Source organism: Anabaena sp. CCY 9910, assembly GCF_963920875.1.
Classification (GTDB): Bacteria; Cyanobacteriota; Cyanobacteriia; order Cyanobacteriales; family Nostocaceae; genus Trichormus; species Trichormus variabilis.
The window spans coordinates 1-115343 of sequence record NZ_CAWUDJ010000001.1 but is presented as its reverse complement, the minus strand read 5'-3'; the positions used below and the strand labels follow the sequence as shown (position 1 = coordinate 115343).

The 115343-nt window shown below is 41.7% G+C and carries 103 protein-coding genes, 3 tRNA genes and 1 other annotated feature; of the genes, 60 read left to right on the top strand and 46 right to left on the bottom strand.

All coding sequences use genetic code 11. From position 1 onward, the window contains the following. The first annotated feature begins 11 nt into the window (after nucleotides 1-11). Nucleotides 12-1913, top strand: a complete 1902-nt coding sequence (gene ftsH, locus ACM5QX_RS00530; protein WP_414752243.1) for an ATP-dependent zinc metalloprotease FtsH — start codon at nucleotides 12-14, stop codon at nucleotides 1911-1913. Between the two features lie 352 nt (nucleotides 1914-2265). On the opposite strand, the gene psaK (ACM5QX_RS00525) is transcribed toward ftsH, so the two are convergent. Beyond that, nucleotides 2266-2526, bottom strand: a complete 261-nt coding sequence (gene psaK / locus ACM5QX_RS00525) for a photosystem I reaction center subunit PsaK (RefSeq protein WP_011319225.1) — start codon at nucleotides 2524-2526, stop codon at nucleotides 2266-2268. 213 nt (nucleotides 2527-2739) lie between these two features. Here psaK (ACM5QX_RS00525) and ACM5QX_RS00520 point away from each other — a divergent pair, with 213 nt between their 5' ends. Continuing rightward, nucleotides 2740-3663 (top strand): glutaminase, encoded by a 924-nt coding sequence (locus tag ACM5QX_RS00520; protein WP_414751927.1) that lies wholly within the window; start codon nucleotides 2740-2742, stop codon nucleotides 3661-3663. 179 nt (nucleotides 3664-3842) lie between these two features. Here ACM5QX_RS00520 and ACM5QX_RS00515 read toward each other — a convergent pair whose 3' ends face one another. Then, nucleotides 3843-4424, bottom strand: a complete 582-nt coding sequence (locus tag ACM5QX_RS00515; protein ID WP_414751926.1) for an HdeD family acid-resistance protein — start codon at nucleotides 4422-4424, stop codon at nucleotides 3843-3845. 326 nt (nucleotides 4425-4750) lie between these two features. Here ACM5QX_RS00515 and ACM5QX_RS00510 point away from each other — a divergent pair, with 326 nt between their 5' ends. Together ACM5QX_RS00510 and ACM5QX_RS00505 are read left to right on the top strand one after the other, a co-directional pair. Next, nucleotides 4751-5392: a bifunctional 4-hydroxy-2-oxoglutarate aldolase/2-dehydro-3-deoxy-phosphogluconate aldolase gene (locus ACM5QX_RS00510; protein WP_414751925.1), complete on the top strand. Its 642-nt coding sequence runs from the start codon at nucleotides 4751-4753 to the stop codon at nucleotides 5390-5392. 197 nt (nucleotides 5393-5589) lie between these two features. Continuing rightward, the gene (locus tag ACM5QX_RS00505) at nucleotides 5590-6102 is read left to right on the top strand and encodes a L,D-transpeptidase (RefSeq protein ID WP_414751924.1); all 513 of its coding nucleotides are present in this window, start codon (nucleotides 5590-5592) and stop codon (nucleotides 6100-6102) included. Nucleotides 6103-6220: 118 nt separating this feature from the next. Here ACM5QX_RS00505 and ACM5QX_RS00500 read toward each other — a convergent pair whose 3' ends face one another. Continuing rightward, nucleotides 6221-7069, bottom strand: a complete 849-nt coding sequence (locus ACM5QX_RS00500; protein ID WP_414751923.1) for a PEP-CTERM sorting domain-containing protein — start codon at nucleotides 7067-7069, stop codon at nucleotides 6221-6223. Between the two features lie 681 nt (nucleotides 7070-7750). Here ACM5QX_RS00500 and ACM5QX_RS00495 point away from each other — a divergent pair. Further along, nucleotides 7751-8266 carry a L,D-transpeptidase gene (locus ACM5QX_RS00495; RefSeq protein WP_011319232.1) on the top strand — a complete coding sequence of 172 codons (516 nt, stop codon included), beginning with the start codon at nucleotides 7751-7753 and terminating at the stop codon, nucleotides 8264-8266. An 82-nt stretch (nucleotides 8267-8348) separates the two neighbouring features. Continuing rightward, entirely contained in the window at nucleotides 8349-8840 is a 492-nt protein-coding gene (locus ACM5QX_RS00490) for a hypothetical protein (RefSeq protein ID WP_414751922.1), read from the top strand. Between the two features lie 61 nt (nucleotides 8841-8901). Here ACM5QX_RS00490 and ACM5QX_RS00485 read toward each other — a convergent pair whose 3' ends face one another. From ACM5QX_RS00485 to ACM5QX_RS00470, 4 genes are all read right to left on the bottom strand, one after another. Continuing rightward, the gene (locus tag ACM5QX_RS00485; protein ID WP_414751921.1) at nucleotides 8902-11223 is read right to left on the bottom strand and encodes a PhoD-like phosphatase; all 2322 of its coding nucleotides are present in this window, start codon (nucleotides 11221-11223) and stop codon (nucleotides 8902-8904) included. A gap of 528 nt (nucleotides 11224-11751) precedes the next feature. Beyond that, on the bottom strand, nucleotides 11752-13143 hold the full coding sequence (locus ACM5QX_RS00480) for a malic enzyme-like NAD(P)-binding protein (RefSeq protein WP_414751920.1): 1392 nt from the start codon (nucleotides 13141-13143) through the stop codon (nucleotides 11752-11754). 243 nt (nucleotides 13144-13386) lie between these two features. Then, on the bottom strand, nucleotides 13387-14247 hold the full coding sequence (locus tag ACM5QX_RS00475) for a DUF2207 domain-containing protein (protein ID WP_414751919.1): 861 nt from the start codon (nucleotides 14245-14247) through the stop codon (nucleotides 13387-13389). Continuing rightward, a complete protein-coding gene (locus tag ACM5QX_RS00470) occupies nucleotides 14244-14468 on the bottom strand; it encodes a type II toxin-antitoxin system HicB family antitoxin (RefSeq protein ID WP_414752242.1) in 225 nt (74 codons plus the stop codon). The genes ACM5QX_RS00475 and ACM5QX_RS00470 overlap by 4 nt, the downstream gene beginning before the upstream one ends. Before the next feature lie 201 nt (nucleotides 14469-14669). Here ACM5QX_RS00470 and ACM5QX_RS00465 point away from each other — a divergent pair, with 201 nt between their 5' ends. Continuing rightward, nucleotides 14670-15974, top strand: a complete 1305-nt coding sequence (locus ACM5QX_RS00465; RefSeq protein ID WP_414751918.1) for a Tudor-knot domain-containing protein — start codon at nucleotides 14670-14672, stop codon at nucleotides 15972-15974. A 152-nt stretch (nucleotides 15975-16126) separates the two neighbouring features. On the opposite strand, the gene psbA is transcribed toward ACM5QX_RS00465, so the two are convergent. Continuing rightward, nucleotides 16127-17209: a photosystem II q(b) protein gene (gene psbA, locus ACM5QX_RS00460; protein ID WP_011318412.1), complete on the bottom strand. Its 1083-nt coding sequence runs from the start codon at nucleotides 17207-17209 to the stop codon at nucleotides 16127-16129. Nucleotides 17210-17660: 451 nt separating this feature from the next. Between psbA and fni the strand changes: the two genes are divergently transcribed. After that, nucleotides 17661-18713 (top strand): type 2 isopentenyl-diphosphate Delta-isomerase, encoded by a 1053-nt coding sequence (gene fni, locus ACM5QX_RS00455; RefSeq protein ID WP_414751917.1) that lies wholly within the window; start codon nucleotides 17661-17663, stop codon nucleotides 18711-18713. Nucleotides 18714-18777: 64 nt separating this feature from the next. Beyond that, complete coding sequence (gene sppA / locus ACM5QX_RS00450; RefSeq protein ID WP_414751916.1) at nucleotides 18778-20607, top strand: signal peptide peptidase SppA; 1830 nt, start codon at nucleotides 18778-18780, stop codon at nucleotides 20605-20607. Between the two features lie 170 nt (nucleotides 20608-20777). Here the strand turns inward: sppA and ACM5QX_RS00445 are convergent, their stop codons facing one another. From ACM5QX_RS00445 to ACM5QX_RS00410, 8 genes are all read right to left on the bottom strand, one after another. Next, nucleotides 20778-21350 (bottom strand): methylmalonic aciduria and homocystinuria type D protein, encoded by a 573-nt coding sequence (locus ACM5QX_RS00445; RefSeq protein ID WP_414751915.1) that lies wholly within the window; start codon nucleotides 21348-21350, stop codon nucleotides 20778-20780. Between the two features lie 301 nt (nucleotides 21351-21651). Next, nucleotides 21652-21858 carry a hypothetical protein gene (locus ACM5QX_RS00440; RefSeq protein WP_010998720.1) on the bottom strand — a complete coding sequence of 69 codons (207 nt, stop codon included), beginning with the start codon at nucleotides 21856-21858 and terminating at the stop codon, nucleotides 21652-21654. A gap of 169 nt (nucleotides 21859-22027) precedes the next feature. Beyond that, nucleotides 22028-22669, bottom strand: coding sequence for a MotA/TolQ/ExbB proton channel family protein (locus tag ACM5QX_RS00435; protein WP_414751914.1), 642 nt, complete (start codon nucleotides 22667-22669; stop codon nucleotides 22028-22030). 87 nt (nucleotides 22670-22756) lie between these two features. Continuing rightward, a complete protein-coding gene (locus tag ACM5QX_RS00430) occupies nucleotides 22757-24823 on the bottom strand; it encodes an ATP-binding protein (RefSeq protein ID WP_414751913.1) in 2067 nt (688 codons plus the stop codon). 6 nt (nucleotides 24824-24829) lie between these two features. Then, nucleotides 24830-25753 carry a substrate-binding domain-containing protein gene (locus ACM5QX_RS00425; protein WP_414751912.1) on the bottom strand — a complete coding sequence of 308 codons (924 nt, stop codon included), beginning with the start codon at nucleotides 25751-25753 and terminating at the stop codon, nucleotides 24830-24832. A gap of 209 nt (nucleotides 25754-25962) precedes the next feature. Further along, nucleotides 25963-26244: a hypothetical protein gene (locus ACM5QX_RS00420; RefSeq protein WP_414751911.1), complete on the bottom strand. Its 282-nt coding sequence runs from the start codon at nucleotides 26242-26244 to the stop codon at nucleotides 25963-25965. 27 nt (nucleotides 26245-26271) lie between these two features. After that, nucleotides 26272-27309, bottom strand: coding sequence for an ABC transporter permease (locus ACM5QX_RS00415; RefSeq protein ID WP_011319244.1), 1038 nt, complete (start codon nucleotides 27307-27309; stop codon nucleotides 26272-26274). A gap of 218 nt (nucleotides 27310-27527) precedes the next feature. After that, nucleotides 27528-28046, bottom strand: coding sequence for an adenine phosphoribosyltransferase (locus ACM5QX_RS00410; protein ID WP_011319245.1), 519 nt, complete (start codon nucleotides 28044-28046; stop codon nucleotides 27528-27530). Nucleotides 28047-28499: 453 nt separating this feature from the next. Here ACM5QX_RS00410 and ACM5QX_RS00405 point away from each other — a divergent pair, with 453 nt between their 5' ends. Together ACM5QX_RS00405 and ACM5QX_RS00400 are read left to right on the top strand one after the other, a co-directional pair. Beyond that, nucleotides 28500-29126: a DUF3038 domain-containing protein gene (locus ACM5QX_RS00405; protein WP_011319246.1), complete on the top strand. Its 627-nt coding sequence runs from the start codon at nucleotides 28500-28502 to the stop codon at nucleotides 29124-29126. Then, nucleotides 29123-30589 carry a DUF4335 domain-containing protein gene (locus tag ACM5QX_RS00400; protein WP_414751910.1) on the top strand — a complete coding sequence of 489 codons (1467 nt, stop codon included), beginning with the start codon at nucleotides 29123-29125 and terminating at the stop codon, nucleotides 30587-30589. Before ACM5QX_RS00405 ends, ACM5QX_RS00400 begins: the two co-directional genes overlap by 4 nt. A gap of 250 nt (nucleotides 30590-30839) precedes the next feature. Here ACM5QX_RS00400 and ACM5QX_RS00395 read toward each other — a convergent pair whose 3' ends face one another. Beyond that, on the bottom strand, nucleotides 30840-33110 hold the full coding sequence (locus ACM5QX_RS00395; RefSeq protein WP_414751909.1) for a transglycosylase domain-containing protein: 2271 nt from the start codon (nucleotides 33108-33110) through the stop codon (nucleotides 30840-30842). 605 nt (nucleotides 33111-33715) lie between these two features. Here ACM5QX_RS00395 and ACM5QX_RS00390 point away from each other — a divergent pair. Continuing rightward, nucleotides 33716-34324 (top strand): hypothetical protein, encoded by a 609-nt coding sequence (locus tag ACM5QX_RS00390; RefSeq protein ID WP_414751908.1) that lies wholly within the window; start codon nucleotides 33716-33718, stop codon nucleotides 34322-34324. A 76-nt stretch (nucleotides 34325-34400) separates the two neighbouring features. Here the strand turns inward: ACM5QX_RS00390 and lspA are convergent, their stop codons facing one another. Together lspA and ACM5QX_RS00380 are read right to left on the bottom strand one after the other, a co-directional pair. Further along, nucleotides 34401-34877, bottom strand: a complete 477-nt coding sequence (gene lspA, locus ACM5QX_RS00385) for a signal peptidase II (protein ID WP_414752241.1) — start codon at nucleotides 34875-34877, stop codon at nucleotides 34401-34403. 115 nt (nucleotides 34878-34992) lie between these two features. Next, a complete protein-coding gene (locus ACM5QX_RS00380; protein WP_010998708.1) occupies nucleotides 34993-35583 on the bottom strand; it encodes a biotin transporter BioY in 591 nt (196 codons plus the stop codon). 677 nt (nucleotides 35584-36260) lie between these two features. Between ACM5QX_RS00380 and pstS the strand changes: the two genes are divergently transcribed. The 5 genes from pstS (at nucleotide 36261) to ACM5QX_RS00355 (ending at nucleotide 41638) form a co-directional block, all read left to right on the top strand. Then, nucleotides 36261-37442 carry a phosphate ABC transporter substrate-binding protein PstS gene (pstS, locus tag ACM5QX_RS00375; RefSeq protein WP_011319251.1) on the top strand — a complete coding sequence of 394 codons (1182 nt, stop codon included), beginning with the start codon at nucleotides 36261-36263 and terminating at the stop codon, nucleotides 37440-37442. A gap of 162 nt (nucleotides 37443-37604) precedes the next feature. Next, nucleotides 37605-38555, top strand: a complete 951-nt coding sequence (gene pstC, locus ACM5QX_RS00370; RefSeq protein ID WP_414751907.1) for a phosphate ABC transporter permease subunit PstC — start codon at nucleotides 37605-37607, stop codon at nucleotides 38553-38555. Nucleotides 38556-38575: 20 nt separating this feature from the next. Then, nucleotides 38576-39457 (top strand): phosphate ABC transporter permease PstA, encoded by an 882-nt coding sequence (gene pstA / locus ACM5QX_RS00365; protein ID WP_011319253.1) that lies wholly within the window; start codon nucleotides 38576-38578, stop codon nucleotides 39455-39457. Between the two features lie 65 nt (nucleotides 39458-39522). Then, entirely contained in the window at nucleotides 39523-40329 is an 807-nt protein-coding gene (pstB, locus tag ACM5QX_RS00360; protein ID WP_011319254.1) for a phosphate ABC transporter ATP-binding protein PstB, read from the top strand. Between the two features lie 343 nt (nucleotides 40330-40672). Then, nucleotides 40673-41638, top strand: a complete 966-nt coding sequence (locus ACM5QX_RS00355; RefSeq protein ID WP_414751906.1) for a TauD/TfdA dioxygenase family protein — start codon at nucleotides 40673-40675, stop codon at nucleotides 41636-41638. A gap of 209 nt (nucleotides 41639-41847) precedes the next feature. Here ACM5QX_RS00355 and trmFO read toward each other — a convergent pair whose 3' ends face one another. The 6 genes from trmFO to ACM5QX_RS00325 form a co-directional block, all read right to left on the bottom strand. Beyond that, nucleotides 41848-43164 (bottom strand): FADH(2)-oxidizing methylenetetrahydrofolate--tRNA-(uracil(54)-C(5))-methyltransferase TrmFO, encoded by a 1317-nt coding sequence (gene trmFO, locus ACM5QX_RS00350; RefSeq protein WP_414751905.1) that lies wholly within the window; start codon nucleotides 43162-43164, stop codon nucleotides 41848-41850. 161 nt (nucleotides 43165-43325) lie between these two features. Then, nucleotides 43326-43973, bottom strand: a complete 648-nt coding sequence (locus ACM5QX_RS00345) for a glutathione S-transferase family protein (RefSeq protein WP_414751904.1) — start codon at nucleotides 43971-43973, stop codon at nucleotides 43326-43328. 59 nt (nucleotides 43974-44032) lie between these two features. Next, nucleotides 44033-44482 (bottom strand): acyl-CoA thioesterase, encoded by a 450-nt coding sequence (locus ACM5QX_RS00340; protein ID WP_414751903.1) that lies wholly within the window; start codon nucleotides 44480-44482, stop codon nucleotides 44033-44035. Between the two features lie 84 nt (nucleotides 44483-44566). Beyond that, nucleotides 44567-44956: a tautomerase family protein gene (locus ACM5QX_RS00335; RefSeq protein ID WP_414751902.1), complete on the bottom strand. Its 390-nt coding sequence runs from the start codon at nucleotides 44954-44956 to the stop codon at nucleotides 44567-44569. Further along, the gene (locus ACM5QX_RS00330; protein WP_414751901.1) at nucleotides 44943-45548 is read right to left on the bottom strand and encodes a TetR family transcriptional regulator C-terminal domain-containing protein; all 606 of its coding nucleotides are present in this window, start codon (nucleotides 45546-45548) and stop codon (nucleotides 44943-44945) included. The genes ACM5QX_RS00335 and ACM5QX_RS00330 overlap by 14 nt, the downstream gene beginning before the upstream one ends. A 141-nt stretch (nucleotides 45549-45689) precedes the next feature. Then, a complete protein-coding gene (locus ACM5QX_RS00325; protein WP_414751900.1) occupies nucleotides 45690-46844 on the bottom strand; it encodes an iron-containing alcohol dehydrogenase in 1155 nt (384 codons plus the stop codon). Nucleotides 46845-47059: 215 nt separating this feature from the next. Between ACM5QX_RS00325 and ACM5QX_RS00320 the strand changes: the two genes are divergently transcribed. Further along, nucleotides 47060-47338: a hypothetical protein gene (locus tag ACM5QX_RS00320; RefSeq protein WP_011319263.1), complete on the top strand. Its 279-nt coding sequence runs from the start codon at nucleotides 47060-47062 to the stop codon at nucleotides 47336-47338. An 82-nt stretch (nucleotides 47339-47420) separates the two neighbouring features. On the opposite strand, the gene ACM5QX_RS00315 is transcribed toward ACM5QX_RS00320, so the two are convergent. Further along, nucleotides 47421-48602, bottom strand: a complete 1182-nt coding sequence (locus ACM5QX_RS00315; RefSeq protein WP_414751899.1) for a helix-turn-helix domain-containing protein — start codon at nucleotides 48600-48602, stop codon at nucleotides 47421-47423. Nucleotides 48603-49228: 626 nt separating this feature from the next. On the opposite strand from ACM5QX_RS00315, the gene ACM5QX_RS00310 reads away from it, so the two are divergent. From ACM5QX_RS00310 to ACM5QX_RS00295, 4 genes are all read left to right on the top strand, one after another. Then, complete coding sequence (locus tag ACM5QX_RS00310; RefSeq protein ID WP_414751898.1) at nucleotides 49229-49360, top strand: hypothetical protein; 132 nt, start codon at nucleotides 49229-49231, stop codon at nucleotides 49358-49360. A gap of 298 nt (nucleotides 49361-49658) precedes the next feature. Further along, on the top strand, nucleotides 49659-50738 hold the full coding sequence (gene fba, locus ACM5QX_RS00305; protein WP_011319265.1) for a class II fructose-bisphosphate aldolase: 1080 nt from the start codon (nucleotides 49659-49661) through the stop codon (nucleotides 50736-50738). A 391-nt stretch (nucleotides 50739-51129) separates the two neighbouring features. After that, complete coding sequence (locus tag ACM5QX_RS00300) at nucleotides 51130-51375, top strand: DUF433 domain-containing protein (RefSeq protein WP_414751897.1); 246 nt, start codon at nucleotides 51130-51132, stop codon at nucleotides 51373-51375. Nucleotides 51376-51530: 155 nt separating this feature from the next. Continuing rightward, nucleotides 51531-51743, top strand: a complete 213-nt coding sequence (locus ACM5QX_RS00295; RefSeq protein WP_414751896.1) for a hypothetical protein — start codon at nucleotides 51531-51533, stop codon at nucleotides 51741-51743. Between the two features lie 431 nt (nucleotides 51744-52174). Here the strand turns inward: ACM5QX_RS00295 and ACM5QX_RS00290 are convergent, their stop codons facing one another. Genes ACM5QX_RS00290 through ACM5QX_RS00280 form a run of 3 tightly spaced genes read right to left on the bottom strand, consistent with a single transcriptional unit; the run spans nucleotide 52175 to nucleotide 55101 of the window. After that, nucleotides 52175-52501 carry a DUF5615 family PIN-like protein gene (locus ACM5QX_RS00290; protein WP_414751895.1) on the bottom strand — a complete coding sequence of 109 codons (327 nt, stop codon included), beginning with the start codon at nucleotides 52499-52501 and terminating at the stop codon, nucleotides 52175-52177. Between the two features lie 2 nt (nucleotides 52502-52503). Further along, entirely contained in the window at nucleotides 52504-52722 is a 219-nt protein-coding gene (locus ACM5QX_RS00285; RefSeq protein WP_414751894.1) for a DUF433 domain-containing protein, read from the bottom strand. 42 nt (nucleotides 52723-52764) lie between these two features. Beyond that, nucleotides 52765-55101 (bottom strand): WD40 repeat domain-containing protein, encoded by a 2337-nt coding sequence (locus ACM5QX_RS00280; RefSeq protein WP_414751893.1) that lies wholly within the window; start codon nucleotides 55099-55101, stop codon nucleotides 52765-52767. 497 nt (nucleotides 55102-55598) lie between these two features. Between ACM5QX_RS00280 and ACM5QX_RS00275 the strand changes: the two genes are divergently transcribed. The 4 genes from ACM5QX_RS00275 to ACM5QX_RS00260 all read left to right on the top strand — a co-directional run bounded on the left by ACM5QX_RS00275 (nucleotide 55599) and on the right by ACM5QX_RS00260 (nucleotide 60006). Next, on the top strand, nucleotides 55599-56678 hold the full coding sequence (locus tag ACM5QX_RS00275) for a Rieske 2Fe-2S domain-containing protein (RefSeq protein ID WP_414751892.1): 1080 nt from the start codon (nucleotides 55599-55601) through the stop codon (nucleotides 56676-56678). Between the two features lie 317 nt (nucleotides 56679-56995). Beyond that, complete coding sequence (gene rd / locus ACM5QX_RS00270; RefSeq protein WP_414751891.1) at nucleotides 56996-57160, top strand: rubredoxin; 165 nt, start codon at nucleotides 56996-56998, stop codon at nucleotides 57158-57160. 136 nt (nucleotides 57161-57296) lie between these two features. After that, nucleotides 57297-58538, top strand: coding sequence for an NAD(P)/FAD-dependent oxidoreductase (locus ACM5QX_RS00265; protein WP_414751890.1), 1242 nt, complete (start codon nucleotides 57297-57299; stop codon nucleotides 58536-58538). 415 nt (nucleotides 58539-58953) lie between these two features. After that, nucleotides 58954-60006 (top strand): tellurite resistance TerB family protein, encoded by a 1053-nt coding sequence (locus ACM5QX_RS00260; RefSeq protein WP_414751889.1) that lies wholly within the window; start codon nucleotides 58954-58956, stop codon nucleotides 60004-60006. 120 nt (nucleotides 60007-60126) lie between these two features. Here ACM5QX_RS00260 and ACM5QX_RS00255 read toward each other — a convergent pair whose 3' ends face one another. From ACM5QX_RS00255 to psbD, 7 genes are all read right to left on the bottom strand, one after another. After that, the gene (locus ACM5QX_RS00255; RefSeq protein ID WP_414751888.1) at nucleotides 60127-60999 is read right to left on the bottom strand and encodes a 6-carboxytetrahydropterin synthase; all 873 of its coding nucleotides are present in this window, start codon (nucleotides 60997-60999) and stop codon (nucleotides 60127-60129) included. A gap of 140 nt (nucleotides 61000-61139) precedes the next feature. Then, nucleotides 61140-61847 carry a J domain-containing protein gene (locus ACM5QX_RS00250; protein WP_414751887.1) on the bottom strand — a complete coding sequence of 236 codons (708 nt, stop codon included), beginning with the start codon at nucleotides 61845-61847 and terminating at the stop codon, nucleotides 61140-61142. 15 nt (nucleotides 61848-61862) lie between these two features. Next, nucleotides 61863-62825 (bottom strand): cysteine synthase A, encoded by a 963-nt coding sequence (cysK, locus tag ACM5QX_RS00245; protein WP_414751886.1) that lies wholly within the window; start codon nucleotides 62823-62825, stop codon nucleotides 61863-61865. A gap of 123 nt (nucleotides 62826-62948) precedes the next feature. Further along, nucleotides 62949-63386, bottom strand: coding sequence for an RrF2 family transcriptional regulator (locus tag ACM5QX_RS00240; RefSeq protein ID WP_414751885.1), 438 nt, complete (start codon nucleotides 63384-63386; stop codon nucleotides 62949-62951). A gap of 176 nt (nucleotides 63387-63562) precedes the next feature. Continuing rightward, the gene (locus ACM5QX_RS00235; protein WP_414751884.1) at nucleotides 63563-65290 is read right to left on the bottom strand and encodes an iron uptake porin; all 1728 of its coding nucleotides are present in this window, start codon (nucleotides 65288-65290) and stop codon (nucleotides 63563-63565) included. Nucleotides 65291-65656: 366 nt separating this feature from the next. Further along, complete coding sequence (locus tag ACM5QX_RS00230) at nucleotides 65657-65938, bottom strand: 4a-hydroxytetrahydrobiopterin dehydratase (RefSeq protein WP_011319284.1); 282 nt, start codon at nucleotides 65936-65938, stop codon at nucleotides 65657-65659. A gap of 608 nt (nucleotides 65939-66546) precedes the next feature. Then, nucleotides 66547-67602: a photosystem II D2 protein (photosystem q(a) protein) gene (gene psbD, locus ACM5QX_RS00225; protein WP_011318085.1), complete on the bottom strand. Its 1056-nt coding sequence runs from the start codon at nucleotides 67600-67602 to the stop codon at nucleotides 66547-66549. 401 nt (nucleotides 67603-68003) lie between these two features. On the opposite strand from psbD, the gene ACM5QX_RS00220 reads away from it, so the two are divergent. The 5 genes from ACM5QX_RS00220 to ACM5QX_RS00200 all read left to right on the top strand — a co-directional run bounded on the left by ACM5QX_RS00220 (nucleotide 68004) and on the right by ACM5QX_RS00200 (nucleotide 70819). Beyond that, nucleotides 68004-68276 carry a hypothetical protein gene (locus ACM5QX_RS00220; protein ID WP_010998680.1) on the top strand — a complete coding sequence of 91 codons (273 nt, stop codon included), beginning with the start codon at nucleotides 68004-68006 and terminating at the stop codon, nucleotides 68274-68276. A 14-nt stretch (nucleotides 68277-68290) separates the two neighbouring features. Further along, the gene (locus tag ACM5QX_RS00215) at nucleotides 68291-68968 is read left to right on the top strand and encodes an ABC transporter ATP-binding protein (protein ID WP_011319285.1); all 678 of its coding nucleotides are present in this window, start codon (nucleotides 68291-68293) and stop codon (nucleotides 68966-68968) included. 285 nt (nucleotides 68969-69253) lie between these two features. Continuing rightward, nucleotides 69254-69805 (top strand): NYN domain-containing protein, encoded by a 552-nt coding sequence (locus ACM5QX_RS00210; RefSeq protein ID WP_414751883.1) that lies wholly within the window; start codon nucleotides 69254-69256, stop codon nucleotides 69803-69805. Nucleotides 69806-69954: 149 nt separating this feature from the next. After that, a tRNA-Asn gene (locus ACM5QX_RS00205) sits at nucleotides 69955-70026 on the top strand. A gap of 469 nt (nucleotides 70027-70495) precedes the next feature. Beyond that, nucleotides 70496-70819, top strand: coding sequence for a hypothetical protein (locus tag ACM5QX_RS00200; protein ID WP_190567595.1), 324 nt, complete (start codon nucleotides 70496-70498; stop codon nucleotides 70817-70819). Between the two features lie 64 nt (nucleotides 70820-70883). Here the strand turns inward: ACM5QX_RS00200 and gyrB are convergent, their stop codons facing one another. Continuing rightward, nucleotides 70884-72821 carry a DNA topoisomerase (ATP-hydrolyzing) subunit B gene (gene gyrB / locus ACM5QX_RS00195; protein WP_414751882.1) on the bottom strand — a complete coding sequence of 646 codons (1938 nt, stop codon included), beginning with the start codon at nucleotides 72819-72821 and terminating at the stop codon, nucleotides 70884-70886. Between the two features lie 385 nt (nucleotides 72822-73206). Between gyrB and miaA the strand changes: the two genes are divergently transcribed. The 8 genes from miaA to ACM5QX_RS00155 all read left to right on the top strand — a co-directional run bounded on the left by miaA (nucleotide 73207) and on the right by ACM5QX_RS00155 (nucleotide 83321). Continuing rightward, the gene (gene miaA, locus ACM5QX_RS00190; RefSeq protein ID WP_414751881.1) at nucleotides 73207-74091 is read left to right on the top strand and encodes a tRNA (adenosine(37)-N6)-dimethylallyltransferase MiaA; all 885 of its coding nucleotides are present in this window, start codon (nucleotides 73207-73209) and stop codon (nucleotides 74089-74091) included. Nucleotides 74092-74216: 125 nt separating this feature from the next. Beyond that, nucleotides 74217-75947 (top strand): WG repeat-containing protein, encoded by a 1731-nt coding sequence (locus ACM5QX_RS00185; protein ID WP_414751880.1) that lies wholly within the window; start codon nucleotides 74217-74219, stop codon nucleotides 75945-75947. Nucleotides 75948-76171: 224 nt separating this feature from the next. Next, nucleotides 76172-77650: a glycolate oxidase subunit GlcD gene (glcD, locus tag ACM5QX_RS00180; RefSeq protein WP_414751879.1), complete on the top strand. Its 1479-nt coding sequence runs from the start codon at nucleotides 76172-76174 to the stop codon at nucleotides 77648-77650. A 153-nt stretch (nucleotides 77651-77803) separates the two neighbouring features. Then, nucleotides 77804-78466 (top strand): hypothetical protein, encoded by a 663-nt coding sequence (locus tag ACM5QX_RS00175; protein WP_414751878.1) that lies wholly within the window; start codon nucleotides 77804-77806, stop codon nucleotides 78464-78466. Between the two features lie 171 nt (nucleotides 78467-78637). Next, nucleotides 78638-79900: a glycoside hydrolase family 10 protein gene (locus ACM5QX_RS00170; protein ID WP_414751877.1), complete on the top strand. Its 1263-nt coding sequence runs from the start codon at nucleotides 78638-78640 to the stop codon at nucleotides 79898-79900. A gap of 38 nt (nucleotides 79901-79938) precedes the next feature. After that, nucleotides 79939-80505 (top strand): hypothetical protein, encoded by a 567-nt coding sequence (locus ACM5QX_RS00165; RefSeq protein WP_414751876.1) that lies wholly within the window; start codon nucleotides 79939-79941, stop codon nucleotides 80503-80505. Between the two features lie 444 nt (nucleotides 80506-80949). Then, a complete protein-coding gene (locus tag ACM5QX_RS00160) occupies nucleotides 80950-83205 on the top strand; it encodes a GAF domain-containing protein (RefSeq protein ID WP_414751875.1) in 2256 nt (751 codons plus the stop codon). A 44-nt stretch (nucleotides 83206-83249) separates the two neighbouring features. Next, a tRNA-Lys gene (locus ACM5QX_RS00155) sits at nucleotides 83250-83321 on the top strand. Nucleotides 83322-83485: 164 nt separating this feature from the next. Here ACM5QX_RS00155 and ACM5QX_RS00150 read toward each other — a convergent pair. Both ACM5QX_RS00150 and ACM5QX_RS00145 read right to left on the bottom strand, forming a co-directional pair. Further along, nucleotides 83486-84355 (bottom strand): DUF5895 domain-containing protein, encoded by an 870-nt coding sequence (locus ACM5QX_RS00150; RefSeq protein ID WP_414751874.1) that lies wholly within the window; start codon nucleotides 84353-84355, stop codon nucleotides 83486-83488. A 224-nt stretch (nucleotides 84356-84579) separates the two neighbouring features. Then, nucleotides 84580-85335, bottom strand: coding sequence for a Ycf66 family protein (locus ACM5QX_RS00145; protein ID WP_414751873.1), 756 nt, complete (start codon nucleotides 85333-85335; stop codon nucleotides 84580-84582). 304 nt (nucleotides 85336-85639) lie between these two features. Here ACM5QX_RS00145 and gndA point away from each other — a divergent pair, with 304 nt between their 5' ends. Then, a complete protein-coding gene (gndA, locus tag ACM5QX_RS00140; RefSeq protein WP_414751872.1) occupies nucleotides 85640-87070 on the top strand; it encodes an NADP-dependent phosphogluconate dehydrogenase in 1431 nt (476 codons plus the stop codon). A gap of 112 nt (nucleotides 87071-87182) precedes the next feature. Here gndA and ACM5QX_RS00135 read toward each other — a convergent pair whose 3' ends face one another. Then, complete coding sequence (locus ACM5QX_RS00135) at nucleotides 87183-88313, bottom strand: protein kinase domain-containing protein (protein ID WP_414751871.1); 1131 nt, start codon at nucleotides 88311-88313, stop codon at nucleotides 87183-87185. Between the two features lie 160 nt (nucleotides 88314-88473). On the opposite strand from ACM5QX_RS00135, the gene ACM5QX_RS00130 reads away from it, so the two are divergent. Continuing rightward, nucleotides 88474-89505, top strand: a complete 1032-nt coding sequence (locus tag ACM5QX_RS00130) for a hypothetical protein (protein ID WP_011319300.1) — start codon at nucleotides 88474-88476, stop codon at nucleotides 89503-89505. A gap of 27 nt (nucleotides 89506-89532) precedes the next feature. On the opposite strand, the gene ACM5QX_RS00125 is transcribed toward ACM5QX_RS00130, so the two are convergent. From ACM5QX_RS00125 to ACM5QX_RS00115, 3 genes are all read right to left on the bottom strand, one after another. Further along, nucleotides 89533-91863 carry a filamentous hemagglutinin N-terminal domain-containing protein gene (locus ACM5QX_RS00125; RefSeq protein WP_414751870.1) on the bottom strand — a complete coding sequence of 777 codons (2331 nt, stop codon included), beginning with the start codon at nucleotides 91861-91863 and terminating at the stop codon, nucleotides 89533-89535. 350 nt (nucleotides 91864-92213) lie between these two features. Further along, nucleotides 92214-92459, bottom strand: coding sequence for a hypothetical protein (locus ACM5QX_RS00120; protein WP_414751869.1), 246 nt, complete (start codon nucleotides 92457-92459; stop codon nucleotides 92214-92216). 141 nt (nucleotides 92460-92600) lie between these two features. After that, nucleotides 92601-93428, bottom strand: a complete 828-nt coding sequence (locus ACM5QX_RS00115) for a carbohydrate ABC transporter permease (RefSeq protein ID WP_011319303.1) — start codon at nucleotides 93426-93428, stop codon at nucleotides 92601-92603. A gap of 177 nt (nucleotides 93429-93605) precedes the next feature. Here ACM5QX_RS00115 and ACM5QX_RS00110 point away from each other — a divergent pair, with 177 nt between their 5' ends. The 5 genes from ACM5QX_RS00110 to folE all read left to right on the top strand — a co-directional run bounded on the left by ACM5QX_RS00110 (nucleotide 93606) and on the right by folE (nucleotide 98588). After that, nucleotides 93606-94301, top strand: coding sequence for an aldehyde oxygenase (deformylating) (locus ACM5QX_RS00110; RefSeq protein ID WP_414751868.1), 696 nt, complete (start codon nucleotides 93606-93608; stop codon nucleotides 94299-94301). A gap of 232 nt (nucleotides 94302-94533) precedes the next feature. Continuing rightward, nucleotides 94534-95553 carry a long-chain acyl-[acyl-carrier-protein] reductase gene (locus ACM5QX_RS00105; protein ID WP_011319305.1) on the top strand — a complete coding sequence of 340 codons (1020 nt, stop codon included), beginning with the start codon at nucleotides 94534-94536 and terminating at the stop codon, nucleotides 95551-95553. A 98-nt stretch (nucleotides 95554-95651) separates the two neighbouring features. Further along, nucleotides 95652-96632: an acetyl-CoA carboxylase carboxyltransferase subunit alpha gene (locus ACM5QX_RS00100; protein WP_414751867.1), complete on the top strand. Its 981-nt coding sequence runs from the start codon at nucleotides 95652-95654 to the stop codon at nucleotides 96630-96632. A 359-nt stretch (nucleotides 96633-96991) separates the two neighbouring features. Further along, nucleotides 96992-97717 (top strand): SDR family oxidoreductase, encoded by a 726-nt coding sequence (locus ACM5QX_RS00095; protein WP_414751866.1) that lies wholly within the window; start codon nucleotides 96992-96994, stop codon nucleotides 97715-97717. A gap of 163 nt (nucleotides 97718-97880) precedes the next feature. Continuing rightward, nucleotides 97881-98588, top strand: a complete 708-nt coding sequence (gene folE / locus ACM5QX_RS00090) for a GTP cyclohydrolase I FolE (protein WP_011319308.1) — start codon at nucleotides 97881-97883, stop codon at nucleotides 98586-98588. Between the two features lie 72 nt (nucleotides 98589-98660). Here the strand turns inward: folE and ACM5QX_RS00085 are convergent, their stop codons facing one another. Then, the gene (locus tag ACM5QX_RS00085) at nucleotides 98661-99293 is read right to left on the bottom strand and encodes a phosphoribosylanthranilate isomerase (RefSeq protein ID WP_414751865.1); all 633 of its coding nucleotides are present in this window, start codon (nucleotides 99291-99293) and stop codon (nucleotides 98661-98663) included. A 128-nt stretch (nucleotides 99294-99421) separates the two neighbouring features. On the opposite strand from ACM5QX_RS00085, the gene psaK (ACM5QX_RS00080) reads away from it, so the two are divergent. From psaK (ACM5QX_RS00080) to ACM5QX_RS00070, 3 genes are all read left to right on the top strand, one after another. Beyond that, the gene (gene psaK, locus ACM5QX_RS00080; RefSeq protein WP_414751864.1) at nucleotides 99422-99676 is read left to right on the top strand and encodes a photosystem I reaction center subunit PsaK; all 255 of its coding nucleotides are present in this window, start codon (nucleotides 99422-99424) and stop codon (nucleotides 99674-99676) included. Nucleotides 99677-99923: 247 nt separating this feature from the next. After that, nucleotides 99924-100202 carry a photosystem I reaction center subunit PsaK gene (psaK, locus tag ACM5QX_RS00075; protein WP_414752240.1) on the top strand — a complete coding sequence of 93 codons (279 nt, stop codon included), beginning with the start codon at nucleotides 99924-99926 and terminating at the stop codon, nucleotides 100200-100202. Between the two features lie 419 nt (nucleotides 100203-100621). Beyond that, a complete protein-coding gene (locus tag ACM5QX_RS00070; RefSeq protein ID WP_414751863.1) occupies nucleotides 100622-102400 on the top strand; it encodes a choice-of-anchor I family protein in 1779 nt (592 codons plus the stop codon). A gap of 153 nt (nucleotides 102401-102553) precedes the next feature. Here the strand turns inward: ACM5QX_RS00070 and ACM5QX_RS00065 are convergent, their stop codons facing one another. After that, a complete protein-coding gene (locus tag ACM5QX_RS00065; RefSeq protein ID WP_414751862.1) occupies nucleotides 102554-103093 on the bottom strand; it encodes a phycobiliprotein lyase in 540 nt (179 codons plus the stop codon). Nucleotides 103094-103637: 544 nt separating this feature from the next. On the opposite strand from ACM5QX_RS00065, the gene ACM5QX_RS00060 reads away from it, so the two are divergent. Both ACM5QX_RS00060 and ACM5QX_RS00055 read left to right on the top strand, forming a co-directional pair. Then, on the top strand, nucleotides 103638-105053 hold the full coding sequence (locus ACM5QX_RS00060) for an efflux RND transporter periplasmic adaptor subunit (RefSeq protein WP_414751861.1): 1416 nt from the start codon (nucleotides 103638-103640) through the stop codon (nucleotides 105051-105053). Between the two features lie 118 nt (nucleotides 105054-105171). Next, nucleotides 105172-108405: an efflux RND transporter permease subunit gene (locus tag ACM5QX_RS00055; RefSeq protein WP_414751860.1), complete on the top strand. Its 3234-nt coding sequence runs from the start codon at nucleotides 105172-105174 to the stop codon at nucleotides 108403-108405. A 300-nt stretch (nucleotides 108406-108705) separates the two neighbouring features. Here ACM5QX_RS00055 and ACM5QX_RS00050 read toward each other — a convergent pair whose 3' ends face one another. Continuing rightward, nucleotides 108706-109710 carry an SDR family oxidoreductase gene (locus ACM5QX_RS00050; RefSeq protein ID WP_414751859.1) on the bottom strand — a complete coding sequence of 335 codons (1005 nt, stop codon included), beginning with the start codon at nucleotides 109708-109710 and terminating at the stop codon, nucleotides 108706-108708. An 88-nt stretch (nucleotides 109711-109798) separates the two neighbouring features. Between ACM5QX_RS00050 and ACM5QX_RS00045 the strand changes: the two genes are divergently transcribed. From ACM5QX_RS00045 to rplL, 9 genes are all read left to right on the top strand, one after another. Then, complete coding sequence (locus ACM5QX_RS00045) at nucleotides 109799-110509, top strand: TetR/AcrR family transcriptional regulator (protein ID WP_414751858.1); 711 nt, start codon at nucleotides 109799-109801, stop codon at nucleotides 110507-110509. 191 nt (nucleotides 110510-110700) lie between these two features. Next, nucleotides 110701-111063, top strand: coding sequence for a 50S ribosomal protein L19 (gene rplS, locus ACM5QX_RS00040; protein WP_041456214.1), 363 nt, complete (start codon nucleotides 110701-110703; stop codon nucleotides 111061-111063). A 141-nt stretch (nucleotides 111064-111204) separates the two neighbouring features. Further along, a tRNA-Trp gene (locus tag ACM5QX_RS00035) sits at nucleotides 111205-111277 on the top strand. 197 nt (nucleotides 111278-111474) lie between these two features. Continuing rightward, nucleotides 111475-111696, top strand: coding sequence for a preprotein translocase subunit SecE (gene secE / locus ACM5QX_RS00030; RefSeq protein WP_010999422.1), 222 nt, complete (start codon nucleotides 111475-111477; stop codon nucleotides 111694-111696). After that, complete coding sequence (gene nusG, locus ACM5QX_RS00025) at nucleotides 111696-112328, top strand: transcription termination/antitermination protein NusG (RefSeq protein WP_011319321.1); 633 nt, start codon at nucleotides 111696-111698, stop codon at nucleotides 112326-112328. Before secE ends, nusG begins: the two co-directional genes overlap by 1 nt. Nucleotides 112329-112335: 7 nt before the next feature. Next, nucleotides 112336-112761: a 50S ribosomal protein L11 gene (gene rplK / locus ACM5QX_RS00020; protein ID WP_010999424.1), complete on the top strand. Its 426-nt coding sequence runs from the start codon at nucleotides 112336-112338 to the stop codon at nucleotides 112759-112761. A 124-nt stretch (nucleotides 112762-112885) separates the two neighbouring features. Next, entirely contained in the window at nucleotides 112886-113602 is a 717-nt protein-coding gene (gene rplA / locus ACM5QX_RS00015) for a 50S ribosomal protein L1 (protein WP_414751857.1), read from the top strand. A gap of 63 nt (nucleotides 113603-113665) precedes the next feature. Then, nucleotides 113666-113832 (top strand) — a sequence feature (ribosomal protein L10 leader region). 59 nt (nucleotides 113833-113891) lie between these two features. Next, nucleotides 113892-114437, top strand: coding sequence for a 50S ribosomal protein L10 (gene rplJ, locus ACM5QX_RS00010; RefSeq protein ID WP_011319323.1), 546 nt, complete (start codon nucleotides 113892-113894; stop codon nucleotides 114435-114437). Between the two features lie 100 nt (nucleotides 114438-114537). Then, on the top strand, nucleotides 114538-114924 hold the full coding sequence (rplL, locus tag ACM5QX_RS00005; RefSeq protein WP_414751856.1) for a 50S ribosomal protein L7/L12: 387 nt from the start codon (nucleotides 114538-114540) through the stop codon (nucleotides 114922-114924). Nucleotides 114925-115343 lie beyond the last annotated feature (419 nt).

Genomic DNA, 115343 nt, shown 5'->3' with positions numbered 1-115343 from the left:
GGGTAATTGTTATGAAAAATTTTGGGAAAAAGGCATTGATAAAACAGCAATCACCAAAGCGCGTTGCTTGGACTGGTGCTTTGGCAGCCAGTTTGATTATGTTACCAACGATGTTTGGCGGTAATCCTGTCCTAGCGCAAAAAGCAGAGCGTGAGTCTCTGTCATACGGAGAGTTGATTCAAAAAGTTAATCAAGAGCAAGTCAAAAGAGTAGAACTGGACGAAACTGAACAGATAGCTAAAGTTTATTTAAAAGGTCAAAAACCAGACGCACCACCAATACAGGTGAGGTTGTTGGAGCAGAACAACGAGTTAATTAACAGACTCAAAGAAAAAAATGTTGATTTTGGTGAGATTTCTTCTGCCAATAGTAGAGCGGCTGTAGGGTTATTAATTAACCTGATGTGGATTTTGCCATTGGTGGCTTTAATGCTGCTATTTCTGCGTCGTTCTACGAATGCTTCTAGCCAAGCGATGAACTTTGGCAAATCTAGAGCGCGTTTCCAAATGGAAGCCAAAACTGGGGTGAAGTTTGACGACGTAGCTGGTATTGAAGAAGCCAAGGAAGAATTACAAGAAGTTGTGACATTCCTCAAGCAGCCAGAAAGATTTACTGCTGTGGGTGCGCGGATACCTAAAGGTGTGTTGTTGGTGGGGCCTCCAGGTACTGGTAAAACTTTACTAGCAAAAGCGATCGCCGGGGAAGCGGCTGTACCATTTTTCAGCATTTCTGGTTCGGAATTTGTGGAAATGTTTGTGGGTGTGGGTGCTTCTCGCGTCCGCGATTTGTTTAAGAAAGCGAAAGACAACGCGCCTTGTTTGATATTTATCGATGAAATCGATGCAGTTGGTAGACAACGGGGTGCAGGTATCGGCGGCGGTAACGATGAGAGAGAACAAACCCTCAACCAGTTACTCACGGAGATGGATGGTTTTGAAGGTAACACAGGCATCATTATTATTGCTGCTACCAACCGTCCCGATGTTTTAGATGCAGCGTTACTCAGACCAGGACGTTTTGACAGACAAGTAATCGTTGATGCACCAGACTTGAAAGGACGCTTAGAGATTTTGCAAGTCCATTCACGCAATAAGAAAGTTGACCCTAGTGTATCACTGGAGGCGATCGCTCGTCGTACCCCTGGATTCACCGGTGCAGACTTAGCTAACTTACTCAACGAAGCCGCTATCCTCACAGCACGTAGACGCAAAGAAGCAATCACAATTCTAGAAATTGATGACGCTGTTGATAGGGTAGTTGCGGGGATGGAAGGGACACCCCTAGTAGACAGCAAAAGCAAACGCTTGATTGCTTACCATGAAGTTGGACATGGTTTAGTCGGGACGTTATTAAAAGACCATGACCCAGTGCAGAAAGTCACCCTTATTCCCAGAGGACAAGCACAAGGTTTAACTTGGTTTACTCCCAACGAAGAACAAGGGTTAATCTCTCGTTCCCAACTCAAAGCTAGAATTACTTCTACTTTGGCCGGTCGTGCGGCTGAAGAAATTGTCTTTGGTAAGCCAGAAGTGACCACAGGCGCGGGTGATGACCTGCAAAAAGTCACATCAATGGCAAGGCAAATGGTGACAAGGTTTGGTATGTCTGAATTAGGCCCCTTGTCTCTGGAAAATCAAAGTGGCGAGGTATTTTTAGGACGCGACTGGATGAATAAATCCGACTATTCTGAAGAAATAGCCGCCAAGATAGATTCTCAAGTCCGAGAAATTATCAACACTTGCTACCAAACATCAAAGGAACTTTTGCAAACTAACCGCGTGGTTATGGAACGACTAGTAGATTTGTTGACAGAACAAGAAACTATTGAAGGTGATTTGTTCCGTAAAATTGTTAGCGAAAGTCAAAACCAAGTGGTTGATGAGCAATTGTCGATGGTAATGGGTAATGGGTAATTGTAGTGAAATCAACTGAGGACTTACGTACCCAGATTTTCTGCTGAGACCGGGTGTAAGGGTGTAAGGGTGTAAGGGTTTCAATCATTTATACCCCTATACCCTTAATTTTTTGTTATCATGCTTAAGTCCTAAATCACATCAATCAGATTTCTATAGGAATTTACATTCGTAAGAAAAAACCAGAGAAATTACTCTCTGGCTGATTACAGACACAACAAAAATCTACTGAAAATTAACTTCGGTAATAACCTATGACAGCATGGTATAAATTAAAAATACCATCTTTGGGAAATAGCAAATAGCCTACACAATGAGTAATTATCTGTGTTAACTATTGACTGTTTCTTAATTAGAATCTGCCTAGATTATGTAACCCCAAAATAATACCTACTCCCAGAATATGACCGAAAGCAGTGGTCGCAAGTAACGCAGGCGCACCAAAACCACCAAAGAATTTGGCTGAAGGTAAAGCTGGTTCTGCACTAGGATACTTGATGGTCTGCCTGCCGAAAGTAATGGCAATCACATTGGCAATAACCATAATAATCCCGATTGTAGGACTCCATTCCAGGGGGGTGGTTGCAGCAGCGAGTAAGGTTGAAGTTAACACCTGATTAGCTCCTGAAATTTATTAATGATTGACAATATAATCAGGATATTTCTCAACTAAATTCAAGAAGAATCCCTGTTTTGCATTATTATTTAACATTGCTTTTCATTACTTAATAAAAAATATTTTGTTTTTAAGAGATGCAGAGGATAGGAAAGAGGGTTTAGGGGAAAAATAGAATGACTACGATAAATCTTTGGGGCTGTATCTATTGTGAAGGGATTTGATAGACTAGACACCGTGGATTTGTCTACTTGGGTAGCATTAGCAAAAACTAAGACAAATTGTGGACGAGTGGTTGAGCGCATCCCAAGATTAGCTGTGGCTGACACCGCTTGGTTTGCTGTACACATCTGTTGTAAATCAGGTAAATTCTACAGCGAAGGAGATACCAATTGTGTATTTCCCCTAATGAGTGTGATTAAACCTTTTACTTTCCTGTATCTATTGGAACACATGGGAATGGAAAAGGTTTTAAGCTGGGTTGGTGTGAAACCATCAGATGCGCCTTTTAATTCCTTAGAACAACTAGTGGCTGATGGTGGATATCCACGGAACCCGATGATTAATAGTGGGGCTATTACTCTCGCTGATAAATTACTAGGAGAGGATGCAGATTATAGCACGCGCTCTTTCTGCGAATGGCTAAACCAATTGGCAGGTAGTCAGATTCAGTTAGATGAATCTATGCTGGCTTCTGTCAGATTATCTCGCTCTCCTGCTAATCAGGCGATCGCTAATTATCTTGCAGAAAAAGGTTATTTAGAAAATCTTGATGTAGCACTTGATACTTATGAACAGATATGCTGTCTCTCTGGGACTGTTGAAGATTTAGCTTTACTGGGGAAACTCTTGGCTTTAGAAAGTAGCTTAATATCGCCGCAGCATCAACAGCTTGTTAACTCAGTCATGTTAACTTGCGGTTTATATCAGGCTTCTGCTGAGTATACTGACAAAATTGGTTTACCGATGAAATCTGGGATTGGTGGGGGTTTACTTGCTATAGTCCCAACAATAGGGGCGATCGCCTGTTATAGCCCAGCGTTAGATAGAATCGGTAATCCCGTAGGGGCGATCGCTTTTGTTGAGGTTTTATCCCGTTCTCTAGGTCTGTGCGGGAGATTTTCCCACCTTTAGCCAAAAACTAACTCTTTGGATGATCAGCCATGCTTAAGGTTTGGCGATCGCACCAGTTCGCCAGCCGACAACTGGGTTAATATCTTCAGCAATCGCTTTGTTCTATTGCTTGTACATTCCCCAGAGTAGTCCAAAATGGCTTGGTAGTATGCACTTGTCCGAAATATTGGGCCATAAGGTTAGTTTGTGATTAGTTGTGAATTTTTCAACCCCCAACTACGTAATCGGAAACCCATAATTAAGAGTAGTGTGCCAAACAGGATGGTATAGGCAGCAATTAACCACAGAATAGCCAAAGCTTCTGCTACTGGCCAGGTAATCAATATGATACCGAAGATGAGAGAAAGAATTCCGGCTACTGCGGGAAGCCACTGATTGTCTATTGCTTGTCGTAGTTGCACAGATGTAAGAATCTCGAATATGCCTGTAAAAATTGCCCAAGCAGCAATTAAGTAAAGTAATACAAATGCAGTGATCCCAGGGTAAATAAAAGCGATCGCTCCTACTCCAATACCTATGATTCCTTCTAGTAACAATAATTTACTATGATTGTCCTGTAACCGATCTTGAAATGCTGCGATCGCCAATAGTATTCCCCCCAGCAGCCAAAAACTCCCAAACAGGTACACCAATGACTTTAAGGTCAGAATCGGCCAGCATAAAGCCACTAAACCAAAAATAATGGCGATCGCTCCCCGCGCCACCACAGTCCACCAATTGCGAGTTAGTCGTTTTCCCACACCCAGGGATTTATTTCTCATGATTTGAGTAAGTTATTCCCAACACACCTTGGGCATTATTTTCTTTACCAAGAAGCTATACACCGTTGTTCAACTTAGTATTGCTCGTCTGATATTTGTTACTGCCTTGTTAAACTCAGCTTAAATACTTCCTAATGGTCTTCCATCTGACTAAAGGTGCATGGTAAGTATCTATCTGGTGGAAGAAGCAGGCAAAGAAACTTCCAGATTATACCCCTACACCCCCTATACCCTTCTCCAAACCCTTGATCTTTCGTTTTCATGCGTAAGTCTTATATGTATGTCAGTCTGGTAATTGAGAATCGAACGCTTCTGCCTCCGTTACAATGTCTACTCAAGATTGGTTATCACAGTTGCAAAAACAGCGAGCGATCGCAGTCATCCGCGCCCCGAAACTGGAATTAGGGTTGCAAATGGCTCTGGCTGTAGCTTCTGGGGGAATGCAGCTCATTGAAATTACCTGGAATAGCGATCGCCCAGGGGAATTAATCACCAAATTACGTGAGCAGTTACCGGAATGTATTATTGGTACTGGCACATTATTTAATTTGCAGCAACTAGAAGAAGCGATCGCCTGTGGGGCAGAATTTCTATTTACGCCTCATGTTGACTCAGTCATGATCAAAGCATCGGTCATCAAAAACATACCCATCATTCCCGGCGCACTCACCCCTACGGAAATTGTTAATGCTTGGGCTAATGGTGCAAGTTGTGTCAAAGTATTCCCCGTGCAAGCTTTAGGGGGGGCTGATTATATTAAAAGTCTGCAAGGGCCTTTAGGTCATATTCCCTTAATTCCCACCGGGGGGGTAACCCTAGAAAATGCCAAAAGACTAATCCAAGCAGGTGCGATCGCCGTTGGTTTAGGTGGAGAGTTATTTCCTCAGCAACTAGTAAAAGCGAAAAATTGGCAAGCGATCGCCCAATTAGCCAGGAACTTAACTCAAGAATTAAGCAGTATAACCTAAAGCTTGGTAATAAGGATCAAAAATAAGTTTCACTCTCAAACAAAAAAGATGCCTTTCACCTACACCCCTACACCCTTAAACCCCTACACCCTTAAATTTTGAATTAGCGTAGTTTTCAGGATGAAATTATTGAAAAGCCCCTGTTATAGTTGATTTCTCAAAATCTGCCTTAACTCCATGATTGATGTGTTTCAACTATGAAATCACTGATTTATCTCGACTGGAAACGTGGTTTAAAAATGTTCGTTGCTAGTGCGACATTATCCTTGAGTATGGTGAGTACTGGCTCTGGTGAAGCATTAGCAATTTCCACCTCACAAAAAGTTGAAAATACTATCGAGACTTTACAAAAATCCGATCAACGTTGGATTCAAATTAATCTTGCCAATCAAAGATTAACCGCTTGGGAAGGTGGAAAACCCGTGTATGCGATCGTCATTTCTTCTGGTAAAAGATCGACACCAACCCGCATAGGTTCTTTCAAGATTCAATCAAAGCATAAATCTACGCGGATGCGTGGTAGAAACTATGATGTCCCCAACGTTCCCTACGCCATGTTTTATAGCGGTAATTACGGAATTCACGGTGCATATTGGCATAAAAGATTTGGTACACCCGTAAGTAATGGCTGTGTAAACCTTGCCCCCAATCATGCTAAATGGCTATTTAATTGGGCATCTTTAGGAACACCAGTAGTCATTCAAAAGTAGTGCATACAAATAAAAAATCGTTACAGGTTATAGCCTGTAACGATTTTAAGTTTTCAACCTACTATATCTAACAAAAATGTTATGTGCGATGAGTGAAGTTGATCAAAAATAAAAGAAATTAGATTGAACGACGACGGCGAACTTTTATCATGCCAGTTGCTAATAAACCAAGACCCAACAAAGAAGCAGGTTCAGGTACATAAGTACGAGGAGGGGGAGTATTTATCTTTATATTAGAGACGAATAATGATGCGTGAGATAAAGCTTTACCTGCATTTCCACTACCATCCAAAGCAACACCAATTGTATTGAAGATTCCCGTTAAACCTTGAGAGAAATCATAATCTTTGAATAGATAAGCGCTGTAACCATTACCTGCTTTAAGACTCACTACAAATGTGTTACTTGATAATGCTGATCCAAAATTAAATGCACCTGAGCTAGAGCCATTGTCTGCCGTAATCGCAAAGGGATTTGCGTTATCAGATTTGCCCGCTAAACTCCATTGCACGCCAGTACCAACAAAGCTGCTAAAGAGACCATCATCATTTAATTTAGAGAGCAAAGTACCTACAGCCCCTGTGTCGTTACCAGCATTTGGGCCGTCACAAGCTGTAGCTGAAACACCTCCAAGTGAAATATCAGTAATCCTACATATTGCTGAAGAAGTTTGACCACCACTGGTTTGACCTTGACTACCACTGGTTTGACCTTGACCACCACTGGCTTGACCTTGACCACCACTGGTTTGACCTTGACCACCACTGGTTTGACCTTGACCACCACTGGCTTGACCTTGACCACCACTGGCTTGACCTTGACCACCACTGGCTTGACCTTGACCGCCACTGGCTTGACCTTGACCTTGACCACCAGCTTTAGCATATGCTGGTGCAACAATTGAGGCAGAAAGAATTCCAGTAACTAATAAGGCAGAGACGGATATACAAGAGAATTTGCGTTTCATATGTGGCTAAAATTTAAATTTTGAGAAATTGGTATTGCTATTTGAGGAGTTAGGTTAACAGATGTTTTACTCAAAGTTTTACAGTCCGTCATAGTTTGAATTTTAATAAGCATTTCCTATATCAGCAATTGATTATCACCTTGCTTTATCATATTTTTAGAAAACCAAGCTTAAGTTTATTAATAGATGAAGATGTGACTGTATTTTCCGTATAAAGCTTGCCCGTCTTCATGTAGCCAATATATAAAAATTAGTATTATTACTAATAGTTATTCAACCAAAGAGAATCCTTGTTGAATGGTAATATTTCTATTTTTGATCAACCGTTAAATTACTAGTTTTTATTTAAGAAACAATTTATAAAGTAAATCTTAACTAGTGGCGTGACAAAGGTTGAAATATCTACAAAGCAAGACAATTACATTTATTTTGGAAGAAATGTCTACTGTGAATTTCCGGAATGTGAATCACTGAACATGAAGTAATTTATAGAAGAGGAAAATCTCAAAATCTGTCTCAAGGGAATTAGCGTAAATCCAGACTTTCGCTAAACTTTAATTCAAAAGCTCCTAGAAGTACAACCGCTACAAAATGCCAAGATTTTTGTGATGAATCTTGGATATTGGGAACTTCAAAATCTAGGAATTGTTGATGTTTGCATAATCAAGAAGGTGATGGGATATGCAAAGCTGGATTCTTAATATTTGGACACGTCGCTCAGGAAATTTGTTGACAGGTGCGATAGTTATGATGGTGGCTTTGCTTTCTGGGTTGCTACCCACGACAGCTGACCCCACTTCTGGGATATATAGAACCGCAGTAGTTGAGCAAAACAGTATTACTCAACCTCGGAGAATTGAAATTGATTTATCAGATCAACGCTTATTTGCCTGGGAAGGTAAAAAACTGGTGTATTCTTTCCGAATTTCCACAGGTAAGCGCTCCACTCCTACACCTGTAGGTCAATTTAAGATTAATTCCAAATATCGCACTAATCGGATGCGAGGGCCTGGCTATGACATTCCTAATGTTCCTTATGCTATGTATTTCCATCAAGGCTATGCTATTCACGGTGCTTACTGGCATAATCGTTTTGGAACTCCAGTCAGTCACGGTTGCGTAAATTTACCAGTCAAGTTGGCACGTAAGTTATACAATTGGACAACGCCAGGGACATTGGTAATAGTCCGACGATGAAGAGTAGTAAATCGGATATTCTTCCTCTGTTCCTTACCTTCATCTATTACTATTTAGTAGATGTTGTAAGGTTGATTGAGATATGAGAGATTACCTTTTGCGATCGCTACTTGTGAGCGGAGTCGTCATTGGCTACGGATTTTCTCCATTGTCTGCTCAAGCACAGCAACAACAACCTACTGATGTTCAAGTTGCTGCACTGGTGGAAGCATTAAGACAAGCTGCACCGCAAACTGGTAAAGCCAACGATGGATTTTATAGTGCTTGGCAAGTTAAGCCGGAAACTCTCAAAGGTTGGTCAAAATATTGTCTGAAAAAAGAAGTTACACCCACACAATTTGACAATAACCCTGCGTTAGCGCGTGAGGTAGTTTCTTGTATTACTCGCCGTGAGTTCAACCAGCAATTCCGTGCTACAGGAAACAATGAAACTGCGGCTGTGCGTGGTGTGGCTTGTTGGTGGATGACTGGGGTATATACAGGCTGCAATCAGGGTTTTACTGCTACCTATGTCCAAAAGGTTGTGGGATTTTATCAGCAGCAGCGAGGTAATCCATCGGGGCGATCGCGTTAATTAGGAGTGCCAAATCTACCTTACACAACATGGGTGGCATCTTGCCCACCCTAAATTTTCTTCATTTTGGATCTTGAATTGATTGACTCCCTACAATTAAAAATTCATTTAACAAGTACTGATTTGGTTGCAAATTAGTAGCAAAACGACTGTAAACAATTTGCGTTGTAGACGTATAAGAAAACCAATAAGTATCCTGAATGACTTGATAAGAATTACTGGAATCTGGTAAATCAAAATGAACTAATGCTAAATTGTTCAACCCAACTACTTCTCGCCCATCTTGAAACCAGGGAGATTGCCAAAATTTCAGGGGTTGTAACCATTGCCAGCGAGGATTTTTGCGGTTCCAGGGGGCGACAAAAGTAGACATATCTACTTGGCTATGGAGATTCTGGGCCTGTTGTCTTGGTATCCATTCCAGTACACAATGCCAGTGAGGATTAGTGACTGCTTGACGACGGTGTAACCGTTTCGCCTTAACTTCTAGCATATTGGGTGGTTGATTCCAGCCCAGCCAACGGCGGATCTTTTCCGGTAAAAGCCATTGTTTTAGGCGTGTGTGAATTAGTCTAGTTAGGGTCTCTTCATTTTTCAAAGCACTGGCGGTTAACTGGACTATGACAGATTGCTGTGGTGCATAGGGAATTGCTCCATAAGAGAAGCGGGCGGCACAACTGTAATGAATATCACCAGAGAGAATGATGACTTTTTGACGTTGCTCACATAAAGTTGTCAGGAGTTTTGCCAAGGCTTCAAAATGAATATTCCACGAGTCACCAACATCTGTAGAAAAAACTTTTTCACGCTTTAACTGCCAATGATGAATCCAATCGATCGCTTGCAATCCAAATACATTGGTAGGTGCAATCACAAAGGTGGTGAGATTTTGCTTGTCTGCGGTTTTTTGTAATGGTTGCAGCAGTTGTTGCTTCATCGCACGGGGACATAACAACATGGGCGGGGCGATTGGTTTTTTGTCAGCTGGGTAGCCCCGCCATGTGCGCGTATCTAATACTATGACTTCATGGCAATTGCTGGTGATTGTGTAGTGCCAAATCAGTGTTTCGGGGTGGCGTTCCAAGATAAATACACCATCTTCTAAAACAAAATTGGGGAGTCCTGTGTTGGGGTTACAGCTAGGCATCCCGACATAACGAGCGATCTCCTGATCAGCTTCCATATCCTTCCCGGCTGATGCTGACCAATTCTCCGCCGCCGCCAGTAATTTTTCCCCAGATTGCCCATCTGTAAACTGTTCTGGTGTGTTCCCCCAAGCTTGAAAGACACTGTATGCTAACAAAGCATTTTGTACAGTCCGCCGTCCCAGAGGATTGCCCAAAACGCGCAAACACCAGGCTTGATTTAAGTTCCAATCATCACTAACATCATGGTCATCAAAGACGGTGTACATGGGAATATTCGCCAGCGCCCGCCGCACCCGTCCCAGTGTGTAAATTAATTGTCGTAAATCAGCCACCGACTGATCCCAAATTTTTAGGGCTTGGCGATCGCTTGTTACCCATTTCCCTGGGGGAAAGGCCTCCGGCCAGCATACAGGAGACCAAGCCAGTAAATAAGCGGCGTAATATTCCCCTAAACCGAACAAATGGCTGGAAACCTTCTCTGATTTATTATGCAATCCAGCCGTTAACTTGGCTTCTTCCGTCGCCACTTTTGCCCGTTCTCCTGGTGCTAGTTCCTTGGGAGTGCAATAACCTTGACCTACAGGAAGTTTTTCTTCCCAACCAAGCAGGGAATCGCCAAGATTACTGGCGACCCATAAAAACGGATCTGCCACATCATCACCATAGATTTGATCACCCGTGAGGAATAACTGATGAGGACGGCGACGGGGTTGGTTGGCGGCTGATGCAATGAGAGAATCAAGCAAGGGTAAGGCATCTATTCCGTGTCCGTGGGGTTTGCGACAAGAAGCATGGATAATATGCAAATCTGCCAACGAATCTGGAGGAAGCACAAAAGTAGGTTTTTGATGCTCAAAGTAGCTAATACTGACTTGGGGAAAGCGATTGGAAAATAATGCTTGTTCTAGAGTCAGCACGCTGTGGTCAGCACAGGTGAACTGGAGGTCATAAGCATAAATACACTCATTAGTTAAACTAGCCCCCAAGGGAGACACGGCTGTAATCGCTACAATGTGCAGATATTTGCCTAAAGCAACCGTCAAGCGTTGTCCTTCTAATAAACAATTTCCTAACCTTTCACCATTATTTGTTGTTGCGTAAACTTTGAGTTCTACCTGACAGGATTTTTGGAGTGCAACCAGTACGGTGACTGATTTTGCTTCAGTATGTTGTAGCAATGGCCCCGCTAAAATTAACGGTAGTTCCTCGAAAAAGTCTTCAGCTTGGTTATTCATGACCAAAAGTTACAGGTTTGAGAAATTGTTTGGACGATTCAAGTGAAATAGTATAAGTCCTAGAATTTAAAACTAGTTCATGAGTATGAGAACTTGGTTGACGAGTGTTTAAAACTCGTGAATGAGTATGAGAACTTAGTTGACGAGTGTTTAAGACTCGTGAATGAGTGTGAGAACTTGGTTGACGAGTATTTAAAACTCGTGAATGAGTGTGAGAACTTGGTTGACGAGTGTTTAAGACTCGTGAATGAGTATGAGAACTTAGTTGACGAGTGTTTAAGACTCGTGGACGAGTGAGAGAACTTAGTTGACGAGTGCTTAAGACTCGTGGACGAGTGTTTGAGACTCGTTGACGAGTATTTAAGACTCGTGAATGAGTGTGAGAACTCCAACGAGTCCCAAATTAAGCTACTTCAATTTTGATGTCTACCTTTAACTGAACCCATTAAAATATAAAGGATGGACTAATCGCCCATCCTTAAGCAAAAGAACTTTTAAATTTAACACTGCACGTAGTCGAAGTGTTAATTAAGCCCGTGCAATCCCCTCTTCTCGCGCTGCGCGTTGCACAGCAGCAGCGACGGCGGTAACGACACGCTCATCAAAGACCGAGGGAATAATATGTTCCCGACTCAAGTCTGAAGGATTAACCAAAGAAGCGATCGCACTGGCTGCTTCTAAATACATAGTGGTGGTAATTGTTTGCGCGCGACAATCTAACGCCCCACGGAATACCCCAGGAAAGGCTAACACGTTATTAATTTGGTTGGGGTAGTCACTGCGACCAGTAGCAATAACAGCTACATCGTTCTGCACTAATTCCGGCTGAATTTCGGGTATGGGATTGGCCATGGCAAAGACAATCGGGTCTTTAGCCATAGACTTGACCATTTCTGGTGTTAAAACTCCAGGCGCACTCACACCAATAAATACATCTGCCCCTTGGACTGCACCTGCTAGCGTACCTTGAGCTTTGACTGCAAACTCTTGTTTTTCTTCATTGAGGTCGGTGCGAGTGGTGGAGATAATGCCTTTAGAGTCGCACATCCAAATTTTTTCTGCCCCAGCTTTCCGCAGTAACCGGGCGATCGCCACACCAGCCGCACCAGCGCCGTTAATCACGATGCGGATGTCAGCGAGTGACTTCTGCACGAGTTTCAAGGAGTTAAATAACGCTGCCAAGGTGACAATTGCTGTACCATGTTGGTCATCATGAAAAACGGGAATATCTAGTTCCTGTTTTAATCTCTGCTCAATTTCAAAACAACGGGGTGCGGCGATATCCTCTAAATTCACACCGCCAAATACCGGGGCAATATTTTTAACTGCTTGGATAATCTCTTCTGTATTTTGAGTAGCCAAGCAAATGGGAAAAGCATCAAGTCCAGCAAATTCCTTAAATAACATAGCTTTACCTTCCATTACTGGTAAAGCTGCATGGGGGCCAAGATTACCCAACCCTAAAACTGCACTACCATCGGTGACAATGGCGACAGTATTTTGTTTGATAGTTAAATTGTATACTTGCGATGGGTCTTGAGCGATCGCTGTACAAACCCGACCCACACCAGGGGTATAAGCCATTGCCAAGTCGGACACACTCTTGAGAGGAATTCGGCTGGTGATGCTGATTTTGCCGCCACGATGTAAATTAAAGGTGCGATCGTAAACGCTGACTAACTTAATATCAGGTATGGCTTTGACTGCTTGCACAATAGTTTCCGCGTGTTCGGTACTAGCAGCATCAACAGTTAAGTCACGGAGAGAAACTTGGCGCGTTTGCTCGATTAAATCGATTTGACCGAGATTACCACCACTAGATGCGATCGCCTGAGTGATAGATGCTAGCATTCCCACACGATTGGGAATCTGCAACCGGAGAGTAACACTAAAACTGGAATTAGGAGTTAGGTCTGCCATCTTAATAGGGGATTTTAGATTTTAGATTTTATATCGAATTGTTACAGTAAATTCCATTTTTACGATAAAACCTAGCACACCCAAATTATTTGCAGGATAAATTAAGACTTCCTACCAGGACTAAAGGTAGATTCTTTTCCCTTGCAGTATGAGTATGAAACTTATGCAGTCAATATCTTTTGAGCTAGTGGAACGCTTTTATTTACAACCAGTAATTCTCAAATGCGTACAGCGTTTATTTCGTTAATCACCACCGCCACCGCCACCATAATCACCGCCACCGCCACCATAATCACCGCCATAGTAATAACTGCTACTGTCTCCAATGTAACTACTACTAGTCCTAGAGACAATAAAGAGGAGAAGAGGGATACCAAAGACTAGCAATCCCAACAAAATCCACACTAACCTCTCATAAAAAAATTGTGTACTTTGCCATCCAGAGGTTTCAATCTTAGTACCCGCACGATCAAATATCACCTGAATTTCTAACTCCTTCCCTGGCTCTAGAAATTGTTTAGTAACAGCCTCAATAGTTTTTTTATCGACTCGGCGAATATCTGCAACTACACCAAAGCTTTGGAACATTTTAATTTTAGTAGTAAATTCTTCAGGAAATTCCACCCTAATTTGCGCTTGTTTAATAGGGGCTTTACGGTCAGAAAATATTGCTTCCCAATATACTTGAGCATAGTTATGATTGACGCACAATCCTCCAACAACACGATATTTCAACACGAAAGTATGGCTTTCTGGTGGTTGCAATTGATGTTCCCAATTAATCAACAATTGATGATTTCCTGTACTTGTACTTGTTCTACTGGGTAACACTTGACCATTTTCGGATACAGAAACTTCAGTAATTCTGTCTACCTTATCTAAAGGAATGTACCGGGAACGCAGATGGTTATAATCTCCAGTAAAATTATATTTTTGTGTCTCAGTGACTAACATATCACCGTTAGGCTGTACGGCAATATCGACATTGATAAATTCCCAATAGAAAGGTGCTGATTCGGCTTGGACATTATGAATAGTAAATGTGAAGCCAAGAACAAATGTGAAACAAAATAGCAGCAGCCTGTCTACTAATTTTTTGCTCATATATTTATAAATTGGTATTCTGGAAGAGGTTCGCCTTTGTCTTGGAGAACTTCGATATAAAGAGCGATCGCTTCTTGTATATTAGTTAGAGCCTCTTCACGAGTTTTTCCCTGACTGATGCAACCGGGAAAACTTGGCACTTCGACAACAAAATAATCATCTTCTCCAAGGTATAGCAGTACTTGACGTGGAGATTTTTCTTGAGGAGCGATCGCCGTTATACTTCAAATAGCTGCTTAATTATTTCATCACGGATCTTAACACTCTAGACCCTGACTAACTTGTTAAAGTTACTTTTTTCTCAATCTTGGGAACTCTATAAATACTGTCCAGTGAATAGAAGCCGAAGCGGTTAGAGGCTATCTGCATCGGCTGATTTGAATTCTTGTGTCAGTATTCCCCAAGATTGTGAGGTCTGCTTTATGGATAAATCAATTATTCAGTTGATTGATGAATTACCGAACGATAATATTACTGTCAAAGTTCTCAACGCTCTAGATTATGTAGCACCTGGCCAGTGGCAGAATTTAGTGGGTTTCGATAATAGTATCCGTGCGATTACCGGAGAAACTGACGCTAAGGTAATTCAAAGAATCCGCGATCGCGCCACCTCTTTGTATCATGATCCTCAACGAGGCTACCAAGCAGCCATTAAACTTTACCAAACCATAGATAAAGCTGACACTGCAATGGCGACTGCGGCTTTAGCTAATAAAGTAAGCGAGAAAATTGGCTTTCTATCTTTTTTAGGCAATATTACGCCCAAAGCCGACCTCACTCAAACAATTGACCTAGTACTGAAAATTGCTGTCGAAATTATAGTTTTTTGTAAACTCAATGGTATTCCCCAACCAAACCCCCAAGAATTTGCCAATTCTCTGGCTAACAATTATCAAGATGCTTCCTTGATCCGCATGGTAGCCCTAGTTTGTCTAGATGGGATTCTGCCATTAGGCCCAGACTTCCTCAGCAAAATTCAGGGAATAATTAGCGGCGCTGACTCCAACACCATAATTCAAAATCCTGTTTTCTTAGCCGTCAACACTTCCCTACCAGGGAATAATCCTAGTGAGAAACTTGGCTTTATTAATCAGGGTTTCAATGCTGTTCAAGGTTGGATGAATAATTTAGTCACCAAGACAGGTATCACCCCACAATCTATTTCTAGTCATCTTGGCAATTTTATTCAAATTGCTGATGATAATTTAGATTTTGTAGCCGCATTCCTCGATCAAACTACCAATTACTTCGAGCATACAGGTATTCAATCAGTAGCTCGCAGATTAATTTTGCAAGCCCATACTTTAGTTAAAGAAGAAATCAAACAAGATACAACACAGCCTATTCAAAATGCCTCATCTGCTGCGACATCAGATACTAGTCAGTATGCAGTCAACAAGAAAATAGAGGTCTGGGACGAAGAAGAAGAAGACTGGTATCAAGCCACAATTGAGAAAGTTCAAGATGACCAATTCTTTATCAATTACATTGGCTATGGTTCATCCCATAATGAGTGGGTTGGCAAAGATGACATACGCACTAATGATTATGCCTCATCTGATGCCAATGGATATGCAGTGGGTAAAAAGGTCAAATGTTGGAGTGATGAAGAAGAAACTTGGTATACTGCAACCATTGAGAAGATCCAGGGAAATCAATATTTTATTCATTACACAGGTTACGATTCGTCCTATGACGAATGGGTGAACTCAGATGATATTTGCTAACCTACCTTGGTAATTGGTAATTAGTTTTTACGATTACCTCTTACCAGTCACAAAAAATATTATCAACCTTCAAACAGAGATGATTTTTAAATAACAGCAAAAAAGCGCCTCCCGTTAAGGAGACGCTTTTTTGTTGAGTTAAGACTTCAGAATTAACCGTTGATAGCAGGAGCGGTTAAAGCAACAGGAGCAACTTCACCAGCAGCCAAGTCTAAGGGGAAGTTGTGAGCGTTACGCTCGTGCATTACTTCCATACCCAAGTTAGCGCGGTTGATGATGTCAGCCCAGGTATTGATTACACGACCTTGTGAGTCGATGATGGATTGGTTGAAGTTGAAGCCGTTCAAGTTGAACGCCATTGTGCTTACACCCAACGCGGTAAACCAAATACCGATTACAGGCCATGCAGCTAGGAAGAAGTGCAATTGACGGCTGTTGTTGAAGGAAGCGTATTGGAAGATCAAGCGACCGAAGTAGCCGTGTGCTGCAACGATGTTGTAGGTTTCTTCTTCTTGACCGAACTTGTAACCGTAGTTTTGCGATTCGTTTTCGGTTGTTTCACGAACTAAGGAGGAAGTTACCAAGGAACCGTGCATTGCGGAGAACAAGCTACCGCCGAATACACCAGCTACACCTAACATATGGAAGGGGTGCATCAAGATGTTGTGTTCTGCTTGGAACACGATCATGAAGTTGAAGGTGCCGGAGATACCCAAGGGCATACCATCAGAGAAGGAACCTTGTCCGATGGGGTAGATCAAGAATACTGCTGTTGCTGCTGCTACTGGTGCAGAGAAGGCTAGGCAGATCCAAGGACGCATTCCTAAGCGGTAGGATAGTTCCCATTCACGACCGAGGTAGCAGAATACGCCGGTCAAGAAGTGGAAGATTACCAATTGGTAAGGACCACCGTTGTACAACCACTCGTCAAGAGATGCTGCTTCCCAAATTGGGTAGAAGTGCAAACCGATGGCGTTGGAGGAGGGAACAACTGCTCCGGAGATGATGTTGTTTCCGTAGATTAAGGAACCTGCTACTGGTTCACGGATGCCGTCGATGTCTACTGGAGGTGCGGCGATGAAGGCGATGATGAAGCAGGTGGTTGCAGCTAGCAAGGTGGGGATCATGAGTACACCGAACCAACCGATGTATAAGCGGTTGTTGGTGCTGGTAATCCACTCGCAGAACTGTTCCCATACGTTGGCGCTTTTGCGCTGTTGTAAGGTTGCGGTCATGTTTTTATAATTGCGGTTAGTTATTTATGAATCAGGCGGTTGTTTTTTGCCTGTGTAATTAATTTACACTACTTTACAAAATCTCAGCATCTTTTTAATATGAGTAAAAACTATACAAATTGTCAGCTTTGCTTATCTAAAAGCACAGATCCTGACTACAGGAAGCTATGATGCTGCTAAGTAGAGGGCAAGCGTAGGAACAAAAACAGATAAACTACAGTGATCGCCCAATGAAAAATGGGCATTGCATAAATGCGGCATGATTTGTATCACGCAGAGACGCGGGAAGGATAAAGAGTTTGAAATTTCAGCACATCAAATTTCGTCCCTTGATTCAGCAACGCCGGAAAATGAAACTCGTGTCATCGGGGCTACCTACGTTCGTTCTCTCCACCTCTGTGCGTGAGTAACCCATACAATAGTAATCGCAAGCCATAAGTCATCCCTACCAGTGAACTCACCTGCTACCAGCAATTCTGCTCAAACTCAATCGCGCAAAGCAGACCATATCCGCATCTGCTTAGAAGAAGATGTACAATTCCGCGACACTACCAACGGACTAGAGCGTTATCGCTTCAACCATTCTTGCTTACCAGAAATAGATCGCAACGATATTGATCTGAGCGCAACTTTTTTAGGTAAAAAGCTGAATGCACCTTTGTTAATCTCCTCCATGACTGGAGGAACCGAACAGGCGGGAATTATTAACCAGCGTTTAGCCGGATTTGCCCAAGACTATAAATTCGCAATGGGTGTCGGTTCCCAAAGGGTAGCGTTGGAAAAACCCCAAGTAGCCGACACTTTTGCCATCCGCAAGTATGCGCCTGATGTGCTGCTATTCGCTAATGTAGGTGCGGTGCAACTTAACTATAAGTATGGTTTAGACGAATGTCTGCGTATCATCGATATGCTAGAGGCGGATGCTTTGATTTTGCATATCAATCCCTTGCAAGAGTGCATTCAGCCCAAGGGTGATGTAAATTTTCAAGGATTGCTTGACAAGATATCGGAGTTATGCGGAGAGTTGTCAGTACCAGTAATTGCAAAGGAAGTGGGCAATGGCATTTCCGGCGCAATGGCTAAAAAGTTGATCGCTGCGGGAGTACAAGTAATCGATGTGGCTGGCGCGGGTGGTACTTCCTGGGCAAAGGTAGAAGGAGAAAGGGCAGAGAATTCTATGCAAAGGCGGTTAGGTAGAACCTTTGCAGATTGGGGAATACCCACAGCAGAGTGTATTACTAGTGTGAGAGCGATCGCCCCCCACATTCCCTTAATTGCCTCCGGCGGTTTGCGTGATGGACTTGATATAGCCAAAGCGATCGCCTTAGGTGCAGATATCGCCGGTTTAGCCATGCCTTTTCTGCAAGCGGCGGTAGAGTCGGAAGTTGCTCTACAGGAATTAGCTGAGGTATTAATTGCAGAAATCACCACAGTATTATTTTGCACTGGCAACGCTACTTTACATCAGTTAAAACACTCTGGCAGTTTACAGCGCCTACAATAAATGAATAGGTAAGAATGGTTAGGCGTGATTGACTTACCACTAATGACTAAATAACTAATAACTAATGAGTAACTTCTTTAAACAAACTCTTGCTAGCTTACTAGGCACATTATTAGGACTGTTTCTGTTCGCTGGTGCAGGTACTACAGGACTTTTATTATTATTATTTGCTGCTGCTAGTTCCAGCAATACCAGCCCAGTAGTTAAAGATAAATCAGTAGTAGTTCTAGACTTGTCCATGAACATCACCGACAGAGAACCAAGTGCTGGCGAGGAACTACAAAATAGATTTTCCGGCGTAACACAAGAGCGGATGACACTTCGTAATGTTATCGATAGTTTAGAAAAAGCACAACGAGATAAACGCATCGTTGCTATTTACCTAGATGGTAGTCGTGGAGGAAATAATCTGGGTTTTGCATCGTTGAAAGAAATCCGCAAAGCTCTAGAAGAATTCCGTAAATCTGGGAAAAAGGTAATCGCCTATGGTGTGTCTTGGAACGAGCGGGAATATTACCTCAGTTCGGTAGCTGATACTATTGCACTTAACCCCTTGGGTGGACTAGAAATCAACGGTTTGAGTAGCCAACCAATGTTCGTCGCCGGAGCCTTGCAAAAGTATGGTATTGGCGTTCAGGTTGTAAGAGCCGGAAAATTTAAGGGAGCAGTTGAACCATTCGTGTTAAACAAACTAAGTCCCGAAAACCGCGAACAAACTCAAAAATTATTGGACGATGTTTGGGGTGAATGGCGTAACACCGTTGGCAATAGCCGTAAAATTAACCCACAAAAACTACAAGCGATCGCCGATAATCAATCATTATTGGAACCAACAGAAGCTAAAACTAACGGCTTAGTCGATCAGGTAGCGTACAACGATCAAGTAGTTGCTGACCTGAAGAAATTAACAGGTAGCGATAAAAAGGATAATACATTTACTCAAATTAGCCTGCGCCGATATGCTCAAGTACCCGGACAGTCTTTAGGTGTGGCAAGAAACTCTAAAAATAAGATTGCCGTAGTTTATGCCGAAGGCGATATTGTCGATGGTAAAGGCGATGATGGGCAAATAGGAGGCGATCGCTTCGCCCGCATCTTTAATAAAATTAGACAAGATGAAAATGTCAAAGCAGTCGTCTTACGCATCAATAGTCCTGGTGGTAGCGCTACAGCATCGGAGGTAATGCAGCGAGAAATACGCCTGACTCGTGAAAGCAAACCCGTTGTTGTATCTATGGGTGATTATGCCGCTTCTGGTGGTTACTGGATAGCCACCGACTCCAACCGAATTTTTGCCGAGCCGAATACAATCACTGGTTCCATCGGTGTATTTGGCGTGCTATTTAACGGGCAAAAGCTAGCAAACGATAATGGTATCACTTGGGATGCTGTCAAAACGGGACGTTATGCAGATTCTCAAACCGTCGCTCGTCCGAAATCACCCCAAGAGATAGCAATTTACCAGCGCAGTGTTGACCGCATTTACAATATGTTTGTCAACAAAGTTGCTCAAGGTCGCAAGTTACCCACACAAAAAGTAGCCCAAATCGCCCAAGGTAGAGTTTGGTCTGGTGTAACTGCAAAACAAATTGGTTTAGTCGATGAAATCGGTGGTCTAAACGCCGCCATAGAATACGCGGCTAAAGAAGCGAAACTAGGTAAAGATTGGCAATTAAGAGAATATCCCAGAGAAAGCTCATTTGAAGAGCGCTTTTTTGGCGGAGTAGTCGAGGAAATTAGTACGACTTTGGGAATTGAGAAGTTAGACGTTAAACCAAATGACCCATTAACAGTACAAATCCGAAAAATTCAACAGGAAATCTCTGTTTTACAGACCATGAACGACCCACAGGGTGTTTATGCGCGGTTACCAGTTAACTTAAAAATAGAGTAATTCTACAGATTAACTAAAAAATTTATGCACAAGAAATACACAGTCTAAACCTTGGCGAAGCCTCTCGCACAGAAGCGTCACTGTAAGTCCTTGACTTTGATATTCACGGCTATCCCTTGTAAAGAACCTACATTTATTACACACCCTTACACCCTTACACCCTCACACCCCTATCCCTGATCATCTTCCTCAATTTCTTGCCATCCGTGCATGGATGATATGCGCTTGATCGCCCATTCCAAAATCATTGGTGGTGCTGCGGAAAGAAAAATACTGGGATAAACAGCAGTACCCCAATGAGGATGGACGATCACACAACACTTGTTTTTTAAGACAGGGTAATTAAGTAAAGCCTTGACAACTGCTGTATCATTATGGGGAATCACCCCTGGGCGGGAAAGTAAAGGGTAACCAGTGCGAGGATCTATGAGGTCTGCTAGATAACCGCGATCGCGCAAATCAAAAGCTAAATCGCAGCCAAATCTCATAAACTTTTCTCGCAGATGTTCTTTTTCTCTCTCTATTTCTGCTGTGCTTCTCACCAATGGATATTTTGATTGCTGTAAGACAATCACAACCCAAAATAGAGTTTGCTCTTGCCAGTCTGGTAATATCCGTTCGCGGTTGGCACAGATATACTGACTGGGGTCATGAATAGAAATTTGAACTGCTTGTCCCTGTTTGCCAACCAAATTAATGGGACGGCTTTGCTCCGCAGTATAAGCTCTGGGATAGTTCACCACATTGATTCGGTTTTTGCAACTTTTTAATTTATTCTTTAGAGTCGATGATAACTCTTAATACTTCCAAAAATTCATAAAATTTTCAGCAATAGTTATGTCTTAGGGAAAATTTAGCCCATACATTGCCAAGTTTTAATCTAATTTTTATATTTTATTAACCTCACCTAGTAATTTGTAATTTGTCATGGGTTATGCTAACAAATTTAATAATTATTACAGTCCCATTACCTATTACCCATGACCGCTTCTGAGAGCAGAAAATTTTACTAATCTAAGAGAGAGGACAGTTACAGACACCCAATTAATCAAGTTTTAAAGCATTCACCGGCACTTCATCCCAAGAATTGACTGTTCTTAAGCGCGCTACCCAGCCAGAAGCCTTTTGATTATCCGTTAAGTTATTTTGAAACGACGCATGGCAATCTTGGGCTTGGGACTCGTTGCAAGAGGCAATACAGGCATGAATCATACCCGATGGATCAATCTGCTCATTTACCCAAATAGTCATAAACTACCCTCTGAAAAACGATTTACTCTTTCCGAATACTGGTTAGAATTAAAAATTCTACAGCAAACATCCCCGTTAACATCAGTAATTAGTAACAATAAAATACAATTACCAATTACTTAATACAGTAATTCGTAGCGACTTCTCTATCTAGCTCTGGGTTTAAATTTCAACCCTGCTTGCCTCTCCTCTCGTAACGACGACGGTAGAGTAATTCTAACTGTCCTCCATACTCCTGAATCCAAGCTATTTGACGCTGATAGAAACCCCGGAAACTATTAGCAAAAAACAGGGTAAAGATAGCAACAACTAAGCCAGATGCAGTAGAAACTAAGGCTTCACTAATACCAGCCGTCACACCAGCCGTTTTTGTTCCTCCCACATCACCGATGTTTAAAGATGCAAAGGAATTAATTAATCCCAAAACAGTACCAAGTAAACCTAATAAGGGTGCGAGACCAATTATGGTATCAAAAATATTTTGAAAGCGTTTGAGTACAGGTATCTCAGCTTGGGCTTCACTTTCTAAAGCCAATCGAAATTCCTCTGGTGTCGGCTCCTCCAATTCTAAAGCAGCGAGAAAAATTCGCGCGATGGGCAAATCGACATTTTGCCGTAACGCTTCCAAGGTGCTAACTACATTATCTAGCTGGTAAAGTCTAAGAACTTCCCGTACTATGCGGTTTTGCTTGCCCGAAATTCTTACCCAAAAGCTGATACGTTCGATGATTAGCGCTACTGCTAATAAAGAGAACGCCAGCAGAGGCCACATAACCACGCCACCGGCTGTAAATAGATTCAGAATTCCCATCTGTTGCTCAACTCATTGATGCAAAACCAGATTAGCAGATTAGTAGTGAAGATAGAGAATGCTATGATTTTTAATACCTAAAAGTATCTAATCGGCTAAACGGATGGGAATTTTTATGACAAATTTTGTTCCCTGTCCTAATGATGAAATGCACTGTAAAGTGCCACCATGTTTTTCGGTAATAATCTGGTAGCTAATCGATAGTCCCATACCAGTTCCTTTTCCCACGGGTTTAGTTGTAAAAAAAGGATCAAACAAACGAGATTGTACCTCCAGGGGAATTCCTCTGCCGTTATCAGCAATCGCAATCACGACGCTTTCATCCTCCTGGCAGGAAGTAATGTGAATAGTTGGTTCTGGACAAAGCCCATCATAGAATGCTTCTTCTAGGGCATCAATGGCATTGGCTAAGATATTCATAAACACTTGGTTCATTTGCCCTGCAAAACAAGGAATTTTGGGAATATCACCATACTCTTTGACAATTTCTATTTGTGGACGATGCTTATCAACAATTTCCTTTTTGTTGAAATTATCAGTGATGGCGTTCTGCCGACTGTAGGCGATCGCCTTGACAGTTTGTGATTTAATCCGGTGTTGTAAGATTAGTAATGTACTATCAATGCCTTCATGCAAATCAGCCGTTTTAAACTCAGCTTCATCCAAACGAGAAAATATCCGCAAACTCAGCACAATTTCGCGGATACGAGATGCGCCTATTTTCATCGAAGCCAATATTTTTGGCAAATCTTCTATGACATATTCAATCTCAGCATCTTCTTGCGCTTCTTGAATCTCTAGCTCTGGGTTGGGGTAATATTTTTGATAAAGCTGAAATAAGTTAAGTAGTTGCTGAATGTATTCGTCAGTATAGTTGAGGTTTCCGTAAATAAAATTAACTGGGTTGTTGATTTCGTGGGCAATACCAGCAACTAATTGTCCCAAAGAAGACATTTTCTCATGCTGGATTAATTGTGTTTGTGTAAGTTTGAGTTCCTGTAAAGTATTTCTGAGGGAAATATTTTTTTGTTGCAGTGCTTGTGTCCGCTCTTCAACTCTTTGTTCTAATGTTTGGTTATAAGCTTCTAGCTTTTTTTGCCCTTCGTATTGTTCCGCCAGTAGTAACTTGACTTGTTTAATCAACTGATTTAGGGAAATAGCTAGAATACCAACTTCGTCTTCTGTGTTAACGGAGGCTTGGAGATTAAAGTTAGAGTCTTGGGTAACTCGTTGTGCAACCTGAGTAACTGCTTGCAGGGGACGAGTAATTGTTCTTGTAGTTAAAAATCCAGCGATCGCTACAATAACACTACCCAGCACATACAAAAACCCCAAATGTTGCCACAGTTTCCATTGTGATGCTTTTAGTACTGATGTCGAATACAATACCGTGGTTGTCAAGGCCTGAGTAGTTCCTGAAAATAGGATACTCTTCGCTAAATAGTTATGTTTATTAACTATTATTTGTTTTACTGGCATATCAGGTGTGGGAAATTGCCAGTTACCTTGCTGCGCAGCTAATAGGGTTGTCGCAACTATACGATTATTTTTTTGGGTGATGAGATGTTTAGAAGAACCAGTCGCAATTTTTCTTAATAGAGTATTATCTACTGAGTTACCAATAATGATTCCTCCTAGTAATCCTGTCGCTGATTTGATTCCATAAGTTACGGTCTGGATAACTTGTGTACCATCTTCCGTATCTACCAAATCAGTGAGTTGCGCCCCACTGCTAGCACTACTGCTAATTAATTTATCCAAAAGTCTAACTTGGGATAGTGAATTACTACGTAAATCCGTGAGGACGTTACCTTGAGGATCAACTACCTTCAGCCAATCTAATCCTAATACCGTTCTTAGTGGCAATAATATCTGCAATAATAAATCTTGATCCCGTTCCTCAATAGCTCGGCGAAGCTTATCTTGATAGGAAATTAGTTTGATTTCAGTTTCTAGAGTTTGCTGTTCGTACTGAAAATCCTGATAGACCCGCTCAGTAAAATTATTGACATCTTGACGAAAATTCTGTTCTAAACTTTCTGTAAACCAATGCCCTGTAACTACTAAACCCAACAAAAAGACACTTAGATAAACTATGAGTAGTGGTATGACAATTTTTTGGCTTAGATTTAGCTGCCGAAAAAATCTCTGCATAGTAAGTTATTGAATTGATGAAGTAGGGATAAAACCATTATTTTTGAGGATATTCTCGCCTTCTTTGCTAAATATAAAGTTAATAAAATTCTCTGTAGAGGCGGAAGGTTTTTTATCCCAAACTATGCCAATCTGACGTGCCATTTGGTATTTACCACTAGTGAAATTTTCAACCGTGGGGGCAACACCATTGAGATTGAGGCGATTGATTGGTAATTTATTAATTATAGAAGTTGCTAAAGAAAAAGCACCAAGAGAATTAGGCGTAATCTGTAAAGTTTCAATTAATTCTCCTTCTTTATTCAAAATAACTGCTTTAGTTGTAGTTTTATCTTCACCTAAATAGTATTTTCGCAATAATTTTTTTGCTGACTCGTCCTCAGGTCTATCCAACACAATAATGTTTGCTTTATTGCCACCCAATTCCTGCCAATTAGTAATTCTACCTTGATAAATTGCTTTTAACTGCTTATTCGATAAGTTGGTAACACCTTTCACATTTTTGTTAGTAGCAACTAATAACAAATCCTTTGCCAATTCACGATATTGAATCTGACCATTATCTTCTGCTTTCTTAATTTTATGGCTGCTACCAGCAATATCAATGATGTCATTTTTTAAGGCAGCGATCGCTCCTTCTGACTGATTATCAGAAATAAATTCTATTTTGACGTTTTTATTTTGAGCTTGATAAGCTTTTGCTAATAGTTTTAACACTGTAACAGTGGAGCTAGAACCACCAATTTTAATGATTTTTTGGTTTGTAGAACTAGTAGAACTAACAACTTGATTAGAGGTTTTGGGTGTACTGGAGTTAATTGATGCACAACTGCACAGACCTAAAAGTATACTTCCGATGATTATTGAGTCAGCAATCTTAGTCATGGGTGAATCTCCAAATATCTCTAAACCACTATTAGGTTTAGACATTCCCACATTAATATTCCCTCATTATCATCGAGAGTAACAGTATTGGATATATACTAGTACTTTAAAATACCTTAAATATTGGATTAAATTACAGTATTTTTACTATGCAAAAGCCCGAAAAGCTTTTATTTACGTTAAATAAGATTGAAGTTAGTGTGAAATATTGGTCACTAACTTTACATAAATATATTATTGAGATTTTCTTTTAATTAGCTGTGCTGTAGAAACTCAACTGTGGGTAATAAAGGGTCAGTAACTACGGCGACACCAGTAAAACCCCAGCGTTTGAGCAAACTTCCCAACTGTATACCGGGAATAGATTCAATAGTAAAGCGATGTGCCACATCTGCCGCATGAGTATTCAGATAGCTTAAAGCCTCAAAATTTTCTCGAAATAATAACAAATAGCCAGACTCATCCTCATTGGGACGAGCAGTAATATAACGACCATCAGCTTTTGAGCGTATTAGGTAATGTACTTCGGACAACATGGGAAGATGGGTGAGGAGAACAGTTAACTATTCTAAACGGATGCGCGGGTCGGCTACTTTTAGTAATAAATCGGCTAGTAAGTTGCCTACATTAAGTAAAACGGCACTCATGACTAAACTGGCCATGACTAAATACTGGTCTTTGGCGATGACTGCTTGCAAAGTTAATCTACCTAAACCTGGCCAATTGAAGAATTGCTCGGCGATAAATGCACCACCTAATAAACCTGCTAACTCAAAGCCTAACAGAGTAATCAGGGGATTAATGGCATTACGCAGTGCATGAACGTAAATCACGCGATTTTCTGGTAGTCCTTTGGCGCGTGCTGTTTGAATGTAATCTTGCCGCAGTACGTCTAATAATTCGCCGCGAGTGATGCGTTGTAAACCGGCGAAACTGGTGATACTTAAGGCGATGGTAGGTAAAATCATGTGCCAGCCGATATCAATAATTTTACCGAACCAAGATAAATCAGCGTGATCGATGCTTGTCATTCCACCTACTGGAAACAGAGGCGAACTGACTTGAGCAAATACGAGCAGAAACAACACAGTAATAAAGCTGGGGAATCCCTGTCCGGTGTAGCTAATCACCTGTAGAATTCGGTCAGTGGCTCGATTTTGTTTGACAGCAGCAACGATACCTAAAGGAATAGCGATCGCCCATGTCATGATTAAAGAAGCGATCGCTAATACTAAAGTTGCTGGTATTCTTTCCCATAACAGTGATGAAACTGAGCGCTGGTAAACAAAACTCGTCCCAAAATCTCCTTTGGTGAGAATCCGCCATAACCATAGCCAAAACTGTTCTACCCAAGACTTATCTAAACCAAATTGTCTTTTGAGTTCTTCGATGCGTTCGGGTGAAATTTTCGGATTTTGCCGCAATGTATCTACATAGTCCCCTGGGGATAATTTCATGATGAAAAACGACAGTGCTGAAGCCAAAAACAAAGTCAACAGCGCCTGCAAAATCCGCTTCACCACATAAATAAACGTCTCGCTGGTGACTAGCCTAATCAGCCAATCCCAACTGCTTTCCCAGGTAATTCTTGTAGATGTCATGGTTGTCAGTTGTCGGTTGTCAGTTGTCAGTTGTTGGGTTTCTTACTACCTTAACTAACGCGGTGTGCAACTTTCTCTTAAACCTAACCCCCAACCCCTTCCCTACTAGGGAAGGGGAGCAAGATTAAAAGCCTCTCTCCGCTTGCCTAACGGCAGGCTAACGCCAACGGGGAGAGATTTGGAGAGGAGTTCTAAGAATAAGTTGCACATCCCGTTACCTAATATTCCACTAAGGAAATAATGGGTACATCAGGCAGATGTTTTCGCCCTTGTAAATCCCGTAGCTCGATAATAAACCCAAACCCCACTAATTCGCAGCCGATTTGCTGCACTAGTTTGGCTGTGGCGCTGGCTGTGCCACCTGTGGCAATCAAATCATCTACAATTAACACTCGACTATCTGGATGTAAAGCATCCCGATGTACTTCTAAACAGTCAGTGCCATACTCTAGTTCATATTCAATCGAGTGAACTGCTGCGGGTAACTTACCTTTTTTGCGGACAGGAATAAAACCAGCCCCTAATTTATAGGCTAAGGGAGTACCAAAAATAAACCCCCGTGACTCCATACCAATAACGTAATCTATATCTAAGTTTGCTTCAAAGCATTTTTCCGCTAAAAAGTCAATAGTATATCGTAATCCTTGGCGATCGCGCAGTAGAGTAGTGATATCTCGAAATAAAATTCCGGGCTTAGGAAAATCAGGGATGTCACGAATGAGAGATTTTAAATCCATAGATTGGGGATTGGGGATTGGGTAATGGGGATTGGGTACTGGGGATTGGGGGTTATCAGTTTGGAGTCAGGAATCATCACTCCTCATAGTTCCTTTTCTTCATCTCTAGTTCTTAGTCCCCAATCCCTAGCCCCTTACTTACACCTGAAAAATCGTACACTATAATGTCATACGCCTGGGATAAAGGCTACTGTATCGTTATCCATTGACGATAGAGGGAATCTACATCAAGCTTAAATATGGATTTATACTCATAAAACAGGAGAATAAAATTATGCTTTAAAGACACAGATGTACTTATAGGTCAATTTCTGAGTAAAACAATTTAAGTAATGTGTATATCAAATAGCCAGGCTGATGCCGCAAGTTTAATCTTGTAGTTTAGCTGTTTATCTTAAATTAGTTGTACTAGTTTTATCTAGTCTATTAGAACTGCACAAGGTATTTGAGAGAATGAATGCTTCCGCTAGCTTAACGCCGTTTAACAGTCCAACGCCTCCATCCCTGCCGATGATTTTGGAGACTTTACCAGATCCTGCGATCGCTGGACATGGATGTCCTGCACGCACCAGGTTGCAAATTGATTTAATTTTACTGGCAATTGAAGCTTTAGAACTGGGTGGTTCTGAAGCTATCCTGACGTTTGCGGCAGAATTGGACTTGAAGGGAATTGTCAAAGATCGGGTGAATTTGTGGCGAATGCGGAGTTCCAACCCGATTAGACGAGCGCATATTCGCCGCCCTTTAACCATCATGGAAGCAAAGGCTTTAGTCGTGATTGCTTGTTACATAGCTCGGCGCTTAACAGTAGTCATCCGCCAGATGTTGATGATTTGTCAACAAATGAATGACAAGCAAATTCCCCTGGAACAGAACTTACGCCTATCTAATTATTTAGAAAGATTTAGAGCGCATTTTAAGAGTAGAATGAATGCCCGCCGTTTTGGTGCATTAGCATTAAATTCTGATGAAAAATTAGATGAACTAGCGATAAATTTGTTAGGGCAATTGTTATTTTGTACTGGCACTGCTGGGATGCAGCGATTTTGGATCAGTCTATTTGACGGTGAAGTGGAATGAATATTCAACGAAAGTACAGTCTACCTAATTGTACGTTGCTTTTAGAAGGATTAAGTGATGCCAGTAGAGGTACAAATTTTCAGGAATTGCGCCCTGAACTGTCTATCTTAGTCAATGCAGAATGTTATTTATCTGGATACAATCAACCCTTGGTGGGAGGACGGGAATTTTTTGAAAGTTTAGTCCGAGCAGTAAGCGGTTATGCTCAAGAATTTTTGAGTAGTGTGCCGAATCCCCAAGCACACAACCAAGATTCAGAACTAGTGGAAATTCAAAAAATAGATACTAATCACCACAAGTTAATCGTACATTCTGAGAATGCACCAGAGGAATTTAATAGAAGTGCTAATTATAATAAACAACCAATTGAAATAGATTTAAATACGGTGCAGTTGTTTGATTTGGTGGAAGCTGTAGATCAGTTTTTCGCTGACACCCAAACTTTACCGGAGTTATCACTAGAATTACAACCAGTTACTAGACGTTATGGTGGTGCTAGTCAACTTGTCCTCAAACAGGCGGTACCGGCAACTATTGGCGTTTCCAGTTTAGCTGTAGCAGCGATCGCCTTTAGCCTCATTCCTGCGCCACAAATAAGGGTACCAGAGCCAAAACCAGAGGAGCAAACTAATTCCACCGCTCCCGTCACCAATCCCACCCCGACATCAACAACTACACCCGTAGCAGCAGCAACTCCCACAGCAACGGCGGTACCCATCCCAGAAGCAACTCCCACCGCTACACCCGCCGCTACAACACAACCCACTGTTAAAGATTTAGAAGCGCTTTTAAATACAGTTACAGAAATCACCGATCCTTCCCAGCTTAGGGCATTAAATCGGCAAGTTTGGAACCAAATCGAGCCAGCTTGGAATAGTCGTTCTGCCGTGAAGGAAAATTTGATTTATCGTGTCGGTGTGGCTGCGGATGGAGCCATTGTAGGTTACAAAGCAGTTAACCAAGAAGCAAATGCCGGGATTGAATTAACACCTCTGCCCAACCTGCTTTATAATCCGGCAAATCGTCCCCCCATTGCCAATGAACCGATCGCCCAATTTAAAGTAGTATTTACCAACAATGGTGTATTAGAAGTTAGTCCTTGGCGCGGTTATGTGAGAACACCAGAAGTAATCGGGGCAAAAATTACCGATGCTAAAACTGTCAAAGATTTAAACCAAAAACTTTTCGATACAGTACGTCAAAATTGGAGTGGTAAGCCCACTTTTACCAAAGACTTAAAGTATCGAGTAGCCGTCACCAAAGAAGGCACAATTGCTGACTATGAACCCCTAAATCAAGTAGCTTTTGACTATTTCCGCGAAACACCTCTACCCAGGATGTTCCAAGCCGTTTACGGTTCCAATGCAGCCGCACCTAACAACAAGGAACCTCTTGCACATTACCAAGTAGTCTTTCAACCCAGTGGCAAATTAGAAATCACTCCTTGGGAGGGATATAGGTAACTGGGGATTGGGGACTGGGGATTGGGGAGAGGAAATTATTACTCAGTATGGCCTACGCCCCTGCTAACAGCACTCGACGCTCCCCCTTCCCCTAGTACTTACGCTTCGCGTGTCAGTTGTTAGTTGTCAGTTGTTCAAAGGATCTGGTCTAATACCCCAACCCGCAAGCGGAATGGTTTTTACATATCTTTGCCACTGACTACTGACTACTGACCACTGACAAAACTCTATCCCCTTGTGGGTAGAGCTTTTATCTTGTAATTCTTCGCATATAACTTCCCCACAACTGGGCGGCTTGAGCGCTGCTACCAGAGGTAGGGGAATTATTATCGTTTCCTAGCCAAATACCTGTGACTAAGCGACGGTTGGGAATAAAGCCAATAAACCACAAGTCAACGTTTTTGTCGGTTGTACCCGTTTTACCTGCTTCCCCTAAACCAATAGCCGCGCTACGTCCTGTACCTCTGGTGATGACACCTTGCATTAAATCGGTCATCTGGTCGGCTATGGGTTGTGGTAAAACTCGCTTGTTAGCTTCGCGATCGCTATCAAAGGAATAAATCACACGACAGGTTTTAAAATCATTGCGATCGCTACAGTCGCTACTGTCTAAAATTCTATTAATGGCATGGGGTGGATTCCACACACCACGATTACCAATCGCCCCAAAAGCTCCCGTCATTTCCAAAACATTAACTACACTCTGACCCAAAACTAAACCCGGTACTGCCTCAAGTTGGGACTTCACCCCTAAACGTTGCGCCATTGATACTACCTTATCTAGCCCAACTTCTCTGGCAACTCTCAAAGCAATGGGATTTTCCGACAAAGCCAAACCCGTAGCAATATCTAAACTACCATCAGCACCAGAACGACAAGGCCTGTAAGTAAATCCCTGCCAAGTCAAAGGAGCGCAAGAATATGTCCTAGATGCCGGTATTCCTTGTAGCAGAGCTTGGGTATAAGCAAAAATTTTGAAGGTAGAACCAGGTTGTCTTTTAGCTTGTACAGCCCGATTGAACTGGCTAGTTCGATAGTCAGTTCCCCCTACCATTGCCAAAATACTACCAGTTCTACTATCAAGGGTCACCATTGCCCCTTGAGAAAAGCGAAAAGTTGAACCGGCCGTACTAACTGAATTCCGCAAAGCTGTTTCTGCTTGAGTTTGGATGGCTGGATCAAGTTGGGTTTCAATGATGTAATTACCCTCCCTGGCGGCTCCCTCCCCTAAAATTGCTTCTAGTTCTTGGAACACATAGTTATAAAAATAGGGGGCAATTGTTTTGGCTTGTTGTTCACAAACCTTGGGGCTAACTTGGACAGTGGATCTTCTGGCTCGGTTCGCTTCTTCTGACGTAACCTTACCCATTTCCAACATCCGCTTCACCACGCGATTGCGATAGTCGGCGGCTTCTAGTTTATTGGGGCCACTGCCACAAAAATCAAAAGCATTAGGCGCTGGTAAAATTCCCACTAAAGTAGCAGCTTCCGCCAAAGTTAATTCTTTAGCTGGTTTATCAAAATAAAATTGTGCCGCGTCTTCAAAACCGGAGGTATCTGCCCCCAAAAACACCCGATTTAAGTACATCAGCAAAACTTCATCTTTGCTGTAAAAGGCTTCTAGCTTCAAAGAAACGATCGCCTCTCGTAATTTCCGTCCCAAAGAGTCTTGTCTGCCGACGTAATCACGAAACAAGCTACGGGCGACTTGTTGGGTAATAGTACTGGCTCCTTGTTGAACATCGCCACTACGAGTATTGATTAATACTGCTCGTAAAATCCCCAAGGGATCAACCCCAAAATGCCAGTTAAAGCGGCTATCTTCAGAAGCGACCACCGCCGCCGACAAATAAGGGCCGAAGTCTTCTAACCGCTTCATGTCTACATGAGAAACCGTCCGAGGCTCACGTAATGGGGTACTACCATCACGGGCATAAACAACTACTGGAGCGCGAGTTGTTGTTGGTAAAGGCCTGACAGAGAATTTTAGCCACTCAACGCCAATAACCAATGCTAATAAGGCGCTAGCACCGCCTACGCCGTAGCCTGCCCAAGTCGCCGCCTTGACGTACCAGGGTGGCGGATCGACGTATTGTAGGCGCACAGAGGCAGCTAATTCTGGCGGCCCCAAGGTCAAAATATCGCCGTGGCGCAGTTCTAGGGTATGAACGCGCCGCTTACCGCGATAGATACCGTTAGTAGAATTTTCGTCTTTAATGATGAAAACCGGAGTACGCTGGCTAGAATCCCGCGATAAGGACAAATGAATTTGGCTAACTACTGGGTTGCGAATCACTATATCGCTGGATTTAGAGCTACGACCGAGAACATAGCGATCGCCTAGTAGGGGATACACCTCTGCTTTATCCGCCCCCGCATCCTGCACCCAGAGTTCCGGTACCTTGGCATTAGGCTTGAGCGCCAGCTTGGAAAAGTCAACCCTAGCTTGAATTGTATTGACTGCTTGCGTCAGTTGACCAAGTAAAGTTTGTGGCTTGTGAGGGGGTTGGGGGGAATTCATCGGCTATTTACATCACAATTTATTTGTACTGCGTGTGTCAGTTGTCATTTGTCATTGGTCAGTTGCTTTTGTTCTGGATTTCATTCCCCATTTCCTTGTGGGTGGTTTTAACAATCTTGTCCCCTGCCACTGACTACTGACTACTGACCAAACTTCATCACCTCGTAGGTGGAGTTTTTATTAGCTCAGATTCAGGCAAATACCAATCTCAACATAGGTCTTTCATCATTATTTTACTCTTAACCCAAAAATAATTTTGCTGTACGGGATTATTCTAGATTTAATCTTACACCAACATTATATCTAGACCGTAAATACACTTTGTTTATTTCATTACTTTATGTTTACAGAGAAAATATTTGTAACTAATTAGTAATGCCCATTTTATCTAAATTTCAAACACTTAAACACAATATTTAACAGGTTTGATTTTGTACTTTTAGGCATCTCTTATCAAGAAATTACCAATGCAAATTTTACTGCTTGGACATATCTACTCTACAAACAACAAGGACAAACATCTTCCTAAATGAATATTTTCTAAAATTACGTTGTCTGATTTAATAGTGCGAAGTGTTCCGTTTCCGTGTGAGGTTAAGTTCAGAATGAAGGGAAAATCTCTGACTTTGATTGGTACAGCTTTGACTTTAGCTCTCACAGCTAATTTTGCTGTTGCACAATCTAGTAAATCCCAAATTGCCCAATCAAGTGAATCGTCCACAAGTTCACCAACGGAAATCCAGCTATCACCAGAAGGATTTGAAATTCTTTGTAAGCGTTTCCCCCTCAATTCCCGTTGTCAAGGCAATAGCGCAGTTACGCCTAGTGGTTCTAGCAATACTACCGTAGACACTCAGCCTGCATCTAGCGAAACTCCAGCAACCACAGCGCCGGATAGCACCACTCTACCTGCACCTAGCGAAACTCCAGCAACCACAGCGCCAGATAGCACCACTCTACCTGCACCTAGCGAAACTCCAGAAACCCCAGCACCAGGTAGCACCACTTTACCTGCACCTAGTGAAACACCCGTAACCCCAGCACCAGGTAGCACCACTTTACCTGCACCTAGTGAAACACCAGCAACCCCAGCGCCAGGTAGCACCACTCTACCTGCACCCAGTGAAACACCCGTAACCCCAGCACCAAGCAGTAATTCTCCTAGTACTGTTCCCGATTCTGGTGTACCTAAAACTCCTACTCCTGGTAACTAGACTTTCGTTCCAGGTGGCACAAAGACTATAGTTAAATAAGAAAAAGGCTAGGAATAATTGACCCTAGCCTTTTTCTCTATCTAGACCTGTGATGAGAATCAGGTGATTTCTGTAATGAGGCTAGTAGCAGGCAAACAATACCGATACTAATAAATGAATCTGCCATATTAAACACGGCAAAATTAATTAAGCGAAAATCCAGAAAATCAACTACATAACCTAAAGCAAACCGATCAATCCCATTACCCATAGCGCCGCCCAGAATCAAGCCATAACCGAGTTGATCCCAACGTTCTAAAACTGGGCCTAACAATGCCAACCCTATTAATAATAAACTTACTCCCAAAGATAACCAGCGCAGCCATTCTACTTTTCCACTAAACAAACTAAAAGCTGCACCAGTATTTGTGACGTAAGTAAAGTGAAATATTCCCGGTAAGATTGGTAGTGTCTCTCCTAAGCTAAAGGTTTGCACGACCCAATATTTGGTCAGTTGGTCTATAAAGAAAGCAATAAAGGCAGCTATCCAGAAAAGGCGATTTTTGAAACGCATGGCAAGTTTAGTCAATAGTCAACAGTCCATAGTCAACAGTCAAAAGTCTATAGTCCAAAGCAGTCATCATTAACTAATGACTAATGGCTAATGACTGATGACCAATGACTAATGACTAATAAAACATCAAGTGTCGCAACACATATGCTACTACAGAGACAGCACAGACTACAGCTAATTGTCCCGGAATCACCCACCAAGAGTAGACAAGGATTGATTGCATTAAGGGTATTGTGTCTGTGCCTTGCCAGTGAAAAAAAGACCTAATCATGAGATAAGCAATGCCACACAGGTGTACGCTTAATAAACCACAAATACAGCTAAAAGTGAGAGACTCTATTTTAGGTCTAGCTTGAAAGGCAAAAAATCCACAAATCCAAGCTCCAGGGATGAAGCCTAGCAAATAACCAAACTGTGATGCTTTCACATAACCGATATTACCGCCACCATCAGAAAAGACAGGGTGCAAAGTCAAACCCATAACTAAATAAGCAATTTGTGAGAGCGCACCAGCATTTTTACCCCCCAAACAACCTACTAAAAGTACCGCACCAACTTGATAGCTGACACCTAATGAAAAGGTTTGGATTCCTGTCTGACTCCAATTCCAAGGTAAGGTAATACCATAAGCTTCTAAAAAAGTACCTCCCATTGTTAGGAGTAAGCCAATCATAGACCAAAGTAGTTGATTTGAGGCGGCAATCATTTATCAGGCAAAAGGGGAAAGCAACAGCAACCAGTATAGGCATTAATTATGTGACTGAAATTCGTACTAATTTGTTCATATGTCCACTAGAATACTGAAGTTCGTTAGCTTGAATGGTTCTGAGTGCTGAGTAATGGGTATTGAGTGCTGTTAGCAATAGCGGGGCGTTGAGCCGCTTTTTGAGTGTTGCGTTGATAGCAGTGAATCATCACTTTCGCTACTTTCTTTAGTCATTTCCCCTCTATTACTCATTCCCCATCTGCCAGTCCCTAATCTCCAATTCCCTTTTCACCTATCCTGATGTAAACAGTTGATGATGGTTGCTGGGACTAAAAGATTAACTAGACTAAATATTCTATCTCTGCTTTTATTGTGCTTTTTTTGATAAGAATTTCATACAATTTATGTAATTTCCCTGTTGGCATAAGTTTTGTATAGGCTGAAATTTAGAGTCAGCGATCGCCTACCAAGGAAAATGGATTTTCATAATAATTATTTGCCAGTTTGCTTGTATAGTCCCTGTATATTTTTTTGCTCAGTAATATAGAGGAAAACTTGGGCAGTATATCTAAAAAAAATATATTTTTTCTTTGTTTTAACCTTTCGTTAACCTTAATACCTATCTATAAGGGGTAGCGTAGAAGCGCTCATCTGAAAATTTCCTCAAACAGACAGCGATGCTCTCATATATCAAGAGAATTAAAAATAACCGCATTCCAGTATCAATTACCGTATTAACACTGGCGATGAGTTTAGCTGCTTGTGGTGGGCAGCAAGGCTCAGACAATACTGCAACTCAAGATGGTTCATCTGGTACAGCTAAAGATGCTACAGCTTCCAGCCCAGTAAAATTGGATCTTGGTGGCAATGTCACATTAACTGGAGCTGGTGCATCGTTTCCTGCACCCTTATATCAAAGTTGGTTCACGGAATTAAACAAAAAGTACCCCAATTTACAAGTTAACTATCAGTCAGTAGGTAGCGGCGCTGGAGTTGAACAATTTATCCAAGGTACGGTAGATTTCGGTGCTAGTGACGTAGCCATGAAGGATGAAGAAATCCAAAAAGTACCACAAGACAAAGGTACTTTGTTACTACCAATGACTGCTGGTAGTATTGTCTTGGCTTATAATCTCCCTGATGTTGCTGACCTGAAACTACCAAGAGCAGTTTACACAGACATTTTGCTAGGTAATATTAAAACTTGGAACGACAAAAAAATTGCTGATGCCAACCCTGGTGTAAATCTTCCTAATCAGCCAATTACAGTTGTATATCGTTCCGATGGTAGTGGAACTACAGGGGTATTTACTAAACACCTCAGTGCCATCAACCCAGATTGGAAAAGCAAAGTAGGCGATGGTAAAACTGTTAATTGGCCTGTGGGTGTTGGTGCGAAGGGAAATGAAGGTGTAACAGCTCAAGTCCAACAAACCCAAGGCTCTATTGGTTACATAGAATATGGCTACGCCAAACAAAACGGACTCAAGTTTGCGGCGTTAGAAAATAAAGATGGTAAATTTGTGATACCCACAGAAGAATCAGCATCTAAAACTTTAGAAGCTGTCACCTTACCAACAGACCTCCGCGCTTTTATTGCAGATCCAGAAGGTGCAGAATCTTATCCTATCGTCACCTACACTTGGATTATGACTTATAAAAAATATGCTGATCCAGTGAAAGCAAAAGCAGTGGAAGCCGCAATTGAGTATGGTTTAACAGAAGGGCAAAAGGTCGCCGCAGAACTGGGGTATGTTCCCCTACCTCAAAATGTGGTGGCAAAGGTAGCGGCTGTGGCTGACCAAATTAGTCCAGATTATAAAATTGCAGTAAGTGGCAACACAAGCGCTAGCAAGTAATCAATCCAAAAATTGATTGACTAATCAAATCACTTGGTCACCGTAAAAGCTTAACGTTGATTAGGTTATGTGGCTGGTTTTGAGATTTTAGTACAGCCACAAGTTAATAAATCTACTTGCTTCTCACATTTTCCTCTGATTTAATCTTGAAAGTCAGTATTCATGGCTACAAACTCTCAAAATCTGCCATCAGCTATTAAAAGTCGCTCTGAAGCAGACAGATCCCTAGATCGAGGCTTTATTTGGCTGACTCGGATTTTTGCTTTGGCGATCGCTGGTACTCTGTTATGGATAGCTCTACAAGTCACTATTGCTGCTTGGCCGGCTATCAAGGAATTTGGCATTGGCTTTTTAGCCAAAAGTACTTGGAACCCTGTTAATAACGATTATGGGGTATTACCCCAAGTTTACGGAACGATCATTAGTTCCTTTATCGGTTTATTAATAGCTGTACCAATAGGAGTGGGAACGGCTGTTTTATTAAGTGAAGATTTTCTGCCCGTCAAAGTACGTACTGTACTAGTGTTTTTAGTAGAGTTGCTGGCAGCTATTCCCAGCGTTGTCTATGGAGTATGGGGTATTTTTGTCTTAGTACCAATCACAACTAGTATAGGCAGATGGCTCCATAGTTCTTTGGGTTGGTTGCCCTTGTTTAGCACCCCTCCCACAGGCCCAGGAATGTTACCTGCGGGGGTGATTTTGGCAATTATGACTCTGCCAATTATTACAGCCATCTCCCGTGATGCCTTAATTTCTGTACCTCCAAGTTTACGCCAAGCATCGTTAGGATTAGGCGCAACACGCTGGGAAACCATTTTTCAAATTCTGATTCCATCGGCTTTTTCTGGCATTGTTAGTGCTGTCATGCTAGCGCTAGGACGGGCGATGGGAGAAACAATGGCTGTCACAATGCTGATTGGTAACTCCAACAATATTAGCCTTTCATTATTAGCACCAGCCAATACAATTTCTTCTCTACTTGCCAACCAATTTTCAGAAGCAAGTGGCTTGCAAGTCGCGGCTTTGATGTACGCTGCTTTAGTTTTATTTGTTTTGACTTTAGTAGTGAATATCTTGGCCGAATTTATAGTCCTCCGAGTCAAGCGAATTTAGCTTAGTGGTGAGTTGAATTTATGAATGCTGATTTTCCTGAAAGGAGTTTAACTCGCGCCCCCATGTCTGGACGGACGCTGTTTAATACGATGATGACAGGAGTAGCATTCCTGTGTGGAGCATTAGCTCTCTTGCCGCTATTGGCAGTACTATCTTATGTCATCATTAAAGGTTTTAGTAGTCTCAATCTAAGTATATTTACAGAATTGCCCCCCGCGCCTCTAAGACAGGGAGGAGGTTTTGGTAATGCCATTTTGGGTACACTATTAATGGTAGGAATTGGTGCATTAATTAGTATTCCATTAGGTGTAATAGCGGCAATTTATTTAACAGAGTTTAGCTCTGGTAAACTAGCCAGATGGATTAGGTTTGCTACTAATGTCCTGAGCGGAGTTCCTTCTATTATTGCTGGTGTATTTGCTTATGGGATTATAGTTCTGACATTGGTAAAGCTGAATTTAGGTTCTTATTCAGCTATCGGCGGGGGATTTGCATTAGCAATCTTAATGCTGCCAATTATTGTGAGAACTACTGACGAAGCTTTACAGCTAGTTTCGCAAGATTTGCGCCAAGCATCTGTAGGTTTGGGAGCTACTAATTTTCAAACAGTAACACAAGTTGTCTTGCCAGCTGCTTTACCGGCAATTGTCACAGGATCAACATTGGCGATCGCCCGTGCTGCTGGAGAAACTGCACCTCTATTGTTTACTGCCTTATTTTCACCATTTTGGCCTAATAGCTTATTTAAACCCACAGCTTCCCTGGCTGTTTTGGTTTACAACTTTGCCATTTCTCCGTTTAAAAATTGGCAGTCACTAGCCTGGGCTGCATCTTTGATTTTGGTGTTGATGGTTCTCATCACCAGCATCATTGCTCGCTGGGCAACTCGTCAAAAAGCTTAGGAAGTAATCTCTTAATAGCTTAATCAACGTTATCTGCCATCCTTAACACTTACACTAGACCATTTATGGCTACAAATACTAGCACCCTCAATAGCACAGAAACCGTCCTGAAGACCGAAAATCTTAATGTCTACTATGGCAAATTCCTAGCCTTACAAAACATTTGGTTAGATATTCCCAAAAATAAAGTGACAGCCTTTATCGGCCCTTCTGGTTGCGGCAAAAGTACTTTGTTGCGTTGCTACAACCGTCTCAATGACCTAATTGAATCATTCCGAGCTGAAGGTAAAGTCTTTTATTACGGGAAAAATTTGTATGCACAAGATATTGACCCTGTAGAAGTGCGTCGTAGGATTGGGATGGTATTCCAAAGACCAAACCCATTCTCAAAATCAATTTATGACAATATTGCTTACGGAGCCAAAATTAATGGTTTCAAAGGTAATATGGACGAATTGGTAGAACGAAGCCTGCGCCAAGCAGCGTTGTGGGATGAGGTCAAAGATAAACTACGCCAAAGTGGTTTGTCTTTATCTGGTGGACAACAACAACGGTTATGTATTGCGCGAGCGATCGCAGTTCAACCAGAAATTATCCTCATGGATGAACCTTGCTCTGCGTTAGATCCCATCTCTACGTTACGTGTAGAAGAACTGATCCACGAACTGAAAGAGCAATACACTATTGTTATTGTTACTCACAATATGCAGCAAGCTGCCCGTGTCTCCGACATGACAGCATTTTTTAACGTCCGGCCTACAGAAACAGGGGGTCGTATTGGCTACTTGGTAGAATACGATGCCACAGAATCAATTTTCAATAATCCTAAGCAAGAAGATACCAGAGATTACGTTAGTGGCAGATTCGGTTAAATAAAGCTAATAACTTAATTTCTAAAATTAGGTATGCGCTGCATTCCTAATTTTATTTTTTTGGGGGGTGTAGGGATTTGGGGGTGTAGGGGTGTAGGGGTGTAGGGGTGTAGGGGTGTAGGGGTGTAGGGGTGTAAATGTATAAAATTCATAATTCCCCAATTGCTGATGCAGCATTAGCTTTTCAGCAGCTTAAAATACTGTAACTTTAAAATACGCATAATCGATAGATTTACTGTAGAATAAATTTCAGCTACAAGCGAACGCATCCGTGAATATGTGGCAGCACATCGGAAGCTAACTTTACAAATACCCTCTTATAGATAAAACCTGGAGAATTCCAATGGGTTACAAGCACATTGAAGTTAAGCCTGTATCTGGCTTTATCGGTGCAGAAATTGGTGGTGTAGACCTTTCTACTCATCTGCAAGATGAAACGATCCAAGAAATTCGCAAAGCTTTACTGAAGTGGAAAGTTGTATTTTTTCGCAATCAGAACATTGATCATGCGGCTCAGATCGCGTTCACAGGGCGTTTTGGTGAAGTAACCTACGCTCATCCCCACGAAGATGAGCCAATCGAAGGCTATTCACAAATCCTACCAATTGACCGTAGTCGCTACGAACGGCGTAATGGTCTACGTCGTTCCAGCTACGAAAGCCGTTGGCACACCGATGTAACAGCAGCTATTAACCCACCTGCGGGGTCGATTTTGCGTGCAGTTAACGTTCCCAGTATTGGCGGTGACACCCAGTGGACTAATTTAGTTGCGGCATACGAAGGTTTGTCAGCACCTCTGCGATCGCTAGCAGATGGATTGAAAGCTGAACATCGTTTCAATGCGCGTTTGCGACTGCCCAGCAACAGCAAAATTGCCCAGCGTATTGCAGCTAATCCTATTGTTTCCATTCATCCAGTAGTGAGAGTTCATCCAGAAACAGGCGAACGTGCATTGTTTGTCAATCCTGGTTTCACCTCTCACATTCTTGATGTATCTCCCCAAGAAAGTGAGCTACTACTTGAGTTATTCTTTAACCAAATTACCAAGCCAGCCTACACAACTCGTTTCCGTTGGAACAATGGTGACATTGCTTTCTGGGACAATCGCGCCACTGCACATTTAGCTCCTCAAGATTTGGATCATCTAGAAGTTGAGCGGGTGCTTTATCGCACCACTATCACTGGTGATGTCCCTGTTGGAGTCAATGGTTTCCGCTCAGAAATAGTTGAAGGTGAGCTGTTTACCAGCGAACTACCAAATGCCTTGAAGAATAAAGTTGAGAAGGTTGGACAACCTGTGCTTTCCTAGAAAACTTGAGTGCTGAGTAAAAACCCCACTACTTACTCAGCATTCTTAATAGGACTTACGCATGAAAACGAAAGATCAAGGGTTTGGAGAAGGGTATAGGGGTTTAGGGGTTTAGGGGTTTAGGGGTATAAATGTTTGGTTTGAAACCCTTACACCCTCACACCCTTACACCCGGTCTCAACAGACAACCTGTGTGTGTAAGCCCTATCTTAATTTAAATTATTTTTCCAACTGCTTAAATCTGCTAAGGAGCGATCGCGGTAACGTCCATAGCGCTCTGGTTTACTTTTGATTTTTACGCCCAAATCTGGCAGAATGCCAAAGTTAGGGGGCATTGGTTGGAAGTGTTTGGGCGAAGCGGAACTGATAAATTCTAATAATGCGCCTAACATTGTCGTTGGTGGTAACGCCAAGGGTTCTTTACCCAAAGCCAACCTGGCAGCGTTGGTTCCTGCTAACCAACCGCCTGCGGCTGCTGCTGTATAACCTTCTGTACCAATCAACTGTCCAGCCGCTAATAATGTAGGACGTTGCTTAAACTGTAGGGTGGGTAGCATTAATTGGGGTGCATTGATAAATGTGTTGCGGTGCATGACTCCCAAGCGCACAAACTCCGCCTTTTCCAAACCGGGGATCATTTGAAATACTCGTTTTTGTTCACCCCAACGCAGATTAGTTTGGAATCCCACCATATTCCACAATTGACCGGCTTTATCTTCTTGTCGTAACTGCACCACCGCATAGGGACGTTCCCCAGTCCGACTGTCAGACAAACCCACTGGCTTGACGGGGCCGTAGCGCATGGTATCTTCTCCCCGTTGCGCTAACTCTTCAATGGGGAGACAGGCTTCAAAAAACTTGGCTGTTTCCCGTTCAAAGTCTTTAAGTTCCGTTTGTTCGGCTTTGCAGAGTTCTTCGCGAAACCGCAGATACTGTTCCTTATTCATTGGACAGTTGAGATAGGCGGCTTCGCCTTTGTCATAGCGGGAAGCCATAAAAGCAATATCGCGGTTAATAGAATCACCGACAATGATGGGGCTAGCCGCGTCGAAAAAGCTCATGTATTCCATTCCGGTGAAGCGGTGCAAATCTGCTGCCAAATCGGGACTAGTCAACGGCCCGGTTGCTAACACCACAATCCCTTCGGGAATGGCGGGGACTTCACCACGGCGAAATTCTACTAGGGGATGGCTAGCAAGAGTTTGGGTTAAATCTTGACCAAATTGACCCCTATCTACTGCCAGTGCGCCACCTGCGGGTACTGCGTGTTCATCTGCTTTGGCAATGACTACAGAACCCAGTTGGCGTAATTCTTCGTGTAGTAATCCCGCCGCGCGATCGCTTGCCATTGCCCCAAAGGAGTTACTACATACCAACTCTGCCAAATGTTCTGTATGATGAGCAGGGCTGAAGCGTTTAGGACGCATTTCGTGTAAAATGACTGGCACTCCAGCCTGGGCGATTTGCCATGCTGCCTCTGTCCCAGCTAGTCCACCTCCAATTACTTGTATCGGTTGTTGATCCATAATTCAATACCCAAATTTACCCAGTTGTAGTTTGCTGGGAGTGCATATCACCAATATAGATGATACTGTTTGTCAGTCGGGCTTTTATCACTAGTTTATAAATACAGGTGATCACCTATGGTAGGCGTTCTGCGATCGCTAAAGGCTGATTATTTATTTTCTTACTTTAGCTGGTGTTGACGTAGCTTAATAAAAACACGCTTAAATTTTTCAAAATCTTCTACACTAAGTTCTGTCTGTTGCCATGATTTCCGTGTCATTAAACGCTCAAACCAATCTTGCAAATTGGGGTAGTTACTAAAACTAATCCCTAATTTCGGCAACAAAGATAAATCTGTTCCAGCCACAATATCAGCTAAAGTTAACTGTTCTCCACCATAATAAGATTCGTTATCTAAAGATTCTGATAAAAATCCCAAGACTTTATTTATATGCTCATAGGCCTGCAAGAATTTTGCCGAATTTTTCTCCTCAAAAATCAAGGAAATCATTTTTGGTAAGAGTTCATTTGTCGCCACCATCTGTACCATTCTGACTGTGGCTAAAGACTCAGCTTTTTTAGGTAACAGCGCAGGTGTAGGATATTTAGCTTCCAAATAGTCCATGATTGCTAGAGATTCTATTACCCGAAAACCATTATCTAATATGACTGGAATATGATGAAATGGGTTAATTTCTAAAAATTCAGGTTGCAGTTGATCGCCATCTAAGCTCATGAGTATTGGCTCAAATGTAATTTCTTTTTCTAGTAAGGTACGCCATACACGACGAGCCATAGGTGAGCGATGATTGTAGTAGAATTTGAGCATATGTTTTTACTCCTCAAAAAATAAAAAAAAACGATAGGTTTGTAAAAAAGCAAAAATTTTTAAAAACTTTGTTTATTATTTAATTTAGTAATATTTAAATATTTTTGCTGCAATTCATCGGGGATTCTCACTGGACAACCATTTTGTAAATTCACAAAAGCACCCTTCTGTGTAGCAACTGCTGCTAGTTGATTATTGGATAAAATCTCTGCTTGCACTGTCCATTTTAATCGTCCCAAATTACTTGCCCATAAGTGTCCAATTACTTTATCAATTAACTTAATGGGACGTTTATATTCAATTTCTGTCCCAGTAAGTATGGGTACATATCCTTGCTCAATTTGTTGATGAATGGGAAAATGTTCTTCTAGAAATTTTAAACGTAAATCTTCTAGCCACTTAATATACACAATGTTGCTGACAATTCCAGCAAAGTCAATTTCATAAGTTCTTACAGGTATTTGCAAGGTTACTTCTAATGCTCTATGTGAGTTATTTACTGTTAGCATAGTTACTCCTGTTTATTTAAGACCTTTCGGTCGGTTTCTGCACAAAAAATAAACTATATTTGAAGATAGTTTATTCATGAAACTTTAAACTTCTACCTTGTAGCTAAGATTTAGCTCATCTCCAGGCACTCCCCTAATACCCCAATTTTGTTTGGGAATTTCCAAAAGTGTAATTTCGATATCATAAACTGAAATTTGCAATTGCTCGTTAATTTTCTGAAAAATATCTTGTAGTAGCTGTTTTTTCGTCTCTACTGAACGCCCCTCAAACATAATAATTTCAATAATTAGATAATTTTCTGTTCTATCAGATGGATAGTAGAAATCTTCTTTATCCAAGGGGAAGAAACGATGAAATCTTTTTTCAGGACTAATCTGTAAAACTTCAATTAAAGAGGTATGGAGAATATTTGATAGCTCTGTTTTAATTGGGTTTAGTTTTGCTGCTAAACCATAAACTTTAATTTGTACCATGAATTTTTAGGATATTTTCTGTGTAATGATTCAGATGATTCACTGCCCTTTGCATATAAATCGTATCGTCATAAAGCTGACTCATCATAATTGCACCTTCTAAAGTTGCAACTATGATAGTGGCAATTTCCTCAGTATTGACATGAGGCTGAATTTCTCCTCTCTCAATTCCCGTTTGAATGATTCGTCGAATCATATTCAGCCAAGAGTTCATCGCTTGTTGAGTGCGTTCCCGTAAAGCTGGATGTGCATTATCACTTTCCACAGCCGTGTTTAGTAACGGGCATCCTCCGGGGATTGGTGGGTTTTCTGCAAAACTACTAAAGACTTGAATTAGTGCTTGTACACGTTCCATAGCATGACGTTTACTACGCAATGCCATCCTATAGTGTTTGCTGATGGAGGCGATCGCATAATCAAAAGCCTGTAGTGCTAATTCATCTTTGCTGTGGAAGTGATTGTAAATTCCTCCTTTTTGCAATCCAGTTACACGCATGATGTCAGAAATAGACGAACCAGCGTATCCCTGCTGGTTAAATAGTTCCGCCGCTTGTTGGAGAATTCGGGTTTTTGTTTCTTCGCCTTTAGACATATTTTTACCGACCAGTTGGTCTGATTGAGAATAACATATTGACTATTGGAAAGTCTAGGGATGGGTAATGGGTAATTGGTCGTCCTGCTTTCCACTCCCCATTACCCCTTATCTTCAGAGGGACTCCACCTTCCCCAATTCCTACGCGGAGAGAGTTAAAATTTCCTCAACAACTTGGGAGTCTACATCTTTATGTTCGCCTAAGATTGCTAAACCATGTTTTTGTAAATTTTCCACAACAAGAGGAATGGTTTCTAGTCCTACACCATAGTCAGATAGGCGAGTGCGGACACCTACAGACTCAAAGAAATTGCGAGTTTTCGCGATCGCCTCATTTACCCTTTCTTCTTCAGAACCATCGACGATGTTCCAGACTCGTTCTGCATATTGTAGTAGTTTTTGCCACTTGCGATCGCGTCTAATTGAGAGGGTGCTGGGTAAGACAATCGCCAATGTTTGAGCATGATCTAGACCATGCAATGCTGTTAACTCATGACCAATCATGTGTGTAGCCCAATCTTGGGGTACTCCTGCACCAATTAGTCCATTGAGTGCCAAGGTTGCAGCCCATACCAAATTTGCCCTAGCATCGTAATCTGTGGGGTTAGCTAGGGTTTTTGGCCCCTCTTCAATCAAAGTTTTCAGGATAGATTCTGCCCATCGGTCTTGTAATGGTGCATTAACTGAATAAGTCAAATACTGTTCCATCACATGGGTGTAGGCATCAACAATACCATTACCAATTTGTCTAGGCGGTAAGGAAAATGTTGTTTCTGGGTCAAGAACCGAGAAGCGAGGAAACACCAAGGGACTAGCAAAGAAAAGCTTTTCTTTGGTTTCCCACTTAGTCACTACTGAGTTAGTATTCATTTCCGAACCTGTAGCTGGTAGTGTCAATACCGCCCCAAAAGGTACAGCCGCAGTCACAGGCGCTTGCTTTGCCAGTATATCCCAAGGATCGCCAACGAAAGGAACCGCCGCCGCAATAAATTTAGTCCCATCAACAACCGAACCACCACCAACAGCCAAGAGAAAATCGATACCTTCTTGACGTATCAGTTCCACAGCTTGTAAAAGAGTTTCTAGATGGGGATTAGGTTCAATCCCGCCAAATTCAAACACTTTCCGTCCAGCCAATGCAGATTTAACTTGGTCGTATACACCATTGGCTTTAATGCTACCGCCACCGTAGGTAATGAGAATCTTGGCATCAGTCGGAATTTCGGCGGCAATATTAGCGATTTGACCTTTGCCAAATAAAATTTTGACTGGGTTGTAAAAAACAAAGTTTTCCATAAATGTTGAAACCAAGGAATAAAATTTTGCCTTGAGTATTGTAATCAGTTTTACTATTTCTGCGCCTGTACCCATCAATGAGTAGGTAGTCTTCAGGAATGAGAAGCTTTACTAGCACATCTGCCGTGCTTTGAGAAAATATGAAAGACGAACACAAAAAACCAGGATGATATTAAAATTACTCAGCACCACCTTAGACATTAAATCAAAAGCCAATGCAGATATTTAAGGTTATAGAAGAAGCCATTACAAAACCACCCATCCCCCACGAACCACATAAGCAATCGTTGAAAGCTTGGGCTATGTATTGTCTACGAGACAGAGGCTTTAAAGTTATTTACGCTCAAAATGCTGATTTTGCCATCGAAATCAAGGGTGGAGAAAAATTATACTTTAAAGTTTCCAATAGCCCCGTTGAGCAAAATAGCTCTTTTAGCTGGGTAGTTTGGGATAGCGCGACTAAAAACGCCAGTTTAATTCCCCAGCAATCTTAAGCCGAGTTTTAGAGAGGTTTAGAGGTTAGGGATGAAAAAAGAAAATTACTGAATCAGCACCCATAACTCGGCCCAGAAAAATCTATGCCCTATCCTCTAGCCTCTTATTAATAATCATATGTTTCTTAGAGTCGAAACTAATCAAACCTTGTTGTTGTAACTTACCCATCAATCGTGTAATTGTCACTCTAGTAGTACAACAAGCATTAGCAATGTCCTCATGAGTGAAACGTACACTTATGCGAGTCCCTTCTCCTATAGGTTCACCGATTTCTTGTTTTAAAAACTGTAATAGATGATAGAGACGATCTTCTACTTTTCGTCTTCCAGCAATAACTAAAAAAGATTCCTTCTGCTGTAATTGCTGATTTATTTTCGGTAGCAGGGTATGACTCAGCATCTGGGAAACAGCTATTTCTGCAAAATTGATTGATACTAATTCCACCTCAGAAAGAGCCGTAGCTTGATAGATAGGTAAATTAGTCATACTAGAGCCAAATACCATGTGTGTTTTGACTAAACCCATTAATACTTCTTCACCTGTCTCACAAAAAGTACTCAGCTTGACTAAACCTTGACGAACATACCAAATAACTAAAGGATTAAGGGGGATATTCTCTCCTTTAGCATATACGTATACCGAACGGTTTTGACTAAGATAATTTTCATGATTGACTAAGCCTAAATTTTGCTGTTGATTTTCATTAATGTGACTTAACAACCAGTGCAGAGATTTTATTTTACCGTTTTGGCTACGAACTACAGATATTGTTAGAAGCGCATCAAAAGACTCACCATGAAATTGGTGTAAGCGTACTATTAACTTTTTAGCCTTATCGGTCTGGAATAATTGATTGAGTTCACAGCGAAAGCTTTCCCTTTCTTCGAGGCGAATAAAATTAATTATTGACCTATCTACTAGTATATGTTTTGGTGCATTGAATAAATTTGCCGCAGTCAGGTTAGCTTCCTGAATAATTCCCTCTGCATTAGTTACTAAATAACCATCTGGTGCAAACTCAAACAAATCATGGTAGTGTTGGCGTTCTGCTTCTAATAAACTGCGTGTTTGTATAAGTTCCTCATTTTGATGATAAAGTTCTTCTGCCGCCATCTGTACTAGCTTGGAGTTACTATAAAGCTCTTTAAAAGCCTGTGGTAGTAAATCTGGCGGAATCCAAGGCAATACGCTAGCAGTTTGGTACAAATCTGCTAGTTGTTTATGTAATGCTTCTGCCCGTTGGATAAATAATTCTATGTTCACTGTAGATGCCCACGACTTGATGACAGAAGTTAGTCAGTCAGATTTAATGCACTAATTTGAACAGGAATAACAGCACCTCTGGCACTGCTAATTGTGAATTTCATAGTCAGTACAATTAATAATTAAAATATTCTTCAAAGACTAAATTCATAAAATATTTTTAATAAGTATTCAAACCTGGAAAGATATTAATAATATGGGAAATGTGTTCGTATTATTTTGGAAGTATAACTATTAATAATGCCTAGATTTGAGACTTTAAGTCATAGTATAGATTAGCTTTTTTAAAGGATGAATTTACAGATAAGCCGCTAAATTACCACTTTTGAATCGTGATTGCCTCTATCTGTGGTTGGATAATTCACCAAAGTTAGTAAAATATCAAGTTATGAGATAGTGCTGCTTTTTTAGTAAGTAATCGGCACACCCTGGGCAATTATTAATTTTTAAGAATTAGTGCGCCTATTTATCAGCGTACCTACTCGTTTATGGTCTTACGTCCGCCGCTAGCATCAAAACTGTTAACACTATAGAGATAGGTCAGGTGTAAATGTTTAAAATCCTTATACCCTTACACCCAATCCCAATAGACAACCTGGGTGCGTAAATCTTGTCCAAATATCATCATGGTGAAAACACCTCCACAGCATCGGACAATTCCTCTACTGGAAAACGGCAACAAATTCACCTGCGATAAATTTGCGCGTCTCCATAACGCTACACCTGCCCAGAAACTAGCGGCAGTAATTAATTCGTAATATTCATAAATTCTCAATTGATGGCAAGGCGCGATAATGCTTCGTTATATGAGCGCTCGCCCATAATATCCTCCCTGGGATAACACACTACTAAAGCCTCTAACTGTGCCGTAGCATACTTGACAGCAGTTTAGTTAAAGCATAAGGCATCTTGATTAGTAACGGCGTAAACTTTTTCAACATAAACACCCTACACTAGTTATAATTTCCTATAAGTTGAAAAAACTATTAAGATTTAGCGTAATCACTACGCTGCTTTCATACCCACTAGCTGACAACCACATTAGGAGGACTATCTATGGCGCTTGTACCATTGCGGCTGCTTTTGGATCACGCGGCTGAAAACGGTTACGGCATCCCAGCTTTCAACGTTAACAATTTGGAGCAGATTCAGGCAATCCTGAAGGCTGCTGCCGAGACAGATAGCCCCGTAATTTTGCAAGCTTCTCGTGGCGCTCGTAATTATGCAGGTGAAAACTTCCTCCGCCACCTGATCTTGGCTGCGGTAGAAACCTATCCTGAGATTCCCATCGTCATGCACCAGGATCATGGTAATGCTCCTTCTACTTGCTACTCAGCAATCAAGAACAACTTCACCAGCGTCATGATGGACGGTTCTTTGGAAGCTGACGCTAAAACCCCTGCTAGCTTCGAGTACAACGTGAATGTCACCCGCGAAGTTGTCAATGTAGCTCATGCTTTGGGCGTAAGTGTAGAAGGTGAACTCGGTTGTTTGGGTTCTCTAGAAACCGGTGCAGGTGAAGCTGAAGACGGACACGGTTTTGAAGGTACTCTTGACCATTCCCAACTGTTAACCGACCCCGATGAAGCTGTTAACTTCGTAGAAGCAACCCAGGTAGATGCTTTGGCTGTAGCTATCGGTACTAGCCACGGTGCTTACAAGTTTACCCGCAAACCCACCGGCGAAATTTTGGCTATCAGCCGTATTGAAGAAATTCACCGCCGTCTACCTAACACCCACTTGGTAATGCACGGTTCTTCTTCCGTACCTGAAGATTTAATCGCTTTGATTAACGAGTACGGTGGTGCTATTCCTGAAACCTACGGTGTACCTGTAGAAGAAATTCAAAAAGGTATCAAGAGTGGTGTTCGCAAAGTTAACATCGACACTGACAACCGCTTGGCGATTACTGCGGCTGTACGCGAAGCTTTAGCAAAAAATCCCAAGGAATTTGACCCCCGTCACTTCCTCAAGCCTTCTATTACATATATGCAGAAGGTTTGTGCAGAACGCTATGTACAATTCGGTACTGCTGGTAATGCTAGCAAGATTAAGCAAGTTTCTCTGGAAACTTTTGCTGCTAAGTATGCTAAAGGCGAATTGAACGCTATCAGCAAGTCTGCTGCTAAAGTTTAATTTTAATCAAAGATAAATAGGGGCAATACTTTGCTCCTGCAAAATTTTTGATATTGATATAAATAAACCGGGAAACTTTAGTGTTACCCGGTTTTTTGTGGGAATTAGTGATTCATTTAGGATTTATGCACTGAACCAAAAAACCCTTCTGAGGGTGGTCAATAGTCAATAGTCCACAGTTCAAAAACCTTGATTTTGACTATTGACTATGGACTATTGAAAAAAAGCCAGAAAACTAGTCACACTGTGTAAGTCCTATCATTATCATAGCGATGATAAAACTGTGCTACTACTATCCGTTGCATATTAGATAATTGACTTAAAAAACTTGTATCGTAGAAGATCAAGAATAGCTATATATCAGGTCGTTGATTGTCTAGAAGAAATACTTATGAATCAGCTAACTAGAATTACATTCCATCCTGAAGTCATGGGAGGTAAACCTTGTATTCGTGGGTTGCGGGTTACTGTTGGTACTATTATTGGGTTAATGGCATCTGGTAGAACGCCAGAAGAAATTCTTCAAGCTTATCCTTATTTAGAATTGGCTGATATTTATGAGGCTTTAGCTTATGCAGCTTGGCGGGTTGAGGAGATAGAATTACCTCTGACTTCGGCAAAAGTATATACTAAGTAAATTACCATAGCTTTAAATAGTATCTAACAAAAAAATTACAAGATATTCAAAGTAAATATTAACAAGCTTAACAAATTACCGAGAAATTCTTTATATCTTAGTAATAAGAGAAACAAATAGTCTTCTCAGTAAGATGCGTTAAGAAGAGATGTGTAATGTCTAAAAATCCCAAATCTGACAACAACGGATTAGAAGCAGCTGGTTACGCAGCTGCTGGAGCCGCCGCAGGAGCAGGACTATCAGCAACAGTCGGAGGGATGGGTTTAGCTCTTATGGGTACAGCTGTTGGCGTTGGTATGGCTCCAGTAGCAGCTGCTGGAGCCATAGTTGGTTTAGCTGCCTACGGCGTAAAAAAAGCTCTATCATAGAAGGATACTAAAATCCTGAATTCAGGATTAACAGCTTTCGGTGCGGTAGCTGGAGCTGCTTCAACTGTCTCAGGTTCAATTACAGTAGCGACAATTACAACCCCTGCGTCTGGAATTGCTGGAGTATTAGGATTTACTACAACAACTGCTGTAGCGATTCCAATAGCAGCCCCTATAGTGATTGGGGCTGGATTACTTGCAGGTGGATATATGGTTTATAAGAAATTAAACGGTGGTAATTGTAATAGTAATCCCTAAAAATTTATTTGAGTGATTGTAGCTTCAAAGACCTTTTTCTACATATAGAAAAGGGTTTTTTTGCATCTTTAGAAATAGTGTGATCGTCATTAGACCACTCAAATCTCTTGATAAACTAGAAATTACAACTGTTCCGGCAGTCTTGGATCCAACTCTCAAATGCGATCGCTCTTCTATTGTGATTCACTGACGAGAGTAGCTTCTCCTTTAACTACCGCAGGTAAAACCGCTAAAATATTTGGGACTAAAGGCTTCAGATCCGCTAAACGATTGGATTTAGCTTGCAGAACAATTACGGCAATATCGAACTGTAATAGATTCTGTTGAAAAGATAGGTTGCGATCAACAGTGATAAAAACGTCAAACTCTGCTTGTGCAAGGGTAAGAAGTTGACCATTCTTAACTCCTGCCCATCCCATCTGGGGAACTGTTTTCACTTCATAGTCAACAAATTCTTTGGTAAACTTGCGATCAATACACTCATCGACAAGCAACTTCATAACTATGCTACCGCGTCAATAATTTGTTTACCTGTCTCTTCTAAAAATGCAATAACTTGCTCTCTAGTTACAGTTGGAAATCCATCTAAAAAATCGTCAATCGATTCTCCAGCTTTGAGATAGTCCAAAAGTGTTTGCACAGGAACTCTAGTACCAGCAAAAACTGGTGTTCCACCCATAATTTCTGGCGATGTGCTAATAATTGAGGAGTATTTAAGCATAGCTATTTAACCTCCAAATTCCGTAGTGAATAGTTTATATTATTAAATTTTATCTATCTGCCAAATTTTTATGGTTTGATCAGCGCTACCACTGGCGAGGATTGTACCATCGGGACTGATGGCTACAGAATTGACTGATGCTGAATGTCCGGTGAGGGTGTGTAGTATTTCGCCTGTGGAAATGCGCCAAATTTTGATTGTATTGTCAGCGCTACCACTAAAGAGAAGTTGTCCATTAGGACTGGTTGTGAGGGATTTAATCTCGCCTGAGTGTCCAGTTAAAGTATGCAGAATTTGACCTGTTAATAAATGCCAAATTTTGATGGTGGTATCGGCGCTACCGCTAAATAAAAATTGTCCATCTCGACTGATGGCGATCGCTTTTACTTCGTTATCATGGCTGTTGAGGGTACGTAAAGGGTCGCCTGTGCGGGGGTTCCACAGCCTGATTTTGTTGTCGGAACTACCACTGGCGAGGATTGTACTATCAGGGCTAATTGCTACGGCGTGAACGGCTGAGGAATGCCAAAGAGTGCAAATGCGATCACCTTTTTGCAGATTCCAAATTTTAATTTTATTACTACCACTAGCTAAAATTTGCCCATCTGGACTAATAACTACTACGTTTACAGGTTTTTGATGTCCTAAGAGGGTATGGAGTAGTTTACCTGTTTTTAAATGCCAGATTTTGACATTACTTTTCGGATGTATACCGCTACCCACTGCGAGAAAATTACCGTCGGGGCTGATGGCTACGGAGGAAACTTCTCCTAAATCACCCGTTAGGGTGCGGATGAGTTTACCCGTTTGCAAATTCCAGATATTAACTGTTTGATCTGTACAGCCACTAACCAAAACTTCGCCATCGAGACTGATATCCACAGATGTGACTTTACCTGAATGTCCTGTGATTGTTTTGGTTAGGTCTGGGTATTCTAGGCTACGTTTGTATTTGAGGGTGGCGATCGCTTCTAGCAGTTTATCTACAGATTCTAAACTGTGGCGATCGCCTATGGCTGTGAAATATTTTCTGAGCTTTTGGATATATTCTTCGTCTTCTATCTTGATGACTGACTGCATCGCTTCCAAGGGACTGGTAAAGTGCTGTAATGAAACTTGACGCAGTTCTAACCATGCGTTGATGGAGTAGTCAACCTCTGCTTGCGCCCAAGAATTATCCGGTAAATGGGACAAACTCTGCGCTAACTGCATAGATAATTCTGGTATCCAATAAAGTCGTTCTTTTTCTAAAGCTTCGTAAACTTGCTTGTAACTTGTGGCAATTGTTTGCAGGGATTGTATATCAATCGCATCTTTGAGCAAACTTGGTAACAGTTCTGGTAGTAGAGGTGGTATATCATGATTCCCCAGATGATAGATATCCGCTACCCAGGCCGTAACCAGACAATGACAAGTGATTAATACTTGGTAAAGTTGCTGAATATCTTGTTGATTGATTCGATACTGTAACGATAATTTACTAATATCAATACCCTGTGCTTGCCATTTTTCTGCTTTCTCTAAAATTGCTAAATTAAAAACATTATCTTTTCCGAATTCATTAATTTCTTCTACATCTACGCCTATTTCTAGTAGTTCATCTCTAATTTTCTTCCACTCTAAAGCCCGATTTTTTGCCGAATTCTGAATAATTTCTTTATAAGGTAAGCGAGAAATTGTTTTGTAATAGTAGGTTCCCTGGGTCAAACCCCAATAGGCAATGCGAAAATTTAAATAATCTCCATCATTTTCCGACTCTAAAATTAATATTGGCTCTGTTTTTAAGATTCCAAATAAAGCTTTGATACTTGATTCACTATGAAATCTTTTACTATCCCAAGCTCCAGCTAAAAATTCTATAGGTCTAGTGGGGTTGTGGAGAGAGTAATTTTTGTTGATGAACTCTCGTAAACCCTCCGCCAACATTAGCTCAACTTCCGAATAAATCTCTGCTTGATTATCGAATTTATCAAACTGGATTTTTGGAGGTGCAATGAAAACTTTGAGAGGTTTACGTCCATAACTATGATGGGACTCTAAAATTTGTGATGGATACAACCTTAAAGGCCAACTATCAAGAATTTTGTTAACTTCTGGTAGCTTTAACGCTGTCTCTCTCTGTTGATTGGCAATTTGGGCTTGTGTTTCCCGTTGATAAGCCACCAATTGCTGCTGCCAAAGTTTTTCTTGTTCAAGGCTCTTATTTGAAGTATCAATATCATTGATATTATTGATAGTCTCGATACATCCCTGAATTAAATTGGGGACTTGGTATCTAGCTGTGGTCAGACTTTCCTCACTTCTCTTGTGGATGATATTTACAAACACAGGAGCAAACTCTAGTACTAGTTGAATTAGTAATCTTAACCCTGGTTCCATAGGGGTTTCCTGTTAAATATATCACATTAGTATTACAAGAAAATTATGTTAGCTTCTCGTCAAGCATTGCCCATACTATACATTGTGGATTAGCCGATCTTATCGTCTAATGTAACAATCAATATATACTGTCATCCTACTACTTCTAGATAACTTTTCTGTCGGAAGACATGATAATAATGAGTAAAGATATATGGGTGAGATTATTGCAGAAATCAAGAGCTATTTTACTTAAGCTCTTTTATTATGATACCAAACTCTGCAAAATCCTGAATTTTGGCTTCTAATGCCTATTTTTCTGATGTGTAATTTTTAATTGAATACGTCTTTATCATCTCTACAAAAATGTGTGCGATCGCCAGGACATAGTTAAATTTGTCCATACTGATTTACTTAATCATGAATTTGGTTATTGAAGCCAGTACTCAAAATAACTGTTTTTGTAATATATCCATGCTATTCCTAAGGTAAATGCTTCACTGTCAGTGAAACCTCAAATGGATGCAAACTCTCCGCATATCAAGGCTACTCATAAACCGAAAATTTTTAATAATTCAGAACGTTTTATTGAGGGATGGTATTGGGTAATACCATCTGATAATTTAGGAATAAATGAAGTAAAATCTATCACTCTCTTAGGTAGGAAACTAGTAATTTATCGCGGACAAGATCACCAAGTAACTATTTGTGATGCCTATTGTCCACATATGGGCGCTCACTTGGGAGAAGGTACTGTTGAAGGTAATGAATTACGCTGTGCTTTCCATCACTGGAAATTTAATTCTGATGGAATATGTGTGGAGATTCCGTGTTTAGATGAACCTCTGTCCCTCAAGTTAAAAACTTGGCCGACGGTGGAGAAGTACGGAATAATCTGGATTTGGACTGGAGAAATACCACGAGAATCTGTACCATTCGTTCCAGAGTTAGAGTTTCAGGATTACGAGGCTGTTATCGGTTCTAGTTTTGTGATAAATTGCCATCCTCATCTAATGATGTTGAATGCTATTGATACTCAATATTTTCAAGGAGTCCAGGTTTTAGATATTGGCTTTGAAAAACAGGAGTTAAATCAAAATGCCATTATTTTTAGTAAATATAAACGACAATATCATGATTTGCCGTTTAAAAAAGTCTTTCGTCCTTTATACAAAAATCCTATTTATAGTATTTGCTATTGGTATGGCAGTACAGTCACTTTAACCGTAGGAACAGACTTACGCCGTTGCTATCTGATGTTAGCTTTGCGGTTAATTGCAGGGGAACAGGTAGAAGTACAAACTATATTTTTTACTAAGCAACGTAAAGGTCTTTTGGGTTGGTTATTTAACCGTTTGATGTTATGGCTGAGTAATTCTTTGGTGCAGGAATTAATCAGTGATGAGAGAAACATTTTACAGAATATGCAGTTTAATTTAAAAAATCCCATCAAAGTAGATCAATCGATTGTGCAATTAATCAATCATGTGGAAATGCAAAAACCTTTGATGTGGAAGACTTGGCTGTTAGCGCGATCGCCTGAGACAGAGGTGAAGGAAACTCAGACTAAATGGCGAGATGAATTGACTAACGATTAAAAAAAGATAAAAAGTAAAAAGTTCTCTATCATGACTTTTTACTTTTTTCAGTCAGGCAATTGCACTCATAAAAAGAAGTGGCAAAGCCACTTCAGATTTCCCAGGTAGAACCTAGAAATGAGTATAACGACTAAAAAAAATTAAAATCGTATAAATTGACACCAATTATTTTAATAATGCCAGCCTTGAGGCTGATAAATCCTCTATGGAGAAACAAAAAGCTAGAGATGAAATATTTTTATGTTCGATTGTAGATTTTTCTTTTGGGCGCTACTTGTATATTAAAAGCCATCCCAACAATCATTCAGGGGAAAACTATGGTAACTCATGTATGTACTGTGTGCGGCTACGAGTATGATCCAGAAGTTGGTGATCCAGATAGCGGTATAGCTGCGGCTACCACCTTTGAGGAGATCCCAGAAGATTGGGTGTGTCCGGTTTGCGGTGCGACAAAAGATTTATTTGAACCAGCAGATTTGTAAAAATAACTACGATAACCGCTACGCAAAATTCAAAATCCTGTGTTCAAAGGTTTTGAAAGATTGACAATGAGAAATTTATTTCCGCCGTGCTGTACTAGCCTAGAAAGTAGGTGATCTAGAAAAGAAAGTTGGAAAATTGCTACCTTCAAAAATTGTAGTTGTTGGCGGCGGTGCCGCAGGATTCTTTGGTGCGATCGCTTGTGCTAGAGTCAACCCCCAAGCAGAAGTTACGTTAATTGAAGCCAGTCGTCAAACACTGGCGAAAGTCAGTGTTTCTGGCGGTGGGCGTTGTAATGTGACTCACGCTTGTTTTGATGCACATGAGTTAGTGCAGTATTACCCTAGAGGCGGTAAAGCTTTGCGGGGAGCTTTCGCACGCTTTCAAGCTAAAGATACGGTAGATTGGTTTGCGACCCAAGGTGTGCGGTTAAAAACTGAAGCGGATGGGCGGATGTTCCCCATCACAGATAGTTCGGAAACGATTGTAGATTGTTTGATGAACGCAGCCACAGTCGCAGGGGTGGAAATATTAACAGGAGTGGCTGTTGCATCAATTAAACAGTCACAAGGGAATCATTTTGAGATTTTTTGCAGGTCGGGGAAGATCATCAACTGCGATCGCCTATTATTAGCTACGGGTAGCAGTCGTGTCGGCTATCAAATAGCCCAAGAATTGGGACATCATATTGAATCACCAGTCCCATCACTATTTACCTTTAATATTTCTGAAGCTAAGTTGCGGGCGTTAGCAGGTATTAGCGTTAACCCGGTGCGGTTGCGGTTATGTGCTGATGGTTCATCACCACTGGAACAAACCGGCCCTTTGTTAATAACTCATTGGGGCTTAAGTGGCCCGGCTGTTCTCAAGCTTTCCGCTTGGGGCGCAAGATTGTTACATGACAAACATTATCAAGCAACCTTGTTAGTTAATTGGTTGCCAGATTTTTCTCAAGAACAAGTACGGCAAAATATCCTAGCAATAAAAAATGAATGGGGAAAGCGGGCGATCGCTTTACATCGTGGCGTTGATTTACCGCACCGTCTTTGGCAATATATCATTGCTCGTGTCGGCATTACCACAGATGAGCGTTGGGCAGGATTATCCAATAAAACCCTCAATCTGCTAGTTCAAGAACTCACTCAAGGGCAATATTTAATTAGTGGTAAAGGAGTCTTTAAAGAAGAATTTGTCACCTGTGGTGGTGTGAATCTGAAGGAAATTAATTTCAAAACAATGGAAAGTAAACTAGTGTCAAATCTCTACTTTGCTGGAGAGATTTTGGATATTGATGGTGTTACTGGTGGATTTAATTTTCAAAGTGCTTGGACAACAGGTTACTTGGCAGGAACAGCTATGGGGGAACATAGTGCTGATTAGGTTTTGTTGATTAGTCAGTGTTTAAATATAGGGTGACTGCTTAAGATTACTACCTAACGACAAGCTAGAAGGAGAAAGGCTAAAAATCTTTAGTATTTTCTCCTTCTACTTTTTTATCTATATTTCTTAACCTAATCAAGTTGATTGATAGCTAGTCACTAATATTCTCTGCAAGCAAGATTAATTGAAAGGCGATCGCTTTGTAAATATAGGTAAATATCTAACTAAAAAATCGCAGTTTATTAATAAAAATAATTCAATTGCTAGAGGCTCAAATTACAAGGTTATGGTACTAATGATTTGCGATGATTGGACAAATACCAAACATTGTAGATGAAAAGCCCATTTTCTTCTTCCTATTGTTATAGGAGTCTCCAGTTTTGTGTAAACTCGCGTTTCGCTAGAGGTAACACTTATGACTAGTTATGATCAGGTCTTTAACTCAAAAAAGACGATGGAAGAATCACTCAGCCCGGAAGAAGCCGTTGCGGCGATCGCAGTCGTTACCGCCATTGCCGATTCTAATATTGAAGAGATAGACGCAGAAAGTATCGCGGGCATACTTTGGGAATTTGAGGTTTTCGCTGAATATTCAGAAGATGAAATCATTGAAACGGTTGATGAACTCATCGCCATTGCCGAAGATGAGGGAGTTGGGGTTTTATTTAATGCAGCGAGTCAAGCCCTCACCGATGAGTTAGTCTGGGATGGGTTTGCAGCTGGGGTCATTATGCTCTTAGACGAAGAACAACTAGTAGTTCCCCAAGAGAAACAGGCTTATCTGAAAAAGCTTCAGGTAGCATTAAAACTGGAAGAGGACGAAGCCCAAGAAATCATCCAAGAGGTAACAGCAGCTTTCCAAGAAGTAGAAAATGAAGGTTACCTAGACGACGAAGACGATATTTTTACAGTAGAAAACTACACTGATGAAGTGTACGAATCACCTTTAGGTAACTTCACTGTACCCATTCCCGTTGATGCCGAACAAGGAGGGAAAATTCAAAGTCAAGAAGGCGTGGTTGGTTTCTCAGATGACTTCGGCACTTTATTAAGAATCGATTATTATCCCATACCTCCAGAACAATTAGAGGAACTTGACTCTACAGAAAAACAAGAATATCTCCGCTCAATCATGGTTGAAAAGTATGTACCACAGGCAATTCTGAATAATCTACCCAATGCGGAAATTAAGCATACAGAATATCAAGAGAATGAGACACTAGGCTATTATTATGCCCTGGTAGATATGCCTAATGGCTCAACAATTTCCCAAGCCGAGAACAACGGCACTATTACTAGATTGAACGCCTATCGAGGTTTGATTTCCTTTATTAAAGATGATTTTTTGTATATAGTTAGCAACCAGCGTAGCTTTTTCAATGGAGATACTCCTACTTCTATTGAAGAAGAAGCTAAGAACATTAAAGAAAACATTTTAGGGTTTGTAGAAACTATAGAGTTTACCTAGTAGCAAACTCTGAATAAACGTGAGTCTCCAACTTCGCCTGCGTTGGAGACTCATCTTACTTTATTTTGGCTTGTATTCTCATCACAGGAAGTTTTCTACATCCCGTAAACAGTGAATCAATTAGATCCGCGCTAACATTGGTTCTGGTTTTGCTGTGTTGACAGTATTCGATTCTGAATCTGTGCTGTATATTTCACAAGAATTATTGGGACTTTCGATCAGCTTAACTTTGTAAAGTTTGGCTCCCAGTTCTTGGATAGGCGATCGCAGTAAGTTACTAATATATAGAGCGATATTCTCAGCCGTTGGTACAACCTCAGCAAAGTAAGGAATATCTTTATTCAAAAATGTGTGGTCAAATGGTTCCACAACATAATCTTCAATTGCCTGATTCAAAGCACCTAAATCGACAATCATACCGGTGCGTGGATCAATCTCGCCTTTGACTGTCACTTCTAAATGATAGTTGTGTCCGTGACCGTGGGGACGCGCACATTTACCATAAATTTCTGTGTTGTCTTCTTGGCTAAGATTGGGATGAGCCAGCCGATGGGCGGCGCTAAAATGAGTACTGATAGTGAGGTAAGCTTCCATTCCGTTTCCTTGATAATCTGCCCAAAGTTCAGGATGTTCAAACAACTGCACACGGACTAAAGGCAAGTGAGGGGCTAGTCGCTGCCAGATAACCCGTGCGATATTTTCTGTAGTTGGCAAAGTTTGCCCAAATTCTGCCCAGATATCGTTGAGATAGGAAAAGTCCAGTTGGCTGGTAACTTCCCGCTTGATTACTTGCTTCACATCAGACAAGTTCAACACCATACCATATTCATCTAGTTCTCCAGCCAGAGAGATAAATATGACATAGTTGTGTCCATGCCCAGGAAATCGAGAGCAAGCACCAAATTTTTCAATATTCTCGGCTTCACTCAGTTCTGGCAACCAATAGCGATGGCTAGCCGAAAACTGAGCGCGGCGATTTACAATACATTGCATGAGTAAACTGGGAGCAAAATTTAAACTTTCTTAATCTTTCACTCTTTCCAGCATAAACTAATTTCATAGTCATTAGTTATTGGTAGATGGCCATTACTCATTAGTCTATGAATTGTTAACTATTGATTATTGGCTATGGACTAATGACTGCTTACAGATGCTTGTGCTTCATAGTGCAATCTTGTAGCAATGCGGAATAATTCTTGACCTGTGTGTAAATAGCGATCATCGTAGTTTAAGGGAAAGTAAGCCAATTCTTCTAGTCCGTCTGCTACTTGATTGAGGCTGTAGTAAAGGTGCGCGGCGGCTCTCGCCATACTAGGAGGGTTGGGACGGGAGCGAAAAATAGTTTGGGCTTGCTTGAAGTCGTCTTTACAAGTTTGTAAGTATTCTTGAAACTCATCTAATAGTTCATCATCAAAGGGATCAGCCGCTAGTTCCTCAATCTGTTCTTCCAACGAACTGAGAATAGTAGAAAGTAAACGATTGACTGGTTGATATACCAAGCGTAGCCATTCTTCTACCTGTTCATCAGCATCTTTGCCGCTTTTACGTTTTACTTGATATTCTTTTTGTGCTGATGTAGTACGCTGTAGGCGATCGCCTTTGAATTTCTGAGATTTATCCCGCAGTTCCTCATCATAATTGAGGCGACTTTGATTGTCGCCTAAAATTTCATAAGCTGCGTTAATTCGGATAATCTGCTCTTTATCTGCTGTGTCCTGGTTACTATCCGGGTGAAATAATTTTACCAAGCGGCGATAAGCTTGCTTGATCTCCGCTTGGCTGGCTCTAGGGCTGACCTTGAGAATTTCGTAGTGATTTAAATCTTTCTTAGAATCGACCATTCATCCAAAATTACGTTAGCTAATGCTAGCTGTTGCCTTCGTTTCTAGGTCTTGGAACAATGGTGTACTCAGATACCTTTCTCCAAAACTAGGCTGAATCAATACAATTAAACGTCCTGCATTTTCTGGACGTTGAGCTACGCGAATGGCAGCACACAAAGCAGCACCACTGGAAATCCCAGATAATAGCCCTTCTTCTCTAGCTAAACGCCGACCATAAGCGATCGCTTCTTCATCTGTGACCGTAATCACTTCATCAATCAATTGTGTTTTTAGGACTTGGGGAACGAATCCCGCACCAATTCCCTGAATTTTATGGGGGCCTGGTTTACCTCCAGATAAAACTGGACTATTGGCAGGCTCAACTGCGATCGCCTGAAAACTTGGTTTACGGGCTTTCAGTACTTCCGCTACACCTGTGATCGTACCACCTGTACCCACCCCTGCGACAATCATATCTACCTGACCATCGGTATCTTCCCAGATTTCTTCGGCGGTAGTCTCCCGATGTATTTTCACGTTCGCTGGATTACGGAACTGCTGCAACATATAAGCATGAGGGGTAGTATTCACTATCTCCTGGGCGCGGCGAATTGCTCCACTCATTCCTTCCATTCCTGGTGTCAATTCTAACTCCGCTCCATAAGCCCGCAACATAGCCCGACGCTCACCACTCATGGTTTCTGGCATCGTTAAAATTAAGCGATAACCCTTGGCTGCTGCTGCCATTGCTAAAGCAATCCCCGTATTTCCCGATGTGGGTTCGACTAATACAGTCTTCCCAGGAGCAATCAACCCCTCCTGTTCAGCTGCATTAATCATACTCACCCCAATTCGGTCTTTCACAGATGATGATGGATTCATGCTTTCCATCTTCACAAGAATCTGAGCTACACATCCTTCCTCTTGAGGAATACGATTTAGCTGTACTAAAGGTGTACGACCAACAAGTTCTGTAATGTTACGAGCAACCCGCATAATTTTCCCTTATTTAATTAGTTATTTAGTCATTAGTCATGAATTATTTTCCCTCATTCACAGTGCACGCCCGACAGCCTATAAACTATCGACTATGGACTATGGACTGTTGACTATTGACCACTAAATGTAATACATCACATCCAACTGCTTTCGAGAATCTCTTTTTTCACAAAGATCCTGTAGGCTATATTTTTTCAAAACGGAATTTGCCGCCTGACGCGCTTCTTGCCAAATTTCTTCTATAACAGAACCATCTAAGGTTTGAGACTTGAGATTTTCTTCACTAGTCTTCACCTCTAACCCTTCCAAACATTCCAATATCTCGAATATGCTAATTTTTCTGGGTTCGCGGGCTAAAAAATAGCCACCTCTTGACCCACGTTGGCTTCTGAGTATACCCCCGCGTCTTAATGTCGCTAATAGTTGTTCTAGATAGCGATCGGGTATGCTTTGTTGAGCGGCGATTTGCCTAATTTGCATCGGTTCGCCACTGTCGTAATGAGTTGCCATTTCTAGTAAGGCAAGAATTGCGTATTCTGATTTACACGATAGTTCCACAAGCAATAAGTGAGTGGTGAATAATTATGAATAGAGCGTTAAGTGTTAAACCCTAACTTCCTCTAGTATACTCCGGTTAAGCAGTAGGGTTTGTGCATTAGTGCTAAAGACAGCAAAAAACCCCGCTCAGTAGCGGGGTTTCAATTATATTCAACTTTCTAGAAGTTTTTAATAGCTTAGAAAGTGAAGGTTGTTCTCAGAGTACCGATGATCGCATCATCTGCATTGCTGTTCTGACCAGGGTTAGTCAACCAGATTACACCAGGGGTGATGGAGATGTTGTCAGATACGCGATATTTGTAGAAACCTTCAACTTGGTAAGGAACTTCGTTAGCACCAGCTTGGACACCGCGTGCGTAAGGTTGAGCGCCTGCGAAGATACCCAGGACGTTACCTCTCTTACCAAAGTCAGGTAATGCTACACCGATACCGTAGCTCCAAACTTCTCTGTCATCGTTGGCACCGAAGCCTGTGACATCGCTGTAAGATACAAAACCGCTAACTGATAGTTTATCGCTAGGTCTGAATGCCGCAGACAAACCGTAGGAGTTGCTGGAAGAAGCATTTAGGAAACTATTATTGTTGGCTAGTGAAGTACCTACAATAGCACCAGTATCTCCAGAGTCAAACAGGGCGCTGCCACTTGCACCATGATATCCATGAACATAAGTAGCAGCTAACGCCAAGCGATCGCCTACACTAAAGTTCAACTGACCTAAAGCAGCGTAATCGCCGTTGAATAGACCAGTATTAGGACCAGGGTTATTAGCATCCGAAGCCAAATAACCTACAGTAAAGGAGCTAGGTCTTAAGATGCTGCCACCTTGACCAAAAGGCACATTGAAGGCGATACCTGCACCACCACCAATGCGGTAGATGGGATTTTCCGAAGAAAATGTAGATAAAGCGCCGTTACCGCCATCAGTCTTGTCAAAGAAGTAAGGGTTGTTTACGGCTGCATAATGGCTGTGTCGTCCACCACTAGCGGCAAGGTAAACTTGAGCTGGGCCAACGGGTGCTTCATAGGTCAATCGGTCTATTTCTACACTGTTGTTGCCAGTACTACCAACTTGGAAAGTTTGTAGTCCTTGACCACCAGCATCAATAAAATTGTTATTGTTATCTCTAAAATCAAAGCCAGTTGCATTACCAGCAGCTAAACGGGTGGTTAAAACATCTCTACCAGTGAAGCTGGTTTGCAAGCCTAGACGAACTCTGTTTTGGAAAACAGTGTTGTTAGCGTCGCCAGTGTTTTCACCAAAAGCATCGGTAACGGCGAAGATAGCCTCACCGACTAGTTTTGTAGTTGTAGAGAACTGGTTAGCTTCCAATTCCGCAGTCCGTGCTTCTAAAGCATCTACACGACCGCGCAGGGTTGCCAATTCTGCCGAAAATTCTTCTTGTAAGCGTTGTAAGGTAGCTAAATCTTGCTTGGTTACTAGGTCAGCAGTTGCTGTAGCAATCAGTTCATTGACACGATCCAAACAAGCGTTTAAACCAGCCGCAAATTCATAGCGGGTTAAAGCACGGTTTCCACGATAGGTGCCGTTGGGATAACCAGCAATACAACCGTAGCGCTCAACCAAAGACTGTAATGCTTGGAATGCCCAATCGGTTGGCTGTACGTCAGAGAACTGAGAAACCGAGGTGACTTGGCTTTGAGCGTTACCTTTACCTTCGCTGCTGTAGCGGTTAACTTGGTCGATAACCTTTGTATCTTCAGTTGTTGGGGCTGCTTGAGCCACAATTTCTGGTTGTTGAGCTAGTTCAGTAGGTACTACTGTTTCGGTTACTGATAATTCTGTAGTTGCATTTGTAGCTGCGATCGCTGCTGACGACACTAATAGTGTTGCGCCTAAAACAGCAGGGCTAACCACTAGGGATTTCCACAATAGATTAGACATTTTTACTTTTCTCCTCACACCTTGTATAGATAATTGTTCTTGTTGCAGCTACTCTCAAAAATGCGACATCTTATTGAAATCTTTTGATGAGGCATAGTTGCCACTATTACAATTTTAGTTTTTGCCAAGTTGATGATTGATTAACTTAGTATTAAAAATTAATGCAATTAACTTATGCAAAAACGTACCCATATAGCTGATTATTATAGAGCATTTCGACTGTATGGCAAGATAGGAGGGATCGCCTCATTAACTGTCACACTGATTCGTAGTTAGATTACAAAAGGGAGTATCTAATGTACAACTCCCTGTGTACCGAAAGTCATACATTGATGTATGTAGCTTCCAAGCACTACCAAAAAGTGATTAGTTGATTTGGGAAATCGTTGCTGCTACATCAAAGTCTTTTTGTGTCAAACCACCTGCATCATGGGTTGTTAGGGTAACTTTGACTTTGTTATAAGAGATTTCTATATCTGGATGATGTCCAGCTGACTCCGCAGGTTCTACCAACTTATTGACAAATGCGATCGCTTCAATAAAGTCTTTGAATTTGCGGGTAGTCTGCAACTTAGAACCCTCTAACGTCCACCCAGATAGTTTGCTAGCTTGTGACTGAATTTCTGCATCGCCTAGTAGTTGCGCCATTGGCAAAATCTCCTATATTTAAAAGACGTGTATGGCTCTGTCACCCTTGTCATTTTTTGATCTTGCAAATCTCTCTTGCCGGAACCAGACAATAAGCACGCAATATTGTTATTTCCTTACAAAAATTTAACGTATTTACCTGCTGAGTTTTCCCTTGCAACCATCAATATCTTAAAACTTACCCATAAAAAACTATCCGCTCTGATTTAGATTGGATAATCTAAGTCAGAGCGGTCTAGCGGGTCTTCAGGTTGCAACCAGACTGCCGGAAGGAACTCCGAGCTTTAGCCTAGCTTTTGGAGCTAACTTAGTCTCGAAAAGACTAAGGCTAACTTTTAGAGAACAGCCCCGGCGCACAGCCGGCTAACTGCAACCTGATGACCCATGCTTTTACTACTTTCTATCATGGGCATCACCTCCTTGTTGCCTAAACGGTCTTAGTCTCAAAAAGGCAGAGAATTTATCTCTGGGTTTTCACCTTCGCTCAATATAACACACAAGTTTAGAGATTAGTCTATAGTCAATTGACAATCGACCACAAAAAGAAAAACCTCCGCTTTTTGGCGGAGGTTTGAACACAATGGCAAGCGATGAATCTTAAATCATGCTTAGAGAGCATTACCGCGAGGTAGTACCTCTTCGGGGAACACAAATTTTTCGTGAGGCTGATCTTGAGGAGCCATCCAAGCGCGGATACCCTCGTTCAGCAAAATGTTCTTGGTATAGAAGGTTTCAAATTCTGGGTCTTCTGCTGCCCGTAATTCTTGGGAAACGAAGTCATAAGCCCGCAGGTTCAATGCTAAACCAACGATGCCTACCGCACTCATCCACAACCCAGTTACGGGTACGAACAACATGAAGAAGTGCAACCAGCGTTTGTTGGAGAAAGCAATCCCGAATATCTGTGACCAGAATCGGTTCGCTGTCACCATTGAATAGGTTTCTTCTGATTGGGTGGGGTTGAAGGCGCGGAAGGTGTTTGCGCCTTCGCCGTCTTCAAATAGGGTGTTTTCTACTGTTGCACCGTGGATGGCACACAGTAATGCTCCACCGAGTACACCTGCTACTCCCATCATGTGGAAGGGGTTTAGTGTCCAGTTGTGGAACCCTTGCAGGAATAACAAGAATCTGAAAATTGCTGCTACTCCGAAGCTTGGTGCAAAGAACCAAGATGATTGTCCCAATGGGTACATCAGGAATACGCTGACGAATACCGCTATGGGTGCTGAAAATGCTAGTGCGTTGTAGGGTCTGATTCCTACTAGTCTGGCAATTTCAAATTGACGTAGCATGAATCCGATCAAGCCGAAGGCTCCGTGTAAGGCTACGAATGGCCATAACCCTCCTAGCTGACACCAACGGGTAAAGTCCCCTTGGGCTTCTGGTCCCCACAACAACAACAGGGAGTGTCCCATGCTGTCTGCTGGGCTTGATACTGCTACTGTCAGGAAGTTTGCTCCTTCCAGGTAGGATGATGCTAGTCCGTGGGTGTACCACGATGTGACAAATGTTGTACCGGTTAGCCAACCGCCTAGTGCTAGGAAGGCGCAAGGAAATAACAATATCCCTGACCAACCTACGAATACGAAGCGATCGCGCTTTAACCAGTCGTCTAGTACGTCAAACCACCCTCTACTGGGGGCCCTTCCTACTGCGATGGTCATTACAAGAAATCTCCAATGTTTTTATAAGTTCGGGTTTGCCTGTAGATGAAAATTGTATTACATCTTACAAACAGAAAGTTAACCAGATTGTCAATCTAGTTTACAAATTTTTACCGTCTCTAATAATTCTATGTGCAAACCGCTAATTTTTCCAGTAAATTTTGGGAATAATTTAATCTTTGGATACAGAAAGGGTTGGGGATGAGTGATTGGGGACTAAGCGGAAGCAGACAAGCACAGGGGAATGCTTAGCACCCGCTACAACCCCGTCTACCCCGCTTCAGCACACCCTACAGGTTCTTCGCAGGAGTGCAGCACTCATGACTCAGCACTCATCATTCCCCAATCTCCAATCTCATAACGCTAAAATGAGTCCTACAGTTATATGTAATTCCTGCTAAATGTTTACCATTGATTTAAGCATCAAGAACACTGCCTTCCCGATAACAGTGCAACGTAAGACAGCAGAGGACGCTGAGGCTGTTTATCAGCTGATTTTGGCAGCGATCCGCTCTGGTAATCCTGATATTGTGGAACTGAAGTGTGAGGGCAAGACAGAGAAAAAAATTGCTGTCCGCGCTAGTGAAATTTCTGGAGTCCAGATTACTCAGAAGGATGGTGTTACTACAAGTAGTGGTAGAGCGCCTGGATTTTTTGCCCTAGCGGGTGAGTAACCCAAGGTATCAACATGGCGGACATGGGCATTGTCGTTAAAGATTTAAATTTCAGTTGGCCGAACGGTGAGACAGCAATTCAATCTTGCTCTTTGGAAGTACCCCAAGGAGAATTTTGGATGCTTTTGGGTACTAATGGCAGTGGCAAATCTACCTTACTCCGTCTCCTAGCAGGTCTTTTGGCTCCTAAATCTGGTGAAATTGGGGTTTTACATCCTGTGGGTTTTGTCTTCCAAAATCCTGATCATCAATTGGTGATGCCAACTGTTGGTGCTGATGTGGCTTTTGGTTTGGTGGAAGAAAAACTGCCAACATCGGCTGTCAGAGCTAGAGTAGAGGAGGCACTAGGGGCAGTGAATTTGAGTGCTTTACAGCTACGCCCAATTTATGCCCTGAGTGGGGGACAAAAGCAGCGCGTGGCTATTGCTGGAGCGATCGCTCGTCGCTGTGAAGTCTTATTATTAGATGAACCTACAGCCTTACTTGACCCAGATAGTCAACTGGACTTAGTGGCCAGTGTCCGCCGCCTAGTGAAAAGTAGGGGTATCACAGCTTTATGGGTAACACACCGCTTGGATGAATTGAACTACTGTGATGGTGCTTTCTTACTGGAGAAAGGTTGTTTAGTAGATCAAGGTGAACCCCAACGCCTCAAACAACGTCTTATGGAAGTACACCAAGAAGCTTCTTGAATTGGAGAATGGGGAAAGGGGAAAGGATTAATGCCCCGCCCATACCTCATGACCAATCACTACTGGCAACTGACAACTGACCAGCCTGAATTAATCAGTAATTTTTGACAACTGCAACGCGCCATTAATGGCGCGTTTGTTATTATTTGGGGCTTTTTTTACCTCAACTTTGCAAACAAATCATAATTTCCCACTATTTGTAACATAGTGTTACAGGCAATGCTTCAATTACTATAAAAGTTATGAATGGATCTTGTTAACTCTAGAAAATTGTGATCGAAAACCATGCCCCGTTCCCCAATCCCAGCCGTTTTATTAGTAGACGGCTACAATATAATTGGCGCTTGGCCTTGTTTGAAAAAAACCCGTGATAAAAATGGACTAGAGGCTGCTCGCGGGCAACTTGTGGAAGCAATGACAAGTTACAGCTCGTATCAGGGTTATGACACTCAAATAGTTTTTGATGCTCACTATCAAAATACTTGTAGTAACAAAGAAATTATTACAGAGCTAGTTTCAGTTTATTACACAGATTTTGGGCAAACAGCAGATACCTATATTGAAAAAATTTGTGCTTCTTTGCGCCCTGAAGTTTCACAAGCTCGCATTTCTCGTGTAATTGTTGCTACATCAGACCGCGCACAACAGTTGACAGTACAGGGATACGGGGCTGAATGGTTATCAGCATATCAACTGTGCGGCGAAGTAGAAACTACAGTGTGTAGGATGCGGCAAAAGTATCAATCTCGTAAACAATCTAAAAGCAGGTTTCTCGCCAGCGCCATTGACCCTCAAGCGCGCCAAAAGCTAGCTGAACTACGAATGGGGATTAAGTAAATATTACCATCTAAAAGCCTCTAGTGTCATTCTAGAGAAGGTTTTGGCTGGAATAATCTAGACAATAAAGCTACTGGAAAACTTTTTTTGCAAAAGTACTTGCTATATCCTATCGACTACGCTACTATTATAAATCGTGAGAGCAACGTTCCTCAGTAGCTCAGCGGTAGAGCGATCGACTGTTAATCGATTGGTCACTGGTTCGAATCCAGTCTGGGGAGTTTAACAATAGAGAAAGACAAAAAGTAAAAAACAGGACAGGGAGTGAGAAATCAAACTTCACAAACCTACCCGATGTACTTTTACAATTTTGATCACTGCACCAATTTGTGGTCTTCCTGAATTATGGCAAATACTTTGGGAGACTAAAACGGGTACATCAACCTTGAGAATGACCCAATCAAGTAAGGTTGGCTTAACTTTAATTGAACGCCTGTGGACATAGGAGAATTGTCAAACAGCTAAATTAAGTCGGTAGGGCGATCGCTGGTCATTAAGCTAACTTGGTATAATGGTTTTGTGCAACAATCAGCCCAGAAAGCGACAAATCTGAGCAGTCAAAGAGACCTTTTGAATGGAAACAACCCTTCAATGTCCACAATTGAAAGACACGAAAGCTTTTTGTTGTCAGGGTTTGATCTTTACTTGATGTCCTGATTGATCCGGCTAAGGCTATAACAGGGGAATAATATGAAAACTATTGTGCAGAAAATATTTTCCGGTTTAGCTACACCCATAAAAGTTTCTTTAACAGTTTTGCTATTAAGCACACCAGCAGTAGCTAACGAAAATTCTCAGATTACTGGTGGTTTAATTCCTAGAGAACCAAACTTCTTTAAACAGGGAAGGGAACTGTTTGATAGAGAAATCTACTTTTTAATCACAACAAACAGGCAGACTCAAGAAGCTGTTCTCAAGGTTCCCAGTCAGTTATCAATTCAAGAACAATTATTACCCTTTGAAAAGTCTCAACCATTACCAAACAATTCTCATAATCCTAAAACCAATCAATGACTTTGGTTTATAAAGAAAATGGGTAATTGATGTGGAATAATCACCCATTTAAACTTTTAACCGATTAGATATCTAAATCTGTGAGGTTAAGTTTAGAACCGTAGGTTTCAATAAATTCGCGTCTGGGTGCAACCCGATCGCCCATTAAAATTGTAAAGATGCGATCGGCTTCTGCGGCATCTTCAATTTCGACTCGCTTTAAGGTGCGGGTTTCCGGGTTCATGGTGGTTGTCCAGAGTTGTTCTGGCATCATTTCACCCAAACCTTTGAAGCGTTGGATGGTGTAGTTGGCATTTGCGGGAAATTTGGCGATCGCTTGTTGTAAATCACGCTCACTATAGCAATACTCATAATTGCGTCCCCGTTCTACTTTATATAATGGGGGACAAGCAATGTAGATGAAACCTTGTTCGATGAGCGCTCGTTGGTATCTATAAAAGAAGGTCAATATTAATGTGCGGATGTGCGCTCCATCTACGTCAGCATCGGTCATGATGATGATGCGGTGATAGCGTAGTTGGGTGGAGTCGAATTCTTCACCTTTGACACCTAAACCCAGGGCAGTAATTAACGCCTGAATTTCATTATTTTTATAGATTTTGGAATCGTCCGTTTTTTCGATGTTAAGGATTTTACCACGTAGGGGGAGGATAGCTTGGGTGCGGCGATCGCGTCCTTGTTTGGCGCTACCACCGGCTGAGTCACCTTCCACAATATAAATCTCAGATTCGCTGGGGTCGCGGGAACTACAATCTGCTAATTTACCGGGTAATGGAGAAGATTCTAGTACTGATTTGCGTCGGACTAACTCCCGTGCGTGGCGTGCTGCTTCTGCGGCTTTGAAAGCTTGGATGGCTTTATCGAGAATTGCGTCAGCGATACCAGGGTGAAATTCTAAGTACTCTGTGAGGACTTCGCCTACCAAAGAATCAACAATACCTCTGACTTCGGTGTTACCTAGTTTGGTTTTGGTTTGTCCTTCAAATTCTGGGTCTGGGACTTTGACGGAAATTACCGCTGTTAAACCTTCGCGGACGTGTTCACCACTGAGGTTTGCTTCATTTTCTTTAATTTTATTGCGCTTGCGGGCGATCGTGTTCAATGTCCGAGTCAGAACCGCTTTTAAACCTTCTAAGTGTGTACCTCCATCTATGGTGCGGATATTATTGGCGAAACCAAGCACATTGTCTGTGTAAGCATCAGTACACCACTGCAAGGAAACTTCTATCTGTACGTTGTTACGCTCTCCCTGCACATAGATGATTTCTTCATGTAGTGGTTGCTTATCACGGTTCATGTAAGCAATGTACTCTTTGATACCACCTTTATACTCGTAGCTTTCTACTTTAGGTGTATCACTTTTTAGTAGTTCCAAACGATTGTCGGTGAAAGTGATTTTCACTCCTGCATTCAGATACGCTAACTCACGCAGGCGACTTGAGAGGGTGATGTAATCAAATTCAACACTATTAGTAAAGATTTGACTATCTGGTTTGAAACTGACAGATGTTCCTGTTCTTGCTTCCTTATAGGGCTTTGCTATGAGTTCAGTAACAGGGATACCACGTTCATAACGTTGAATATGAACTTTTTTATCTCGCCAGACTGTAACTTCAACAACTTCTGATAAGGCATTAACTACGGAAATACCAACCCCGTGCAAGCCTCCAGAAACTTTGTAACCACCACCGCCAAACTTACCCCCAGCGTGCAGTACCGTCATCACTGTTTCCAACGCTGATTTTCCCGTCCGCGAGTGAGTATCCGTAGGAATACCGCGACCATCATCTGTAACAGTCACGGAACCATCAGCATTGATATCCACCTCTATATGAGTGCAGTAACCTGCCAATGCTTCGTCAATAGAGTTGTCTACCACCTCATAAACTAGATGGTGGAGTCCTCGCGGCCCGGTAGAACCGATGTACATCCCCGGTCGTTTACGGACGGCTTCCAGACCTTCCAGAACTTGAATCTGATCGGCACTGTAACTGCTCGTCATGAATATTCTCCTGATGCGTGGGGTTGAAATCGCCCAAAGGCTAAAAAGTCAAATCACTCCAAAATTCTAACACAAAAGCCTTAAAGGCGACTGTAGGGCATTTTTGTGAGAAGTTTATATAGGGGATGTAACCCCATAAGTTTTTTGAATTAATCGCCTTACTATTGCAAATTTCACCGATTTATAACATACTCAACAAGTTTTGAGTAGAAGAGATTAAGACTTTGTAGTGTTTAGTCTCCGAACAAAATTTCACCTATCGTCTGTTAAATCGCTCAAAATCTAAAAAGAGCAAAATGCTTAAGAATTTTAGCACAAAAGCGTTGAGGGGGAGAAAAGAAGAATAACTATGGACAACTGACAACTGACAACTGACTAATGACCAATGACTAAATTAATCGTAATTTGTGGAGCTACGGCGACGGGTAAATCTGGTTTGGCTTTGAACTTAGCTATGCGGTTGAGTTCTGTGATTTTGAGTGCTGATTCTCGTCAGGTGTATCGTGAATTTGATATTGGTACAGCGAAGCCAACGCTGGCAGAACAAAAAGCTGTTGCCCATTATTTAATAGATATCTGCACTCCCAGAGAAACGATGACAGTTGCAGATTATCAAGAACAGGCACAAGCATTGATTAATTCTCTGCCAGTTTCGCCGTTATTGTTAGTAGGAGGTACTGGATTATATATACGTTCTATTGTGCTGGGGATGAAGATACCCAGGGTTGCACCGAATTATGAATTGCGATCGCAACTCGAATCCTTAGGTCAAAATACACTCTACGGCATATTACAACAAGTTGATCCCGTTGCGGCTCAAAAAATTCATCCCAATGATCCTGTACGGACTCTACGAGCAGTAGAAGTATTTTACGTTACTGGCATTCCCATATCAGCACAGCAAGGAGAAAATCCCCCAGATTACCCTATTTTACAGATTGGATTAGATTGTGAAATGGAAAGATTGGGTGAGCGTATTCACCAACGCACTGAGAAAATGATAGCAGATGGTTTAGTAGCCGAGGTTGAATATCTTTGCCAAAAATATGGTGCTGATTTACCTTTATTAAATACTTTGGGATATCAAGAAATCAAGCATTATTTAGCTGGAGAAATTAATTTAGAAGCAGCCAAAGAATTAATTGTTTTACATACAAGACAATTTGCTAAACGCCAACGTACCTGGTTTAAAGCATCTCCTCGAATTGAGTGGTTTAATGCAGATGATCCTAATTTATTAGAGAATGTTTGGCAGCGTATACAACAGTAGAGACATTTTATCAAATGCCTCTAAATGATAGGATTACAAATCCAAAGACCCGTTTAGTTATTTTACCTACAAAAACTGAGTAAGCTGTGCCAAAATCTACAAATAGAGGACTGTAGAACAGCATCATGATTGGATACATACTGCGGCGACGTTATAAAATTATCAAACAATTAGGCTCAGGTGGGTTTGGCGAAACTTATTTGGCTGAATACCCGCAGGATCTACCAGTCAGCCCACAGTACAAATGTGTTGTCAAGCGGCTTACAAGACCCCAGACTCCAGACTTAGACACAGAAGAAAGGTTTAAGAGGGAAGCAGCTATATTATTCAAGTTGGGAAAGGAACATAACCAAATTCCTGAACTGTATGATTTTTTTGAGGAAAATAGAGAATTTTATCTTGTTCAAGAATATATTGATGGGCATGATTTGAGTTACGAAATCGAACAAGGTAAACCTTGGAGTGAGGCTGATGTAATTCAACTTTTACAAGAAATTCTAGAGGTGCTAGATTTTGTTCATCAAAATAATGTAATCCACCGTGATATCAAACCATTAAATTTGATGCGGCGGTATTCAGATAATAAAATTGTCCTCATTGACTTTGGAATTGTCAAAGAAATCAGTGTTTTAGGCGTAAATTCTCAAGGAAAAATCAGCAGTACAATTCCAATTGGTACTCGTGGTTATATGCCAAGTGAACAACTTCATGGTCATCCTAAATTATGTAGTGATATTTATGCGGTAGGAATGACTGCAATTCAAGCGTTAACTGGGTTGCCACCACAAGAACTACACATAGATCCTGATACATTAGAAGTTATTTGGCGAGAAAAAGCTCAAGTAAGCAACATACTGGCAGATATTTTGACCAAAATGATACGGTATAATTCCAACCAGCGATACATAGATGCAGGCGAGGTATTGCAAGACCTGAAAAAATCAGATTTGCTTTCATTAATTGTTACGACCTCACGAAAACGAATAAAGGTTAATGATAAGTATGGTTACATTGACCAGATGGGGCGGGTAGTTATTCCACCGCAGTTTAATTATGCTGCGGACTTTTCTGAAGAGCTAGCGATGGTCAAAATTGGTAACAAAGTTGGCTATATAAATAAAACAGGACAACTAGTTATCCCGCCTCAGTTTGATGTTGCTTGGAGCTTTTCTGAAGAGCTAGCAGTGGTCAAGATTGATGACAAATTTGGCTATATTGATAAAACAGGACAGCTAGTTATTCCACCTCAGTTTGATAAAACTTTATCCTTTCGTGAAAGTCTGGCAACGGTGAAAGTCAGTAATAAATACTGCTATATCAACAAGAGTGGTCAAATAATCATCGAGCTTGAGTTTGATGAAGCTTGGAGTTTTTATGAAGGCTTGGCAAGAATCAAAATGGGTGATAAATTTGGCTACATTGGCAAAAGTGGTCAGCCAGTTATTTCACCTCAGTTTGATGGCGCTTGGGGTTTTTCTGAAGAGCTAGCAATGGTTAAAATTGGTGAAAAATTTGGCTATATTGATAAAACAGGTAATCTAGTTATATCTCCTCAGTTTGATGATGCTAGGGGATTTTTAGAGGAACTTGCAAGAGTCAAAATCGATGACAATTGGGGCTATATCGATAAAACAGGTAAGCTAGTTATATCTCCTCAGTTTGATGATGCTGGGGGATTTTTAGAGGAACTTTCAAGAGTCAAAATCGATGACAATTGGGGCTATATCGATAAAACAGGTAAGCTAGTTATATCTCCTCGGTTTGATGATGCTAGAGCTTTTTCTCAAGGGTTGGCATGGGTAAAAATTGGTGAACAGGAACGTTATATAGATAAAACTGGAAGGTTTATTTATTAACTTTACTAGCGTCAATTGAAACTTTTAAATATTGTTTTTTTTCACTCACTTAATACCACAAACAAATAAAAAATGCAGCAATGCAACAGTCCGCCATCAAGTAATTATATTTGATAAGAGCATTGGCACAGCGACCGTAGCCATTGCGTCTTACAACCCCCTAAACTGCTATTCTTGCAACAATAGTAATTAAACTCCTCCACCAGTCTGTTAAATAAAAATCTATGCTTACCCAAGACCAAGATCAAAAACAACGTAACTGGAAACCCATTATCAAAGCATTCGAGGCTGTCCTGGGTACAAATGGTGTAGTCCAACGCCGTGAGGAACTTATCACCTATGAATGTGATGGTTTAACTAGCTATCGCCAACGTCCGGCTGTGGCGGTGTTACCCAGAACGACAGAACAAGTGGCGGCGGTAGTGAAAATATGTAATCAGTATGCTGTACCCTTCATTGCGCGGGGTTCCGGGACTGGCTTATCTGGTGGTGCTTTACCATCGGAAGATTCAGTTTTAATTGTTACTTCTTTAATGCGGCAAATTCTGAGTATTGACTTAGACAATCAGCGCATAGTTGTACAGCCAGGAGTAATTAACAGTTGGGTGACACAAACTGTTAGTGGTGCGGGATTTTATTATGCACCAGACCCTTCCAGCCAAATTATCTGTTCAATTGGAGGTAATGTTGCGGAAAACTCTGGCGGGGTGCATTGTTTGAAATATGGTGTCACAACAAACCACGTTTTGGGCTTGAAAATTGTCACACCTGAAGGAGAAATAGTTGATTTAGGTGGACAAATTCCTGAAAGTCCTGGTTATGATTTAACAGGTATATTTGTCGGTTCCGAAGGTACTTTGGGAATTGCTACGGAAATTACCTTGCGGATTCTCAAAAGTGCAGAATCAATCTGTGTTTTACTAGCAGATTTTACCAGTGTGGAAGCGGCTGGGGCGACTGTTTCTGATATCATCAGCGCGGGGATAATTCCTGGTGGCATGGAAATGATGGATAACGTTAGTATTAATGCGGTGGAAGATGTTGTCGCTACTAATTGTTATCCCCGCGATGCTACAGCGATTTTGTTAGTAGAAATTGACGGATTAGAAGTCGAAGTTGCAGTAAATAAACAACGCGTTACCGATATTTGTAAACAGAATGGGGCGCGTAGTGTGACTTCTGCTAGTGACCCAGAAACTAGATTGAAATTATGGAAAGGGCGTAAGGCGGCTTTTGCTGCGGCTGGTCATTTAAGTCCAGATTATTATGTACAAGATGGTGTAATTCCTCGGACTCAATTACCTTATGTATTGCAGGAAATTGAGGTATTGAGTCAAAAATTTGGTTATCCAATTGCCAATGTTTTTCATGCTGGTGATGGTAATCTGCATCCGTTGATTTTGTTTGATAATGCCATTCCTGGCGCATTGGAGAAAGTCGAAGAATTGGGAGGAGAAATTCTCAAACTTTGTGTGAGAGTCGGGGGTAGTATTTCTGGAGAACATGGGATTGGGGCAGATAAAAAATGTTATATGCCTGATATGTTTAGTGATGTTGATTTAGAAACAATGCAGTGGGTCAGACAAGTATTCAATCCCCAAGGTTTAGCTAATCCTGGAAAGATATTCCCTACGCCGCGCACTTGTGGCGAAGCTGCAAATGCTATTAAAAATCAACATTTTGAAGGAGTAGAAAGATTTTAACACTCCTCAATTAACAACAAAAATATTTGTTTGTATTAAGGGCTTTAGCCCTTATTTTTTTAAATAATTTGAAAAATAAAATTTCATGTGTAAAACAATACAACTGAACAATATTTATACTATACTGACTCTATTGAGCCGCCACATTTACCTATGTACTTTGATTGGAAGAAAGATAAGCTTTACTTTTTTTGGATACTAGGAACTACTATAGGCCTAGTTGCTGGATTAATTTCTGCCCTTTTTTCTAGTGTTGCTATCTATAATCTCCCTCTTGTGGGTGCTAGCAAAGGACTGATAAACTTTTTGTCTAGTGCGATCGCAGGATTAATTCTAGGCTTCTGTCAAGGTATAGCTTTAGCAAAGTTATTAAAACATCAGGAATTATCTATAAATATTCGTCGGCTTACTATTAAATGGATTCTGGCAACAACTATTGCATTTTCTCTAGGTGGTCAAGTCACCAGTCTATGGACTAATTTAGATGGTACTTTAACGCCTCAGATGTTAGTTTTTAAGCTATCTCTAATCCTATTTCTCATCGGACTTGGTCAAGGAATATTCATGCAGTGGTCTATCAAAAAAATTTCCCAATGGTTACTTACCCATATTCTCAGCATTTTAGCTAGTATTTTAGTCGGTGTGTTTCTATTTTTTCTCACAATTTCAATTGGCAGAGGGTTAAGTAGTGGTGGTTTAGGAGTTTTAGTTTACGCATTCCTGATTGCACCTTTATTAATTAGTGTATCTACCGGAATCATTTATGGTTCTATAACTATTCTATTTTTACCAAGTATATTAAAAAATGAGATTTAACACTAAAGTTTTGTGTAAACTGTGAGATTTCTGTCAATAAAGCAAGCTGATAATTAATTAATCTAGTTTGAATTATTGATACATAGATGACGTTATTTATCAAGAGTTTGAGGGTATACTAACTTATTCCGTAATTCTTATCCCCTCTTCCCGGCGAAGTTAGACTTTCTCATGACTCGGTTGGCAAAATTGTTTTTTTCGTACTTACTGTTTATACAATTAATATTGTATTTAACAGGATTATCCATCCCTTCATTTTCTAATTATGAACAAAAAAGCAATCTACCGACTACAACAGAAATTCGTGGAGTTTGGTTGACTAATGTTGCTAGTAGTGTACTGTTTGTACCCTGGGGTATCAATCGTGCTATTGACCAACTATCTGCACTGAACTTTAATACAATTTACCCTGTAGTTTGGAACCGAGGCTATACTTTTTATAAAAGTAGTGCAGCTAAATCTGTTACGGGTTTTGATACTCAACCCCTACTGAATTTTGTCCACGGGGGACAGGATGTTTTAGCAAAGATAGTTGCACTTGCTAAACCGAAAAATTTAAGCGTTATTCCCTGGTTTGAATATGGTTTTATGGCACCACCCGATTCAGTGATAGCAAAACGACATCCTGAGTGGTTAACAAATGGTCAGGGTGGAGTCGTATCTATTAGTGAAATGTTACCAGAAGAAAGCGATAATGACCCTACAAATAAGTTAGTTTGGCTCAATCCTTTACACCCAGAAGTACAGCAGTTTATCCTCTCCCTAATTACAGAAGTTGTTACTAATTATCATATTGATGGCATTCAAATTGATGATCATTTTGGAATGCCAGTACAGTTTGGCTATGATCCATATACAACTGAACTTTATCAAAAAGAACATCAAGGTAAAAGCCCCCCTCGCAATCATTTTGATGGAGAGTGGATGAAGTGGCGTGCTAACAAGATTACTCGTTTCATGATACAAGTCTCTCAAGTAGTGAAAGAGATTAAACCCAATGTTAAGGTATCTCTTTCTCCCAATTCGCAAGCTTTCGCATACAGGTATTATTTGCAAGATTGGGCAAATTGGATAAAGACAGGTTTAGTGGATGAATTGATTTTGCAGGTGTATCGCAATGATAAAAGTAGCTTTGTGTACGAATTGGAACAGCCTGCTGTCAAGCTTGCACGCACTCAAATTCCCGTGGCTATTGGTATATCCACAGGAACTTTGCGAAGTCCTGTTAAGATTGAGCAAATTAGAGAACAAGTACAAGCTGTACGCGATCGCTCTTTTTTTGGTATCTCTTTCTTTTACTGGGAAAGTCTGTGGGGTTACATCACCCCAGAATCACCCCCATACCGCCGTCAAGTATTTCAACAAATGTTTACTGCTAAAGCCGCTAGGCCATTAGCACCAGTGAGGGAAGGCAAAAGGCAGGGTGAAGGGTAAAACGGCTCTTTCCTTATCCCTACTCCCCAATTATCCCCATGAAAACACCGTTAAAATTTATCTTGCTGTGGACTATCGCTACTTTTGGTGGGTTTTTGGGTAGTTTATTTTGGGTGGAAGTGGGGGAACGCTCAGAAATTGGCCTTGTACAAGCTGCTATTGGTGGATTAGCGATCGCCTTACCTCAAAGTTTAATTCTGCGAGAAAATATCTCTATATTCAAGTGGGTTTCTTTCACTTTGGCAGCTTGGGTGATAATTACGGCTATCGGTATCGGTGCGATTGGTTGGGTTGTACCCTCTGGGGAATTTCTCCCTCTACGCCTCCTGTATGGGGCAAAAATCGGCATTGTTGGCGGCCTGGCTTTGGGAATAGCCCAATGTTTGGCAATTCGTCAGCCAATTTCATGGACTTGGCAATGGATATTAGTTAATTCCTTTAGTTGGGCGATCGCTATCCCTATAGGTACTACTATAGGCTTTATCCTCCGCCGCGTAACGCACTTGTTTTTAGGTGAAGTCGCCGGATTAGCTATCACTTGGCTTGTAGTAGCCATTCTCACAGGTATTAACGCCTGTAAGTTGGATAAGGGTTTAGGGGTGTAGGGGTTTAGGGGTATGGGGGTTTAGGGGTTTAGTAATAGCTCTTTCCCTCACACCCTTACACCCTCACACCCTATCTCAACAGAAAATCTGGGTGCGTAAGTCCTATTTAAGTTAAGCAATCATGACTTTATTAAAATATATAACGTTAATTAATTTACTGTTTGAATTGTATTAAGCTTATGCAACAATCTTAATTAAATCTTAATAATAAATTTCAATAAAATTACATTAACCTGCAAATGCGTTTTCACCTTCACCAAGCAGGATTTTTTGTTCTTATTGCTATCTACTTTTCTAGATTTCTGGTAAGAAATAAAGATAGGGCAAAATATCACAAGCAAAGTCGAACTAAATTTCACTTTAGGCGCTAAAAAGCATTTTCTACCATGAAATTCCGAGAGAACGCGCCTACATGAGCCAGTAAAACCAGACAGGGACTCTCGCATGAATATCAACCCAGTAGATTCAGCCATCAAGTTGAAGCAGCAGTCGCATCCGCATATTCTTTTTGGGACAGAGGTAGATGAACACAGCAGTGGTGAACAGTTATTACTGAGTATGTATGATTCTGTGCAGACATCTATATTTGTTGTGGATGTTCTGCAAGATGGAGATTTTCAGTATGTAGCACTCAATCCCACCCATGAAAGATGGGTAGGGATTAGGTCAGAAGATTTGCGGGGCAAAAAACCAGAAGATATTTTAACAGCTGTTGATGCGGCTAAAGTGCGTCAGCACTATGCTGACTGTGTACGCTTTGGCAAAACGATTTCCTATGAACAATGCTTACAGTTTCAGGGAGTAAGCACTTGGTGGAGTACAACGCTTACGCCACTACGAGATACTAACTCTAAAATTTATCGATTGATTGGCACTAGTAGCAATATCACTGCGGCAAAACAAACAGCACAAGCCAGAGAAATTCAAGCGGAAGGCGCGCAGATGTTAGCCGCAATTGCCCAAAGGATTCAGGAATCTTTGGATTTAGAAACAATCCTTTATCAAACTGCCAAAGATTTACGACAGTGTTTAAAATGCGATCGCATTCTGATTTATCAAATCAAATCTGACAATAATGGGGCGATTGTTGCAGAATCAACTGTATTGCCTGATATTTCCCTCTTGGGAAAACACTTCCGTGATCCTTGCTTCCAAGGTAAAAATAAGGAATCTCAGGGGCGATGTTGTCTAGAAATTATTGAAGATATACATGCAGCAGGAGTGAAACCTTGCCAGAGGGATTTCCTCGCCTCCATGCAGGTGAGGGCTAATATCGTTGTGCCAATAGCCTTAAAACCAGACTTATGGGGGCTGTTAATTGCTCAATACTGCTATGAACCACACCAATGGCAGCAAATAGAAATTGACTTACTCAAGCAACTAGCCACCCAGTTGGGTATAGGCATTCAAAATGCGAAACTACAACAGCAACTAAAACAACTGCAAGCCAAGCTAACAACACACAAACATGAGCAGCAAGCCCAGGTAAAACAGACAGACAAATTTCAAGCACTAGTTTTAAATATTACAGAAAAAACCCGTGATTACGGCGACGAAACGCAAGTTTTAGCAACAGTCACTCAAGAATTAGCCAATTTATTCCAACTAGAGTCTTGCTATATCGAACTTTATAACACCGACTGCACCGTAGTTAGTGTAGTTCATGAATATGCAGCGAACCAGCCGACATACCAGGGACTCACTAGACAAATTGCGGATTTTAGCGAAATCTATCAACCGCTATTGCAAAAACAGCATTTCCAAACTATAGAAATTGTCCCTGGTTGGCATCCTCAATTACTGGTTATTACCCAACTGGCTTGTCCCATTTTCGATGCTCAAGGAATGCTGGGTAATTTGTGGCTGATTCGACCCATACAACAAATGCTGAGTCAATCAGAAATTAACCTAGTACAAACTTTAGCAAATTTATGTGCGATCGCCATTCGCCAAGCAAGGTTAAACGCAACTAACCAAGCACGACTGAAAAAATTAGAACAGCGAGAAAGCCTGACCAACAAATTTCTCAGAAAGCTTTCTCAAGAACTGCGGACACCAATAACTAGTATTAGCCTAGCAGCGCAAACCCTCGAAACTGTTCTCTCACCGACAATTACATTAGATGAAATCATACCCCAGCTTTTACAGATCCTCCATAATGAGTGCGGTAGAGAAAGCAAATTAATTAACGATTTACTGACACTTACCTATCTGCAAACCAAGCCAGAACCCCCTACACTCATTCCCATCGACTTCCAAACTTGGCTTCCCCCAATCGTTGAATCCTTCCGTGACCTCACCAGTTGTCAGCAACAGCGATTAAACTTGATGATTGAGCCAGGGTTACCACGCTTAGAAACAGATATCACCGAACTAGAACGGATTGTCACCGAGCTACTCAGTCATACCTGCAAATATACTCCGGCTGGCCAATCAATTACCGTTTCCGCCCAATTCACAGCTGACACTGTGCAACTAAGTATTAGCAATTCTGGGTTAGAAATTCCTACTCATGTGCGATCGCGCATCTTCGAGCCGTTTTATCATATTTCTAACAACGATCCTTGGAAATATAGCGGTACTGGCTTGGAAATGGCATTAGTACAGAAAATGGTCAGGCATTTAGGCGGCTCTATTTCTGTCGAGAGTGGCCATGGTCAAACCACTTTTATGATCAGATTTCCCGCCTCACTCAGCTAAATCTTGGCAGAACTACAGAATTTTGTTAATATAGTAGTTGGTGTGGGTGACTAGCTCAACGGTAGAGCAGTAGACTCTTAATCTATTGGTTGCGGGTTCAAATCCCTCGTCACCCACTTATTCCAGAACTATTCTCAAGCAATAAATTGATTCTCACGCTAACAAGTTAGATTAGTAACTTGTCTTGGTCTATTTATGCCCGATATGGCATACCATCCTGATAGAGTTAATGTGTGTTTTTTATACCTACAGACTTATCCTGTAGGGTGTTTCTAATTTTTTAATAGGGCGGATAGCCAAAATCATCTTCATCAGGATAAACGTAAGAACTCGAAACCCCAGCCATTGCCATTTTCGGAGTTTCTGTTCTGACAGGTTCCTTCCCAAAATCTTTGTAATCTTCAAACGTTTTACAAATAATTGCAGATTCGGGCGCGTCGGAAGCTATCAGGTAATTAGTCAGATTACCAATCGATGGGTGTTCATAATCTACAGTTGAAGCCACCAAAACCGTATTTGGTTCAATTCCTCTTTCTTCACACTCAATAATCGGGCAGAAAATACCGTGAGCATGGAACAAAGGCCCCTTCGGCGTTATTGGCTGCTTGCGGTATAAAGCATAAGCTCTTTCTATCTCCGCCACAAAACCACTAACTACTTTGCCTTGTTGAAATTCACAATAAGTTTTACTAAAACTTGCCCCGGCTGCACCATTCAAGGTTAATTGCAGTGGTGATTCATGCAAAAACTTTTTATTTTCACCAACCAAGAAAATTAGATAACGTGTAAAGGTTTTAAATTTCAGTTTATCTGCCAAAAACGCATCATAATTTTCTTTCAACGTTCCCAATTTGATACCGGTCTCTCTGTCCTTAACAGACAAAGGCCCCCGCCGCACTATCACTATTCGGGGAGTCGCACTAATGAAAACTGTTTCGATACCGGAACTAAACTCATGTTCCACCTGTTGCCAATTTTCATCTGGCTGAAAACCCACAGCTTGAGCATTATCGAGCTTAATCGCTAAACCGTGATGCTGAATCCCATCTGTACCATAACGAGGATTAATCATCTGACACCAAGGGATGACTTGAGAAGGGGGTGCATTAAATTTTTCGTCCTCAAAGTCGAACTTAGCAGATGCTTTCATCGTTTTAGGCTAGGGGTGTTTTTCTGGGGAAATTCGTCGGCACAATACCGGCATATGAAGGCAGTTAAAGAAACCAACCTATTGCTTTTCCAGATTAAGACAGAATCAATCTATGTTGCAATCCCTGTTTTGTTTTTTAACAACAACTTCATCCCCGCATTTACCGTATTTTCCCCAGTTAACACCTGATGTTCCCAAAAACCGCCTCAACCCTTAATTTTTTATTAAGTCGGCGGTAGTGACTCCGGTGGTGCTTCTGCGGGGGGAGCGAGTACCGCATCAGGGGCAATTTCTTCCACGGGAATTGGTTCCTTGTCCTCAGACTCAGGATGTGGTTGAGCGGCTTCCACCAATTCAGGGGCTGGGGGATTGGGTGGAATCACTTCTGGGACAATTTCTGTGGTGGAGTCAGTATCAGTAGACAATACTGCTGCTGGTGGTTCTGTAGTAGTTGTTGGGGATGAAGTCTCTGTAGTGGTAACGGTCTCCTCAGTAGGTTTTTCCGTTTTATCAACAATCTCAACAGATGGTTTTGTTGTAGTTTGTACTGGAGCAGTTGTAACTTTTTGATTACCCGTCTGTTGTACTTTATTTTTCAAACCACTAAAAGTGCTACCAATATCTTGTTGTAACTGGGCAACTTTTTCCTGAAGAGAAAACTTAGCAGCTTGTTCTTGGATAGTTGACTGTAACACTTCCGAACTTGGTACTGCGGTTTGTTGTGCTAGGGGAGTCACCTGACGACGCAATGAAAGAGTTTGCCAGCCAAACCAAACTAGGAGTGCCACACTAGCCACATGACCTAGTAAGAGACCTCCGGAAATTTTTGGCGCGAAAATCCACAAGACGAGGGCATAAAAAAGCCCTACCCCACTCCAAATAAAATCATTTTTACGGTGGATTTCCGGAAAAAAGAAAGCTGCAATGTAGATTGCTAAACTACCAAGGCCAACCACCAAGGCTAGGATATTTGCCAGCATTTTTTGGTTACTCCTTTTACTAGGGATTGGATATTGGGGACTGGAGATTGGGAATGGGGTATTAGGGATGGAAAATATGTCTTACCTTTTTCTCTCATCCCCTATTACTCAGCACCCAGTCCCCAATTTCGCAAATTTTACAAGTTAATTGTTGATTTGGATACAAATTAAAACTATTTATCTGTGTTACTAGTGAGCTTTTATTCTTTAAATTAACTCTTAATGTCTTCTTTAGGGGAGAAGAGAAAAACTCGGTCTACCCTTAAAGATGAAAGAACCTGCAAGAGTTAGCCAAACATAGTTTATGACACTACAAAGCTTTGGTGTGATTGGTTTAGCCGTTATGGGCGAGAATATCGCTCTAAACGTGGAGCGTAATGGCTTCCCAATTGCAGTTTATAACCGTTCCAGAGAGAAAACCGATGCTTTCATGGCACAGCGTGCTGGTGGACGCAACGTTAAAGCTGCTTTTACCCTGGAAGAGTTTGTTGCTGCACTAGAACGTCCCCGCAAGATTCTAGTGATGGTGCAAGCTGGTAAACCAGTGGATGCAGTAATTCAGCAGCTCAAGCCTCTACTAGATGAAGGCGATATCATCATCGACGGTGGTAACTCTTGGTTTGAAGATACCCAAAGACGGACTCAAGAACTAGAACCAGCAGGCTTACGCTTCCTGGGTATGGGTGTTAGTGGTGGTGAAGAAGGCGCACTGAATGGTCCTTCACTGATGCCCGGTGGTACACAAAGTTCTTACGAGTATCTGTCCCCCATTTTCAACAAAATTGCTGCTCAAGTTGATGATGGCCCTTGTGTAACTTATGTTGGCCCTGGTGGTTCCGGTCACTACGTCAAAATGGTACACAACGGTATTGAGTATGGCGATATGCAGTTGATTGCAGAAGCCTACGACTTGCTGAAAACTGCTGGTGGGCTGAATGCTACACAGCTACATGAAGTATTCGCCCAATGGAATACTACCGACGAACTCAATTCATTTTTGATTGAGATTACAGCCAATATCTTCCCCTATGTTGACCCAGATACCAAGTTACCCTTGGTGGATTTGATTGTTGATGCAGCCGGTCAAAAGGGAACTGGACGCTGGACCGTACAAACTGCTTTGGAATTGGGTGTTTCTATCCCCACTATTACAGCAGCCGTGAATGCTCGGATTATCTCTTCCATCCGAGATGAGCGGATAGCAGCCTCTAAGCAGTTGACAGGCCCCAGTGGCAAATATGACGGCGATACCAAAGAGTTTATTAACAAAGTCCGGGATGCACTTTACTGCTCCAAGATTTGTTCTTATGCTCAAGGGATGGCTTTGCTATCTACAGCTTCCACAACATTTAATTGGAATTTGAATCTGAGTGAATTGGCGCGGATTTGGAAAGGTGGTTGTATTATTCGCGCTGGCTTCTTGAATAAGATTAAGAAGGCATTTAACGAAAATCCCGCATTACCCAACTTGCTACTCGCTCCAGAATTTAAGCAAACAATTCTCGACAGACAAGCAGCTTGGCGGGAAGTAATCATCACAGCAGCTAAACTCGGTATTCCTGTACCTGCATTTAGCGCATCCTTGGATTATTTTGACAGCTATCGCCGCGATCGCCTACCCCAGAACCTCACACAGGCACAACGCGACTACTTCGGCGCACACACCTACTTGCGTACCGATAAAGCTGGCGCTTTCCACACTGAATGGGTTCCCATTGCTGAAGCGAAGAAATAAGCCGGTAATTCTCTAAATTCTGAACTTAATTGATTAGTGGCTCTAAATATTAGAGTCACTTTTTTATCAAGTTAAGTCCTCTCGTACAGTCACACAAGAAAACCTGGATAATTTAGCCGTTATTATTCCCAAGATATTTAGCTTTTAATTCTTCTAACTCTAAATCAATTGCACTCTTAGCAGAATTATTATTAGTTGCAGGTTGTGGTTGTATATTTTGTGGTTTTGATTTCCCACCAGGCAAAAATTGGGTTTTCAATTCCTCTAATTCCAAGTCAATTTGACTCTGGGTTTTTGACACAGGTTGTGGAGGAGGATTTTGTGGGACTTGATGACTAGGTTTTGCTGGTGTATTTGCTACTGCTGAATGCTGATTTAAATCCTTTAAAACTTCCTCTACAGTTTGATAGCGTCTTGCGGGAACGCTTGCTGTCATTTTGTTGATAATTTGAGATAGATAATTGCTAACTTGTGGTTTTACATATTGCTGCCATACCCAGGTATCATTGTTGGTGTCGTAGGAATCAAAAGGCGATCGCCCAGTTAACAAATTAATACAAGTCACTCCTAAACTATAAATATCGCTGGCAAATATAGCCCTACCCCGCATTTGTTCTGGGGCAACATATTCAGGACTACCAATACTTGTCCCAGTTTGATTTAAGGCTGTATTAGTGGCAGATTTAGAAGCACCAAAATCTACTACAACTAGTTTGTTATCACTATTACGTAAGATAATATTTTCTGGCTTAATATCCCGATGAATCACCTGTCTGTTATGACAAAATTGCAATACAGGCAACAGGTCATTTAATAGTTGAATGGTTCGCGTTTCACTGAAAACACCTTTATGTGTTAGTTCCTGCGCCAAGTTTAGTCCGTCAATAAATTCTTGTACTAAGTATTGGCGATCGTCTTGGGTAAAGTATGCTAAAAGTTCGGGAATTTGCGGATGCTTACCCAATTCGTCTAACTGTATGGCTTCTTGAGTAAATAATTCCACCGCTTTTTGGACTGTGTTAGTACCTTGCGCTTGGGGATAAAATTGCTTAATGACACAGCGAGGTTTGGAGGGTTTATCTTCATCCACTGCTAAGAAAGTTCTGCCAAAACCACCTTGTCCGATGGGTTTGATAGCCCGATAGCGTTCTTTTAGATGTAGCTTAGAACCACAACTTAGGCAAAATTTCACATCATGAGGATTTTCAGGCTTGGGACAACGGGGGTTAAGACAGTAGCTCATTGGTGGGATGGTGTTCACATCGCTCTTACTGTCTTTATTTTGCCTTGTGCTAGCCCAGAGTGGTTATGTTCGTCAAGCGGACTGAGTCAGCACTCTGTTGAGCCGATGTCACCAGATTGTGTAATAATAAGCCGATCGCTAGAGTAATAAGTTACCGACTGTGCAATCAACGGATAATATCAACGACCTGGCAGCAGCCTTACAACAGCCTGCGGATCTCACTTTTGAACTGCCCGATCCCGAAGATGAACAGATTCCAGAGTCAGATTTCCAACAGCAGTTGGATGTAGCTTGGCAGGTATGCGATCGCTTTGATTTGCAAACCGAAATCTGGCGGGGAAGAATCTTAAGGGCAATCCGCGACAGAGAAAAGAAAGGTGGCGACGGACGCGGTACTGGTTTTCTCAATTGGCTCAAGGAACGAGAAATCAGTAAGAGTCAAGCATACGCCTGGATTCAACTGGCGAACAGTGCTGATACTCTCCTAGAAGAGGGCAAGCTTGAGCCAAGCGCAGTGAATAATTTTAGTAAACGGGCTTTTGTGGAAACCTCCAAAGCCTCTCCAGAAGTGCAACAAATGGTCAGTGAAGCCGCCAGCAAAGGCGATCGCATCACTAGGCGCGAAGTCCGTCAACTCACGGACGAATGGACGGCAATGTCGTCAGATTTATTACCAGAACCAGTCAAGGTAAAAGCCGCAGAAAATTCCCTTCCTCCGCGCTACATTGCCCCTCTGGTGAAAGAAATGGAAAAACTGCCAGAATCACACCAAAAGTTCATCCAGCGTGAAATAGCTGCCAATCCCGACGTTGATACCCTCAAACAAGCCACAACAGAGGCGCGACAATTAGGCAAATATCTCAAATCCGCCGCCCAAGTCCAAGCTTTAACAGAGAATGATGTAGATATCGAAACAGCCCTAGAAGAAGCCCAAAGGGTAGGCTGTCTAAGTGTAGCGGCTGATTTAGTCAATCAAGCATCCCAAATAGAACAAACTATTGCCAAGTTATATATGACTTGGAAACGCATCAGTAATTTAGCAGATAGATTATATGTAGATACTGGTGCAAGTACTCCCAACTTGCGATCGCTCCTCAGTTGCATAGAACCGCTAGGCGGCGAAGTTATGGAAGTACAACTCAGTGGCGCAACTGAACATACAGTCCGTTTACAAATTCAGGAAACGAATTAGACGCGATTAATCGCGTCTGTACAATTTTTATTCTGCACAAGCTGACGAATGTAGTATTGAAGTGTGAGGATTTACAGTAGATGCTTGCGCCACCAGTACTATATTACCGTCGCGATCTATTTGCCAGCCTTGTGCTTCTAAAATTTGGGGAGAGACGTTCAAATTACCCTGCTGTGCGTGTTGTTCAGGAATACTATCAGCACTACTTTCTATCTGTGTCGGTAATGCAGCCCAACCTACCAAAACAGCATCATCAATCAGCGTATCCGTAGGGCTAGATGCAATTCCTCCTCTTCCTGTAGAAACAAATGAACTTCTTTGCGAAATTCGACTAGGATGACAACTAGCAACAATTTTCTCAGAAGTATCAATGATATTTCTCGGCAATTCTATTAACCCTTTACTAGGATCAGCATCAGGTGTATTAATTTGTACGATGCCATTGAATGAAGGGTTTTCCTGAGAAAAAGCTGTAATATCACTACTAGGAAGCTTATTTGGGTCTAGTTTTTCAGGATTTTCAGTTGCTAGCAACTTTACCAATTCGGCACGATTACGAGGTACAAACCCCAAAACACTATTAGTATTTATAGTGATTTTCCCACCACTACCAGAGAATGCGTTGGCGGTGATATCACTATTTTCATTAGGAGTGCCAATAATAAAACCATTAGGTGCATTGATGATAATATTACCCCCATCGCCTCGCCCAGATGTGATACCTGCATTTGTGGAGATTTGGCTGTTACGGCGCATCAGTAGAGTGTTTTGCACCTGGATATCAATATTACCACCTTGACCTAATTCACTATTAGATAAAAGTTTTCCCTGGTTGTCCAGAACTATAGAACGAGCAGTTATGTTTAGTTCCCCAGCAGAGCCTAAATTGCTATTATCAACTCTCAGTCCAGCAAATTTTAAAACGACGCTGCCAACAGCTAATTCAGATGAATCTTTTACAGTCAATTTTCCTGTAATTATCATTAACTTGCCAGCATTACCATAACTATTTGTAGAAGCGGACAAAGAACTAGGAACATTTCTGGCTTTGCCACTTATTTCTACAGAATCAGCAGCATTGACTATTAAATCTCCTCCTGCTCCTGTAGCTAATATTATTCTTTCGTTATTAAAATCTGGTAACCCAAGGGAACTGGTAGATATGTTTCCCCCAACTTGGACAATTAATCTTTTTGTATTAATTGTGATATCACCCGCTTTACCATCAGACGCAGTTGAACTTGTCAATGCACTGGGTTCAACACGATTTGTATTCGGTACAAGAAAGCCACCAATCACTTCTACAGATTCAGCCGCGTTGATAACCAAATTTCCACCTGCTCCCTGAGCGAAAGTGAATGTTAATATTTGCGCCCCATTACGAATAACTAATTTGTTTGCGTCAATCGTTATATCTCCAGCTTTATTGAAACCCAATGTTTGAGTCGATAAGCGGACATCACGGCCATTCATCTCTACAGCTTTACCTTGGATATGAATATTACCGCCTCCATCACCGCCCACATCTATTTGAGATGGAAATGCAGAACCATCAACAGTTCTTTGAATTAATCGTATGTCTTGAAAATCTTGAATACCTTGATATCCCAATATCCAACCTTGATTTACTAGACTTAGACTGACGTAACTATTACTTCCTACACTTCCTAGTTCAATGCGACCCAAAGGAGCAGTCAGATTCCCACCTTCCATGATCAAGCCAGCACCAACTAAAGCTAGGGTTTTACCTGGTTTCACTTGTAAACCAACTGGCTCAAAAAGACTATTCATAGCTCCATTAGGGCTTGTTTGAGATTGATTATGAATAGAACCTGGATTTGCACCAAATTGTAAACCAATCGGAACACTAATTGATAAAGGAGATGGTACAAGGGATAACTCTCTTGTACTAAAATTTCTTCTATCAGCGAAAATCAAAGTATCTGCCGTAGTCGCTACGAATGAACCGCCAATATTCAAAGAAGCATTAGAACCAAAAATAATACCGTTAGGATTAATCAGAAAAAGATTGGCTTCATATTGGCTTTTCAGAATGCCATCAATCTGAGAAATAGAATTACCCGTCACTCGGCTAATAATATTTTTTACATCCACAGCATTTTTAAACTCGGCTGTAATTCCTTGAGCTACAGAAAACTGCTCAAAACTGTGGAAAAGATTATCTCCGGCTCTAGTTCCACCTTCAATAGAAATAATATTATTGTGTGTATTAATTTGGGAATTATTAATTAGTGTATTATCATGAACAACTTGCGCGACAGCATAATCTGTCATGCAGGTTAATACGCCGGCGATCGCAACTCCTAGCTTGGGAATCCAGACCCGAAAATTATTCATGTATGCTATTACACCTTTTCAGCCTTTACTATTTACTCAACACTAAAAATATTAGGGCTAGGTTTATTAATTGACATCTCAATTAATTCAACCAATATTTTGATGCTATGAGCTTCAACCCGGCTGATGATATTTTGATATGCAAATAATATACCGTAGGATATCAAAAATGTTTTACTCCTACGGTAGCAATTTTATTTTATTGAATTATCGATGTAGTAAGAACAGAAACAGCATGATCATGTTGCTATTTCTCTGAGTTTTGATACATAGAAACATTCAACTTCTCAAAAATTAACTTGCTATCGATGATATCGTGATTAATATTCATCAATAAGCACCATATTTTATTAATCACATATCAAACCTTTAGGAGTCATAACACAGCCCATTGGGGCTACTCTTACGGGAGAGTTCGCTTTTGTTTGCTGGTCAGCTTGTTCTTCTAAATCATTATTTGTTAAGGTTTGCTCTTCTTGAACACTCTCTACTAAAGAAATATTATCACTGAAAAAATTAGTATAAAGATTTTCAATGCTATCTACTAATTCGTTTTGAAAGTCTGTTTGTGGCTGTTTTGGTGTTGGAGAATTCATGACGGTGTTTATCCTTACAAGTTATTAACTGAGTTGGGTGATTTTTTTGATGACCTAAATAATTCATCAGTCCGGCTTATGAGAATTACGGTTATAGTTACATAACTTTACTGATAATCAATCATAAATCATGGGATGTACTCAATTTTTCATACCAGTAGCAGCAATACCTTGGATAAACTGACGCTGACCGATAAGAAATAGCACCATTACAGGTACAGTTGCAATTGTGACTGCTGCCATCATCAAAGGCCAATTATTGGTAAACTGCTCCTGAAACTCTGCCAATGCTAGCTGCACAGTTCTTAATTCTGGTCTGGTGGTGAAAACCAAAGGTTTAAATAAATCATTCCATTCAGCAATAAAGGTGAACAGAAACAGCGTCACCAAGGCGGGACGAGCGAGAGGTAACATCACTTGCCACAAAATTTGTATCCGGTTCGCTCCATCGATGGTTGCGGCTTCTTCCAACTCTACGGGAATTGTCTGGAAATATTGACGTAAAAGGAAAATGCCAAAGCCGTTAACAGCAGTTGGTAAAATTAGCGCTCCGTAGGTATTAATCAAGTGTCCCCACTTCAACACCAAGAAGATGGGAATCACTAGTAATTGAAAAGGGATAATTAAAGTTGCTAAAACAATCAAAAGTAGTATTTGCCTACCCCGGAATTTCAGTCTTGCTAGGGCGTAGCCAGCTAGCGCTGAAGTGACAATCTGAAATGCCGTCACTGCGATCGCTACCAAGGTAGAATTAGCGAATGCCAACAAGAACTTACCTCGTTGCCAAGCATCGTGGTAATTAGCTAATGACCAATTATTTTTGGGCAAAAGTTCTAAATTTGAACCTGGAGGTGCAAAAGAAGTGAGAAAAACCACAAACAGTGGCAACAGCACAATCAATGCCCCCAGCAGTAGCGCTGCTAGACTCCAAAAATCAGCAGATTTCCAATTCCAGTTTAGTTTGGTCATGAGTTAGATCGCCAAGCACTTGTTTCTTTGGTAATACAGTATCGAACTCAGCAACCGCTAATCTATAACATAGGCAATTGTTAAGTAAAATTAAACCACAGTGAGCATTACCTTAAATTCATAGGGTAAATTAAAGTCTGGTATCAAATAATTCAGGTTTACAGGAGTAAACATATCATGCAGCAGGTTGCAGCCGATTTAGAAATCGATTTCAAGAGCGAAAAATATAAAGATGCCTATAGTCGCATAAATGCGATCGTGATTGAAGGGGAACAAGAAGCATATGAGAATTACATTCAACTATCCCAACTGCTGCCAGACGATAAAGAAGACCTAATTCGCCTCTCGAAAATGGAAAGTCGCCACAAAAAAGGATTTGAAGCTTGTGGACGGAACTTGCAAGTATCACCAGATATGGAGTTTGCTAAAGAATTCTTTGCCGGGCTACACGGTAATTTCCAAAAAGCGGCAGCTGAAGGTAAAGTTGTCACTTGCCTATTGATTCAATCCCTGATTATTGAATGTTTTGCGATCGCCGCATACAACATCTACATCCCCGTGGCTGACGATTTCGCCCGTAAAATCACTGAGGGTGTAGTTAAAGATGAATACAGTCACCTCAACTTCGGCGAAGTTTGGTTACAGAAAAATTTCGCCCAATCAAAAGCAGAACTAGAAGAAGCTAATCGTCATAATCTTCCCATAGTCTGGAAAATGCTCAATCAAGTTGCCGATGATGCGGCAGTCTTAGCTATGGAAAAAGAAGCCCTAGTGGAAGATTTTATGATTCAGTACGGCGAAGCACTAAGTAATATTGGCTTCACAACCAGAGATATTATGCGGATGTCAGCCTACGGACTCACAGCAGCTTAAATAGTTCTGATTCCTGATTAAAGTAAGGCGGCCAGTTATCTATTTCAGACTGGTGATGGGTAATAGGTAATGGATAAAAATTTATTCCCAATTATCAATTACCAATTACCCATGATCAAACTCAGGACTCAGCATTCATCACAGTTTGTATAGTATTTTTAAGAGTTAAGTATTATCTCTTATCCACATATCCCACGCATTCGCCAAGGCACAAGCCTAAATATATCACTCCATGTTTGGTCTAATTGGACATCTGACAAGTTTAGAACACGCTCAAGCGGTAGCTCAAGAACTGGGATACCCAGAATACGCCGACCAAGGGCTAGATTTTTGGTGCAGCGCTCCACCGCAAATAGTTGACCACATTAAAGTTACTAGCATTACTGGTGAAATAATTGAAGGGAGGTATGTAGAATCTTGCTTTTTACCAGAAATGCTAGCCAGCCGTAGGATTAAAGCCGCAACCCGCAAAGTCCTCAATGCTATGGCTCATGCTCAAAAACATGGCATTGACATCACCGCTTTGGGTGGTTTCTCCTCCATTATTTTTGAAAACTTCAAATTGGAGCAGTTTAGCCAAGTTCGTAATGTCACACTAGAGTTTGAACGCTTCACTACAGGCAATACTCACACAGCTTATATCATTTGTCGGCAGGTAGAACAAGCATCACAACAACTCGGCATTGAACTCTCCCAAGCAACAGTAGCTATATGTGGGGCTACTGGTGACATTGGTAGTGCAGTTACTCGCTGGCTGGATGCTAAAACAGACGTGAAAGAATTGCTGTTAATCGCCCGTAATCAAGAACGTCTCCAAGAGTTGCAAAGCGAGTTGGGACGCGGTAAGATCATGAGCCTAGATGAAGCACTGCCTCAAGCTGATATTGTAGTTTGGGTGGCTAGTATGCCTAAAGGTGTGGAAATTAATCCTCAAGTTTTGAAGCAGCCCTGTTTATTGATTGATGGCGGTTATCCGAAAAACTTGGGTACAAAAGTTCAGTATCCTGGTGTTTATGTACTGAACGGAGGCATCGTCGAACATTCGCTGGATATTGACTGGAAAATCATGAAAATAGTCAATATGGATGTACCTGCACGCCAATTATTTGCTTGTTTTGCGGAATCTATGCTCTTGGAATTTGAGAAGTTGTACACGAACTTTTCTTGGGGGCGCAATCAGATTACCGTAGACAAAATGGAGCAGATTGGTCAAGCATCAGTGAAACATGGGTTTAGACCACTGCTGGTTTAGTCATTAGTCAATAGTCCATAGTCAATAGTCAATAGTTGATCAAGTCTGGACTTTTGACTGTTGGCTTATACTCAACCCTCAACCTCATAACTTTTACGATGGCTACAACTGAGCGCAAACCACTACTGTTAGATTTTGAAAAGCCACTAGCAGAACTGGCAAACCGGATTGATCAAATTCGGCAACTGGCAGAGGAGAATGGCGTAGATGTGTCTGGTGAGATTCGCAAGCTAGAAACACGCGCTATGCAACTGCGTGAGGAAATTTTTAGTACTCTGTCCCCATCTCAACGACTACAGGTAGCACGTCATCCCCGCCGTCCTAGTACCCTCGATTACATTCAGTCCATCAGTGATGAATGGATGGAGTTACATGGCGATCGCTGTGGTGGTGATGATCCGGCTCTCATTGGTGGTGTAGCGCGTTTGGGTGGTAAACCTGTGGTGATGTTAGGTCATCAAAAAGGACGAGATACCAAAGATAATATTGCTCGCAATTTCGGGATGGCGACTCCAGGCGGCTATCGTAAAGCCATGCGGCTGATGGAACACGCCAACAAATTTAGTATGCCGATTTTGACATTTATCGATACTCCAGGCGCTTTACCCACGGTGGTAGCCGAACGCCAAGGTGCAGGGGAAGCGATCGCCTATAATTTGCGCGAGATGTTTTCTTTGGATGTACCAATTATCTGCACCGTTATCGGTGAAGGTGGTTCTGGTGGTGCTTTGGGTATTGGTGTAGGCGATCGCCTATTAATGTTTGAACACTCTGTTTATACTGTGGCTACCCCCGAAGCTTGTGCGGCAATTCTTTGGAAAGATGCTAGCAAGTCTCCCCAAGCCGCCGTCGCCCTGAAAATCGTCTCCCATGACCTGAAAAATTTGGGCATCATTGACCAGATATTACCTGAACCCACCGGTGGCGCTCATTCTGACCCTTTAACAGCTGCTACAACCTTAAAACAAGCCCTGCTAGATAACTTAGATGAACTAGACCGCTTAACATCACAGGAACGCCGCCAACTGCGTTATGATAAGTTCCGCAAAATTGGTGTATTTACAGAAGTTGCACATTAACAAACGCGCTTAATTGATTTATTACCCAAAACCAGTGTTATAATTACCTGTGGCTACTTAAAGATTTTTAACAATCTCATCAGCCATAGGTATTTATATCTAAATAGCCACTAATGTAGATGGGTGGCTAGATCAAAGTATTTGCTAATTAACTGTAGTAACATGGGCTAGTCTTTAAACTAGCGTTTGTTATTTTTGTGTAAACTAAAATTGCAGAGAACACTAATTATAGCAAATAATCATAGCATTTGTCAGGGAATATCATCGAAATTTAAGGTTAATTTAATCTATTTGACTCTAAAAATTTCGATAATTGGGTGACAAGGGCTTGCAAAACTGCCAAAAAATTGGGAGAAAGCATGAGTTTGGAGCAGAAACGACGCGCTCTGATTACTGGGGCAAGTAGTGGAATTGGCAAAGCAACGGCATTAGCCTTTGCAAAAGCAGGAATAGATGTGGCTTTGGTGAGCCGTTCTGGGGATAAATTAACACCTGTAGTAGAAGCAGCCAAACAAACTGGAGTAGTAGCCAAAGCGTATACTGTAGACTTAGCAGACGTATCGCAAGTAGAGGCGAAAATCCAGGCGATCGCCATTGACTTTGGAGACATAGATATTCTTGTAAATAATGCGGGTGTAGCATATACAGCTACCTTAAGTGAAACGCCTTTAGCAGACTGGCAACAAGTAATTAACTTGAACCTGACCAGCGTATTTGAATGTATTAAAGGAATTTTGCCAAGAATGCGCGATCGCCATACAGGCACAATCATCAATGTGTCTTCGATTGCAGCGAAACAATCTTTTCCGCACTGGGGAGTTTACAGCGTCAGTAAAGCAGGATTAATGGCACTTTCTCAAACCTTGGCACAAGAAGAACGTGTCCACGGCATTCGGGTAAGTGCGATTTGTCCAGGGGCTGTAAATACTGGACTTTGGGATACAGAGACGGTTAAAGCTGACTTTGACCGTTCCAAAATGCTCACCCCAGAAATTGTGGCTCAGTCAATTCTTTACACTGCACTATTACCACCACAAGCAGTCATTGATGAATTGACGCTCATGCCCAGCGCAGGTGCGCTGTAATTCGTAATTCGTAAATTCGTAATTCGTAATAGCCTACAGCTAGGCTTGCACTGATCCAGAGAAAGCTAACTCCTACGTAGTTTGTAGGATTATTTTGAATTCTGAATTTTGAATTCCCCTTAGGGGGTTAACCATTGAATAAACCATAACCAAGACTGAAATTATGACTATTGCTAGTTCCAACGGTTCCAATCGCGCTCAATCGCCTCTAATTCCCGATTTGGCAGAAGCTATTAATACCAGACCTGACCGCAATACCCATAACGGCCGAGAACCAGAATTGCACCAACCTTCAGAACAAGACATGGATTCAATGATGGATGCAGTCAGGTCAATATTAGTGGGTGTTGGAGAAGACCCAGAAAGAGAAGGTCTATTAAAAACACCAAAGCGCGTGGCAGAAGCGATGCGGTTCCTGACCAGTGGCTACAACCAATCTTTAGAAGAATTACTCAACGGTGCTGTCTTTGATGAAGGTCATAACGAGATGGTACTAGTGCGAGATATCAACTTCTTTAGCTTATGCGAACACCATATGTTACCCTTCATGGGTAGAGCGCACGTTGCTTATATCCCCAACCAAAAGGTTGTAGGACTAAGTAAGCTAGCCCGGATTGTTGAGATGTATTCCCGTCGCTTGCAAGTACAAGAAAGGCTAACCCGCCAAATAGCTGAAGCTGTGCAGACCATTTTAGAACCCCAAGGTGTAGCGGTTGTGATGGAAGCCAGCCATATGTGCATGGTGATGCGCGGTGTACAAAAACCAGGCTCTTGGACTGTAACTAGCGCCATGTTAGGCGTATTCCAAGAAGAACAAAAGACTAGAGAAGAATTCTTTAACTTGATTCGTCATCAACCATCATTCTTTTAGGGAATGGGGGATGGGTAATGGGGAATGGGTAATTATTCATTCCCCTGATATTCTCCTACCACTCCCTACTCCCTAATTCCTACTCCCCAATTTTTCAAAAAGTAGTGCAACTTTATCTAAATCTTTGTCCCCTGGTTTCCGTTCGACACCGCTAGATAAATCAATGCCATCAGGATTAAGTTGGCTTAAAGCTTCTAAAATATTGTCTGGTGTCAGTCCCCCCGCTAATAACCAAGGGCAACTTGGGCGGAATTTTCGTAACATCTGCCAATCTAAAGTTTGACCAGTCCCACCCAATTGCTGGGGATGATAGGCATCAAGTAATAAAGTATTTATATATTGAGTGTAAATAATTGCTTGCTCCAGATGCTCAAGACTGCGAACTCGCAAAGCTTTGAGGATTTCTACTTGGGGAAGCGATCGCCGTAATTGGTCACAAAACTCTGGGGTTTCGTCACCATGTAACTGCACACCAGTTAAGCCAGAATCAATCACTGTTTGTTTAATTTCCGCAACACTGCTATTGGCAAAAACGCCGATTTTATCGATATTTTGTGGTAGTGGTGCTACTGCTGCCCAAATTTGTGCGGCTGTAACGTAACGCGGTGAAGAAGGTACACATATAAATCCTAGCGCTGTTGCACCCAAAGAGGCGATCGCTACTGACTGTTGTGGTTGAGTGATGCCGCAAATTTTCACACGCATAACAATTTCCCATATTGAGAACTAAAAAAAGTCGAATTTTGATTGATTAAGTTCGGTTGTGTCCTAACTAACTCTATAATTTTCTAGGTCTAGATTAACTTTGCCCTAGATATTTAGGAGACAAAAGCTTGATTTCATCAACCTTATTAGCAATAGCTGCAACTGTACCTGCAACCCCTGAATGGTCGCCAACCGTAGGCATTATCATTAGTGCTAGCAGTGTGGTAGCTCTTTTGTTCGCTCTCAAAGTTGAATATCCCCAAGTAGGCCCCAAATTCCCTGGGTTGCCTATTAGCGTTCCCACCTTTATCGGTGCAATGGCTTTTGGTCATGTTCTTGGTATTGGTATAGTCCTGGGGTTGACTAATATTGGTCGTCTGTAGAATTGGATATCGCTAAGACTGGAAATTTCTGGTCTTAACGAATTCAAGTTTACAAATAATTTCTGTTCTTTCTCCAGCGATGAAACTTGCCATTTGGGTGCAGTTAGCTTTTACATCATTACCCCAACTTTAGAAGGAGAGTTGAACCTTTCTTTTGAGAGAGGATTCTGCGGCTTCACCAAGCGGAGTATTGATGTTGCTGTTAACTAATCAGCTAAATCAATTTATTCATGCAGGAGAAAGAACTATGCTCTCATCAATCCTCATAGCGGCTCAAGCCACCGTACCCAACACAGGTACAACCTGGAACTGGAATGGCACACCTATTATCATCGCTAGTTGTCTATTAGTACTTTTAATTGCCGGCAGGTCGATTCGCTATCCCCATGTAGGGACAAAGATGCCTTTGCCTTTCCCTTCAATTTTCAATAATCCCAGCGTTGCCACATTTTTGGCATCTATGAGTTTTGGTCACATTATTGGCGTTGCTGCCGTGTTGGGATTGGCTAATCTTGGTGTTATTTAATTAACTTATCTGCAATCCCACTCTCTCCTCTCAGGCTACGGTCTATGGGAAAACCAAAAAATAAATTATCCAAAATTGATGGTTTGGAGAGTGCATCAGTGCCATAGAACCTAACTACATTCAGAAATTATTCATACTGACGCACCCTTGTATATTTTTTATTTTTTGTGTGTAGCCCGTAAATACTTGGGAGAGGAATAATTCTCACTTGTCTGAAGATGCTGGTAGAGAAGAATGATAGTTATGATAATTTTTCATTGATTTAAATAAAGAATACGTAAAAATACGGTCGTTAATCTTCAGTTAACCTAAATTTATATTTGCTTTAACTTTTGACCAATAAATTCTCGGATGTACCTGTAATTGACAGTCAACTCAATTTCATCTGAAAACTTCCGACTAATTTAGTCTACTCAGCAATGAGTAATAAAACTCCGCCAGCCTTCATTTCAGGCTTGTGGGGAAGTTTTCGTGCTACGAATTTGCGGCACAACATCAACAAATCAGGCATTAGTTATTATATCCAAACCATGACTATCCAAAAGCTTATCGCCATAATAGCTCCATCTTTTATTCTGTTAGGAGCAATGTTGGCTCCAGCAGAAGCAACTACCCTCAAACCGATAGGTACTTATAGTACAGGTCTATTTGAGCAGGGTGGTGCAGAAATTCCAGCTTACGATCCTGTAAGTCAAAGGCTATTTGTGGTTAATGGGGGGACTAGTAGTATTGATGTCATCAGTATTAGTGATCCGACTAAACCCTCATTCTTGTTTAATATCGGTATTCAAGACTACGGTAGAGGAGTTAATAGCGTCGCTTTTAAGAATGGCTTACTGGCCGCAGCTATTGAAGATTTCACGCCCCAAAATCCGGGTAAAGCTGTATTTTTTGATGTTAACGGCAACTTAATCAATTCTGTAAATGTTGGAGCATTGCCAGATATGCTCACTTTTACGCCAGATGGCAAACGTGTCTTAGTAGCCAATGAAGGTGAGCCGAATGCCAACTATACAGTTGATCCGGAAGGCTCAGTTAGCATTATTAATATAGCTGACTTCAGTGTCGTCAATGCTGGTTTTAGTCAGTTCAACAGTCAAATCAATCAGTTACGGGCAGATGGAGTGAGAATTTTTGGCCCTAACGCTACTGTTGCTCAGGATTTAGAGCCAGAATATATAACTGTTTCCTCTGATTTTACTAAGGCTTGGATATCGTTGCAAGAAAATAATGCGATCGCCACCTTAAACCTGATTACAAATGAGATTACCAATATCAGCCCTTTGGGCTTTAAGGATCATAGCCTGCCAGGGAATGGTTTTGACGCTAGCGATCGCGATAATGCTATTAATATCTCTAATTGGCCTGTCTTGGGAATGTATCAACCCGATGGCATAGCTTCCTATACAGTGAATGGCAAAACTTATATTGTCACCGCTAATGAAGGTGATGCCAGGGATTACGCTGGTTTCAGTGAAGTAGTGCGCCTGGGTAGTAATCAGTATCTCCTTGATCCTACAGTGTTTCCGAATGCTAGTGTTTTAAAAAACACTGCTAATTTAGGTCGTCTCAATGTCACTAGAACTTTAGGCGATGAAAACAAAGATGGTTCGTTTGAAAAGATTTACTCCTATGGTGCGCGTTCTTTCTCTATTTGGGAATCGGATCAGACTACGGGTAAGTTAAAGTTAGTGTTTGATAGTGGCGACCAATTTGAACAAATTATTGCCCAACGTCTACCCGCGTTTTTCAACTCTAATAATACTGAAAATAGTTTTGATACCCGTAGCGATGACAAAGGGCCAGAACCAGAAGACGTAAAGATTGCAAAAATTAACGGTCGCTTTTACGCCTTTGTTGGCTTAGAACGGGTGGGAGGTGTGATGGTATATGACATTACTAACCCAGCCAAACCTGTTTTTCTAGACTATGCTAACAATCGTGATTTTACAGTTCCTCTACAAAATCCAGGTGGTAAGACTAACCCAGCAGCCGGAGATTTAGGCCCAGAAGGCTTACTATTTATCTCAGCAGCAGATAGTCCCAATAAGAAGCCTTTGTTAATTACCGCCAATGAGATCAGTGGAACAACTACCATCTACTCTCTGGATATAGAAACAGTCCCTGAACCCGGAACTATGCTTGCTTTAGGTGCTGTTGTTTCAACTACCATCCTTAGAGTAAAGCGCAGACGCTAAGTCAAATTTCTTTGGTAATGGCTAACTAACGCCTTGTGCAACTTTCTCTAGAACCTAACCCCCAACCCCTTCCCTACAAGGGAAGGAAGGGGAGTAATAATTAAAGAGTCATTAGTCCAAAGCAATAAAACAATAACCATTGACTAATGACTACTAAACCATTCTCTTTTCTATATACTGACCTATCATTAATTGCTCACCAGCACGAGAAATAATAGTTTGTCTGGTGCGATATTTGCTACCAATTAACTTTAATTCTTCCTCAAATACCGAACCATTGTATTCGGTTCGCAAACATAAGGTTTTGGGGTTAGGAAAATTATACTGGGCTGTGACTGGTTTAGATGTGGCAAAACCGCGATCGCGGTACAAGGTGTTTCCTAAAGCACCAAACAGTGTGGAACCTTGAGACTCACTCCTGTTTTTTAGAACATCTGTACTGCACCATGTCACCTCTGCACCACAGATCAAAAAAACTGACTCAGCTAATTCATGTATCTGAGCCAGTTTTTGTAATTCATCGCAACCTTGTTCCAAAAATCGGATAGTAATCATACTCACCATCTCCTTGGTTTCACCGTCAGGGAGAGTATAATAACGCCTTTGCGAACGCCACTGACCAACCGACTCTTGAAAAAACTCGATGATTTGGGATTCATCAACGGTGTGTGCAAGTTTTGACAGCGATTTCACTCGTGATTGTCCTCACCTAAAAGGCAGAAATAATTGATTTTGTCTATATAATATATCGTAGCTAAAAGCAATTTATGTTCAGAAAATTTAATATATTACCGAAATCTTTTAAAATTGCCTATAACATTGCTAGTGTTTTTGCTAATATTTGTGTATATTTAGTAAAGCTAAATATTTGCACCTGATAATTTTTAGGGAAAAAAGCTAGAGACTAATTTTAGTTTCTTAAAGTTCCCTAACGGAAATAACTTTTATACCGATATAAAAAATTCATACACCTTACATAGCCAAATCAAATATCAAACACAATCCTGCAATTGCGTAAATAGAGTAGTAGCTAAATCTGTTTTGACTTTATCTCGTAAAAGTAGTAACGTTTGACACAAAAAAGTTCTTGGATAAACTTGGTTTATTCTCAATATTATTTTTCAGCCAGCATGATATGTACATTATTGCTAGGTAAAAAAGGCTGTTATTTTAAAAGCTTCCACAAACAAGAAAACAAACCATAAATGATTTTCAACCAAAATCCACAGCAAAAATCATGAAACAGCAAACTTACCCAGCGACAAGCCAGTTAATAAATACAAAATTACAATTTAGCGGTGAAATATCTGCCCACAGACAGATATTTCCTGACTGGCAATGTGCAAAACATAGCTTATTTGTTGCTTGTTTGTTGAGTGTGGGTGTACTAACAGCAAGTTGCGGTTCTCTACCCAAAGAAACAGCCGAAGCCCAATCTCAGCAACGTAGAGGTGGAGAACGAGGCGGGGTAGCACCTGTAGATGTGGCGATCGCCCGTAGAGAAAGACTAGAGACACAACCAGAGTATACAGGTACTACCACACCATTTAGAACAATATCACTGCGATCGCAGGTAGAAGCGAGACTCTTAGCTTTGAACTTAGATGTAGGTGACACAGTTAGACGAGGGCAGAACGTCGGACAACTAGATGACATCATATTATCCACAGACCTCAAGCAAGCAGAAGCCGAACTCGCAGCTTTGGAATCAGAAGTAGCTAGAGCGACAACCCAGGTAAGTAATGCCCGCACCCAAGTGGAACGGGCAAGACTCGAAGTCGTACAGGCTGAAGCAGATGCCCAACGTCAAGAGAGATTATTTAAAGAAGGAGCTATATCCGAGCAAGCCGCCGAGCAAGCACGAACACAAGCAAAAACAGCTACTCAAGCACTCCGCGCAGCTACTGAGCAAGTCCGAACCGAAGAACAAGCTGTTGCTGCTGCCAAAGGTAGAGTATTTGCCCAAAAAGCCGTAGTTGCCCAAACAAAAGAACGCCGCTCATATACACGCCTCACATCCCCCCTTAATGGTGTAATCACCGAGAGAGTCACAGAGCCTGGGAATCTCTTACAAGCTGGAGGAGAAGTTTTAAAAATTGCTGACTTGAGCCAAATTAAAGTAGTAGTGCAAGTCTCCGAATTAGAACTAGGACAAATTCAAGTCGGACAATCTGTACAAGTACGCTTAGATGCTTTCCCCGATAAAGAAATCATCGGTAGAGTCACCCGTATTTCCCCCACCGCCGATGCTACAGCTCGTTTAATACCAGTAGAAGTAGTAATTCCTAATAGTCAAGGCAACATTGGTAGTGGATTGCTAGCAAGAGTTAACTTTGCCAGTCAAACTCCAGAACGAGTAGTAGTCTCACAAACCGCAATTCAAAGGGAGGGCAGAAACCAGCAATCCGCCCCAAAAACCCCAAGACAATCACAAAATCAAAACGGCACACTGTACGTAGTTACAGATAGCCAAGGCAAGCCAACTGTCACAGCACGTACAGTCACTTTAGGAAAAAGTGCTGATGGCAAAGTAGAAATTTTATCTGGCTTACAACCTGGAGAGCAGTACGTCGCACGTAGTGGTAGACCCTTAAAAGATGGGGAAAATGTACGTCTTTCAATTCTTTCAGAGCAAAACCCTGCGAGGAATTAAAAATTCAAAGTAAAGATTTAGTTTGCGAATTTTTAATTTTGCGGAAAGTTGCGGTGCGGGGGTTCCCCCCGTTGAGCAAACTTTCCAAGACGAATTTTGAATTGGAGCGCAGCGACTCATGCAGCAAGTAAATAAAAGTAGCGGATTTAGTATTAGTACCGTATCAATTCGCCAACATATCGGTACACTAATGCTCACCTTAGCAGTTATGGTGCTGGGTGTATTTTTCATTATCAATTTGCCCGTAGATTTATTACCTTCAATTACCTATCCCCGCATTGGTGTGCGGATAGAAGCACCTGGAGTTTCTCCAGAGGTAGCAATTGATGAAGTGACAAGACCTTTGGAAGAAGCCTTCTCGGCAACAGAAGGTGTGGTACAGGTTTTTTCTCAAACTCGTGAAGGACAAGTCAGTTTAGATTTGTTCTTTCAACCAGGAGGTAATATTGACCAAGCTCTAAATGATGCTACTGCGGCTTTCAACAGAGCTAGAAACGGCTTACCAGACACAATTGAAGAACCGCGTCTATTTAAAGTTGATCCTTCCCAGTTACCAGTATACGAATTCGCCTTAACATCCCCCTCTTTAGAAGGGCTAGATTTACGAGTGTTTGCAGAAGAAGAACTAGCCCGCGAATTGGGTGTTGTTTCTGGAGTAGCTGGAGTAGACGTATCTGGCGGAGTGCAAGAAGAAGTCAGAGTTAATATTGATTTAGACCGCCTGCAAGCTTTGGGTGTAGGTTTAAATGATGTTCTAAATGAACTCAGAAACCGCAACGTTGATATTTCTGGCGGTCGGATTTTAGGACAAAATTCCGAACCTTTAACCCGTACAGTTGGACGCTTTCAAAGTGCCGACGAACTCAGAAATCTGTCCTTTGAAGTCTCCACATCTTCCTCCAATTCCCAGTCCCCAGTCTCCAACCGCCGCGTTTATCTCCGGGACTTTGCCCAAATTATAGATGGTTCAGAACAACAACGAATATATGTCTCACTCAACGGTGAGCCAGCCGTCAAAGTCAGTATTCAAAAGCAACCAGATGCCAACACAATTAATGTTGTTGATGCTGTCAAAAAACGTTTAGAGGAACTGCGACAATCTAGCCTATTTCCCGAAGGTACAGTGATTACACCTACCCTAGATGAATCAAGATTTATCCGTAACTCTATATCCAATGTTACCAGTTCTGGATTGATAGGGACAGCATTAGCAGCGATCGCTGTCCTTCTCTTTCTTGGTTCCTTACGACAGACCTTTATTATCGTTATCGCTATCCCTCTAGCCACTCTAGCCGCTATCATCTTGATGGGGTTATTCGGCTTATCCATCAACGTCTTTAGTTTAGGTGGTTTAGCCTTGGGTGTGGGTATAGTCGTAGACAACTCCATCGTCATGTTGGAGAGCATTGCCGAAGGCGTGGGCATGACTCCTGGTAAGGATAGTAAAAGCAGGCTCAGTCACAAGCAACTAATTGCTCAAGCAGAAACCAGCAGCCAAGAAGTCGAATCGGCTCTAGTTGCTTCTACGAGTACCAACTTAGTGGCAGTGTTGCCGTTTCTACTTATTGGTGGTTTTATAGCCTTATTATTTAACGAATTAATTCTCACCATCACCTTTTCTGTTGCCGCTTCCATCGTCATTGCTGTAACAGTTGTGCCAATGCTTGCTTCTCGATTATTAGGCTGGAAATTTTCCAGTGGCTTGAGCAACTTTTGGCCATTACGGAAATTCAATGAGCGTTTTGAAGCAGCTACGCGAGGATATGGTAGATTTTTAGCTGGCATCTTACGCTGGCGATTAGTCACAGTAGCGATCGCTATTCTCCTGTTTGGTGGTGGTAGTTTATGGATGGCTCCCCAAATTCCCCAACAAATCCTCCCCCGTATTAGTACAGGACAAGCCAGCTTATTCGCTCAGTTCCCACCCGGTACGCCCTTAGAGACTAACAGCAAAGTCATGAGCGCGGTGGATGAAATTATTCGGCAACAGCCAGAAACAGAATATACTTTCACGACTGCCGGTGGTGCTTTATTTGGCACCAATACCAATGCTAACCCCTTACGAGGTACCAGCACCATCACCCTCAAGCCAGGCACTAATGTAGATACTTATGTCGAACGAGTTACCCAAGAATTAAATAAACTAAACTTAGCAGGTATTCGTTTACGCTTGGCTCCTGGTCAAGTACGGGGTTTAATTACCAATAACTCTCCTGTACGCAATGCCGACGTTGATGTGATTCTCCAGGGTACTGATGCAGACACATTACAACAAGCTAGCCGTCAGGTATTAGCAGCCTTAGAAGAACAAGCCACCCAAGTGAGATTTCGTCCCGATGCTGATGAACGACAACCAGAAATTCAAATCTTGCCCGACTGGGAAAGAGTTTCTGCATTAGGACTAACTACTAGAGATATCGGAGACACAATTCAGACCGCCCTAGAAGGCAGCGTACCCACACAACTGCAACGGGGCAACCGCTTGGTAGATGTGCGAGTACAGTTAAATGAGTCAGCAGTACAAACAGGTTCTCAACTACAAAGACTACCTTTATTTGTTGGTAACAATCGGCAGGTTCGCCTCAGTGATGTCGCCAAAATTGTCGAAGCCCAAGCACCGGGAGAGATTCAGCGTATTAACCAACGCCAAGTTATCATATTTGCCGGAAATTTAACTGAAGGAGCTAGTTTAAGTCGCGCCATCGAACAGGTAAATAACGTCATTAGTAACCTAGAATTACCAGAAGGCGTAAGCGTTTTACCAAGCGCCGCCGCAGAATCCAATCGGCAACTACAAAGTTCACTGCAACTATTAGGCGGATTAGCTAGCTTTCTCGTTTTCGTCGTCATGGCAGTGCAGTACAATTCCCTCATTGACCCGCTAGTAATTATGTTTACCATTCCCCTAGCACTAGCCGGCGGGATTTTCGGACTTTACATTACCAATACTGCCATTGGTGCAACCGTCATCGTCGGTGCAGTTCTACTAGTGGGAATTGTCGTCAATAATGCCATCATCATGGTGGAATTGGCAAATCAAATCCGCGATCGCGACAAAGTTGACCGCCGCACTGCCATTTTGCAAGCTGCACCCCAACGCTTACGTCCCATATTAATGACCACCATTACTACTGTCTTGGGGATGTTTCCCCTAGCATTAGGAATCGGTGAAGGCTCAGAATTTCTACAACCATTGGGCGTAGTAGTGTTTTCCGGTTTATCCTTAGCAACATTACTCACACTATTCATCATCCCCTGCTTTTACACCTTACTCCATGATTTATTGAGTGGAGCCTGGAGTAAGCCAGTATTTATTTGGTGGCGGGTTTGGAGGAAAAGATTCACTTTGTAAAAAATTAGCTGTAATCACGTTGACGGTTGACTGTTCACCGTCAACGAAACTCATATATGATTGTGTGATTTAAGGCCGTCATAGCTTAAGGACAGGCGATCGCATTTATTGATTGAGCGCGCCACTGAACAACGTTACATTAAGTAAAGCACTGGAATACTATCCTAAAATCAACTAAGGGGGCAATTGAAAGAAGCCTTTCTCATAGTGAATAATTCTCACAAACCACCCACACGCAGCAGTAGTCGTCGGTAAGTGTAGAAATAGTCTTAAGTCCTCTCTCTGGTTTGGGTAGAAGAATTATACATAGCCTTGAGACTGATACCACAACACCGTATCTTTCAAAGTCTCCCTCAAAGGACGGAAGGTTGCGCCTAAATCTTGTTCGGCTTTGGCTGAACTTAACTTTGCTTTCTCAAATAAAGTCTGAATACCAGCTAGTGGCATGGGGTTAACTCCACCAGTCAAACCTGTTAACTTTTCCAAAAACCAAGCGATCGCGATCGCTATCCCATCAGGAATTTCCATTCTAGGTGCTTTGACCCCGGAAATCGCTTCCAGTTCTAAGGCAATATCTTTCATGGTTGTCAGTGGCCCCGCTACGATGTAACGCCCACCTCTTTCTCCTTTTTCGGCAGCTTTTACCATAACCGCCGCCACATCTCGTACATCAGTCAATGCAGCACCACCATTAATTACCCCAGGCAGTTTACCTGCCAATAGGTCTAACACCAGTTGTCCCGCAGAAGTTGGTGCAGCATCTCCAGGCCCCATCATCCAACCAGGCAGAATCATCACTATGTCTATTTGGCTGGTGTTGAGAAAGCGGTAAATTTCCTGTTCTGCCAAAATCTTAGTTTTGAAATAGAGATTCTGTTCGGCAAATTTATTGTAAGGTGCGGTTTCCGTGGCTGCCTGATGTGGATAAGTCTGAATTACCCCACTGGATGAGGTAAACACTACCTTTGCTACCCCCTGCGCCTCTGCTGCTTGTAGAAGTTCCATCGTGGCATCTACATTAATGCGCTTCATCTTCTGCCAGTCACTACCCGGTTGGTAATACTCCCGGAAAAAAGCTGCCGTGTGAAACACCGCATCTACTCCCTTTAATGCCTGAGTAAAGGCAGGTACATCTTCAATATCACCCTGAATAAATTCAATGCCACTATCACCCAGGAAACGTTTGGCTTTATCAAGAGAACGAACTAAACCTTTTACTTGCCATCCCTGAGATACAAGCGCTCGGCAAAGATTACTACCCAGCAGACCTGTTGCTCCAGTCACAAAAGCTATTTTGCCGCTCATGATATTTATTCCTGTTGATCTTATAGCTTGTAAACCCAGTCTGAACATTGCTAGTGTGAGTTATTACTCACATCATATCTTGCAGTATATGAGCAAAAACTCACATAGTCAATCCCCAGGTAATAAACAAGTGAAGTCATCAGTTTTAAAAGAAGATAATCTTCAGAAAAGCCGACGCAAACCCTCAGGCGATCGCGGCCGGCAAAGACGTGATTTAATCCTCGATACGGCTGCTGATTTGCTAGCAGAGGGAGGGACTGAAGCCATCAATACCAACGCCTTAGCAGATCGCGCCAATATTTCCATTGGGTCAGTGTATCAGTACTTTTCCAACAAGGAATCCATCCTCACCGCCTTAGGGGAACGATATATGCAGCAATTAAGCAGGAATACCGTGGCTGCTTTACAACAGGATGTCTCCGGTCTAGATTTTGCGGCTATGGTTGATCGAGTAATTGACCCCATGATTGCCTTTGAGCGCCAGCATCCCGCTTTTAGACATTTAAACGCCGGTCAAGAAGGGGAAGGCATCCTGGCTGAAGGGGCCAAACGAGTCGATCAAGAAATACTAGCAACCATCTATGATTTGCTGCTGAGAGTTTGCCCTCATCTCCACCCCACCCAAGGTTGGCAAATTGCGCGGGTGACAAAAGCCCTTTATAAAGGCATGAGCTATTTAATCCAGCAAGAAAAAGAGATTCAAAACGCCGGTGGAGATATTAACGACATGATTGCTGATATGAAGCGGATGATGGTGACTTACTTAGAAGACCGGTTGGGACAATTAACTGTGGGATAGAGACAAGCGATCGCCCAATCAAAATACCCATAACCCGACTGTTGCAAATTAGTTAAATATTCTCTGCTGGTATCGGGCGCCAGATTGCACTGTCACTTAAAATAGTGATGTTTATTAAGTCAAAACCAGTGGACTGAAACATAGCGATCCATTTATGATAGATGATCGTGAGTTTTTTAAACAAACAGACCATGAGCGCTCAAGAAATTATCCGCTCCATAGAAGCGGAACAACTAAAATCTAATCTGCCCGAAATTTACATCGGTGATACCGTCAGAGTCGGTGTGAAGATTAAAGAAGGTGATAAATATCGTGTGCAACCCTATGAAGGCGTTGTCATCGCCAGACGCAACGGTGGTATTAACGAAACAATTACCGTCCGCCGAGTATTCCAAGGCGTTGGCGTAGAACGGGTATTCCTACTGCACTCACCCCGGATTGACAACATCAAAGTACTACGTCGTGGTAAAGTAAGACGTGCTAAACTTTATTATCTACGTGGTCGCGTAGGTAAAGCCACCCGGATCAAGCAACGGTTCGACCGTTCTCTATAATTTTTGTTCAGGGTATGGGAGAAATCTCAGTGAATCGGCGGCATCTGCCGCTAGTTAACTCGACAAAACTATGGTAGAATGGTAACCTAGTTATGTTAAACTAAAAAAAGTTTGACACAAACTAAAATCAAGCCAGCTTGTGCGCTCTTAGTTCAGTTGGTAGAACGCAGGTCTCCAAAACCTGATGTCGGGGGTTCAAGTCCTCCAGGGCGCGCTCGAAAGTAAAAAACACAGCCCGAACCAGTGGTACAACTGCTAAGATAGCAGGAAGTACTATTGATTTCGGGTGTAGTTGTTTTATACTTGCAGCTTTTTTGCTTCCAGTTAATTTTGATGGAATTGAAGCTGTCAACCTGGATGAAAATTAGCAGAGTTATAGCTGTATTGAGTAAAGACGGGGGATAAACGACCGTGGCCAAAAAAAATGAAGCAGAAATCGCAGAGACTTCTGGTGGGTTTAACTTTACCAACTTCTTCCAAGGAACAAAAGAAGAATTAGAGAAAGTAGTTTGGCCCAGTCGCAAGCAACTAATAAGTGAATCAGCAGCCGTGTTGCTTATGGTGACACTCTCCGCTTCCTTAATCTACTTAGTCGATGGATTGTTTGCTTGGGTAGCAAAGCAGGTATTCTGATGACTTCTGCGACAGACGAACCAACAAACTCGGCGTTGCAGTCAGAGGAAACAGCAGAAACAGCACTTACAGAAGCACGCTGGTATGCAGTACAAGTAGCCTCAGGCTGCGAAAAGCGGGTAAAAACAAATTTAGAGCAACGCATTCAAACTTTTGATGTGGCGGAAAAGATTGTCCAGGTAGAAATTCCCCACACACCAGCAGTCAAAATCCGTAAGGATGGCAGCCGCCAACACACAGAAGAGAAAGTATTTCCTGGCTATGTGTTAGTGCGGATGGTGATGGATGATGATACCTGGCAGGTGGTACGTAATACATCCCATGTAATTAACTTTGTGGGAGCAGAGCAAAAACGTGGTACAGGCAAAGGCCGCGGTCACGTTAAACCACTACCCCTAAGTCACTCAGAAGTAGAACGTATCTTTAAACAAACCACAGAACAAGAGCCAATTGTCAAAATTGACATGGCTAGTGGTGATAAGATAATCGTGCTTTCTGGCCCATTCAAGGACTTTGAAGGTGAGGTAATTGAGGTTAGTCCAGAACGGAGTAAACTAAAAGCCTTGCTATCGATCTTCGGGCGAGACACACCAGTAGAACTGGAATTTAATCAGGTAGAAAAACAGAGCTAAATAAAAAATGGCGAAGAAAGTAGTAGCGGTCATTAAATTGGCCCTGAATGCTGGAAAAGCCAACCCAGCACCCCCAGTTGGTCCCGCCTTGGGTCAACATGGTGTTAATATCATGATGTTCTGCAAAGAGTACAACGCCAAAACAGCCGACCAAGCTGGGATGGTAATTCCTGTAGAAATATCGGTTTATGAAGACCGGAGTTTCACATTTGTACTCAAAACCCCACCAGCATCTGTATTAATCCGTAAAGCAGCGAAAATTGAAAGAGGTTCCAACGAACCTAATAAGAAAAAAGTTGGCACAATTACCACAGCACAACTGCGGGAAATTGCCCAAACTAAACTGCCTGACCTCAACGCTAACGACATAGATGCGGCCATGAAAATTGTGGCAGGAACCGCCAGAAATATGGGTGTGACAGTCACCGATTAGTTAAAAATTCCGAGTTAATAGTGATGGGTATAGTGATCAGCACCTACTACTCAACACTTGCTACTCATAACTAAAATTTATCGGGGGAGAAGCCAAGCTTCGTAACCGACCCCAGGAGATAACAATGACAAAGAAAGTATCACGCCGCTTGCAAGAGTTGCAAGCAAAAGTTGAAGATAGAGAATACGGGCCTTTAGATGCTCTGAACCTGTTGAAAGAGACAGCCACAGCAAAATTTGCCGAAGCTGCGGAAGCACATATCCGCTTAGGTATTGATCCAAAATATACAGACCAACAATTACGGACGACAGTTGCACTACCCAAAGGTACAGGGCAAATTGTGCGAGTAGCTGTAATTGCTCGTGGGGAAAAAGTTACAGAAGCCTCTAACGCTGGTGCTGATGTATTTGGCTCAGAAGAACTGATTGACGAAATCCAAAAAGGCCGCATGGATTTTGACAAGTTGATCGCCACACCAGATGTCATGCCACAGGTAGCAAAACTTGGTAAGATGTTAGGCCCTCGCGGTTTAATGCCTTCTCCAAAAGGTGGTACGGTTACATTTGACATAGCAAGTGCGATCGCTGAATTTAAAGCAGGTAAGCTAGAATTCCGGGCTGACCGTACAGGCATTGTTCATGTTATGTTTGGTAAGGCATCCTTCTCGCCAGAAGATTTGTTGGTAAACCTGAAGGCGTTGCAAGAGACGATTGACCGTAACCGTCCTTCGGGAGCCAAAGGTCGCTACTGGCGCACATTTTATGTGTCTGCCACAATGGGGCCATCTATTAGAGTCGATATTAACGCTCTGAGAGATTATAAACTGACTGAAGCTGCATAATCGAGGTAATGGGTGATGGTTAATAGGTAATGGATACAATACTATTACCAACGACTAATAACCAAAACTAAATATGCGAAGCCGGAGACAGCAGGTGCTAACAGCTTAAATACCCTGCCGAGGTTAAAGCTCTCTTACTCAATGTGACGTGAAAAATAATGCGTCGCTTTAGTAATCAGAGTCTTGAGACTAAACCCCGGCTGAGATAGTCGGGGTTTATTGTTATACCCTGGTCAGAAAAAATCATCAAAAGAGCCATCGACGATTATTTTGAGGAGGTGAAACCGACATGGGTAGAACGTTAGAAAATAAAAAAGAAATTGTAGCTGACCTTAAAGAAACTTTGGGTGAGTCTACTTTGGCACTGGTAATTGAATACCAAGGGCTGACAGTTGCTGAAATTAGCGACTTACGGCGGCGGCTGCGTCCTAGTGGTACTGTCTGCAAAGTAACTAAAAATACTTTGATGGGTATTGCCATTCAAGATGACGAAAAATGGCAGCCTCTGTCGGAGTTGCTCAAAGGTTCTTCAGCATTTTTGCTAGTTAAAGAAGACTTTTCTTCTGCGATTAAAGCATACCAAGACTTCCAAAAAGTTACCAAGAAGACAGAACTTCGCGGTGGCGTAATGGAAGGGCGCTTGCTCAAAGAACCAGATGTCAAAGCTTTAGGAGACTTGCCATCCAAGGAACAACTCATGGGTCAAATTGCTGGAGCTATCAACGCTTTGGCTACCAAGATTGCTGTGGGTATCAACGAAGTTCCTGGTGGCTTGGCGCGCGCTTTGCAAGCTGTCGCTGACAAAGAAAATGGCGGCGATGATAGCGCTGCCTAATTAGTAGTTAGCTGTTGTTAGCAGTTAATAAAAATGACAACTGACAACGAACAACTGACAACGAACAAATAACTAAATCAACATTACGGGAGTTATATCAATGTCTGCTGCAACCGATCAAATTTTAGACCAATTAAAATCTCTGTCTTTGTTAGAAGCTGCTGAGTTAGTTAAGCAAATTGAAGAAGCTTTTGGCGTAAGTGCTGCTGCACCCGTTGGCGTAGCTGTGGCTGCTCCTGCGGCGGCGGCTGCTGCTGAACCAGTAGAAGAACAAACCGAGTTTGATGTCATTCTCGACTCAGTTCCTGCTGATAAGAAGATTGCAGTTCTGAAGATTGTCCGCGAAATCACTGGTCTAGGCTTGAAAGAAGCTAAAGACCTAGTAGAAGCTGCACCTAAAGCAGTTAAGGAAGCGATCGCTAAAGATGCTGCTGAAGATGCTAAGAAGCGGATTGAAGAAGCTGGCGGTAAGGTAACAATTAAGTAATTAAGCCATCAGGCATCAATTACTCAAATATTCTTACTATAAAAAAAGGAGTCCAATGAGACTCCTTTTTTGTGTTTATTGCGCTGTGTGTGTCAGTCGTTATACCAATTTGAAAAAAGAATGGGATAAATGAACCAATACGGTTCAGTTAACGTTGTCAGCTTATCGATTTCAGAAGAACCAAGACTTGGGGGATTCTCCCCCAAACCCCCGATTGGGGGACGGTTGCGTCCCCCAAGCCCCCTCCAAAAAATAGATCTGTTTTATGTCTAGCAGTTAATTTATTTTCTTAACTGAACCGTATTGACAAATGAACCATCTGTAGAGACGCGATTCATGAGCCAGCGCGTTGCGGGGGTTCCCCCCCTGAAGGGGTGACAAAGAAGCTACAAAGCAGACTGGATAAGAGACATAGCACG

What these genes read in the sequence shown, in the direction of transcription:
- ftsH (WP_414752243.1), top strand. Translation starts at nt 12, where the DNA reads ATGAAAAATTTTGGGAAAAAGGCATTGATAAAACAGCAATCACCAAAG.
- ACM5QX_RS00515 (WP_414751926.1), bottom strand. Translation starts at nt 4,424, where the DNA reads ATGAGAAATAAATCCCTGGGTGTGGGAAAACGACTAACTCGCAATTGG.
- ACM5QX_RS00510 (WP_414751925.1), top strand. Translation starts at nt 4,751, where the DNA reads ATGTCTACTCAAGATTGGTTATCACAGTTGCAAAAACAGCGAGCGATC.
- ACM5QX_RS00505 (WP_414751924.1), top strand. Translation starts at nt 5,590, where the DNA reads ATGAAATCACTGATTTATCTCGACTGGAAACGTGGTTTAAAAATGTTC.
- ACM5QX_RS00500 (WP_414751923.1), bottom strand. Translation starts at nt 7,069, where the DNA reads ATGAAACGCAAATTCTCTTGTATATCCGTCTCTGCCTTATTAGTTACT.
- ACM5QX_RS00495 (WP_011319232.1), top strand. Translation starts at nt 7,751, where the DNA reads ATGCAAAGCTGGATTCTTAATATTTGGACACGTCGCTCAGGAAATTTG.
- ACM5QX_RS00490 (WP_414751922.1), top strand. Translation starts at nt 8,349, where the DNA reads ATGAGAGATTACCTTTTGCGATCGCTACTTGTGAGCGGAGTCGTCATT.
- ACM5QX_RS00485 (WP_414751921.1), bottom strand. Translation starts at nt 11,223, where the DNA reads ATGAATAACCAAGCTGAAGACTTTTTCGAGGAACTACCGTTAATTTTA.
- ACM5QX_RS00480 (WP_414751920.1), bottom strand. Translation starts at nt 13,143, where the DNA reads ATGGCAGACCTAACTCCTAATTCCAGTTTTAGTGTTACTCTCCGGTTG.
- ACM5QX_RS00475 (WP_414751919.1), bottom strand. Translation starts at nt 14,247, where the DNA reads ATGAGCAAAAAATTAGTAGACAGGCTGCTGCTATTTTGTTTCACATTT.
- ACM5QX_RS00465 (WP_414751918.1), top strand. Translation starts at nt 14,670, where the DNA reads ATGGATAAATCAATTATTCAGTTGATTGATGAATTACCGAACGATAAT.
- psbA (WP_011318412.1), bottom strand. Translation starts at nt 17,209, where the DNA reads ATGACCGCAACCTTACAACAGCGCAAAAGCGCCAACGTATGGGAACAG.
- sppA (WP_414751916.1), top strand. Translation starts at nt 18,778, where the DNA reads ATGAGTAACTTCTTTAAACAAACTCTTGCTAGCTTACTAGGCACATTA.
- ACM5QX_RS00440 (WP_010998720.1), bottom strand. Translation starts at nt 21,858, where the DNA reads ATGACTATTTGGGTAAATGAGCAGATTGATCCATCGGGTATGATTCAT.
- ACM5QX_RS00435 (WP_414751914.1), bottom strand. Translation starts at nt 22,669, where the DNA reads ATGGGAATTCTGAATCTATTTACAGCCGGTGGCGTGGTTATGTGGCCT.
- ACM5QX_RS00430 (WP_414751913.1), bottom strand. Translation starts at nt 24,823, where the DNA reads ATGCAGAGATTTTTTCGGCAGCTAAATCTAAGCCAAAAAATTGTCATA.
- ACM5QX_RS00425 (WP_414751912.1), bottom strand. Translation starts at nt 25,753, where the DNA reads ATGTCTAAACCTAATAGTGGTTTAGAGATATTTGGAGATTCACCCATG.
- ACM5QX_RS00420 (WP_414751911.1), bottom strand. Translation starts at nt 26,244, where the DNA reads ATGTTGTCCGAAGTACATTACCTAATACGCTCAAAAGCTGATGGTCGT.
- ACM5QX_RS00415 (WP_011319244.1), bottom strand. Translation starts at nt 27,309, where the DNA reads ATGACATCTACAAGAATTACCTGGGAAAGCAGTTGGGATTGGCTGATT.
- ACM5QX_RS00410 (WP_011319245.1), bottom strand. Translation starts at nt 28,046, where the DNA reads ATGGATTTAAAATCTCTCATTCGTGACATCCCTGATTTTCCTAAGCCC.
- ACM5QX_RS00405 (WP_011319246.1), top strand. Translation starts at nt 28,500, where the DNA reads ATGAATGCTTCCGCTAGCTTAACGCCGTTTAACAGTCCAACGCCTCCA.
- ACM5QX_RS00400 (WP_414751910.1), top strand. Translation starts at nt 29,123, where the DNA reads ATGAATATTCAACGAAAGTACAGTCTACCTAATTGTACGTTGCTTTTA.
- ACM5QX_RS00395 (WP_414751909.1), bottom strand. Translation starts at nt 33,110, where the DNA reads ATGAATTCCCCCCAACCCCCTCACAAGCCACAAACTTTACTTGGTCAA.
- ACM5QX_RS00390 (WP_414751908.1), top strand. Translation starts at nt 33,716, where the DNA reads ATGAAGGGAAAATCTCTGACTTTGATTGGTACAGCTTTGACTTTAGCT.
- lspA (WP_414752241.1), bottom strand. Translation starts at nt 34,877, where the DNA reads ATGCGTTTCAAAAATCGCCTTTTCTGGATAGCTGCCTTTATTGCTTTC.
- ACM5QX_RS00380 (WP_010998708.1), bottom strand. Translation starts at nt 35,583, where the DNA reads ATGATTGCCGCCTCAAATCAACTACTTTGGTCTATGATTGGCTTACTC.
- pstS (WP_011319251.1), top strand. Translation starts at nt 36,261, where the DNA reads ATGCTCTCATATATCAAGAGAATTAAAAATAACCGCATTCCAGTATCA.
- pstC (WP_414751907.1), top strand. Translation starts at nt 37,605, where the DNA reads ATGGCTACAAACTCTCAAAATCTGCCATCAGCTATTAAAAGTCGCTCT.
- pstA (WP_011319253.1), top strand. Translation starts at nt 38,576, where the DNA reads ATGAATGCTGATTTTCCTGAAAGGAGTTTAACTCGCGCCCCCATGTCT.
- pstB (WP_011319254.1), top strand. Translation starts at nt 39,523, where the DNA reads ATGGCTACAAATACTAGCACCCTCAATAGCACAGAAACCGTCCTGAAG.
- ACM5QX_RS00355 (WP_414751906.1), top strand. Translation starts at nt 40,673, where the DNA reads ATGGGTTACAAGCACATTGAAGTTAAGCCTGTATCTGGCTTTATCGGT.
- trmFO (WP_414751905.1), bottom strand. Translation starts at nt 43,164, where the DNA reads ATGGATCAACAACCGATACAAGTAATTGGAGGTGGACTAGCTGGGACA.
- ACM5QX_RS00345 (WP_414751904.1), bottom strand. Translation starts at nt 43,973, where the DNA reads ATGCTCAAATTCTACTACAATCATCGCTCACCTATGGCTCGTCGTGTA.
- ACM5QX_RS00340 (WP_414751903.1), bottom strand. Translation starts at nt 44,482, where the DNA reads ATGCTAACAGTAAATAACTCACATAGAGCATTAGAAGTAACCTTGCAA.
- ACM5QX_RS00335 (WP_414751902.1), bottom strand. Translation starts at nt 44,956, where the DNA reads ATGGTACAAATTAAAGTTTATGGTTTAGCAGCAAAACTAAACCCAATT.
- ACM5QX_RS00330 (WP_414751901.1), bottom strand. Translation starts at nt 45,548, where the DNA reads ATGTCTAAAGGCGAAGAAACAAAAACCCGAATTCTCCAACAAGCGGCG.
- ACM5QX_RS00325 (WP_414751900.1), bottom strand. Translation starts at nt 46,844, where the DNA reads ATGGAAAACTTTGTTTTTTACAACCCAGTCAAAATTTTATTTGGCAAA.
- ACM5QX_RS00320 (WP_011319263.1), top strand. Translation starts at nt 47,060, where the DNA reads ATGCAGATATTTAAGGTTATAGAAGAAGCCATTACAAAACCACCCATC.
- ACM5QX_RS00310 (WP_414751898.1), top strand. Translation starts at nt 49,229, where the DNA reads ATGGTGAAAACACCTCCACAGCATCGGACAATTCCTCTACTGGAAAAC.
- fba (WP_011319265.1), top strand. Translation starts at nt 49,659, where the DNA reads ATGGCGCTTGTACCATTGCGGCTGCTTTTGGATCACGCGGCTGAAAAC.
- ACM5QX_RS00300 (WP_414751897.1), top strand. Translation starts at nt 51,130, where the DNA reads ATGAATCAGCTAACTAGAATTACATTCCATCCTGAAGTCATGGGAGGT.
- ACM5QX_RS00295 (WP_414751896.1), top strand. Translation starts at nt 51,531, where the DNA reads ATGTCTAAAAATCCCAAATCTGACAACAACGGATTAGAAGCAGCTGGT.
- ACM5QX_RS00290 (WP_414751895.1), bottom strand. Translation starts at nt 52,501, where the DNA reads ATGAAGTTGCTTGTCGATGAGTGTATTGATCGCAAGTTTACCAAAGAA.
- ACM5QX_RS00285 (WP_414751894.1), bottom strand. Translation starts at nt 52,722, where the DNA reads ATGCTTAAATACTCCTCAATTATTAGCACATCGCCAGAAATTATGGGT.
- ACM5QX_RS00280 (WP_414751893.1), bottom strand. Translation starts at nt 55,101, where the DNA reads ATGGAACCAGGGTTAAGATTACTAATTCAACTAGTACTAGAGTTTGCT.
- ACM5QX_RS00275 (WP_414751892.1), top strand. Translation starts at nt 55,599, where the DNA reads ATGGATGCAAACTCTCCGCATATCAAGGCTACTCATAAACCGAAAATT.
- rd (WP_414751891.1), top strand. Translation starts at nt 56,996, where the DNA reads ATGGTAACTCATGTATGTACTGTGTGCGGCTACGAGTATGATCCAGAA.
- ACM5QX_RS00260 (WP_414751889.1), top strand. Translation starts at nt 58,954, where the DNA reads ATGACTAGTTATGATCAGGTCTTTAACTCAAAAAAGACGATGGAAGAA.
- ACM5QX_RS00255 (WP_414751888.1), bottom strand. Translation starts at nt 60,999, where the DNA reads ATGCAATGTATTGTAAATCGCCGCGCTCAGTTTTCGGCTAGCCATCGC.
- ACM5QX_RS00250 (WP_414751887.1), bottom strand. Translation starts at nt 61,847, where the DNA reads ATGGTCGATTCTAAGAAAGATTTAAATCACTACGAAATTCTCAAGGTC.
- cysK (WP_414751886.1), bottom strand. Translation starts at nt 62,825, where the DNA reads ATGCGGGTTGCTCGTAACATTACAGAACTTGTTGGTCGTACACCTTTA.
- ACM5QX_RS00235 (WP_414751884.1), bottom strand. Translation starts at nt 65,290, where the DNA reads ATGTCTAATCTATTGTGGAAATCCCTAGTGGTTAGCCCTGCTGTTTTA.
- ACM5QX_RS00230 (WP_011319284.1), bottom strand. Translation starts at nt 65,938, where the DNA reads ATGGCGCAACTACTAGGCGATGCAGAAATTCAGTCACAAGCTAGCAAA.
- psbD (WP_011318085.1), bottom strand. Translation starts at nt 67,602, where the DNA reads ATGACCATCGCAGTAGGAAGGGCCCCCAGTAGAGGGTGGTTTGACGTA.
- ACM5QX_RS00220 (WP_010998680.1), top strand. Translation starts at nt 68,004, where the DNA reads ATGTTTACCATTGATTTAAGCATCAAGAACACTGCCTTCCCGATAACA.
- ACM5QX_RS00215 (WP_011319285.1), top strand. Translation starts at nt 68,291, where the DNA reads ATGGCGGACATGGGCATTGTCGTTAAAGATTTAAATTTCAGTTGGCCG.
- ACM5QX_RS00210 (WP_414751883.1), top strand. Translation starts at nt 69,254, where the DNA reads ATGCCCCGTTCCCCAATCCCAGCCGTTTTATTAGTAGACGGCTACAAT.
- ACM5QX_RS00200 (WP_190567595.1), top strand. Translation starts at nt 70,496, where the DNA reads ATGAAAACTATTGTGCAGAAAATATTTTCCGGTTTAGCTACACCCATA.
- gyrB (WP_414751882.1), bottom strand. Translation starts at nt 72,821, where the DNA reads ATGACGAGCAGTTACAGTGCCGATCAGATTCAAGTTCTGGAAGGTCTG.
- miaA (WP_414751881.1), top strand. Translation starts at nt 73,207, where the DNA reads ATGACTAAATTAATCGTAATTTGTGGAGCTACGGCGACGGGTAAATCT.
- ACM5QX_RS00185 (WP_414751880.1), top strand. Translation starts at nt 74,217, where the DNA reads ATGATTGGATACATACTGCGGCGACGTTATAAAATTATCAAACAATTA.
- glcD (WP_414751879.1), top strand. Translation starts at nt 76,172, where the DNA reads ATGCTTACCCAAGACCAAGATCAAAAACAACGTAACTGGAAACCCATT.
- ACM5QX_RS00175 (WP_414751878.1), top strand. Translation starts at nt 77,804, where the DNA reads ATGTACTTTGATTGGAAGAAAGATAAGCTTTACTTTTTTTGGATACTA.
- ACM5QX_RS00170 (WP_414751877.1), top strand. Translation starts at nt 78,638, where the DNA reads ATGACTCGGTTGGCAAAATTGTTTTTTTCGTACTTACTGTTTATACAA.
- ACM5QX_RS00165 (WP_414751876.1), top strand. Translation starts at nt 79,939, where the DNA reads ATGAAAACACCGTTAAAATTTATCTTGCTGTGGACTATCGCTACTTTT.
- ACM5QX_RS00160 (WP_414751875.1), top strand. Translation starts at nt 80,950, where the DNA reads ATGAATATCAACCCAGTAGATTCAGCCATCAAGTTGAAGCAGCAGTCG.
- ACM5QX_RS00150 (WP_414751874.1), bottom strand. Translation starts at nt 84,355, where the DNA reads ATGAAAGCATCTGCTAAGTTCGACTTTGAGGACGAAAAATTTAATGCA.
- ACM5QX_RS00145 (WP_414751873.1), bottom strand. Translation starts at nt 85,335, where the DNA reads ATGCTGGCAAATATCCTAGCCTTGGTGGTTGGCCTTGGTAGTTTAGCA.
- gndA (WP_414751872.1), top strand. Translation starts at nt 85,640, where the DNA reads ATGACACTACAAAGCTTTGGTGTGATTGGTTTAGCCGTTATGGGCGAG.
- ACM5QX_RS00135 (WP_414751871.1), bottom strand. Translation starts at nt 88,313, where the DNA reads ATGAGCTACTGTCTTAACCCCCGTTGTCCCAAGCCTGAAAATCCTCAT.
- ACM5QX_RS00125 (WP_414751870.1), bottom strand. Translation starts at nt 91,863, where the DNA reads ATGAATAATTTTCGGGTCTGGATTCCCAAGCTAGGAGTTGCGATCGCC.
- ACM5QX_RS00120 (WP_414751869.1), bottom strand. Translation starts at nt 92,459, where the DNA reads ATGAATTCTCCAACACCAAAACAGCCACAAACAGACTTTCAAAACGAA.
- ACM5QX_RS00115 (WP_011319303.1), bottom strand. Translation starts at nt 93,428, where the DNA reads ATGACCAAACTAAACTGGAATTGGAAATCTGCTGATTTTTGGAGTCTA.
- ACM5QX_RS00110 (WP_414751868.1), top strand. Translation starts at nt 93,606, where the DNA reads ATGCAGCAGGTTGCAGCCGATTTAGAAATCGATTTCAAGAGCGAAAAA.
- ACM5QX_RS00105 (WP_011319305.1), top strand. Translation starts at nt 94,534, where the DNA reads ATGTTTGGTCTAATTGGACATCTGACAAGTTTAGAACACGCTCAAGCG.
- ACM5QX_RS00100 (WP_414751867.1), top strand. Translation starts at nt 95,652, where the DNA reads ATGGCTACAACTGAGCGCAAACCACTACTGTTAGATTTTGAAAAGCCA.
- ACM5QX_RS00095 (WP_414751866.1), top strand. Translation starts at nt 96,992, where the DNA reads ATGAGTTTGGAGCAGAAACGACGCGCTCTGATTACTGGGGCAAGTAGT.
- folE (WP_011319308.1), top strand. Translation starts at nt 97,881, where the DNA reads ATGACTATTGCTAGTTCCAACGGTTCCAATCGCGCTCAATCGCCTCTA.
- ACM5QX_RS00085 (WP_414751865.1), bottom strand. Translation starts at nt 99,293, where the DNA reads ATGCGTGTGAAAATTTGCGGCATCACTCAACCACAACAGTCAGTAGCG.
- psaK (WP_414752240.1), top strand. Translation starts at nt 99,924, where the DNA reads ATGCTCTCATCAATCCTCATAGCGGCTCAAGCCACCGTACCCAACACA.
- ACM5QX_RS00070 (WP_414751863.1), top strand. Translation starts at nt 100,622, where the DNA reads ATGAGTAATAAAACTCCGCCAGCCTTCATTTCAGGCTTGTGGGGAAGT.
- ACM5QX_RS00060 (WP_414751861.1), top strand. Translation starts at nt 103,638, where the DNA reads ATGAAACAGCAAACTTACCCAGCGACAAGCCAGTTAATAAATACAAAA.
- ACM5QX_RS00055 (WP_414751860.1), top strand. Translation starts at nt 105,172, where the DNA reads ATGCAGCAAGTAAATAAAAGTAGCGGATTTAGTATTAGTACCGTATCA.
- ACM5QX_RS00050 (WP_414751859.1), bottom strand. Translation starts at nt 109,710, where the DNA reads ATGAGCGGCAAAATAGCTTTTGTGACTGGAGCAACAGGTCTGCTGGGT.
- ACM5QX_RS00045 (WP_414751858.1), top strand. Translation starts at nt 109,799, where the DNA reads ATGAGCAAAAACTCACATAGTCAATCCCCAGGTAATAAACAAGTGAAG.
- rplS (WP_041456214.1), top strand. Translation starts at nt 110,701, where the DNA reads ATGAGCGCTCAAGAAATTATCCGCTCCATAGAAGCGGAACAACTAAAA.
- nusG (WP_011319321.1), top strand. Translation starts at nt 111,696, where the DNA reads ATGACTTCTGCGACAGACGAACCAACAAACTCGGCGTTGCAGTCAGAG.
- rplK (WP_010999424.1), top strand. Translation starts at nt 112,336, where the DNA reads ATGGCGAAGAAAGTAGTAGCGGTCATTAAATTGGCCCTGAATGCTGGA.
- rplA (WP_414751857.1), top strand. Translation starts at nt 112,886, where the DNA reads ATGACAAAGAAAGTATCACGCCGCTTGCAAGAGTTGCAAGCAAAAGTT.
- rplJ (WP_011319323.1), top strand. Translation starts at nt 113,892, where the DNA reads ATGGGTAGAACGTTAGAAAATAAAAAAGAAATTGTAGCTGACCTTAAA.
- rplL (WP_414751856.1), top strand. Translation starts at nt 114,538, where the DNA reads ATGTCTGCTGCAACCGATCAAATTTTAGACCAATTAAAATCTCTGTCT.